Consider the following 114,871-nt stretch of genomic DNA (forward strand, 5'->3'; position numbering starts at 1 on the left):
ATACCCCGTCTCCCGCCCGGCCCAGCCGCCCCCCCCCCCCGGGGGGGGGGGGGGTGTGGGGGGGGGGGGGGGGGGGGGGGGGGGGGCCCCCCGCCCCCCCCCCGGGGCCCCCCCCCCCCCCCGGCCGGGTCAACACCACCAAGGCGATCGAGGACGTCATCGCCGACGTCCGCACCATGAAGGCGGCCGACGGCAGCCCGCTCGGTGCCGACCCGCACGTCCGGCAGAAGGTGGCCGACCTGTGGGCGCGTGCGCTGGTGCACCGCACGATCGGCGGACGCGTCGTGTCCGGCGCGGTATCCGAGGGCCCGCCGGGGGCCGTGACCTCGATCGGCAAGCTCTACTTCTGCCCGCTGGTCGAGGACCTCGCCGACTTCCGGCTCTCCCTGGAGCCGCTGGGCGGCCAGTTCGGCCTGGACGACGAGGAGGCGACGGCCCGGCAGTGGCTGCGGCTCGCCAACCAGTCCCGGGGCACCGCGATCGCCGGCGGCTCGACGTTCATCCAGCGCAACATCGTCGCCGAGCGCATCCTCGGCATGCCCAGGAGCTGACATGCCCTACACCTGGCACCCGTCACGGGACCACCTGGAGCACTCCAACGTCGCCCGCCTGATGCGCACCCTCGGCGCGTCGACCGCCGACGAGCTGCGCGCCAGGTCGGTGGCCGACATCGCCGCCTTCTGGGACACGGTCGTCGACGACCTCGGCATCGAGTTCCGCACGCCGTACACCCGGACGGTCGACCTGGACCGGGGCATCGCCCACACCGAGTGGTTCACCGGCGGCCGGATCAACATCACGGACGCGGCCCTGACCCGCTGGGCACGGCGTACACCCGATGCGACGGCCGTCGTGCACGAGACCGAGGACGGGGCCGTACGCGCACTGACGTTCGCGGAACTCGACGGCCAAGTGGCCAGGGTCCGTGCGGGACTTCGCGCCCACGGCATCGGCAGGGGGAACGCCGTCGCGCTGCACCTGCCGATGACACCCGAGGCGGTCGTCGCGCTGTACGCGGTGGTGGGCATCGGGGCGATGGCGGTGCCGCTGTTCTCCGGCTTCGGGCCCGGCGCGATCGCGTCGCGGATCCGGGACGCGGACGCCAAGGCGGTCATCACGGCGGCCGGAACCGTGCGCCGGGGCAAGGCAGTTGGGATGCTGCCGCAGGTGCGGGAGGCGCTGGAGTCCTGCCCCGGCGTGGACCTGGTCGTCGTGGTCGGAGAGACCCGCGACGCGGAGGTGTCCTGGGCGCGGCTCCTCGAAGCCGACCCCGATCCCTCGGTCGAGGACACCTCCGCCTCCGACGTGCTCCTGCTCGCCTACACCTCCGGAACCACCGGCAGGCCCAAGGGGGCCGTGCACACCCACGCCGGGTTCCTGGTGAAGACCGCGAGCGAGGTGGCGTACGGCTTCGACATCGCGCCCGGCCGCACGTTCTGCTGGATCACCGACATGGGCTGGATCATGGGCCCGCTCTCCGTCTTCGGTACCCACGCCAACGGCGGCACCCTGCTGCTCTACGAGGGCTCACCCGACGTACCCGACACGGACCGGCTCTGGCGGCTCGCCGAGCGGCACCACGTGTCCATGCTCGGGGTGTCGCCCACCCTGATCCGCACCCTGCGCGCGGTGTCCGGGCAACCGCCCTCGGCGGACCTCTCCTCGGTACGGGTACTGGGCTCGACCGGCGAGCCATGGGACCCCGAGTCCTACGACTGGCTCGCCCGCGACGTCTTCGGCGGCCGGGTCCCGGTCATCAACTTCTCCGGCGGTACCGAGGTCGGCGGCTCGTTCCTGTGCCCGTACCCGGTGGAGAACATCAGCAGCTGCTCCCTCGGCGGTCCGGCCCTCGGCATGGACGTCGACGTCGTGGACGACGAGGGCCGCCAACTGCGCGGCAGTGTCGGCGAGTTGGTGTGCCGGCAGCCGTGGCCGTCGATGACCCGGGGCGTGTGGAAGGACCCCGACCGGTATCACGAGGCCTACTGGTCGGCGCTTCCCGGCCTCTGGCGCCACGGCGACCACGCCCTCGTCGACGAGGCGGGCGACTGGTTCGTCCTCGGCCGCTCCGACGACGTGATGAACGTGGCCGGCAAGCGGGTCGCCCCGGCGGAGATCGAGTCCGTCCTCGCCGTGGACCCGGCGGTGGCCGAGTGCGCGGTCGTCGGCGTCCCGGACCCGAAGAAGGGCGAGGCGGTGTGGGCGTTCTACGTGCCGAGCCCCGCGGCGGAGGACACGGAGACGGTGGCGGCCAGGCTCCGGCGGCGGGTGACCGAGGAGGTGGGCAGGCCGTTCGCGCCCGCCCGGATCGTCGGCGTCGAGCAACTCCCGAAGACGCGGTCAGCGAAGATCCTGCGCCGCGCGGTCCGCGCGGCGGTGCTCGGCACCGACCCGGGCGACCTGTCGGGCGCGGAGAACCCGGACGCGGTCGAGGCGATCCGGCTGCGGGTCAAGGCAAGCGCGACGAGTGGTCAGGAGGGCGGCGGCGGTGCAGTGGAAGCTGTCTGAGGAACAGCAGGCGTACCAGAAGACGTTCCGGGGCTGGCTCGCCGACGTAGCACCCCCGGCGACGGTACGCGGCTGGCTCGACGCGGGCGACGCGACCGCCTTCCCGGCGCGCTTCGCCGCCGACGGCTGGGACGGTGTCGGACTCCCGGAGGAACTCGGCGGACAGGGCGGCGGACTCGTCGAACTCGCCCTCACCGCAGAGGAGTTGGGGCGCGCCGCGGTTCCGTCGGCCGACTGGCTGGCGACCGTCCTCGCCGCGCCCGCGCAGGCCGGTCCGGCCGCCCTGCTGATCCCGGCCGAGGCCGTCCCCGCCGAGGCCCCCGGGTCGCTGCGCATGGACGCCGACGGCACGGTCACCGGCAAGGTCGCGAGGGTGCTCGCAGGGGACACGGCCCCGCGCTTCGTCGTACCGGCCGGGGACGGGCTGCGGCTCGTCGCGGCGGACGCACCAGGAGTCGTACGGACTCCGCGGCGGCCCCTGGACCGCTCCCGCTCCCTGGCTGACGTGACGCTCGACCGCGCTCCGTCGGTCCGGTTGGACGCCGAGGCCACGGACCTGCTGCGTCAGGCGTCGGCCCGGGCGGCCGTCCTGGTCGCCGCCGACTCGCTGGGCGCCACCGAGCGGATGCTGCACCTGACGGTGGAGTACAGCAAGCAGCGGCACCAGTTCGGGGTCCCGATCGGGTCCTTCCAGGCGGTCAAGCACGCCGCCGCCACCATGCTGGTCGGCATCGAGGCCGCCCGGTCCGTCGTCTACTTCGCCGCCGCCTCCGTGGACGGCGGCGACCCCCGGGCCCCGCTGCACGCGGCGGCCGCCAAGGCCCAGGTCACCGCCGAGGGCGCACGCGCCGCCGACACCGCGCTCACCCTGCACGGCGCGATCGGCTACACCTGGGAGCACGACCTCCACCTGTTCTTCAAGCGGGCCAAGCTCGACGAACAGCTCTTCGGCGCCCCGGCGGCCTGGAACGAGCGGATCGCGGACGGGCTCGCCCTCATCACTCCGGAAGGGACGTGAGGTCGTGGACTTCGCCCTCACCGAGGACCAGCAGACCATCCGCACGGCGGTCCGTGAACTCGCCGCGCGCTTCGACGAGCAGTACTGGATGGAGAAGGACGCGGCACACGAGTTCCCCACCGAGTTCTACCAGGCGTTCGCCGACGGCGGCTGGCTCGGCATCACCACCCCCGAGGCGTACGGCGGCCACGGCTTCGGCATCACCGAGGCCTCGCTGCTCCTGGAGGAGGTCGCCGCGTCGGGCGCGGGCATGAACGGCGCCAGCTCCATGCACCTGTCGATCTTCGGCATGCACCCGGTGATCGTGCACGGCAGCGAGGAGATGAAGAAGGAGAACCTGCCGCGGATCGTCAACGGCGACCTGCACGTCTGCTTCGGCGTCACCGAGCCGGGCGCCGGCCTCGACACCACGAGGATCACCACCTTCGCCCGCCGCGACGGCTCCGACTACGTCGTCAACGGCCGCAAGGTGTGGATCTCCAAGGCCATGGAGTCCGAGAAGATCCTGCTGCTGACCCGCACCACGAAGTTCGAGGACGCGGGGAGGAAGACCGAAGGACTGACCCTCTTCCTCACCGACCTCGACCGCGACCACGTCGACATCCGCCCGATCCGCAAGATGGGCCGCAACGCCGTCACCTCGAACGAGTTGTTCATCGACGACCTGCGCATCCCCGCCGAACACCGGATCGGGGAGGAGGGCCAGGGCTTCCGGTACATCCTCGACGGGCTCAACCCCGAGCGGATGCTCGTCGCCGCCGAAGCCCTCGGCATCGGCCGCGCCGCACTGCGCCGGGCGGTCCGCTACGGCAACGAACGCGAGGTCTTCGGCCGGCCCATCGGCATGAACCAGGGCCTGCAGTTTCCCCTCGCCGACTCCCTCGCCCGCCTCGATGCCGCCGAACTGGTCCTGCGCAAGGCGACCTGGCTGTACGACAACGGCGAGCCGTGCGCCCGCGAGGCGAACACCGCCAAGTACCTGTGCGCCGACGCCGGGTTCCAGGCCGCCGACCGCGCCCTGCAGACCCACGGCGGCATGGGCTACTCCGAGGAGTACCACGTCGCCCGCTACTTCCGGGAGGCACGGCTGACCCGGATCGCCCCGCTCAGCCAGGAGATGGTCCTCAACTTCCTCGGTGAGCACGTCCTCGGCCTTCCCAGGAGCTACTGATGACTTCTTCGGCAAGGTTCTCCCTGGCGGGGCGCACCGCCCTGGTCACCGGTGCGGGCAACGGCATCGGCGCCGCCGTCGCCCGGGCGTTCGCGGCCGCCGGCGCCGCGGTCGTCGTGGCGGACATCGACAAGGACGCCGCGGCGCGGGCGGCCGAGGAGATCGTGGCGTCCGGCGGCCGGGCCGAGCCCGCGCTGCTCGACGTCCGCGACCCCGAACAGGCGGCCCAGGCAGCCCGGTCGGCCGCCGACCTGGGCGACGGCGTGCTGCACATCCTGGTCAACAACGCCGGGGCGATCGCACCCGCGATGTTCCCGAAGATGACCGCCGACCAGTTCTCGCGGGTGCTCGACATCCACGTCGGCGGCACCTTCACCGTCAGCCAGGCCGTCCTGCCCTTCCTCCCCGCCGACGGCACCGGCCGGATCATCAACGTCACCTCGGCCGCTGGCCTGGTCGGGACGATCGGGCAGGTGAACTACGGCGCGGCGAAGGCAGCGGTCGTCGGGATCACCAAGTCCCTGGCCCGGGAACTGGCGAGGAAACAGATCACGGTCAACGCCCTTGCCCCGCTGGCCGCGACCGCGATGACGGAAACCGTCCGCAGCGACGAGAAGCTCGCCGCGCTCACCCTCGCCCGCATCCCGCTCGGGCGCTGGGCCCAGCCGGACGAGATCGCCGGGAGCTTCGTCTTCTTCGCGTCGGACGCGGCGTCGTACATCACCGGTCAGGTGCTGCCGGTCGACGGCGGGACGGTGATCTGATGAACCGTCGTTCGTCTGCGGCGCCGTCGGGGCTGGGCGCGCAGTTCCCCGCGCCCCTGCGGGGCGCCGCTGTCCGGCCCTTTGCCGGCAATGGCCGCGAGGCGCTCATCGTCGAGGCGTTGCGCACCCCGATGGGCAAGTCGCATCCCGAGCGCGGCTGGTACCGCGACACCCATCCGAACGAGATGCTCGGCGCCGTCTACACGGCCCTGCTGGAGAGCACCGGCCTGGCACCCGAGGCGGTCGAGGACTTGGTGATCGGCTGCACGGCACCCTTCGGTGAGCAGTCCCGCAACATCGCCCGCAACGCCTGGCTGCAGGCCGGCTACCCGCCCGAGGTTCCGGCGACCGTCCTCGACCGCCGCTGCGGCTCCGCCCAGACGGCCGTGGAGATGGCGGCGGCGCTCGTCGCCTCCGGTACGCACGACATCGTGATCGCGGGCGGTGTCGAGCACATGGGGCATGTGCCGATGGACTCCCCGGCGAAAATCTCTGAGTTGTACGGCGACCCGTGGCCCGCCGAACTCCGGGCGCGCTACGACTTCGTACCCCAGGGCGAGAGCGCCGAGCTGATCGCCGACCGGTGGGGCATCTCCCGTGCGGACATGGACGAGTTCGCGGTCCTCTCGCACCGGCTGGCGAGCGAGGCGGTCGCGGAGGGGCGTTTCGAGCGGGAGATGATCCCGCTGGACCTGGCGGGGGAGAAGCGGACCAGCGATCAGACGATCCGGCCCGACACCACCCTGGAAGGGCTGGCGGCGCTGAAGACCGTCTTCCGTCCCGACGGCCGTATCACGGCGGGGAGTTCGTCACCCATCTCCGACGGGGCCGCCGGTGTGCTCCTCGCCTCCCGGGAGGCCGCCGAGAGGTACGGCCTGCGCCCCCGCGCCCGGATCCTCGACCAGACGACCGTCGGCGTCGACCCGGTCATCATGCTCACCGGTCCCATTCCGGCGACCCGCAAGTTGCTGGAGCGCAACGGCATGGCGATCGGCGACATCGACCTGATCGAGATCAACGAGGCGTTCAGTTCTGTCGTGCTCGCCTGGGAGCGGGAGCTCCGCCCGGACATGGACCGCGTCAACGTCAACGGAGGCGCGATCGCCCTGGGCCACCCCGTGGGTGCCACCGGCGCCCGCCTGTTCGGCACGCTGATCGCGGAGATGGAGCGCCGGGACGTCGAGACCGGTCTGGTCACCATGTGCTGCGGAGGCGGACTCGGCACGGCCACCCTCGTCCAGCGGGTCGACCGATGATCGACCTGACGCGTTTCGTGCGGCCCGGCGACGGGGTGTGGTGGGGGCAGGCGGGTGCCGAGCCCGAACCGCTGGTGAACGCCCTGCTCGACCAGGCCGACTCCATCGGCCCGGTCCGCGCCTTCAGCGGCCTCACCTGGAACGAGCGGCTCTCCGGCGACCTCCCCGACGCGCTGACCGTCCTGTCGTACGGCGGTCTCGGCCGGCTGCGCGGACTGAGCCGGGCGGGACAGCTGGAGGTGGTGCCGTGCCACTACTCCGCCCTGCCCCGGATGTTCGCCGAGCGGAGGCTGCCCTGCGACGTCGGGCTCGTGCAGGTCTCCCCGCCGGACGGTGACGGCATGGTGTCCCTCGGGATCGGGGTCGAGTACGTCGCCGACGCGCTGCCGCACACGCGGACGCTCATCGCCGAGATCAACCACCGGATGCCCCGGACCATCGGGTCCGACCGGCTGCCGCTCGGCGCCTTCGCGGCCACCGTGGAGACCGACCGCCCGCTGACCCAGGCGCCCTCCCGCCCGCCGGACGCCGTGGACCGCGCCATCGCCCGGCATGTGGCGGCTCTCATCGAGAACGGCGACACCCTTCAGATGGGCGTGGGTTCGCTGCCCGGCGCCGTGCTCGACGCGCTCCGCGACCACACCGACCTCGGCGTCCACACCGGGATGATCACCGACGGCGTCCTGGACCTCGTGGAGCGGGGCGTCGTGACCGGAGCCAAGAAGGAGATCGACCCCGGCCTCGTGGTCACCGGGGCCGCCCTGGGCAGTACGTCGATGTACGACCAACTGCACGCCTTCCCTGTGGAGTTCCGGGCCGCCAGCTACACCCACGCTCCGGCGGTGCTGTCCCGGCTGCGCTCGCTGGTGTCGGTCAACTCGGCCATCGAGGTCGACCTGCTCGGCCAGGTCGGCGCCGAAGTCAGCCGAGGAGTGCACATCGGCGCGGTCGGCGGCCAGGTGGACTTCAGCCGTGCCGCGTCCCTGACCGGCGCCCGGTCGATCATCGCGCTGCGCTCGGAGTCGGGCGGCGAGTCGGCGATCGTCCCCGGGCTGCGCGGTGGTGTGGTGACCACGGCACGGGTCGACGTCGACATGGTCGTCACCGAGCACGGCGCCGCCGTACTCACCGGCTGCACCGTCGCCGAGCGCGCCCGCCGGCTGATCGAGGTGGCCGCACCCCAGTACAGAGAGAGGCTGGACAGGAGCCTCACGGACCAGGAGGTGTCCCTATGACGGTGCTGCCCGACAACCGCACTCCGGGCGAGACCCGGCGTGTGCACGTCCGGGAGGTCGGCCCGCGCGACGGCTTCCAGAACGAGCCGGAGACCATCGCGACCCCCGACAAGATCCGGCTGATCGACGAGCTCGGCCGGGCCGGTGTCACCCGGATCGAGGTGGCGAGCTTCGTCCGCCCCGACGTCATTCCCCAACTCTCCGACGGCGTGGAGGTGTTGAAGGGGATCGACCTGCCGGCCGGTGTCGAGCGGATGGTGCTGGTGCCCAACAGCAAGGGCCTCGACAACGCGCTGAAGGTCCGCGAACTCTTCGAGGACGTCGCCCTGTTCGTCAGCGCGTCCGGGACCCACAACAAGAAGAACATCAACCGTACGGTCGAGGAGACCATGGCCGACGTGAAGGTCATGGGCAAGCGGATCGTCGCCGAGGGGCTCAAGTTCTGTGCCGTGATCGCCACTTCCTTCGGCTGCCCCTACGAGGGCAAGGTGCCGCTCGACCGGGTGCTCGGCCTCGCCGAGGAGTTCGCCGAGGCCGGTGCCACCGAGATCGGCTTCGGCGACACGACGGGGATGGCGAACCCGGCGTACGTCTCGCAGTTCTTCGCCGCGGCCCTCGGGCGCCTGCCGGGTGTCGAGGTGACCGCCCACTTCCACAACACCCGCGGACAGGGGCTCGCCAACGCCTACGCCGCCCTCGAAGTCGGCTGCACCAGCTTCGAGTCCAGCTTCGGCGAGCTCGGCGGCTGTCCGGTGCCCGCCGGGTCGACCGGCAACATCGCCACCGAGGACCTGGTCGGCATGTTCCACGAGATGGGCGTCGACACCGGACTCGACCTGGACCGGGTCATCGAGGCCGCGCGCAGCGCGCAGGGCGTCCTCGGCCGCAAGCTCACCAGCCACTCGATCGTCGCCGGGCCCGTGCTGTGGGCCCCGGCCACTGACTGAACCCATGAGGAGACCCATGAGCAACCGCGTCGCACTCGTCACCGGCGGAGCGCAGGGCATCGGCAGGGGCATCGCCGCCGAACTGGCCGCGCAGGGCTTCCGGGTGGCGATCGCCGACCTGAACCCGGAAACGGCCACGCAGACCGCCAAGGAGATCAACGGCATCGCGGTGGAGGCCGACGTCACCGACACCGCCTCGGTCGAGGCCGCCGTACGCCAGGTCGAGTCGGAGCTGGGCCCGGTCGAGGTCCTCGTCAACAACGCGGGCTGGGACGACTTCATGCCGTTCGTCGCCACGACCGAGGAGTTCTGGGACCGGGTCCTCGACATCAACTTCAAGGGCGCGCTCCGGGTCACCAAGGCCGTCGTGCCCGGGATGGCCGAGCGCGGTTTCGGACGGATCGTCAACATCGGCTCCGACGCTGGCCGGGTCGGCTCCTCCATGGAGGCCGTCTACTCCGGCGCCAAGGGCGGCATCATCGCCTTCACCAAGACCCTCGCCCGTGAGGTCGCCACCAAGGGCATCACCGTCAACACCGTCTGCCCCGGCCCGACCGACACGCCCGCGCTGCGCCGCTTCATCGACGGCTCGGGTCAGGACGCCGAGAAGGTGATCGGCGGCATGACCAGGGCCGTGCCCATGAAGCGCCTCGGTACGCCCGAGGACGTCGCCCCCGCCGTCGCCTTCCTCGCCTCCGACGCGGCCCGGTTCATCACCGGCCAGACCCTGTCGGTCAGCGGCGGACTGACGATGGCCTGAGAAACGAGGGAACGGAGCACCGATGGACAGTGAAGTCGTCACCTGGAAGCGGGAAGCCCACGGCATCCTGCACGTGACCCTCGCCCGCCCGCCCGCCAACGCGCTGGGCACCCCTCTCCTCGACGGCCTGCACGCCGCCCTCGACGCCGCCGAAGCGGCCGGCGACGTCAAGGTCGTCGTCATCTCCTCGGCCCTCGACGGCTTCTTCGCGGCCGGCGCGGACATCAAACAGCTCTCGACGATCGACGCCGCCTCCTTCGCGGCCTACGGCGACCGGATGCGCGCGGTCAACGACCGGCTGGCCGCCGCGCCGTTCCTCTCCGTCTCGGCGGTCGACGGACTGGCCCTCGGCGGCGGCCTCGAACTGGCCATGGCCTGCACGCTGCGGGTCTCCGGCCCCCGAGCCCGCTTCGGACTGCCGGAGGTGAAGATCGGGCTGATCCCCGGCGCGGGCGGCACCCAGCGGCTGCCCAGGCTCGTGGGCCGGGGCCGCGCCCTGGACATCATGCTCACCGCCCGCCAGGTCCCGGCCGCCGAGGCGCTCGCCATCGGTCTCGTGGACCGGCTCACCGACGGCGACGCCCTGAAGGAGGCGCTGACCCTCGCCGGGGAACTGGCCAAAGCCTCGCTCCCGGCCCAACTCGCCGTCGTCCGCACGGTCGACGCCGCCTTCGACCTGACCGCCGAGGAGGGCTTCGCCTACGAGGCGGACCAGGAACAGGAGCTGTTCGAGACCGGTGAGGCGGCCGAGGGCATCGCCGCCTTCGTCGCCAAGCGCCGCCCGGACTTCGCCTGACAACCCAGCAAGGAGGCCCGATGAAGAGCCTGGACACCCCCTACGACACGCTGCGGCTGACGGAGCCCGCACCCGGCGTCGTCGTGGTCACCCTGGACCGGCCCGACCGGCTCAACGCCATGACCACCACGATGTTCGACGAACTGGAGGCCATGGCCACCGCCCTCGACGACGAGGACGACTGCCGGGTGGTCGTGCTGACGGGCGCGGGCCGGGCGTTCTGCGCGGGCTACGACCTCGACGAGGCCGAGGAGTTGCCGACGCTCGGCCCGCTCGGCATGCTCGACCGGCAGGAGCGCGCCGCCCGCGCCCTGCTCGCCGTGCGCTCGATGCGGGTACCGGTCGTCGCGGCCGTGAACGGGGCCGCCGCGGGCGGTGGTCTCTCGCTCGCGCTCGCCGCCGACATCCGCCTCGCCTCCACCGACGCCAGGTTCAACGCCGCCTTCGTCCGCATCGGCCTCTCCGCCGGAGACCTGGGCGCCTCCTGGCTGCTCACCCGGCTCATCGGCCCCGCCGCGACCAGCGAGATCTGCTTCACCGGCCGCTTGGTCGAAGCCGAGGAGGCACTGAGCCTCGGCCTGGTGAACAGCGTCAGCGAGCCGGACGCCCTCCTCGACGACGCGCTCGCGCTCGCAGAGTCGATCGTGGCCAACTCCCCGGGCGGGGTACAGCTCTCCAAGCGCGCCCTCCAGGCCAACCTGGAGACCGCCTCGTACGCCGCCGCGCTCGAACTGGAGAACCGCGGCCAGGCCCTGCTGACCCGTGGCGAGGACATGCCCGAGGCGCTCGCCGCGTTCAAGGAGAAGCGCCGGCCGATCTTCACGGGGCGGTGACCGCAGTGGACTTCCCGAAGCTCGAAACACTGGAGATCGAGGAACTCGGCGCCGACATCGCCGTGTTGCGCGTCAACCGTCCCGAGCGCATGAACGCGCAGACGGTACGGATGTTCCACGAGTACGGCATCGCGGCCCGCGCACTTCGGGACCTCCCCCTGCGCGCGCTGATCCTGACCGGAGTGGGGGAGCGGGCCTTCTGCGCCGGCTTCGACCTCGACGAGATCGACGTCATCACGCGGATGGGCGTGCGCGAGTTCCTCAAGTTCCAGGAGACCGCCACCGGCGGCATCCAGGCGATACGGCACCTGCCCTTCCCGGTGATCGCCGCCGTGCACGGCGCGGCCACGGGCGGCGGACTGGCGCTCGCCCTGGCCGCCGACATCCGACTGGTCGCGCCCACAGCCAAGTTCAGCGCCGCGTTCGTCAAAGTCGGCCTGTCGATCGGCGAGTTGGGGACCTCCTACCACCTGACCCGGCTCGTCGGACCCGGCCGGGCCGCCGAGATCGGCTACACCGCCCGGCTGGTCGGCGCCGAGGAGGCGGTACGGATCGGGCTCGCCAACCGGCTGGTGCCGAGCGAGCGGCTGCTGGACGAGGCCGTCGAGACGGCGCGCCTCATCGCCGCCAACTCCCCGGGCGGCGTGCGCCTTTCCAAGCGTGCCATCCAGCGCAACCAGGAGATCACCTCGTACGCCGCCGCGCTCGAACTGGAGAACCGCGGCCAGGCCCTGCTCACCCGCACCGACGACATGCCCGAGGCGCTGACCGCCTTCAAGGAGAAGCGCGCACCCCGCTTCACCGGGCGATGAGGAGCCCGATGACCCCCGAAGTCCTGCACGCGCTCGCCCGTTTCCTGGCCGAGCGCGGTCTGTGCGCCGGCGACCTGGACGTGCGGCGCATCGGCGACGGCCACTCGAATCTCACGTATCTGGTCTCGGACGGCACCCACCGCGTCGTCGTACGGCGGCCCCCGCCGCCCCCGACCCCGCCCGGCGCGCACGACATGCTGCGCGAGGCCGGTTTCCTGGAGGCGCTGCGGCACACCCCGGTGCCGGTGCCCACCGTGCTTGCCGCAGCGGAGGCGGGCGAGGTGCTCGACGTGCCGTTCTACGTCATGAGCTTCACCGAGGGCCCGGTGGTCACCACCGAGACACCCGCGCCGCTCGCCACTCCCGCGCTCCGGCGCCGGATCGGCGAAGCCCTCGTCGACACCCTCGCCGATCTGCACGCGGTCGACTGGCGGGCGGCCGGGCTCGGCGAGCGGGGCCGCCCGGACGGCTTCAACGCCCGCCATCTGCGCCGGATGAGCCGTCTGGTCGCCGACCCGGACGGCGGCCCCCCGCCGCACTTCGCGGCGGTCCAGAGCTGGCTGGCGGCACACGTGCCCGCCGAGTCCGGGGCCGCCGTGGTCCACAACGACTACCGGATCGGCAACGTGATCCTCGCCCCGGACGGGACCGTGGCCGCCGTACTCGACTGGGAGCTGGCCACCATCGGCGACCCCCTGTTCGACATCGGGTACTTCCTCGCGTCGGTGCCCGCGCCGGACAGCCCGCTCACCCCGACGCAGGCCATGGGCACCGCGATGCTGGAGGAGGGCTACCCGACCCGCGCCGAACTCGCCGCCCGGTACGCCCGGCGCACCGGCCGCGATCTGACCGACCTGAGCTGGTACACCACGCTCGCGCTCTGGAAGCTCGCCGTGCTCTACGAGTACGGCCGCCGGCGCGCCGTCCACGGCGAGGGAGACCCGTACTACGCCGACGCGCGCCTGGTGCGCTCGTTCCTGGACGCGGCGCACCGGGCCGCCGCACTGCCCGTGCCCGAACTCGCGGAGGAAAGCCGATGACCGACACCTTTCACGACGCCCTGGTCCGCCCGGGCACCCCGAGCCTTCTCCCGGAGAGGTTCTTCGACCGGTTCGTGTTCAACCTCCACCCCGTGGCGGAGTCCGCCCCGTCGGTCCTCGTCGGACTCGGAGTCCATCCGGCGAAGGACGTCGTGGACGGTTTCGCGCTCCTCGTCACCCGGACCGAACAGCGCAACCTGCGGTTCTCCACAGAGCTGAGCGCCACCGACGGGGCGAGCGCCGGGCCCTTCTCGTGGGAGGTCGTGGAGCCCATGCAGGCCTGGCGGATCGCGCTGGGGCCCAATCCGGCCGGGCTGGAGTTCGATCTCGTCTGGCGCGCCCGCACCCCGGCCTGGACCGGTGAGATCCAGGTGACCAACGGCGACGGCACCCCCACGTCGTTCGACCACCTCTTCCAGTCCGGCCGCTACACCGGCACCCTCACCGTGGACGGGCACCGACGGTCCGCCGACGGCTGGTACGGGCAGCGCGACCGCTCCCGCGGCGTACGCACGATGACCGGTGGCCAGGGCCTGCACATCTGGTGCCAGGCCCAGTTCGCCGACCGCTCCGTCGGCTTCCTGCTGGTGGAGACGCGACGACAGGAACGCCTGCTGCTCGAAGGGGCCGTGATGTACGAGGACGGCCGCCTGGACCCGATCACGGACGTACGGCACGCCCTGCGGTTCGACGACGGCCTGGACTTGAAGGGCGGCACCGTCGAGGTGACCGCCGAGAGCGGTACCGTCCAGGTCATCGACTGCGACGCCACCGCCGGTGGCGGCTACATGGCCGGGGCCGGGTACGGCGGTCAGCACGGCCGGCACCTCGGGCGCGACCACCTGGAGCACGACGTGTACCCGCTGGACGGGTCGGTGTCGCCCCGCACCCTGGATTCCCCGCTGACCGACCGGCTGACGGCCTTCACCTGCGCGGGGGCGCGGGGCCAGGGCATCTTCGAGTTCGCCCTGACCCGCAGCCGTTCGTACACCTACCTGCCGACGCTGTCCTAGCGATCTAGCGATCTAGCGATCTAGCGATCTAGCCGAGCAGGCTCTTGGCGATGATCTCCCGCTGGATCTCGTTGGTGCCGCCGTAGATCGGCGGCGCCAGCGCCCGGCGGACCTGGGCCTCCACGCCGTACTCGCGGGCGTAGCCGTAGCCGCCCATCATCTGCACGGCCTCCAGGGCGGTGTTCTTGGCGATCTCCGTGCAGCGCAGCTTGGCCATCGAGCTCTCCCGGGCGAGGTCGTCCTCCTCGCCCGCGTCGATCCGCGCTGCGGCGTCGTAGACGAAGGACCGTGCGCACTCGATGTCCGTGGCGAGGTCGGCGATCCGGTGGCGGATCGCCTGGAAGCCACCGATCCGTCGCCCGAACTGCTCGCGCCGGCCGACGTAGTCGATCACGTCGTCGAGGGAGCGCTGGGCGGCGCCCAGGCTCATCGCCGAGATGATCAGACGTTCCACGCCGAGCCCGCGCATCAGCTGCTTCCAGGCGCCCCGAGGGTTGCCGACGACGGCCGACGCGGGGACGCGGACGTCGGTGAAGAACACGTCGTTGACGGTGTGTGCCTCCATCGTCTCGATGGGGCGGATCTCCACGCCCGGCGTGCTCGTCGGGACCATCAGCAGGGTGAGCCCCTGGTGTTTGGTGCCGGTGGCGTCCTCGCGGGTGAGGACGAGGAGGTGCTCGGCCACGTGGGCGGCGGAGATCCAGGTCTTCTGGCCGTCGAGGACGTAGTCGTCGCCGTCGCGGGTGGCGCGCAGGCGTACGCCGCCCAGGTCGGAGCCCGCTTCCGGTTCGCTGAGCGCGATCGCCTCCAGGCGGCCGGCCGCGAGGTTGGAGACGATGGTCTTCTTCTGCTCCTCCGAGCCCCAGCGCAGATAGGTCTGCGCCGCGGTCAGGCCGGACCCGTAGCCCGTGATGGGCAGCAGCCCGCGTGAACTCGCCTCCAGGAACACGCACTCGTCGACGAAGTCGGCGCCCCCGCCGCCGTACTCGGCGGGCAGGGACACCCCCAGCCAGCCCAGGGCGGCCAACTTCGCGAGGATCGGCGGGCTGTTGGAGAGCCGCCCGCCTTCGGTGACCGCGTCGCGCTGGGCCACGGTGCCGCACTCGCGGAGCGAGAAGGCGTGGACGGTGTCCGCGAACTCCCGCTGCTCTCTGCTCAGCCGCATCTCAGGCGCCCCGGAACTTGGTGAAGTCGGGCTTGCGCTTCTCGTTGAACGCCCTGATGCCTTCCTCGGCCTCGGCCGTCTCGCTGAACAGCTTGAGCGTGGTGTACGCCATCGACCCGATGCTCACGAAGTGCTCGGTGTCGGTGTTCATCGACTGCTTGAGCACCTTGAGGGCGGTCGGCGAGAACTCCAGCATCTGGTCGGCCCACTCCCGCACCGCGGAGCGCAACTCGGCCGCCGGGACCACCTTGTTGACCAGGCCCCAGTCCAGAGCCTCCTCGGCACTGAGCCGGCGCAGCATCAGCCACAGTTCGCGGGCCCGCTTCTCGCCGACCACCCGGGCCAGGTAGCCCGAGCCGAGCCCGGCGTCGAACGAGCCGACACGCGGGCCGTTCTGCCCGAACTGGGCGGTGTCCGCGGCGATGGTCAGGTCGCACAGCACGTGCAGCACATGACCTCCGCCAATCGCCAGGCCGTTGACGGCGGCGATGACCGGCTTCGGCGTGTCCCGGATCACCCGGTGCAGCGCGTCGACCTCGAACAGACCGCTCTGCGAGGGGCCGTAGTCACCGGTCTCCATGCGCTGCTTCTGGTCGCCGCCCGCGCAGAACGCCTTGTCGCCCGCGCCGGTCAGCGCGACCACACCGACCTCGTCACTGGCCCAGGCGCGCTTGAAGGCCATGACGAGTTCGTCGACGGTGCGGGCACGGAACGCGTTGTACCGGTCGGGCCGGTTGATCGTGATCCAGGCGAGACCGTCTTCCACCTCGTAGGTCACATCGGTGAACTCGTCCACGTCCATGGGTACCTGGTCCTTTCGCGGGGAATTATTAGGCCTGACCATTAGCATATTTTAGGAGGTGGTGTTCGTGGCATCAAGGGGAGCGGGTGAAAAAGGTTCGACCATTCGCATTGGTTCCCTGTCAGGCCGATCCCGGTATCCTTGGGCCATGGACCCAGAGACGATCGACGTGGGACTGGCCCGGGTGCTGGGCATCAAGTACGAGGTGCTGGAAGCCGATCACGTGGTGATCTCCTGCCTTGTCTCTCCCCAGCATCTGCAAGGGCACGGCATCGTGCACGGCGGCGTGTACTGCGCCCTCGTGGAGACCGCCGGCAGTGTGGGCGCGAGCCTGTGGTGGGGAGACCGCGGGCGGGTGGTCGGCAGCGCCAACCAGACCGACTTCCTGCGACCCGTGACCGACGGCCGGCTCACCGCCTCCGCCATACCCGTCCACCGGGGGCGCTCCCAGCAGCTGTGGACGGTCGACATCGTCGACGGCGAGGGGCGTCTCGCGGCACGGGGGCAGGTACGGCTGGCGAATCTTCCTGCTTGAGGCCGGGATTCTGCCTGCTTGAGACTGGGGTTCCGCCCGCTTGAGGCAGGGATTCCGCCCGCTTGAGTCCGAGGTGAGGAGGCGGCAGTGGACGACGACGTTCCCGCCGACCGGCATCAGATGCACCGCGCCGTCCGCGAAGCGCTCGCGAGGACGGCCGAGCTGACCGGCGAACCGGGCCTCCTGCCCGCCCGCGGGGCGCTCGACCTGCGGCTCGCCGACGCGGCGCTGCACACCGCCGAGCGCCTCCTCGCCGCCCGGCTGGCCGGACCCGCAACCGACGACGAGGCCCAACGGCGGCTCGCCGCCCTCCTGATCGCGGTCCAGGCCGTCCGCGGCTCGGTCAGGCAGGCCGAGCTCGGCAGGCGTTCGGCCGCCGTCGGGAACGTACGGGAGGCGCTGCACCGGCTGCAGTCGGTGACCACACTCGCCGAACTCGTCCAGCAGGTCCCCGTCGAGGCGGGCCGCCTCGGCTACCGTCGCGCCCTCATCTCCCGTCTGCAGGGCGGGGACTGGACCGCGCAGGCGGCCTTCGCCGACGAGGATCCCTGGCTGACCGCGGAACTGGTCCGCATCGGCAGCACCTCGCCCGGACGGCTCGGGCGCGAACTCCCGGAGACCGAGGTGGTCCGGCGCCGGGTCCCGGTCCTCGTACGAGACGCGCAGAGCAATCCCCGGGTGCACCGGGAACTGGTCACGCTGAGCGGCACCAGGTGCTATGTCGCCGCGCCGCTGGTCGCCCGCGGCGAGGTCGTCGCCCTGGTCCACGCCGACCAGCACCAGGACTCGGGGACCGTCGACTCCTTCGACCGTGAGCTGCTCGGGCTGTTCGCCGAGGGGCTCGGCCTCGCCTTCGAGCGGGTGTACTGCCAGGAACAGCTGCGCGCGCTGCGGAACCGGCTGGAGGACCAGGCGCGGTTCGTGGGGGACGTACTCGACGGTGTGCTCGGGCCCGCCGGCCCGCCGGAAGCCGTTCCGGCACCGCCGCCCGCACCGCCCGTCTCCTTCCAGCAGCTCCGGTGGCCCCTGTCCGAACTCACCCGCCGTGAACTCGACGTACTGCAGCATCTGTGTGCCGGTGAATCCAACGCCGAGGCCGCCGCCAAGCTGTACGTCTCCGTCGAGACGGTGAAGACGCACGTCAAGAGTGTGCTGCGCAAGCTCGGCGCGGCGAACCGCGCCGAGGCCGTCGCACTGGTGAAGGACCTCACCGGTCAGGTGCCCGCCCCGTCGAGGTAGACGGTCTTCAGCACCTGGTAGCCGTGCAGTCCCTCGGGGCCCAGCTCCCGCCCCATTCCGCTGCTCTTGACGCCGCCGAAGGGCGCCGAGGGATCGTTGACATAGGCGTTGATCCCGATCGTGCCCGAGCCCACCCTGCGGGCCAGGGCCTCACCGCGGTCCGGATCGGACGTCCACACCGTGCCGCCGAGCCCGTAGTCACTGGCGTTGGCGAGGGCCACCGCCTCCTCCTCCGACCCGTAGGGGATCACTGACAGCACCGGGCCGAAGATCTCCTCCTGCGCGATGGTGTGGGCGTTGTCGACATCGGCGAAGACCGTCGGCTCGACGAACCAGCCGTGCTCCCGGTCCTTCGGGCGGCCCCCGCCCGAGGTGAGCCGGGCGCCTTCGCTCAGCCCCTTGGCGATGTAGGACTCCACACGGTCACGCTGCCGCGCCGACACCAAGGGCCCCATCTGCGTGGCCGGCTCCAGCGGATCGCCCACGGACAGCGAGCGGGCCAGAGCGGTGACGGTGTCCACCACCTCCGTGTACCGGGAGCGCGGGGCCAGCACCCGCGTGCCCAGCCAGCAGATCTGACCGTTGTTCAGCAGCGTCGCGGCGAAGAAGCTCTCGATGTTCGACGCCAGGTCGGCGTCGTCCAGCACGATCGCGGCGGACTTGCCGCCCAGCTCCAGGGTGACCGGCCGCAGCAGCCGGCCGCACGACTCGGCGATCGCCCGCCCGGCCGCGGTGGACCCGGTGAAGGACACCTTGTCGACCTGGGGGTGGGTGACGAGATGGGCGCCGAGTTCCCGGCCGCCGGGGACGACACTGAGCACCCCCTCCGGGATCCCGGCCTCCGCCGCCGCCTCACACATCAGCAGGGCGTCCAGCACCGTCTCGGGCGCGGGCTTCAGCACCACCGTGCAGCCGCTCGCGAGCGCCGGGGCGAGCTTGAGGAAGGTGATCGCCTGGGGCACGTTCCACGGGACGATCGCGGCGACGACACCGACCGGTTCCCGGATGACCCGGGCGGCACCGCCGAACATCCCCGTACGGGTCTCCTCCTGGGGTGTCTCCTTCATCAGCCCGGCGTAGTAGCGCAGCAGCAGCGCGGGGAACATCCCCTCGAAGTTCTGGGCCACGGCGATGGGCATGCCGTTCTGGAGGGTGACGCGCCGCGCGGTCTCGGCGGCCCGCGCGTCGAGTGCGGCGGCGAACCGTTCCAGCACCTCGCCGCGCCGCTCCGGTGTCCACTTCGCCCAGCCCGTCCCGTCGTCGAACGCCCGGCGGGCGGCGGCGACCGCGGCGTCGATGTCGGCCTCGGACCCCTCCGGGACCGTACCGATGTGCTCCTCGGTGGTCGGCGAGTGCACGGCGATGGTGCCGGCGGTGGCGGGCTCGGTCCAGCGGCCGCCCACATAGAGCCGGTCGTAGGTGATCAGTGACATGTCCGACTCCTGACTGTCATGCGTGCACGAGCACGATCTTCACGGCCTCGCCGCGCTGTTGCGCCGCCACGGCCTCGTTGATCTCCGCGAAGGGCTTCGTCGTGATCAACTTGTCGAAGGGGAACCGTCCGGACCTGTGCAGGTCCAGCAGCTGGGGGATGAAGACGTCCGGGTCGCTGTCGCCCTCGACGATCCCGGTGACCGTCACACCCAGCACCTGCGCCTGGATGAGGTTGACGGGGAGTGCCGCCGCGGGGTCCGCGGGCACGCCGATGATGCCGAGCTTCGAGCGCTGGCCGAGCGAGGCCATGGCCTGCTCCAGCACGGGGACCATCCCGGTGGTGTCGATCGCGTGGTCCACGCCGTCGGGGACGATGGCACGGACCTGTTCGGACAGGGGCCCCGCGGCCGGGTCGACGACATGGGTGGCGCCGAGGGAGAGCGCGAGCTCGCGGCGTGTGGCCTCGGGCTCCACGACGACGACGGTGGCGAGTTCGCGCACGCCGGCCGCCAGCACGGCGGACAGCCCCACCGAACCGCCACCGAGCACCAGCAGTGACGAACCGGGCTGGCAGTCAAGGGAGTTGAGGACGGCTCCGGCGCCGGTCTGTACTCCGCAGCCCAGCGGGCCGAGCAGGCTCAGCGGGGCGTCGTCGGGCACCTTCACCACGTTGCGCTCGTGCGCGATCGCATGCGTGGCGAACGAGGACTGACCGAAGAACCCCGACCCCAGCGCGGTGCCGTCGAGGTGCAGCGCGCTGCTGCCGTCGGGCCGCGCCCCGCCGAAGTTGAGGGCCATGAACTGCCGGCAGTAGGCGGGTTCGCCCGTACGGCACTGCGCGCACAGCCCACAACTGTCGAAGGTCAGCCCGACCTTGTCACCGGGGGCCACTTTGGTGACGGCGCGCCCGACTTCGACGACCACCCCGCTTCCCTCGTGGCCGAAGACGCCCGGCAGCGGGAACGGCAAGTGACCGTCCCGGGCGGCGAGATCGGTGTGGCACAGCCCGACACCGGCGATCTCGACGACGATCTCGTCGTCCGCCGGATCCGACAGCGTGACCTGTTCCAGCGTGAACGGGCCGCCGAGTTCTCGCACCACGGCCGCGGTGATGTCCATGGGTCGCTCCTTTGCCTGAGGGGTGCCTGAGGTGTGACTGAGGTGTGTGAGGGGTGCCTGAGGGGGGTCAGTTGTCGCCGCCGGCCACGGTCACCCGTACCGGCGCGCAGTCGTCGGTGAGAATCAGCTGGCAGGCCAGCCGGGAGTTCGGCCGGACGCATTCGGTGAACTCCAGCAGTTCCCGCTCCTCGTCCGAGGCCTCGGGAAACGGCGACCCGGACGAGTCGTCGAGGTACACATGGCAGGTGGCGCACGAACAGCTGCCGCCGCACTCCGCGACGATCCCGGGCAGGTTGTGGTGGACGGACCCCTCCATGACGCTCTGTCCGCCGGGGACCTCGATCTCGTGGACGGCTCCGTCGGGTACGACGTAGGTGACCTTGGGCATGCGGGTGCTCCGTGCTCAGTTCAGGACGGTGTCGGACAGCCGCGTCCCGGCGTCCGCCAGGCGCAACGGGTCGATGCGCCGTCGGGTGGCGATGAACTTCCGGCCGGCCGCGAACTCGGCGGGTGCGCCGACGGACTCCACGGCGGTGACGACCTGGTCCTCGTGGTGGAAGAGCGCGAAGCGGCCGGCGGCCGGGTCGCCGCGCAGGACGACCTCGCGTCCGTCGTCGACCAGCCCGGCGATCTTCAGCTTGAGATCGAACTGGTCGGACCAGAACCAGGGGACCTCGGGCGGGGGAGGGGCGGTGCCCAGGATGGCGGCGCAGGCCTGTCCGGCCTGTTCCGTCGCGCTGGGGATGGACTCCAGACGGACCGTCCCGTCCGCTCCGGTGACCGGGCGGCGCGTCGCGTCCCCGATGGCCAGGACGGACGGATCGCCGGTACGTGCCGACGTGTCCACCAGGATCCCCTGGTCGCACGCGAGCCCGGCCGCCGCGGCCAGCTCGTCCCGGGGCGCAGCGCCGACCCCGACGAGTACGGCGGCGCACCCGACGCGGGTGCCGTCGCCCAGTTCGACACCGTCGACCCGCCCGTCCCGCCCGGAGAACCGCAGGAGGTGGGCCCCGGTGACGATCCGGGTGCCCCGCGCCCGGTGCCGGTCCGCCAGGAACTCCGCGAACCGGGCGCTCGCCGTGCGGGCCAGCACCCGCGGCTCCCGCTCGACGACCGTGACCTCGACGCCGTGGGCCCGCGCGACCGCGGCCACCTCCAGGCCGACGTAACCACCGCCGATGACGACGAGTCCGCGTCCGTCCAGCAGGTACTTGCGCAGGACACGGGCGTCGGCGAGGGTGCGCAGGGTGATCACGCCGTCCAGGTCGGCGCCGGGCAGGGGCAGTTGGCGCGGGCGGGCTCCGGTGGCCAGCACGAGGACGTCGTAGCCGAGGGCGTCCCCGGAGGCGGTGCGTACCTGACGGGCGGCCCGGTCGAGGGAGACGACGTGCTCGCCGAGGCGGATGTCGATGCCCTGCTCGCGGTAGAACTCGGCGGGCCGGAGCCACTGTTCGAGGTCCCCCGCCATGAACGCCTTCGACAGTGGCGGCCGTTGGTAGGGATGGTCCGTCTCGCTCCCGAGCAGGACGATCTCCCCCCGGTACCCGCGCTGGCGGAGCAGCGCGACGAGCGTGGCCCCGGCGTGTCCGGCCCCGACCACGACCACGACCACCCGGTCCGGGGCCGTGGTCACGACGAAAGTTCCAGGCGCACGGGCAGTTTGCGCAGCCCGCCGACGAAGTTGGTCTGTACGACCCGGCGCTCGCCGGTGATCTCGACGCTCCGGATGCGCGGCAGCAACTCCTCCAGCATCACCCGGAGTTCGAGCTTGGAGAGATGCTGGCCGATGCACATGTGGGGCCCGTAGCCGAAGGCGATGTGCCGGTTCGGACGGCGCTCGATGCGGAAGGTGTCCGGGTCGTCGAAGACGTCGGCGTCCCGGTTGGCCGACTGGTAGAGCAGCATCAGCCGGTCGCCCTCGCTGATCCGCCGCCCGCGCAGGGTGCAGTCCCGGGTGGCCCGGCGCGTGAACTGCTTGACCGGGGAGGACCAGCGCAGTCCCTCGTTGACCAGGTCGGGCAGCAGCTGCGGGTTCTGCTGCACCTTGGTCAACAACTCGGGATGCAGGGCGAGTTGCTCGATCGTGCCGGACAGGGTGCTGGACGTGGTGTCGTGCCCGGCGGTGGCGATGGCCACGAACCAGCCATAGGCGAAGGTCTTCGGGTAGTACTCACCGTTCTCCTGCTTCGCGCACGCGATGATCGTGGCGAGGTCGTCCCGCGGACTCTTCCTGCGGTCCTCGACCAGCACGTCGAAGTAGGCGTAGAAGTCGTCGATGGCGGCCTTCCACTGGCGGGCCGCGGCCTCCGGGGTCAGCTCCTCGACATCGGCGCGGCGCGCGTCGGGGTCGGCGGTGCCGAAGAAGTCCTGGGTGAGGGCCATCATCCGGGGCTCGTCGCTCTCCGGCACCCCGAACAGGCTCATGACGACGTGCAGCGGGAAGCCGAGGGCGAAGTCCCCGACGAGGTCGAGGTCGTTGGCGCCGCTGTGCAGGGACTTGCCGATGGCCTCCCGCGCGAGGCCGCGGATGGTGTCCTCCCACTTCTTGAGGTTCGCCGGCCGGAACCAGTCGGTGGCGATGCCCCGGACCGCCGTGTGCTCGGGCGGGTCGAGGTAGGTGACGGCGTCGAGGACGCGCAGGCTGCCACCGAGCAGGCTCCGGGTGAAGGCGTCACCTGCCTGGTTCTGCAGGATCGGGTTGTGCGAACCGGGGTCGGCGCCGCCGCCGCTGGTGAAGACGTCCGGCTGCCGTTCGATCTCCATGACATCGGCGTGCTTGCTGACCAGCCAGACGGGGTCGTAGCCCTCGACCTCGACCCGGCCGAGGGGGTTGTTCTCGCGCAGCCAGCGGTACGCCGCGAAGAGCGGGACGTCGTCGCGGTGGCCCTCCGGCAGGACGATCTGTCGGGCGATGTCGTCCGGTACGGCAGGGACTTGGATGGCTTCGGCGGTGGTCATGTTCCCTCCAGGCGAAGGTCCGGGTGCTGCCGTGTCGTGATTCCGTACGGCGGCTCGTGGCTCGAAGTGGTCCCCATGCTGGGCGCCGGGACACCGCCGTACATCGCCCCGGTCGAGGGAGGTTTCTCCCTCTTGTCATCCCTCTTGACGGACGCATTTGGAATGACATTAATAATGGTCAGTCCATAACGTCAGTCCATGACGGTCAGTTCGTAACGTGGAGAGAGGGGCGTCATGTGGCTCCACGCCGAGATCCGCACGCTCGTCGACATACCGAGGTACTGGGCCGCGACCACCCCGGACAAGGTCGCCCTGTGTGACGGCGACCGTTCCCTGACCTATGCCGAGCTGGACGAGCGGACCGACCGGCTGGCCGCCGCCATCGCGGCCGCCGGTGTCGCCGCGGGCTCGCGCATCGGTCTGCTGGCCAAGAACTCGGTGGAGTTCTTCGAGCTCTGGTTCGGCGCGGCCAAGGCCGGCTGCGCGCTGGTACCCCTCAACTGGCGCTGCACAGCGGCCGAACTCTCCGAACTGGTGGCGGACGCCCGTCCCGCGCTGCTCGTGGCGGGCGCCGAATTCGCCGAAGTCGCCCACAGCGTCTGCGCCTCGGTCACCCCCGCCGTCGAAGTCGTCGTACTGGACGGCTCCGGCCTGGCGGACTGGCTCGGCCGGCACCCCGGCGCACCACCCGCGCCCCGGATCCACACCGAGGACACCGCGCTGGTGTCGTACACCTCCGGTACGACGGGACGGCCCAAGGGCGTGGAGCTGTCCCACGGGGCCTTCGCCAACTGGTTCCTGATCTCCTCGCTGGAACGCACCGAGAAGTGGACCTCCGACGACGTGGCCCTCATGGTCATGCCGGGCTTCCACCTGGCGGGCAGCTGGGTCTCGCTGACCGCCCTGTACCACGGCGGGACCATCGTGATCATGCCCGCCTTCGACCCCGGCGCGCTGCTCGCCGCGATCCGGCGTCACCGGCCGACGGTCACCTGCCTGGTCCCCACCGCCATCGCGCTGCTGCTCGACCACCCCGGCACCGCGAGCCAGGACTTCTCCTCGCTGCGCCGCCTCCTCTACGCCGGATCACGCATCGGACCCGAGACCCTGCGCCGGGTGATCACCACCTTCGACTGCCAACTGACCCAGTTCTACGGCACGTCGGAGACCTTCATCATCACCCTGCTCCGGCCCGAGCAGCACGACCCGGGCGAGCCCGCCCTGCTGACCTCGTGCGGTGCTCCGCTGCCGCTGGTCGACGTCCGGGTCGTCGACGCGGCGGGCCGCGCCCTGCCGCCGGGTGAGATCGGCGAGGTCCTGGTCCGCTCACCCATGATGTTCACCGGTTACCGGAACCAGCCCGAGGCCACCGCCACCGCGCTGACCGGCGGCTGGTACCACACCGGCGACCTGGGCAGACTCGACGGCGCCGGACACCTGTACCTCGTCGACCGGCTCAAGGACATGATCGTCACCGGGGGCGAGAACGTGTACCCGGCCGAGGTCGAACGCGCGCTCGGCACGCACCCGGGCGTCGCCGCCTGCGCGGTCGTCGGCGCGCCCGACGAACGGTGGGGGGAACGCGTCGTCGCCCATGTCGTGAAGCATCCGGGCGCCGACGTCGACGAGCAGGGCCTCCTGGCCCACTGCCGGGCACTGATCGCCGGATACAAGGTGCCCAAGCAGGTCCGGTTCACCGACGCGCTGCCGATGACCAGCACCGGAAAGATCCACAAGGCCGCGCTGCGAGCACCCCGTGCCGGCAGGCCCGCGACCGCCACCGCCTGACCCCTGGTTCACGAGAGGACCTCTGCCCGTGCCCTACCAATCGGTCTTCACCCCGGGCCTGTTCGCCGGCCGCAGCGTCGTCGTCACCGGCGGCGGCAGCGGCATCGGCCGGTGCACCGCCCATGAACTCGCCTCGCTCGGCGCCTCCGTGGCGATCGTGGGACGCGACCCCGGCAAACTCGCCGCCGTCGCCGAGGAGATCAGGGCGGACGGCGGTATCGTCACGCCACACGCCACGGACATCCGGGACGAGAGCGGTGTCGCCGCTGTCGTCGACGAGGTCCTGGCCGCCCACGGCCGGATCGACGGACTGGTCAACAACGCGGGCGGACAGTACCGGGCCGAGCTGTCCACGATCACCACCAAGGGGTTCGAGGCGGTCGTACGCACCAACCTGACCGGCGGATTCATCGTGATGCGCGAGGTCTACAACCGCTGGATGGCCCGGCACGGCGGCGCCGTCGTCAACATGATCGCGGACATCTGGCACGGCTGGCCCCACTTCTCCCACTCGGCCGCCGCCCGCGGCGGCATGCTGACACTGAGCGAGTCGGCGGCCACCGAATGGGCCTCGTCGGGCGTGCGGGTCAACACCGTCGCTCCCGGGTCGATCGCCTCCAGCGGCCTCGACACCTACGACGACGCCGACCGCGACTTCATCCAGCACGAGGTGGCCCGGGAGATACCCCTGCAGCGCTTCGGCACCGAGGCCGAGGTGTCCGCGGCGATCGTCTTCCTGCTGTCGCCCGCCGCCTCCTTCATCACCGGCACCTGCGTCCGCATCGACGGCGGCGCGCCGAACGCCAAGCCCGGCTGGTGGCAGCTGCGGCCCCCGGAGCGCGGCGAGCGGTTCGACGGGTTCCACCGCTCCCGGCTCCCCGAGATCCTCGACCCCGCCGCCTCCTGAACCCCCTGAACTCTCTGAATTCCCTGAACCTCCCGAAAGGTCCGCCATGCCAGCGAAGGTCCTCTACGACAAGCGTGGTGCCGTCGCCTACGTCACGCTCAACCGGCCCGAGGTGAAAAACGCGGTCGACTTCGAGACGCACGAACTGCTCTGCGAGATCTGGGCGGACTTCCGCGACGACCCCGAGCTGCGGGTCGCCGTGCTGACCGGCAGCGGTGACGCCTTCACCGCGGGCGCCGACCTCAAGACCCACGCCCCCGAGTGGCAGACCGTCGGCCCCATGGTCGGCCGCGAACGCCTCGAAGACGGCCTGTGCGGCATCACCCGCGGCCCCCTCTCCCGGATCAGCAAGCCGATCGTGGCCTCCATCAACGGCTGGTGCCTGGGCCACGGCGTCGAACTCGCCATGGCCTGCGACATCCGGATCGCCTCCGACCGCGCCCAGTTCGGAACCTTCGAGGTCCGCCGTGGCATGCACCCCGCCGACGGCGGCATCGTCCGGCTCGTGAACACCTGCGGTGTCGGCGTCGCCATGGAACTGCTGCTCACCGGCGAACCGATCACTGCCGAACGCGCCTACACCGCCAACATGGTCAACCGGGTCGTCCCCCACGACGAACTCGAAGCGCAGACCGAACTGCTCGTGTCCACCATCCTGCGCTGCGACCAGGCCGCCGTGGAGTCCGCGAAGGAGACGGTGCTGGAGATCGTGGGGCGCCCGCTGCACGACCAGCTCCGGGTCGAGGCCATGTGGGGCTACGCCCTGTGCGCCGCCAACCCCACCGTGACCGGCCGCTCGCAGCAGTTCTTCGACAAGACCGACCGAGGGCGCGCCGGTGCGACGGCGAGCCCTCTGCGAGCGGGCGACAGGACCGGCGACGGGATCGGTGCGCCGGTCAGAGGGCGGTGAAGGTCCACAGCAGGTTGGTGCTGCTGCCGTAGGTCCACTGTTTGGTGACGGAGCCGGAGGACACGTTGCCGCCGCCGTCCAGGACGAGTCCGGTGGTGCGGTTGGCGACGGAGTAGCGGCCGTCGCCGCGGTGGGTGATCAGCCACTGCTGGTTGGTGCCGCCGTTCCAGGCGGCCTGCCGGGCGGCGGAGCCGTCGGCGGTGGCGCCCCAGCCGTCGGCGACCATGCCGTTGGTGCGGTTGACCAGCTTGTAGTAGCCGCCGCCCACCTCGACCGCCTGCCACTGAAGGTTGCTGCTGCCGTCCCAGGTCCACTGCTTCAGGTTGGAGCCGGAGGACACGTTGCCGCCGCTGTCCAGAGCCAGGCCGTCGGTGACGTTGAGGACCTTGACGTACGTGGCCGGGTTGAACTGCACCTTCAGGGACGTCACCTTGTCGTTGTTGCCGGTGGTCCTGAGGTCGGTGTTGTCGGCGGTGAAGGTCCATGACGTGCCGGTGAAGTCGTCCCCTGCGTAGCCGATGACCTGGTAGCCGGGGGCGAGCCGCAGGGAGGAGAGGGTGAGCGGGGCGAGGCCGGCCAGGGTCAGGTCGTCCGCGGTGTAGTCGCCGACTTCGAGGACGGTGCCGGAGCCGGAGTAACCGACGTCCTTGAAGCCCACGGCCCCGGCCAGTGGCCGCAGGCTGGGGATCTCGCCGGTGAAGGTCAGCTTCAGGACGTAGGCGTTCGCGGTGAAGGGCGCGGACGACGGCAGGGTGACCGTCAGGCCCGTGGAGTCCTGCGTCGGAGTCGCCAGGCCGATGTAGGTGCCGGCGGTGGAGCCGAGCAGCTTGGCCGACGCCAGCGAGGAGACGTCGATCCGGGCGGAGTTGAGCGTCTTGACCGTCAGTGAACTGCCGGGCCAGCCGAGCACGGTGGCGTACAGGACCGTGTTCGCCTTGTCGCGGGTGAAGCGGATGTCCTGGGCGGTGCCGGCCGTGGGGGTGGTGAAGGAGCCGCCGCCCATCTTCGTGGGGCCCTCGCCGTAGGCCGTCCAGGCGCGGGTGTCGTAGATCGACTCACCGAAGCGCCCCAGGTAGTCACCGATGGCGAGCAGGATGTCCTTCTGCCCCTGGGGGATCGTGCCGTCGGCCATGGGCGCGATGTTGAGCAGCATGTTGCCGTTCTTGCTGACCCGGTCGATCAGCGCGTGCAGCATCTGCTGCGTCGAGTAGTAGCCGATGCCGGTGGTGTAGCACCAACTGGAGCTGGAGATGCTGTCGTCGGTCAGCCAGTACGGTGCGGTGAGGTCGGCCGGGCCGCCGCGCTCGAAGTCGTAGACCTCGCCGTGGCTGTCGAGGCCGTCCTTGTAGGTGGCGACGACTTCCCTGCCCCACTTGGCTGCCTGGTTGTAGTAGTACGAGAGGAAGTCGAGGCGCCGGGTCTCGTCGACGTGGTCCAGGCGCCAGTCCTGCCACAGGATGTCGGGCTCGGCGAGGTCGATCACCTCCTTGAGCTTGTCGTACCAGAGCTGGTTCTCCTCGGCCGAACTCAGCTGCCCGTACAGCTTCTTGAGGCTCGCGTCCGTCTGGGCGGGCGCGTACTCGTAGTAGCCGGTGAAGTTGTACGCGTGGTGCATCGCCACCAGCAGTTTCAGGTCCTTCGCCCGGATGGCGTCGATGAACAGCTTCAGCAGGTTCAGGCCGGGGCCCTTGGCCACCGAGTTCCACTCGTTGACCTGGCTGTCCCACATGGAGAAGCCGTCGTGGTGCTCGGAGACCGGTCCGGCGAACCGTGCGCCCGCGTCGACGAACAACTGGGCCCACTCCGCGGGGTCGAAGTTCCCGCCGGCCGACTTGAGCTTCGGCGCGAACTCCACGTGGTTGCCTGCGAGGTCGTCCGCGCCGTTGACGAAGTCGTGGAACGGCCAGACCGAGGGGTCGCCGTAGGTGGCGATGTGGTGCTTGTTGGCCTTGCTGCCCGAGTCGTACATGTTGCGCGGGTACCACTCGCTGTCGTACGCGGGGACGCTGAAGACGCCCCAGTGGAAGTAGATGCCGAACTTGGCGTCTTTGAACCACTCGGGCGAGGCGGTGTGTTGGTTCACGGAGTCCCATGTGGGTGTGTAGGAGCTCGACGCCGCCCGGGCACTGCCGACGGCGAACCCGTCGGCGGCGATCGCGGTGGCCACGACGGCGGTGGCACCGGCCAGGAGTTGGCGTCTGCTGACTGAACTCGGCATGAGGACATCCCTGTTGCGGAGGGGGACGGGGGGACCCGGGCGCCGGATGCTACGCATGAAGGTCGTCCACGTATCCCGTCCATGTCAACAGGCATGCACTCGATTAATGGGATGGATTCTATGGGGCGGGAGGCTGTGGGGGCGTAGATCCCGACCGTCGCACAAGAAAACTGCTGATGAAACGGGTTAGTGTGGTGGAGTGGCGGCTGGATACTCCGATCGCCTCTGCATATACATCCCATCTCTCTGTGGTCGGCGGCGCGTGCGCCCGTATCATCGAGGTCACTTTGAGCCTGCGGAGCCGGGCAGGGAGAGAGGTCGCGGTGTCCCTGACGGACAAGGCCATTGAGCAGATCCGTGAACTGATCCGGACCGGCGCGCTCCCGCCGGGCTCCAAGCTGCCGCCGGAACCGGAGCTGGCGGCCCGGTTGGGTCTGTCCCGCAACCTCGCCCGCGAGGCGGTCAAGGCCCTGGCCGTGGCCCGGATCCTGGAGATCCGGCGCGGCGACGGAACCTACGTCACCAGCCTTCAGCCGAGCCTGCTGCTGGAAGGACTGGGCGGCGCCGTGGAACTCCTCCAGGGAGACTCGGCCGCCCTGCGGGACCTCATGGAAGTGCGGCGCCTGCTCGAACCCGTCGCCACGGCCCTGGCCGCGACCCGGATCTCCGACGAGCAACTGGCCGAGGTGGAGCGGCATCTGGAGGCCATGCGCGGAGCACGCGACGACGTCGAGCGGCTCAACGTCCACGACGCCGCGTTCCACCGCGCGGTCATCTCGGCCACCGGCAACGAGTCGCTGCTCACGCTGCTGGAGGGCGTCTCAGGCCGTACGCTGCGTGCCCGCATCTGGCGTGGCCTGGTCGACACCCGGGCGGCCGGACGCACCCTCGCCGAACACGAGGCGATCTTCGCGGCCCTGTCCCGCCGCGACGCGGCCGTCAGCCAGGCCGCAGCGCTGCTGCACGTCAGCAACACCGAGCAGTGGCTACGGGATCACCTGCGCTCGGGCGAGTCCGGCGAGTCCCTCGCGCCCTGAAGGGACAGTGCCGCGAATGCCGGGACGGTAGCGGTCACAGCTGGAGCCCCGCCTCGAAGACCTCCTGGTCGATGTGGTCCAGGGCCGTGCGCACCGCGCCCAGCGCCACCGATTCGTCGCCCAGTGCGGAGACCTCGATACGGGGGGTGGTCAGGCACAACTCGCCCAGCCGGTCGCGCAGCGGCTGGAGCAGCTGCTCGCCCGCGCGGGACAGACCGCCGCCGATGACGACGAGGTCGGGGTCCAGGGTGAGCACGAGGGCGGCGATGCCGTTGGAGAGCGCGGCCGTGTAGGCCCGTACGGCTTCGGCGGCCTCCGGGTCGGCCTGCGCGGCGCCGAAGACGGCCGCGGCGTCGGCGCCATGGGACTCCAGGTCACTGGGGGCGTCCCACCAGCCGAGCATGCGCAGGTTGCCGATCTCGCCCGCGGCGCCGTTGGGGCCGCGGTGCAGACGTCCGCCGACGATCATTCCGGCGCCGGTGCGCCGTCCCGCCAGGATGTAGACGACGTCGTCGACATGGCGGGCGCAGCCGCGCCAGTGCTCGGCCAGAGTCGCGAGGTTCGCGTCGTTCTCGGCGTTGACCCGGCAGCCGAACCGGTCGGCGAAATAGCCGCTCAGGTTCACCCCGGTCAGCCCGGGCAGGACCGTGGAGCGGGTCATGCGTCCGGCGCGGTCCATGAGACCCGGCAGGCCGACCGTCAGGGCCCACAGGGACGACGGTGCCAGCCGGGCCTCCTGGAGGCACTCCTCGACCAGGTTTCCGGCGCGTTCCAGGCGGTCGGGTCCGGGCAGGTCGTCGCCGAGTGCGCAGCGCCGGGTGGCGACGACCCGGCCCCCCAGGTCGGTGACGATCACCAGCGCCTTGCGCATGCCGATGTCGAGACCGACGGCGTGCCCGGCCGCGGCGTGGAAGCGGAAGCGGCGGGCTGGGCGTCCCATGGCCCCGTCGTCCGGGGGGAGTTCCTCGGCCCAGCCGCGGGCGGTCAGGTCGGTCAGCACGGACTCGACCGTGGGGCGGGAGAGCCCGGCGGTCTTCGCCAGCTGGCTGAGGGTCGCCGGCGTACCGGTGTGCCGCAGGGCACGCAGCGCCGCCTGGGCGTTGTGGGCGCGGATGAACGCCTGGTCAGCGCCGCTGTTCTCACGATTGCGCATGCCATCCCCCGGTCATGGGACGCACCGGCGTCGCTGCCGATGGACCCTCGCTTCTGTAGGGCGCTTTCATATTACTCGCGTGTGAACCCTTGACGACCGCTGATTACGGGGCTGTACTGAGCCGCGCCGACATACGAAAAGCATCTTCGTATGTATGAAGTCCCACGTGTGAAGCCCCGGGAACGCCCCTTCCCGCCCGGACAGTCCCTCCCCACCCTCGGTCTCAGCCAGGAGTCGCACCATGTCACACGCCATGACCACCCGCCGGAGACACGGCCGCCCGATCCGCCACGGCGCGGGTGCCACCGCCGCGACGGCGGGACTGCTCCTGGTGGCCGCCTGCGCACCGGGCGGGGCGTCGTCGGACACGACGAAGACCACGGCGGTGTCCACCACGATCCCCTCGGACAAGAAGATCACCCTCACCCTCGCCACCTCGGAGAACGCCGGGCTGACCAAGGGCCTGATCGCCGCCTTCGAGAAGGCGCACCCGAACATCACGATCACCATGAAGTACACGGGTTACGACGACTACAACCACTCCCTGGGGCTGTCGCTCGCCTCCGACTCCTCGCCGGACATCGTGCTGCTGAACATGGTCGGCACCACGGTCAAGAACAAGCTGCTGCTCAACCTCGATCCGTACGCCAAGGCGTACGGCTGGGACAAGGTCTACCCCAGCTCCCAGCTCTCCCAGTGGCAGGTCGGTTCCGACGGCGTCTCGCTCGGTACGGGCCATCTGTGGGCGGCCCCGGCCGGCTTCTCCATGGTCGGCGTCTTCTACAACAAGGAACTCGCCGCCAAGCTCGGCATCACCTCCCCGCCGACCACGCTCGCCGAGTTCCAGGCCGACCTCGACAAGGCCGAGGCCGCCGGGAAGACGGGCCTTCAGATGCCCAACCTGGACGGCCACTCCGCGTTCGTCGTGCAGTCGATCGCCCAGTCCGTCGACGGCGCCGAGGCCACCCGGAAGTGGTTCGAGGGCCGTACCGGATCCACCTTCAGCACCCCGGGCAACCTCCAGGGTGCCCAGAGCCTGCTGAAGTGGTCCAAGGCCGGCGAGCTCTCCAAGGGTGCCAACGGCACCGACCTCTCCGGCGCGGTCGCCGCCTTCGCCAAGGGCGACGGCCTGTTCCTGGTGGACGGCAACTGGGACGCGGCGACCATCGACAAGGCCCTGCCCGGCAAGGTCGGCTTCGTCGCCTACCCGAAGGCGTCGAGCGGCGGGAAGTACGCGGCTGTCGGCGGCTCCATCGCCTACGGCATCTCCGCCCGCTCCAAGAACGCCGACGCCGCCGCCGCGTTCCTCGACTTCTGGCACAGCAAGGCGGCGGCCCAGGTCCAGCTGGACCACTACTTCATGCCGGCCGACTCCAGCAGTTCCGCCGGCTCGGACGCCAAGAGCGTGCTGGGCGACATGTCCAAGGCGTGGGCCCAGGTCAACCAGGACAACGGCCTCGTCGGCTTCTACGCCAACGCCACCTCCTCGATGAACGACACCCTCACCTCGTCCTCGCAGTCCCTGATCGCCGGCCGTGTCACTCCGCAGGAGTACGTCGACGCGGTGCAGAAGGACTGGTCCAAGGCGCACACCAAGTAGGCCGTCGAGGCAACCGGAAGACCGTGTGATGACCAAGACCCTGGACCGGCGCCGTCAGGCGCCGGCACCCCCCGCGCCGGTGCGCCCGGCCCGGCGCCCACCCCGCCGGGAGAGCCGCCGCATCGCCTACCTGCTGCTCGCCCCCGCCCTGCTCGCCTACACCGTGTTCGTGGCCCTGCCCTGGCTGCACACCATGTGGCTGTCCCTCTACGACTGGGACGGCATCGGCGTGGGCACCTGGGCCGGCCTCGCCAACTACCGTCAGGTGCTGACCGATCCGGACCTGTACGGGGCGATCGAGCACTCGCTCGGCTTCGTCCTCTTCTACTCGGTCCTGCCGATCGTGATCGCCCTGGCCCTGGCCGCCGTCCTCGGCGGCCGGACCGGCGCCGGGGGATCCGCGGCCCGGGCGGTCCTGTTCCTGCCCCAGGTGGTCCCGCTGGTGGCCAGCGGTATCGCCTGGCGCTGGATGTACGCCCAGGACGGCGTGGTCAACCAGATCCTGAGCGCCGTGGGGCTCGGCGGCGTGACCCGTGCCTGGCTGGGCGACTTCACCTGGGCCTTCCCCGCGGTCGGCCTGGTCGGCACCTGGGTCATGCTCGGCCTGTGCCTGGTGTTCTTCCTGACCGGCATCGCCAAGATCGACCCGGCGCTGTTCGAGGCGTGCCGCATCGACGGCGCCGGTCCGGTGCGCACCTTCTTCGCGGTCACCCTGCCCGCCCTGCGCAACGAGATCGTCGTCGCCACGGTCGTCACCGTCATCGCCGCCCTGTCCAGCTTCGACGTCGTCTACGCCACCACCGGCGGCGGCCCCGGCGACTCCTCGATCGTGCCGGCCGTCCTCATCTACCGGCTGGCCTTCACCGACGGCCAGGTCGGGCTCGCCTGCGCGCTCGCCGTCGTACTCAGCGTGCTGATCTCGGTCATCGTGCTCGCACTCGGCCGACTCTCCAAGGAGGACTCATGAGCGCGTCCGTCATGAGCACCCGCGCCGAACGGCTGACCGGCACCGTCGTACTGTGGGCCTTCGCCGCGGCCGTCCTGGTGCCCTTCGCCGCCATCACACTGGCCGCCCTGCACCCGGCCGGCGCACCCGTCGCCGGGCTCTCCTGGCCGTCGACCCCGCACTTCGAGAACTTCCGGCGGGCCTGGACCATCGCCGGCTTCGGCTCCCTGCTGCGCTCCAGCGCGACCATCGCCCTGGTCGTCGTACCGATCGGCGCGCTCTTCGCGACCATGGCCGGCTACGCGTTCGGCACCATGCGCTTCACCGGCAGCAGGCTGCTGTTCTCCTTCCTCCTCATCGGACTGACCCTGCCGCCGGAGGCCGCGGTCATCCCGCTCTACTACGACCTCAAGGAAGTCGGCCTCACCGACTCCTACTGGGCGCTGATCCTGCCCCTGATCGGCCTGTACATGCCCTTCGGCGCCTTCTGGATGCGGGCCCACTTCCTCAGCGTCCCCAGGGAACTCGCCGAGGCCGCCCGGGTCGACGGCGCGAGTGAGTGGGCGGTGTTCCGGCGCATCATGATCCCCACCGCACGCCCGGCGATCGCCACCCTCGCCATGCTCTTCTTCGTGTGGAGCTGGAACCAGTTCCTGCTGGCCCTGATCCTCATCCAGGAGCCCTCCCGCCGCACCGCACCGGCCGGTCTCGGCTTCTTCATCGACCAGAACACCCGTGACGTGCCCATGCTCTGCGCCGCCACGCTGATCGTCATCGCCCCCGTGATCGCGCTGTACCTGATCGGCCAGCGGCACCTCATCCGCGGCATGACCCAGGGCGCAGTCAAGGGCTGACCCCACGCCCACACCGAGTCAGGAGTACGACTTCTTGAACGCCCCCTCGAACGCCGCCTGGTGGACCGAGTCCGTCACCTACCAGATCTACGTCCGCAGCTTCGCCGACTCCGACGGGGACGGCGTCGGCGACCTCAACGGCATCCGCTCCCGACTGCCGTATCTCCGCGAACTCGGCGTCGACGCCGTCTGGTTGACGCCCTGTTACCCGTCGCCCCAGCACGACCACGGGTATGACGTGGCCGACTACACGGACATCGAACCGGCCTACGGCACCCTGTCCGACTTCGACCGGCTCGTGGCCGAGGCGCACGAACTGGGCCTGCGGGTGCTGCTGGACATCGTGCCCAACCACTGCTCGGTCGAGCACACCTGGTTCCGCGCCGCGCTCGCCGCCGGACCGGGCAGCCCCGAGCGCGAACGCTTCCACTTCCGTCCCGGCGACGGGGACGACCCGCCGAACAACTGGCGCTCGATGTTCGGCGGCCCCGCCTGGCGGCGCACCGAGGACGGCGAGTGGTTCCTGCACCTGTTCACGCCGGAACAACCGGACTGGAACTGGCAGCACCCGGACGTCGTCGCCATGTTCGAGAACACCCTGCGCTTCTGGCTGGACCGAGGCGTCGACGGGTTCCGTGTCGACGCGGCCCAGGGGCTGCACAAGGACCCCGAACTTCCGGACGTGGCCGACCCGTTCGAGGAGGAGCGGGTCGCGGACGCCACCAACGTCCACGCCTGGAACCGCCCCGAGGTCCACGAGGTGTACCGCTCCTGGCGGCGCATCGCCGACGAGTACGCCGCACGGGACGGCAGCGACCGGCCGCTCATCGGCGAGATCACCGGCATCGGCAAGCGGCACCTGCACGAGTACGTCCAGCCCGACCAACTCCACCAGGGCTTCTTCTGGGACCTGCTCGACTCGCCGTTCGACGCCGAGGCGTTCACCGCCACCATCCGGCGCGGCCAGGAACAGGCGGCCCGCACCGGCGCGCCGGTCACCTGGGTCCTCGGCAACCACGACACCGTCCGCGTCGCCACCCGCTACGGCGGCGGCGCCCCGGGCACGGGTCCCGGTGACATCGAGACCGGCACCGCCCGTGCCCGCGCCGCGGCCCTGCTCGCCCTCGCCCTCCCCGGGGCGGTCTACATCTACCAGGGCGAGGAACTCGCCCTCCCCGAGGTCGTCGACCTCCCCCTCGACCGCATCACGGACCCCATCTACTGGCGCACCGAGGGCCGTCGCCTGGGGCGCGACGGCTGTCGCGTCCCCCTTCCCTGGCAGGGCACCACCGCCCCGTTCGGCTTCTCCGACAGCCCCCACACCTGGCTTCCCCAGCCGCTCTCCTTCGCCCGGTACACCGTCGAGCACGCGCGGACCGACCCGGCCTCCACCTGGCACCTCTACCAGCAGGCCCTGCGCATCCGTCGCGGCCTCCTTACCGACGCCGGTCCCGTCCACCTGCTCCCCACCCCGCCCGGTGTCCTCGCCTTCCGGCGCGGAGACGGTTTCACCTGCGCGATCAACACCGGGGACGCCCCGGTAGACCCGCCGCACTCCGGCACCCCGCTCCTGTCCAGCGCCCCGCTGCCCGACGGCAGGCTGCCCGCCGACACCGCGGCCTGGTGGACCGACTGAACCATCCCCTCCGTCCCACCCGGGAGAACCCATGCCGAACGCTCTGAGCCCGCACCTCGGACGACTGGCGGCCCTGGCCGCCCTGCTCCTGGCCGTCGCCCTGCTCACCGGCCGGGCCCCCGCACCGGCCTACGCCGCCACCAGCATCGCGATCACCGTCGACGGCGGCAGCAGCGGCCGAACCTTCGACGGCATCGGCGCGATCAGCGGAGGCGGCGGCAACTCCCGTCTCCTGTACGACTATCCGGCGACCCAGCGGGGCCAGATCCTCGACTACCTGTTCAAGCCCGGCTACGGCGCCGCCCTGCAGATCCTCAAGGTCGAGATCGGCGGCGACACCAACTCCACCGACGGCGCCGAGTCCAGCATCGAGCACACCAGGGGCACCGTCGACTGCGACGCCGGCTACCAGTGGTGGCTGATGGAGCAGGCCAAGGCCCGCAACCCCGCCATCAAGCTGTTCGCCCTGGCCTGGGGCACGCCCGGCTGGATCGGCAGCGGCACCTTCTACTCCCAGGACATGATCGACTACGACATCGCCTGGCTCGACTGCGCCAAACAACACGGACTGACCATCGACTACATCGGCGGCTGGAACGAGCACGCCTATGACGGCTCCTGGTACAAGAGCCTCAAGTCGGCGCTGACGTCGAACGGTTACACCTCCACCCGGCTGGTCGGCGGCGACGACACCGGCAGCCGCGCCTGGACGATCGCCACCGGCATGAAGAACGACAGCGCCCTGTACGACGCCGTGGACATCGCCGGCGCCCACTACCCCTGCACCTACGCCTCGGCGATGACCACCTGCACCTCCACCTCCGACGCGCAGAGCCTCGGCAAACCCATCTGGGCCAGCGAGAACGGCTCGGAGAACACCGAGACCGGCGCCGGACCGGTCGCCCGTGCCATCAACCGCGGCTACATCGACGCCAAGACGACCGCGTACATCAACTGGCCGGTCGTCGCGTCCCTGTACCAGAACCTCTCGTACCAAGACCAGGGACTGATCACCGCCAACCAGCCGTGGTCCGGCAACTACAGCGTGGGCCGGACCACTTGGGCCATCGCCCAGACGACCCAGTTCACCGAGCCCGGCTGGCAGTACCTGGACACGGCCACCGGCTACCTCGGCGGGGACCGCGCGAACGGCAGCTACGTCAGCTACGCGGCGGCCGACAAGAGCGCCTGGTCAACCGTCTTCGAGACCATGGACGCCACCGCCTCCCAGACGGTCACGCTGAGCACCGCGGGCGGACTCCCCGGCAGCACCCTGCACGTGTGGTCCACCGACCTGTCCACCCCGGGCCGGGCCACCCCGCGCATGGTGCGGGGCTCGGACCTGACGTCGAGTGGCGGCACCTACACACTCACCCTCGACCCCGGTCACGTCTACACCGTGACCACCACCACGGGCCAGGGCGCGGGCACCGTCACCTCCCCGCAGCGCACCCGGCTCACGCTGCCGTACTCCGACACCTTCGGGAGCTACGCCGCCGGGCGGGAGGCGACGTACTTCTCGTCCATGAACGGCGCCTTCGAGTCCGCCTCGTGCGCCGGCGGACGCAGCGGGCAGTGCCTGCGCCAGATGGCCGAGACCCAGCCGATCGACTGGTACCAGGCCACCGGCACGGCCAACCAGCAGCCCTACACCGTGCTGGGCGACCTGGGCTGGAGCAACTACACCGTCGGCTGCGACGTGTTGCTGGAGAAGAGCGGGAGCGCCGCGGAGATCCTGGGCCGGGTCGGCACCCAGGCACAGAACAACGGCGGCCTCGACGCCTACCACCTCCGGCTCTCCGACACCGGCGCCTGGTCGCTGCTGAGGACCAACTCCTCCTGGACCTGGACCACTCTGGCGAGCGGCACGGTGACCGCGCCCGGCACCGGCACCTGGCACCACCTCGCCCTGTCCTTCCAGGACACCACCGTCACCGCCAGGATCGACGGCGCCACGGTCGGCGCGGTCACCGACAGCACCTACGGCGGCGGTCAGGTGGGCCTGGGCACCGCCGGCTACTACCCGGTCCAGTACGCGAACTTCTCCGTCACCGCCGGGACGGTCCCCGACCTCTCCGGCACCTACAAGATCGTCAGCGCCAGGAGCGGCAAGGTCGTGGACGCGATCGGCGCCGGCACCGCCAACGGCACCCTGATCGACCAGTGGACCGCCAACGGCGGCACCAACCAGCAGTGGACGCTGGCCCTGAACAGCGCCGGCTACTACACCGTCACCGGCGTCGGCAGCGGCAAGGCCCTGGACATCCCCAACGCCACCACATCGCCCGGTACCCAGCTGGAGCTCTACACCCCCAACGGCGCCGCCAACCAGCAGTGGTTGATCGCCCCGACGAACAACGGCAACTACACCATCGAGTCCCGTTCCGACGGCTACCTGCTCGACCTCTACGCGGCCTCCGGCACCAACGGCGCCGCCATCGACCAGTGGCCGGCCAACGGTGGCACCAACCAGCAGTGGCAGCTGGTCAAGGTCTCCTGAGCCGCCCCGGAATCCCACCTTCGTCTTCCGAGAGGACACCCGTACCCGTGCAACCAAGAAGACTCCGCGCCCGGAACGCGTTCCGGGCGGTCACCGCCGCCGCGCTGGGCCTCTTCAGCGCCGGACTCCTCACCGTCGCCGGACCCGCTCCGAGCGCACACGCGGCCACCTCGACCGTCGTCTCCCGCCTGGTCGCGGGGCGCGAGATACAGGTCGACGGCGTCCCCTTCAACCCGCTCCCGGTCCAGTACCGCGTCGACCGGGCCCTGCGCTACAACGGGCTGACGCTCGCCGACACGGCCGCCTTCTACGCGGACGCCAAGCGGCTCGGCTTCAACACCATCAGCATCCCGTTGCTCTGGAACAAGTTCGAGACCGGCGAGGGCGTCTACGACTACACCTGGCTCAACTCGTTCATCGACAACGCCAAGGCCAACGGGCTGAAGCTGGAGGTGATCTGGTTCGGCTCGAACGTCGGTGGCGGCGGCGCCTCGAACTTCATGCCGTCGTACATCCAGGACGACACCACCACCTACCCCCGGCAGCTGAACTCCGACGGCACGGCCCGCCAGTGGAGCAACACCTGGGACGGCACGGTCACCCCGTACAGCCTGGAGGACCCGAACCTGCTCGGGCGTGAGGAGGCGGCGCTCCAGGCCGTCGACGACCACCTGGCGAGCTACGACACCTCGCACTCCACCATCGGCATCCAGGTCAACAACGAGCCGACGCCCGGCACCTGCAACGGCGACCGCTCCTACGACACGGACACCACCGCCGCCTACAACGCGTACGTCGCCGCCAACGGGTCCATCAGCGGCAAGGACTTCGCGAACAGGGAGCTCGCGGTACGGCAGAACGAGCTGGCCGAGGTGATCAAGAGCGGGCCCTACGTCACGTACACCCGCATGAACCTGTCCTGCAACAACGACCCCAACAAGTTCGTCACGTACAGCCCGGACATCGACTTCGTCGGGATCGACCCGTACACCACGTCCGTCAGCACCATCCAGAGCAAGATCAAGCCCGACCAGAAGCTGATCTCCATCCCCGAGAACGGGCCGTCCTCCAACACCGGGGGCACCTCCAACGTGCCCGCGCTGATGCTCGCCGCCTACGACTACGGCGCGGTCGACTACGCGACGTACCAGCTGGCGTACGAGATGAACGACAGCGACGTGTGGAACCGGTACACGATGGTCAACCTGGACCACACGAACACCGCCTACGCCGGCCCCGCGAGCAACGCCGTCACCCAGCTGGGCAAGGACCCCCAGCTGATGAGCGAGGCCAACGGCGTCGACCTCGGCTACTTCTACAGTTCCAGCAGCAGCTACAGCACGACGAAGACGCTCGGCGCGGTCTCCGTGAAGTACGCGACGACCGCGAGCGGCAGCGGTGTGGCCGAGAGCGACCAGAGCAACGTCTACCTGATGGGCCTCGGCGCGTCCGGCACCTTCACCGTCACCGCGCCCTCCGCGCCGACGGCCGCCTCGGACGGCTACTTCGACGCCAAGCACACCTGGGTCACCACCGGCTCCGCCTCCTTCACGGACAACGGCGACGGCACCTACACCGTGAGCGCCTCCAGCACCCAGTTCATCCGGCTCTCCTTCGCCTCCGGCCTGACCACGGCCACCATGACGGCCACATCCCAGGCGAGTTCGGGCGGAGCGCCCGCGAACGCGATCGACGGGAACCTGGACAACGCCTACGTCAGCGCCGACAACCCGTCCTTCCCGAAGACGCTGACCGAGACCTACACCAGCCCGCAGAACATCTCCGGCGTCACCGTCGCCTGCGCGTACTGCCAGGGCCAGGGCGTCACGAAGTTCGACGTCCAGGTCTCCGTGGACGGCTCGACGAACTGGACCACGGTCGCCTCCTCCGGCACCGTCACCTACTCCACCAACAGCTCGACCGTGGAGAGCAGGACGGTCGAGTTCCCCGCCCAGTTGCAGGTCAAGGGGCTAAGGCTGGTGGTGAACGCGGCGAACCTGAAGTGGAAGCACTACGTCGTCGACGAGCTGCTCCCGATCCTGGACGGGCCCGCCTACTACTACCAGCTGGTCAACCGGGGCGACGGCACGTACCTCAACCTCGAAAGCGGCGGCACCTACGTGGACGCCACCGCGCTCGGCGGGCCCGACTGGTGGTCCGCGCAATGGACCCTGAGCGCCACCTCCGACCAGTACCTGCGCTTCAGCAACCGCAACACCGGCGCCTACCTCCACAACGAGGACAACCTCGCGTACCTCGAACACGGCTCCCTCGGCAACTCCGGCTGGTGGAGCGCCCAGTGGACGTTCGTACCGACCGACTCCGGCTACGCGCAACTGCGCAGCCACTACCTGACGAGCAACTACATCAGCCTCCAGAGCGACCTCGGCCACGCCGAACAGGGCCCCCTGAGCGACTCGGCGTCGGCGAGTTCCCAGTGGGCGTTCCTGCCCACCCGCTGAGCGGCGAACCGAGTCGGGCCCGGCACCGGGCCCGGCTCGGTGACGGTCAGGAGCCGTCGATGAGTTCGGACATCGTCGCGCGGACGGCGGTGGTGATCGCATGGCCGCGCGCGCCCGGCGCGAGGGTGATGCGGCGGGCGCGAACGGTGACGGTCGGCCGCCCCGGCGCCTTCCACCGGGGCCACCGAGGCCACCGGGGTAGTCCGCGTTCGACCGGCCACACGTCGTCCGTTCCGGTCAGGGTGAGCACCACCACCTCGGGGACGGCGGCGCGGTGCGCCAGCCAGGCCGCCCCGCCCCGGAGTTCACCGACGCCGTCGGAACGCTCGTGACCGGGCACGATGCGCCCTTCCGCGGCGATCACCACGACCTGGCCGTGCGCGAGCAGGCGCTCGGCCCGCCGCAGTCCGCCCAGGGCCGCGCGCCCCCGCAGGGCGGGTATCCCGCGAAGCAGACGGAGCACCGTGCGGTTCAGGGGCCTGTCGAAGAAGTCCTCCCGGGCGAAGGTGTACGGCCAGACGCCGTGCCTGCGGCACAGGGTCACGACGACCAGCGGGTCGAGGAAGCTGCGGTGATTGACGACGATCAAGGGGCCCCTGCCCAGGTCACCGCAGTCGGCGAGCCCGGAGAGCTCCAGCCGGGCGACGCCCCGGACACCGAGCGCGATCAGGGCGCCGGCACCGCGTCGCAGCACCCGGGCGACAGGACCGTCGAACGGGTCGACGTCCCGCGTTGGTCCGGCCTCGGGAGCAGCGGGCTCCGGGCGCGCCGTCTCAGTGCCGGACACCGGCGGCCCGGTTCGGTGAGAGGTCCAGTTCCCGGGCGTACGACCGGAGTTGGCGGCAGGCGGCGTCGTGTCCGAGGGCCATCAGCCGGGGCACGTCCCGTGACGACCACGAGGAGTGTCCGTCGGTGTCGACGACGATCTCGATGTCGGGCTGGACGACCTCCGCCGGCGGGAGCACCGCGCGCTGAAGCGCCGACCGGCCGCCCCGGGAGGACGGTGCACGCAGCCGGATGCCGATCGTCCGCGTGGCACCGAGCCGGTGTGCGGCCCAGACCGGCAGCTGCGAGTTGAACGCGCCGTCGACGAGCAATTGGTCGCCGACGCGCACCGGCGGGAACACACCGGGGACGGCGACCGCCGCCTGAACCGCCGTGGCGGCCGGGCCCCGGTCCAGCAGGACCGCCCGACGGGTGCGCACATCGGTCGCCACGGCCGCGAACCGGCGCGGCAACTCGTCGATGTCCCGGCGCTGGAAGATCCAGTGCAGGTTCGCCCGCAGCGCGGTCGTCTCGATCAGCGAGATCCGCCGGCTGGGCCGGAGGCTGCCGAAGTCCGACCACGTCGCGACCTCGATGCGCTCGGCGATCTTGGCCGCCGACAGTCCTGCCGCCCACGCACCGCCGATGAGCGCCCCCACGCTCGTCCCCACGACGATCTCCGCGTCGAACCCGTACTCGGCCAGCGCCAGCAGGGCGCCGGCATGCGCGGCTCCCCGGGCCGCCCCGCTGGAGAGCACGAGGCCCCAGACCTCGGGAGTTCCCGGTCCTGGGCCGCTCGCGGCCTCTGCAGACGTATCCGTGCGGGGCGCATCCACAGACTGTCCTCTTCCTCACGCGAGTGGCTCGCCACTCACCGACTCGACGGCGCGTTCGATAGTCTCCTATCGGTTCGATAGTAGACTATCGCCTGGCGTGGTCCTCCCCGCCGCTACACCCGCACCATCAGCTTCCCGTCGTTTCCGCCCTCCAGCAGAAGTGAGATGGACTCCGGTGCGTGGACGAGGCCTTCGACGATGTGGGAGCGGGCGGTGAGGGAACCGTCGAGGTACAGGGGGCGCAGGAGGTCGTCGAACTCCTGGTAGCGCTCGGCGTAGGCCGCGGCCACGAATCCCTCCATGCGGGCGCACTTGTACAGGAGGAGGGGGAGGTTGGTGCAGCCGTAGGCGTCCTCGGGGCCCGGCAGGTCGTACTGGGACATCGCGCCGCAGACCACGATCCGGCAGTTCCAGGCCATGTTCGCGAGTACGGCGTCGAGGACGGGGCCGCCGACGTTGTCGAAGAAGAGGTCGACGCCCTCGGGGCACTTCTCCGCGATCGCCTCCCCGATGACCTCGGCGCCGAGTTCCTCGACGAGGAACCGGCACTTGCGCTCCCCGCCGGCGATGCCGATCACCCGGCAGCCCTTCGCCTTGGCGATCTGCACCACGAGTGACCCGGTCGCGCCGGCCGCCGCGGACACGACGACCGTGTCCGTCGGCCGCAGCTTGCCGATCTCCAGGAGATCGATCGCGGCTGCCCGTCCGACGTGGGAGAAGACGGACAGGTACGCCTCCTCCGGGATCCGGTCGTCACGCTCATGGCGCTGGATGAACTGCGGCGAGGCGAGCGCGTATTCGCCCCAGCCCCACAGGCCGCTGACCAGATCACCGGGCGCGAACCCCTCGGCGCGCGACTCGACCACCTCTCCCACGGCCACGCCGATCATGACGTCACCGACCGCCAGGGGGATGTACGTCGTGTCGGGGTCGAGCTTGAGCCAGTTGCGCGAGGTCGGGTCGATGGAGAGAAGGGTGGTCCTCACCAGGACCTGACCGTCCGCCGGCTCGGGTACGTCGCGTTCCTCCCAGCGCAGGCACCCGGGGTCGTAGGCGCCGGTGGACCGCTCGGCCACACCCACACGTGGTTGCTCATCGGGATCCGCCCGCCGAGAGCTCCGTCATGTCGCTGAGGACCCGGAACTCGCCCGCGGGCCAGCCGCTGACCCAGCCGTTCTCCCAGCGGCGGCTCGCGATCCGCCAGCCGTCGGCGGTGTGCACGACCTTGTCGTGGTAGCGCCCGTGGACGTGGTAGAGCCGGTGTCCGCCCTCGGCGTCGACGGTCGCCCAGGGGTTGAAGGTCGTGGAGAGGGTCCTGGCGGAGTTCCCGTCGTCCTCGAAGTCGATCTGGAGGTTCGAGGTGATGTGGAAGAAGTGCTGGAAACCCCAGCCGCCCATGAAGTCGGACTCCTTGACCTGGGTCCAGGACAGCACCGGGCCGCCGGCGTCGGACATGTCGAAGGAGGTGTCGGTGACGAAGACGCGCTGTTCCAGGGTGGCGTAGTCGCTCTTGTCTACGGCGTGCACGTAGCGCGCGTACAGATCGGTGATGTCGAGGCGGGCACACATCTCTTCGCGGCTCATCATGGTGTGGCTCCTGTCAGGGAGGGTGTTGTCGGCTCAGGTGACGAGGAAACCGCCGTCCGCGGCGAGCACGTGCCCGCTGACGAACGCGGCGTCGGGGGAGAGGAGGAACGCGACGGCGGCGGCGATGTCCTGCGGGCGGCCCAGGCGGCCCACCGGGGTACGGGACATGCGGAGCCGGAAGCCCGCCTCGTCGACCACGGCACGGGCCCCGTCGGTCGGCACCGACCCGGGCATCACCGCGTTGACCCGGATGCCGTCCCGGCCCAGCTCACCCGCCGACTGGAGGGTGAGGCTGGTGACGGCACCCTTCACCGCCGCGTACAGCGCGCCACCGGGCACGCTGCGCACGGCGGCGGGGGAGGAGAGATTGACGATCGCGCCACCGCCCTGCGCCCGCATGAGCGGGACGGCCGCCTGCATGGTCCAGATCGACGCCTTCACCCCGATCCCGAACATGCCGTCGACGGTGTCCTCGTCGAAGTCGACCAGGGGCGCGTACGAGATCCACATGGCGTTGTTCACGAGGGCGTCCACCCGCCCCAGCCGCTGCCGGAGCGCGCCGAACGCGGCCAGGACGGCCGCCCGGTCGGTGACGTCCAGGACCAGGGCCTCGGCCGCTCCGCCGGTGCCGCACACCGCCTCGGCGGTCTCCCGGGCGCCCTCGGCGTCACGGTCCGCGGCCACGACGTGGTAGCCGTCCTGGGCCAGTCGCGCCGCCACGGCACGTCCGATGCCACGGCCGGCACCGGTGACGACGGCGACTCTCTGAGTGGGGGGCATGGCTCGCTTCCTTCGGAAGTCGTTCAGGGAAAGGGGAAAGGGAAGGGGAAGGGCCGGGGCAGGGGGATTCGGTTCAGACGAGGGCGACCCGGAGCCCGGTGACCTCGGTGATCGCGTTGGTCTCACGGGTCGTCCAGTCCTCCGTGAGCCGCAGCCCGGGGAACCGCCGGGCGACCGCGAGGACCGCCTCGTTGATCTCCAGCCGGGCGAGGTGCTGGCCCAGGCAGTTGTAGGGGCCCGCGCCGAACATCATCGGGCGTACGGCCGGGCGGTCGAGCCGCCAGGTCCCGGGGGCGTCGAACACCTCGGGGTCGCGCTGCGAGGCGCGCACCGAGACGTACACCCAGGAGCCGGCCTCGATCGGGAACCCGTCGATCTCCACGTCCTCGGCGGCCAGCCGGAAGATCGTGTTGAAGCGGGGCCGCAGCCGGATCGCCTCCTCGGTGGCGGCCGGGATCCTCGCCGGGTCGCCGACGACGTCCTGCCAGCGGGACGGCTCTTCGAGGAGCTTGCCGAAGGCGATGGCCGTCTGGTGGACGGTGTTGTCGATGCTCGCCTGGAGGATGGCGAGGGCCTCGGCGTGCAGTTCCTCCTCGGTCAGGTCACCGGCGAGCTGCTGCCGGATCATGGCCGAGGTGAAGTCGTCGCCGAGGTTCGAGCGGCGGGCGTCGATGTGCTCGCGGACGAAGGCGAGCCCCTCCCAGAAGGTGTCGACGAACTCCTGCCTGCGAGCGTGGTCGTTGGTGAGCAGCGGGCCGAGCACGCTGTCCGAGAGCCGGGCGATGGTGGGCGCCAGCTCCACCGGCGCGGACACCAGGTGGCAGTAGACCCGGGAGGGGATCTTCCAGGCCAGCGCCTGGAGCAGGTCCACCTCGGTGGGATCGTCGATCTCGTCGAGGACGTCGTGGACGATCCCGCGCACCGTGTCCCGCAGCTTCGAGATCTGCATCGGCCGCAGCAGCTTCGCCAGCGGCACCCGCATCCGCTTGCGCTGGTCGCCCTCGGTGGTGGTGACGACCTGGTTCCAGCGCCTGCGGATCTCGCCGTCGACGATGCCCAGGTCGTCCAGTCGCTTGAGGAACGACGGGCCCTTGAGGAGCCCTGGGTGCTCCAGGACGCCCAGGCCGGGGCCGTACCGCAGGACTTCGTAGCCCCGGTCGCTGCGCGCGATCCAGCTCCGGTCCCGGGCCTCTTCGAGCTCGCGCAGGTCGGTGCTGCCCGCGGTGATCCACGGGAGGTCGGTGGTGGTCATCGGCTGCTCCCCGTCACAGTGCGGCGCCGACGACGATGTCGGCGAGTCGTTCGAAACGTTCGATGTTGCGGGCCTGGGGGAGCAGACCGGCGGTCATGCCGACGAACGTGATGTCGAGGGCCGGGTCGATCCAGAACACCATGCTGCCCGCGCCGTAGTTGCCGAAGGTCTCCGGCGTGGTCAGCGTGCCGAGCTGGTGGTTGACGATCCGGGGGCCGCGCACGTTGAAGCCCAGGCCCATGTAGGCGGGCGGCGCCGGGTAGCCGGCGCGCAGGGCGACGGCCTTGTACAGCTCGTTGGGCAGGTCCTCGGTCCACACCTGGCGGGCGAGTCGGACCGTGCGCGGGGAGAGGATCCGTACGTCGTCGACGGTGCCCTCGCCGCGCAGCATCTCGGCGAAGCGGAACAGATCGGCCGAGGTGGACGACGCGCCCGCCCACACGCTTTCGTTGTGCTCGGCGGTGAAGAGGCCGAAGTCGTCCTCGTTCTCGTGGGACAGCACCCGGATCGGGATCACCCCGCGCATGTCCGGGACGACGTGCCGGTGCTTGGCCGCGGCGGGGACGCCGAGATGCGTGTCCGACATGCGCAGGGGCTCGAAGAGGTCCTGGCGGAGGATCTCCGCGACGGCGCGTCCCTGCGGGTCGGTGCGGACCAGGGCCGCGGCGAGCAGGGCGTGGTTGGCCATGGGCGCGTAGTCGCAGCGGGTGCCGGGTTCGCTGGTGCCGTGGACGAGGTCGCACACCGCGGCGACCGTCTCGTCGAGGCGGTCCCAGGGCACCCCGGGCTTCGGCTCCCACACGCCGGGCATGCCGGTGGTGTGGGTGAGGAAGTGCAGGACGGTGGCCCGGTCCCGGGGCGCGCCGGTGAACTCGGGCACCAGGTCGGCCATCTTCGTCGTCAGCCCGAACAGGCCCTGCTCCACGGCCCGCAGGACCAGGACGTTGACGAACGCCTTCGTGACCGAGAAGACGGAGAAGACCGAGTCGGTCCGCAGCGGGACCGTGCGCTCCGCGTCGCCGAAGCCGATCGCGACGTCGAGGACGGTCCGCCCGCCCCGCGCGATCCGGAAGGCACCCCCGTGGTAGAGCCCGGACTCCACGTCGCGTTCCACGACCTCGCAGAAGCGGACGAGACGATCCGGAGCGAAACTTTGCTGGCCCATGAGTATGCGGCTCTCCTGAGTGTGTGCGTGCTACAGATCGAGTTCGATGCCGGGGGTCAGCGACCGGGAGACGCAGATCAGCATCGTCTCGCCGGACTCCCGCTCCTCCGGGGAGAGGACCGAGTCCCGGTGGTCCGGACGGCCGCCGAGGACCGCCGTCTCGCAGGTGCCGCACGTTCCCTCACGGCACGAGTACTCGACCGGGATGCCGTGCTCCTGCGCCACGTCGAGGATCGACGCGTCCGCGGGCACCTCGGCGGTGACGCCGGAGCTCGCAAAGGTCACGGTGAACGGCCGTCCGGGGGCCGACTCCTGGGGTGCGAACCGCTCGACGCGCAGGGCACCGGGCGGCCGGACCGCCATGACCGACTCGACGGCCCGGAGCAGTCCCTCCGGCCCGCAGGCGTAGACGAGGCGGTCGTCGTCGCCGGACGCGAGGAGCTTGCCGAGGTCGGCGGCGCCGGACTCGTCGTCGGCGTGCACGTGCACGCGACCGCCCGGCAGCTGTGCCAGTTCGTCCAGGAAGGCCATCGACTCACGGGACCGGCCCAGGTACGTCAACCGCCAGTCCGTACCGCGCTCTTCGCAATGCCGGACCATCGGCAGGATCGGGGTGATGCCGACCCCGGCCGCCAGGAAGTGGTGCCCGGTGCCCCGGTCGACCAGCTCGAAGTGGTTGCGGGGGCCGGTGACCGTGACGTCGTCACCCTCGTGGAGCCGCGCGTGCATCCACGCCGAGCCACCGCGTCCGTCCGGCTCCCGCAGCACTCCGATCCGGTACGAGGCGCGGTCGCCGGGGTCCCCGCAGAGCGAGTACTGCCGTTCGATCCCCGTCGGCAGGTGCACGGTCACATGCGCACCGGGCTCCCAGGACGGCAGTTCGTGGCCCTCGGGATGTTCGAGGACGAACCCGGCGACCGTGGCCGAGGCGCGGAACCGGGTCCGCACCCGCAGCCGCAGCGACGGCGTGGTGGTCATGCCCTGGCCTGCTCGGTGGCCGGGCCACCCTTGAGCCACGCGATGCGCTGCTCCAGGGCGGCCACGGAGTCCTCCGGCCGTACGACGACGAAGAACCGCTCGTCGTGCAGGGCCCGGACGACCATCTCGGCGACCTCCGCGGGCTCGAGCCCGATCTGCGCGGTGACCTTGCGGATGGTGTCCAGGACCTGGTCGTGCACGGCGTTGCCCGCGCTGGAGGGAACGCCCTCCGGGCGGTTGCGCTCCGCGTCGGGCATCCGGGTCTTGGCGATCGGCGACAGGAACGACACCCGCACCGGTTCGCCGTTGGCCCGCAGTTCCATGTCCAGGCTCTCGGTGAGCCCGAGGACCGCGAACTTCGAGGTGGCATAAGGCGCGAAGGCCGGCAGCGCGGCGGAGAAGGAGGAGCCGGAACCGGTGTTCACGATGTGCGCCTCCTCCTGCTGCCGCAGCAGCGGCAGGAAGACCCGGCACCCGTGGATGACGCCCCACAGATTGACGTCGAGCACCCACTTCCAGCTCTCCGCCGGAACGTCGGAGAACTCCCCGCCCGTCTCGACACCGGCGTTGTTGCAGAGCACGTGCACCCCGCCGAACGCCGCCACGGCCGCGTCCGCGAGCCGCCGGACGTCCTCCTCGAACCTGACGTCGGTGCGCACCGCGACCGCCTCGGCGCCCCGCGCGCGGATCCGCTCGGCCGCCGCCTGGAGAGGCGCCTCCTCGATGTCGGCGAGGACGACCTTCATCCCCTCCTCGGCGAACCTCTCGGCCAGGCCCAGACCCACCCCGCTGGCGGCTCCTGTCACGACGGCGACCTTGCCCCGCAACGACTTCATCGTCTTCCTTCCGTCCGCACCCGACCGGCCGTCCCTGGCCGGGGGTGGATCGATCCTCGGTTCGTGCCGCGCCGCGCCGTAGCGCAGAACTACGCGTTCGCGGTACGCGCCTCGCCCGCCGGTGCCGTCCCGGCTGCCCGCGCCGGGAAGCGGCTGGGGATCCCGGACACGTCGACGTGCTCGTTGCGGGCCGGTTCCACGAGGTAGGGGAAGCGGGCGACGGTCGCGCGGATCTCCTTCTGCCGGGTCCCGGGATCGCCCCACACCACGACGACCTCGGTGCCCTCCGCCGCGACCGCGGTCTCGACCGTGGCCAGCGAGAGCATCTCGCCGGAGTGCGCGCTGAAGCAGCGCCCGGACGACGTCCCGACGTCCCGCCCGCCCACCAGCACCCGGTCCGCCCACAGGCTCTGCAGGTGCTCGCGGTCACCGACCTCGTACATGAAGTGGTTGGGCATGTTCATTTCCGGGTGTTCCTCGCCCTTGCGGAACTGCGACAGGTACACGTCGGCGATGTCCTCGGGGTTCCACACCAGGGTGACCATGGTCCGCGCGTTCGCGGCGGCCTCCCGCTCCAGGGCCGCACGGCCGACGAAGTCGTGGTCGAACCTGACCATGTGCCCCCAGCCCAGCTCGTACGGGCTGCGGTAGCGGCGCGCCATGTCCTCACCGGCGCTGCCGTGCAGCCGCAGGAACTTGCCGATCGGCGGGAAGCCGAGCCCCGCGAAGAACTCGGCCAGTTCCTCGTCCTCGCCCCAGGGCAGCGGGAAGTGGTAGTACGCCTGCCCGAAGCCGCCCTGGGTGTGCTGGCACATGTAGGCCTGCACGCCCATCCGGCGGATCCCGTACTCCTCACCGGCGGCCATCAGCGCCTCGTAGACCGGGATCGCCTGCTCCACCGGCCCGTGCACCTCGTAGGCGAGGGTGCCCGACATGCCGATCCGGATCACCCGGACCTCCGTGCCGGCGACGGTGGCCGTCCGGTGGCGCAGGAACCTGACGTCGTGCAGGTTCTCCTGGGCCGCGCCCTCCAGCACCTCCAGCGACCGCGGGCCGCTGAGCTGGAAGAGGAACACCTGCCCGGTGAGGTCCTCGGCGGTGACGTCGAGGTCGGGGCGGTGGCTGAGCCGGTAGGTGAGGTAGGGCGACAGCCAGTAGGTGATGAAGTCGTCCTCGGCCAGCCGCAGCAGCATCCCGTGCGCGGCGACCCGGCCCAGTTCGTCGGTCATGATCGCGTGCCGGGACGCGCCGACGCGGAAGTTGGCGAAGCTGTTCACGCACACGCCGGACAGGAACTCCAGCGCGTCGGGTCCCGTCAGCCGCAGCGTGGGCGAGGGGTTGAGATGACCGTGCAGGGAGGCGGTCGTCGTCGAGGCCAGCGTCTCGTCGCGCCATCCCGTGTACTCCCAGGCCTCCGCGTCACCGCCGAAGGCCCAGGCCGCGCACTCGTAGAACTGCACGATCGGGTCGTAGGGGACGAAGGGCGAATGGGGGAAGGTCGGAAGCTGCGGCATCTGCGGCGTGTCGGCCATGGTGAACCTCTCTGATCGGTGCGGTACGACGCTGTAGTCGGCACCGGGCGGCGGCTCTTCTCCGGGAGAAGCTCCGTGGATGCTGCGGCCGGGGGCCGCCGCCGCCATAGGGCAGAACTACGTGTTCGAGGTACCTGCACCCGCCGGAGGGCGTATCCGATCGGTTAGCGTGCGCGACAGAAACGGTCGGCTAGCAGCTTTCAGACAAAGTCAGGCAGCGCTGCTCCGGCCCGGGACACCACGGAGGTCGACGCATGACGGCAGGAAAACTCGACGGCACCGCACTGGCCCGCCGGGTCCGCGAGGAGGTCGCCAAGGGCGTCGCCGCCCACCAGGCGGCCGGCGGCAGCGCGCCCGGCCTGGCCACCGTGCTCGTCGGCGACGACCCCGCGTCGGAGGTGTACGTCCGCAACAAGCGCCGCCAGTGCGTCCAGGCCGGCATGCTCGACCTGCACCGCCGGCTCCCCGCGACCGCCGGGCAGACGGAGGTCGCCGAGCTGATCGACGCACTCGCGGCCGACCCCACGGTGTCCGGCATCCTGCTCCAGCTGCCGCTGCCGGCCCACCTGGACGCCCAGGCGCTGATCGAGCGCATCCCGGCGGCCAAGGACGTCGACGGCCTGACCACGGCCAGCGCCGGGCTCCTCGCCCAGGGCCGTCCCGGGCTGCGCCCCTGCACCCCGGCCGGGGTGATGCGGATGCTCGACGCCTACGAGGTCCCCCTGACCGGCGCGAACGCCGTCGTCGTGGGCCGCTCCGTCCTCGTCGGCCAGCCGATGTCCCGGCTGCTGCTCCAGCGCGACGCCACCGTCACCGTCTGCCACTCGCGCACCCGTGACCTGGCCCGGGTGTGCCGCCAGGCCGACATCCTCGTGGTGGCGGCCGGAAAGCCCGGGATCATCGGCGCCGACGCGGTCGCCCCCGGGGCCACCGTGATCGACGTCGGCATCCACCGCGGACCGGACGGCCTGCTCGGGGACGTCGACGCCGGACCGGTCGCCGAGGTCGCCGGACTGCTGAGCCCGGTGCCCGGCGGGGTCGGCCCGATGACCATCGCCATGCTGCTCGCCAACACCCTGGCGGCCGCAACCGCCGCCGACCCGAGGGACTGACCCATGACACCCGCACCCCCGAGCCGCCCCCTGTTCTCCGCCGAGCGCTCGGCGCAGGTCGTGACGGAGGCCTTCCGCGACACCCCGGATCCCCGGCTGCGCACCGTGCTCACCTCGCTGGTGGCCCATCTGCACGCTTTCGCCAAGGAAGTCGACCTCACCCAGGCCGAGTTGGACACCGCGATCGACTTCCTGACCCGGACCGGCCACGCCTGCACGGACGTGCGCCAGGAGTTCCAGCTGCTCTCCGACGTCCTCGGCATGTCGATGCTCGTCGACTCGCTCGACCACGCGGGCCCCGGCCAGGCCTCCGCGACCGAGTCGACGGTGCTCGGGCCGTTCCACATGGTCGACTCGCCACCACGGGCCCTCGGGGAGTCGATCTCCCTCGCCGAGGGCGGCACACCCACACTCATCACCGGCGAGGTGCGCGGCCCCGACGGGGCACTGCTCGGCGGTGCCCTCGTCGACGTCTGGCAGGCCGACGAGAAGGGCTTCTACGACGTCCAGCGCCCCGGCGAGGTACCCGACCGCAATCTGCGGGGCCTGTTCACCTGTGACGAGGCGGGCCGTTTCCGCTTCCGTACGATCCTCCCGGCGGCCTACCCGATCCCCGACGACGGCCCGGTCGGCCAACTGCTGGAGGCCACGGCACGCCACCCCTACCGGCCCGCCCACATCCACTTCATCGTCGGCGCGGAAGGCCACCGCCCGCTGACCACCCACGTGTTCGTCGCGGGCTCGGACTACCTCGACTCCGACGCGGTGTTCGGCGTGAAGGAGAGCCTGGTGCTCGACTTCGACGAGGTGACCGACGCGGTGGTGGCCGCCGCGTACGGCCTGCCCGTCCCGTTCCGGCACGCCCACGTCGACATCACCCTGCGCGCGGCGGAGGCACGCGGATGACGGACCTCCCGAAGGACGGCTTCGTCCACGAGCAGCGCGCGCTCCGGGTGGTCTTCCGCGAGGGCGCGCTGGCCGACCTGCCGGCCGAGACGGACCGGCTCGGCCTGACCCGGGTGATGGCGATCGCCGCACCGCGGCACGCGGCGCGCGTGACGGAACTGCTCGGTCCACGCCAGGTGGCGGTCGTCCGGGACGCGCGCATGCACGTCCCCCTGGAGCAGGCCGAGGCGGCGCGGGCCCGGTGCGCCGAGGCGGGCGCCGACGGCCTCGTAGCGGTCGGCGGCGGCTCGGCGACCGGACTCGCCAAGGCCGTCGCGCTCACCCTGCGGATCCCGGTCGTCGCCGTACCGACGACCTACTCCGGCTCGGAGCTGACCCGGGTGTGGGGCCTGACCGAGAACGGCGTCAAACGCACCGGCCGCGACCCCGCGGTCGCACCGAGCACCGTGCTCTACGACCCCGCCCTGTTCGCCTCCCTGCCCGCCGGGCTCGCCGTCCCCTCCGCCTTCAACGCGCTGGCCCACGCCGTGGAGGCGCTCTACGCCCCGGACCGCACCCCGATGACCGACGTGGTGGCCACGGAGGCCGTAGGCCGGATCGTACGGGGGCTGTCCCGCCCCGCCCTGGACACCCGGGCGCGCACCCAACTCCTGTACGGCGCCTGGCTGTCCGGGACGAGCCTGGACGCCACCACCATGTCGCTGCACCACAAGCTCTGCCACGTCCTCGGCGGCAGCTTCGGGCTCGCCCACGCGCCGACGCACACCGTGGTCCTGCCGTACGCGCTCGCCCACAACGAACAGGCCGCACCCGAGGCCGCCGCCGTGGTGGCGGGAGCACTGGACGACGCGGGGGCGGCCGACGGTCCCGGCGCCGGTGAACGGCTGCGGCGCTTCGCCCACTCGGTCGGCGCCCCGACGAACCTGCGGGACCTGGGGCTGGCCCGCGAGGACGGGGCGACGGCCGCCCGGCTGGCGCTGTCCGCTCCGTACGCCAACCCCGCCCCCCTGGACGAGGAGAGCGTGCGCGCGCTCCTCGACCGCGCCTGGAGCGGTGCGCCCGCCTGACCGGACGGACAACGGCGGCCGGGTGCGGGGAGTCCCGCACCCGGCCGTCACGCGTCTCCGCAGGGCGTCAGTACGCGACCACACCGCCGTCCACCGCGAGGGCCGCGCCGGCCATGTAGGACGCGGCGTCGCTGCACAGCCACACGACGGCCTCCGCGACTTCCTCCGGGTCCGCGAACCTGCGGATCGGAGTCAGGGACAGCAGCTGGTCCTTGACCTCCTGCGGCAGATCGGCGGTGAAGGGCGTCGCGATCGGGCCCGGCAGCACCGCGTTGACCCGGATGCCGTCCGCCGCGTAGTCCACCGCCGCCGCCTTGGTCAGTCCGACGACCCCGTGCTTGCTCGCGATGTAGGTGGACAGCCCTCCGGGGCGCGCGACCAGTCCGGAGGCCGAGGCGGTGTTGACGATCGCGCCGCCCTGCCCGGCCATGACCTTGAGCTCGGCTCGCAGGCACAGCCACACACCGGTGAGGTTGATGCCGATGACCCGGTTCCAGTCGGCCTCGGTGACGTCGGCCAGCCGTGTCACCTCGCCCTCGACCCCGGCGTTGTTGTGCGCGAAGTCCAGCCGTCCGAAGCGCTCGACGACGGCACGGACGGCACCGTCGACGGACGTGGCGTCCGACACGTCGACGTGGAACGCCTGAGCCGTGCCACCGGCTTTCCCGACCTCCTCCACGGTCCGCGCCGCCTGGACGTCGTCGATGTCGAGCGCCGCGACCTGCGCGCCGCGCCGGGCGAAGGCGAGGGCCGTGGCGCGGCCGATGCCGCCGCCTGCGCCGGTGACCAGCGCGACCCGGCCGGTCATGTCCTGCGGGCTGTCCGCCATGGGTCTGCCTTTCATGAGGGGAGGTCGAGGCTGCCCAGCCACGTCAGGACGACGTCGAGCACCTCGTGGTGGTTGAGTTCGAGGACCATGCCGTGGCCGTTGCCCCGGACCTCGTGGTCCACGAGACGGAGGTGGTCGGCGTGCGCACCCACCTCACGCAGATACTCCGCGACGGCCCGCGCCCCGCCGCCGAGCGGTGACGCCTCGGCCTCGACGACGGCCACGGGCAGGTACTTCAGCCCGGGCAGGGTCGATGCCGCCGTCAGCTCCTGAGGGGAGTCGACGGGCGGGTCGTACGGCAGGGGCGCGGAGGTGAGCCCCCAGCCGAGGGACAGGCCGATCTGCGGGGCGTCCAGGAACGGCGGTCCCGGCGGTTCGATCGCCACGACGGCCCGCACCAGGTCCGGTCGGTTGGCCGCGGCGAGCCAGCCCGCGGGGGCGCCCAGGGAGTGGGTGACGACCACGGCGGGGCCGATGTCCTCCAGCAGCCGCACCAGTTGTTCGCCGTCGTGCCGCTGGGCGGCGGCCTGGTCCAGGGCGATGCCCGCCGAACTCGCGGTGAGCTGGACGACCGCGGGATCGTCCGGACCACCCGGCCCCGGCCACTGGGTGTGCCGGGGGTCGGCGCCGGAGGCGAAGATGCCGGCGGTCGTCTCCCGAGGGGGAGCGGGGGTGCGGTCGGCGCCCGCGCCCCCGGCCGCCCGGCCGTATCCCGGGCGGTCGACCACGTACACCGGCCAGCCGAGTTCGACCAGCAGGGGTGCCCAGCCCGGACGGCCGTCCGGGGTGGCGAGCCAGTCGGTGCCCTGACCGCCGCCGCCGTGCACCAGCACGATCGGTGTGGCCGAGCCGAGGCCCTCAGGCTTCTCCCACTCGACGTACATCGCGCCGCCGGGAGCGGAGGCGCCGATCCAGCGGAAGCCACGGGTGCTCATGACGCCGCTCCGGTGGGGACGAGCCGCGGGGAGCGCAGCTGGGCCATGCCGAGCTGGGCGGCCCGCACCTTCGCGGGGTCGCCCGCCACGGACCGCGGCCCGGCCAGGTCCGCCTCCAGCCGCTCGGGGTCGGCCGAGTGGTAGACGAGCCGCTTGAACTCGCCGGCCATGGGCGAGGCGACGTCGAGGAACTTCTGCCGCCGGTCCTCGGCGTAGCGGTCGAGCACCTCCGCCGGAGCCTCGCCGCGTACGACGGCCGCCAGCGCCGGATACAGCACGAACAGGTCGAGCAGCCCGCAGGTCAGCCCGAGGCCGCCGGTCGGGTTGGTGGCGTGCGCTGCGTCACCGGCCAGCAGGACGCGGCCCGCCCGGTAGCGCTCGGCCGACCGCTGGTGCAGCCGGTAGGGCGAGTGGTGCACCAGCTCGAAGTCCTTGTCGCCGGGCAGGAAGGCGTCGAAGAACGCGATCAGCCGGTCCGGCACGCTCTCGGCCGGGAGCGCCGCGTCCTCCGCGTACGTCACCCGCCACAGTCCCCGCTCGTCGATCTTCGCGACGACCGCGCCGTACCGGGGATCGACGACCATGTTGGCGTCGTTGAAGCCGTACGCGTCGAACGGGTAGCGGACGTTGGTCGCCACGAACCGCTCCGGCCAGGTCAGGCCGTCGAAGCCGAGGCCCAGGGCCTTGCGGACGGTGCTGCTCGCGCCGTCGGTGCCGACCAGCCAGCGGGCCGTGAACTCGGCGGGTCCGTCCGGGCCTTCGGCGGTGACGCGGACCCCGTCCTCGTCCTGGACTAGGCCGGTGACGCCGGTGTTCCAGTGGACCGTGACGCCGGACTGCTCCCGCAGCCGGCGCAGGGCGATCTCGCCGAGCCGGTCCTGGCCCAGGTGGATGTTGTTGTAGGAGCGGCCGGTGATCTCCTCCAGGGAGACCTTGCCCCACTCGACGACCTCGCCGGTGCGCGGGACGCGCAGGGTGAGCCCGTCCAGGGAGCGCAGGCCCTCGCGCTCCATGTCGGGGAGGACGCCGAGTTCGTCGAGGCCGTCGAGGACGAACCACAGGTAGGTCATGGCCCGCGGCGAGTCGCCGATGGCGGCCTCGCGTTCGAGCACGGTCACGCTCAGGCCCGACCGGGCGAGCCCGAGTGCGGTGAGCAGGCCCACCGGACCCGCGCCCACCACGAGGACGTCGGTGGATGGCTGTGTCACTGTCGTTTCTCCCAGCGGGCTCAGAAGACGATGGTCTGGTTCTCGTGCCGGACGATCCGGTCCTCGCAGTGCCAGCGCACCGCCCGGGACAGCACCGCCCGTTCGACGTCCGCGCCCAGGCGTACGAGGTCGGCGGTGGTGTGCTCGTGGCCGACCCGGACGACGTCCTGGTCGATGATCGGGCCCTCGTCCAGGTCCTCGGTCACGTAGTGCGCCGTCGCGCCGACGAGCTTCACGCCCCGCTCCTTGGCCCTCTTGTAGGGCGCCGCGCCGATGAAGGCGGGCAGGAAGGAGTGGTGGATGTTGATGAGGGGCGCCCCGACCTCGGCCAGGAAGCGCGGGGTGATGATCTGCATGTAGCGGGCGAGGACGACCAGGTCGACGTTGCCGCGCAGCAGCTCCAGCTGGCGCTCCTCGGCCTCGGCGCGGTTCTCGCGGGTCGCCGGGATGTGCACGAACGGCACCCCGAACGGGCGGATCTCGTCGGCGAGATCGGGGTGGTTGCTGATCACCATCGCCACGGTCATGTCGAGTTCGCCGCGCCGGTTGCGCCACAGCAGGTCGAGGACGCAGTGGTCGGTCTTCGACACCATGATCGCGACACGCTTGGGCCGGGCCGCCTCGCTCAGCCGGAAGTCCATCCCGAAGTCGGCCGCCACGCTCTCGCGGAACTCCCGCTCGAACTCCTCGCGGGCGGCGGCGAGTCCGGGCAGCCGGAAGGTGGTGCGCTGCACGAACGTGCCGCCGGCCGGCTCGGTGGAGTACTGGTCGAGCGAGACGATGTTGGCGCCGGCCTCGGCGAGGAAGGTGCTCACCGCGGACACCACCCCGGGCCGGTCCGGGCAGCTGACGAGCAACCGACCGAGATCCTGCATGGAAGAGACGGGGGAGGGGGACTGCGGCGCGGGGCGGGTGACCTGGTCCCTGCTTTCGGCCACGTCGACGGGCATGACTTGCTCCTTGACTTGCTGACTCTCGGGTCTTGGGTGGGGGCGGGGTCAGACGCGGTCGCGCAGTCGGCGCGGCCAGATCCCGGACTTGCCCGGCGCGAGGATCCCGTTCGGGTCCAGGGCGTCCTTGATGGTCTCGGCCAGCCGCCGCTGGGCGTGGTCGCCGAACCCGAACTGCTCCGCGACCAGGTCCATGTGCTGGAGGTTGGTGCGGTACGGCGCGTAGCCGATCGCCGCGACCTCCCTGACCAGGTCGGCGTAGCCGTCGTACACGGACCGGGTCTGTTCCTCGTCGCGCGGGTCGAAGAACGTGGTGCTGATGTGCAGCGCGCTGCGGGGCATCAGGTACAGGCCGTTGACCTGGACGTGGCCGTGCCGGACGTACAGCGAGCGGATGAGCTGCTCGACGCGGACCACCGCGTCGCCCGTGTTCGGCCCGACCGGGGAGAAGTCGAGGTGGCCGGTCACCTCGCCGTAGGGCAGCATCCTCGGGTCGAGGAGGTCCATGTCGGGGATGCCGCGCTGGACGCGCTCGTCGTGGTTGGCCGGCCCGGTGAGGTCGGTGGAGTCGAACGTCCGGCGCAGCACCTCCACACCCGGTATCGCGCGCAGGGTCTCCTCGACGACCGCGTACTGCGCGTCGACCATCGCCGCCCGCCCGTAGAGGGCGAACCGCGCCGACCAGCCCTCGCCCTCGGGGTCGAGGAACATCGCGCCGCTCTCGTCGATCTCCAGACCCCGGTTGAGCAGCGGCAGGCTCTCGATCGTGCGGTCGAGCATGAGGCCGCGCAGGGCGTCGACGACCTTGCCGAGGGCGTCGTAGCCGCGGAACCGGGCCCAGCAGGACGCGTAGGTCTCGGGGCGGGGCATGACCCACCAGCCCGCGTTGGTCACGATGCCGAGGTTGGACTGCTGGAAGAGCCCGCCGAAGGAGGGGCCGAAGCTGTGCGGGTACACGTGCCGGGCCACGTTGCCCTCCATCGCGCCCATGCCGGTGCGCAGCAGCGAGCCGTCGGGCAGGACGACCTCCAGACCGCAGAGGTTGCGCGCGTGGTCGCCGTAGGGCGTGTAACCGATGCCGTATTCCAGGGAGTTGCCGATGACACTGCCCCAGCCGAGGTCGGGGATGGAGGGCCACAGGTCGCCGCCGGCCGCCTGGAGCGCGTCGAAGAGGTCGAACCAGCGCACGCCGGGCTCGACGACCGCGTAGGCGAGGTCCGTGTTCACCTCCAGAACCTTGTTCATGTTCCGCAGGTTGACCAGGACGCTGCCGCGCAGCCGCGGCGCGGAACCGCCGTAGGTGTTGTTGCGGCCCTGGCTGAAGGTGGACAGCGGGACGCCGTACTCGTTGGCGATCCGGACGACGGCCTGGACCTGCTCGGTGCTGGTGGGCAGCAGCGCGGCGGAGGCGTCGAACTCGTCGGACTCCAGGTAGGTGTACGGGTCGCGGAACTCGCGCAGGGCCGACGGCTCGCCGATCACGGCGTCGGAGCCGAGTTCGGCGGTGAAGGCCGCGAGCGCCTTGTCGAGCGCGGCCGGGGTGGTGCCGTGGGGAACCGTCGTCATGCCGGTGCCTTTCTCAGAGGTGCGGGTGATGAAGGTGCGGGTGATGCGGTGAGGTGGGTGGTCGAGGTGAACCGGGTGAACTGCCGTGCCACGCGGACCGCGTCCGCGGTGGCCGCCACGTCGTGGACCCGGACGCACCAGGCGCCGGCCGCCGCCGCGAGGGCGGACACGGCGGCCGTGGCCCGGTCCCTGGCGTGCGGCGGCGGGGGAGTGCGCGTGCCGGTGTCGGCGAGCAGCGCGCCCAGGAACGCCTTGCGGGACGCGCCGACCAGGAGTGGCCGCCCGAGCGCGCGGAACTCGTGGAGGCGGCCGAGGACCGCCCAGTTGTGCTCGGCGTTCTTGGCGAAGCCGAGGCCGGGATCGAGCACGACACGGTCGGGATCCACCCCCGCGTCGACGAGCGCGCCGAGGCGCAGGCCGAGTTCGGTCACGACCTCCGCGACCACATCGCCGTAGCGGGCCCGTTGCTGCATGCGCGCGCTGTGCCCCCGCCAGTGCATCGCGACGTACGGCACGTCCGCCCCGGCGACGAGGCGCGCCATGTCCGGATCGGCGAGCCCGCCGCTGACGTCGTTGACCAGCACGGCGCCCGCGTCGAGGGCCGCCGCGGCCACCCGCGCGCGCATCGTGTCGACGCTGACCAGGGCGCCGCTCGCGGCCAGCCCCCGGACCACCGGCAGCACGCGCGCCAGCTCCACCGGCTCGGGGACGCGCGGCGCGGCCGGCCGGGTGGACTCACCGCCCACGTCGACGAGGTCCGCGCCCTGTGCGACGAGCGCGAGCCCGTGCTCGACCGCGCGCGCCGGATCGTCGTACTCCCCGCCGTCGGAAAAGGAATCGGGCGTCACGTTGACGATTCCCATCACCAGACAGCGATCCGTGACCGGCAGGCCGGCCGGGCCCCGGAATTTCATTGCTTTCCCCTGTCTTCCCCGGAGGCGTAACCTCTGCGGTACCGGAAGTACCGGAAAATCGAAGTTGTTCGACCCGGAGTCTTCATCTGGCTGAAACAATTCGTTAGGGTGCGGGCGTGGCACGACTGCAACGAGGCAATCTGCCGGCGGAGGTGACGAGTTTCGTCGGCCGTCGAGCGGAGTTGCCCACCCTGAAGAAATCGCTGGAGCGGTACCGGGCGGTCACGGCGACCGGCACCGGAGGCATCGGCAAGACCCGGCTGGCCCGCCGGGTGGCCGCCGAAGTGGCGAGCGCCTTCCCCGACGGGGCCTGGCTCATCGATCTCGACGACCTCACCGACGGCACCCTCCTGCCGTCCACCGTGCTGCTCGGCCTCGGCCTGCGCGACGACGGCGGCATGCCGGTGGAGGAGCGCCTCGCCGACCACTTCCGCGGCCGGCAGGCGCTGCTGCTCCTCGACGGCTGCGACGGGGTGGTCGACGCGTGCGCGGGCCTGGTCACCCGGCTGCTGCGCGCCGCACCCGGTCTCAAGGTGCTGAGCACCAGCCGCCGCCCGCTGCACGTCGAGGGCGAGGCCGTGGTGAGCGTGGGCCCGCTGCCGGTGCCGTCCGACGACGCGCCGGGGGCCGGGGCCGCCGCGCTGACCGGGTACGACTCGGTCGCCCTGTTCATCGAACGGGCCGCCGCCGTCCGGCCCGACGTCCTGGAGTCCGACGCCCGGCTGGCCGCGGTCGCCCGCATCTGCCGACGCCTGGACGGTCTGCCCATGGCCATCGAGTTCGCCGCCGACCGGCTCGACGTGCTCGCGCTCGACGAACTCGACGACCGGCTCGAAGACGCCTACCGGGTGCTGGTCACGGGCCGCCGGGGCGCTCCCGAGCGGCAGCGCACCCTCCAGGCCCTCGTCGACTCCAGCTATGCGCTGTGCTCGCCGGAGGAACAGACCCTGTGGACCCGGCTGGCGGTCTTCACCGGCCCCTTCGGCCTGCCCGCGATCGAGCACGTCTGCACCGACGACGTGATCCCGGAGGACCGGGTGCTCGACCTCGTCGCGGGGCTGATCGACAAGTCCGTGCTCGTCCGCGAGGAGCGGCCCGGCGGGTCCTGGTACCGGCTGCCCCGGCTGCTCCGCGAGTACGCGATCCGCCGGGTGACCGACCCCACCGAGTGGGAGCGGCTGCGCGGCCGGCACGTCCAGTGGTGCCTCTGGCTCGCGGGGCGCGCCTCCGACGGGCTGCTGACCGAGCGCTCCCAGGACTGGATCAGCCAGATTCGCGGCAACTACGCCAACTTCCGCGCGGCACTGGAGTACTGCTTCCAGGACAAGGACACCGCGCAGGACGGGCTCCGGCTCGCCGCGGCCCTCTGGTACCACTGGCTGATGGCCGGACTGGTCGCCGAGGGCCGCGAATGGCTGGACCGCGGGCTGGCCGTCGCACCCCCCGAGCCGACCGTCGGCCGGGCGCTCGCCCTGACGGCCGCCGCCTACCTCGCGGTCGTCGGCGGCGACGGTCCCGACGACCTGCTGGCCGCCTCCCACGAGGTCGTCGGCCACCTCACGGATGCCACCGCCACCGGCCACCTGTGGTTCGTCGAGGGACTCCTCGCCGTCCAGCGCGGCGACCTGGTCGCCGCCTGCGGGAAACTCGACCGCGCGCTCGCGGCGTTCCGCTCGGCGGGGAGCATGATGAGCAGCGGCCGGACGCTGTGCCTGCTGGCCATGGCGTGGACGCTGCGCGGCGACTGGGAACGCGGGCGCGGGTACTGCGAGGAGTTCCTCGCCATGCCCGGAGCCGTCAGCGAGAACTGGGGCTTCGCCTACATCCAGTGGACGACCGCGCTCGCCGAGTGGCGGCACGGGAACCACGCCGACGCCCGGGTCGCGCAGGAGACCAGCGCCCGGCTGGCCGGCCGGTTCGACGACCGGTTCGGCATGGGCTCCTGCGTGCAGAGCGGTGCCCTGGTCCTCGCCGCGACGGGTGAGCACCGCAAGGCGGCCCTGCTCATGGGCGCCGCGGAGACGCATCGCTTCCCGGCCTTCACCGTGCTCGACGGACTGCGCCGGGAGTACGTACCCGAGGTGCGCGAGGCGCTGGGCGACGCCGTGTTCGCCGCCCTGGTCGAGGAGGGCCGCGGGCTGACGCTCGGGCAGGCCACCGAGGTCGTCGCGGGCGGCCGGGCCGCCCCGGGACCGGCCACCGCCCCGGCGGTGCCGGACGCCCTGTCGCGACGGGAGTGGGAGGTCGCCCAGCTGGTCGCCGACGGCCAGGGCAACAAGCACATCGCCGCCGCCCTGGTCATCTCGACCCGCACCGCCGAGGGCCACGTCCAGCGCATCCTCGGCAAGCTCGGATTCACCTCGCGGGCGCAGATCGCCGTGTGGGTGACCGAGCAGCGCGCACTCGCGAGCGCCGGGTCGCCCGCCGGCGGGCGCCGCGGCTGAGTCGGTGGGTCCAGGCATGAGCACTCCTTCGTGATCTCCTCGCAGCCTCCCGTGCGGGGAGCGGCAGGTGAACGCGGGGAACTACCTGTCGCCTACCTGTTCGTGCTCGGCGGGCAGGTGGGCGGGGGATACGGGTAGGCGCCCGGGAACGCCGAAGGCCCACCCGAACCGGGTGGGCCTTGGCCGTGGGGGAAGAGCGGCGGCGGTCAGGCGGAGTGCAGATCGATCCGGCTGCGGTCCTGCTTGTAGGGCGCCGGGGCCACGACGGCCCGGATCGCCTTCTGGGGGCCGTCCGGGGTTCCCCAGTGGACGGTCAGCGGGGTGCCGATCTCCGCGTGCGCCACGTCGACGGTGGCTAGCGAGATCATCTTGCGGAAGTAGTAGCTGTAGCCGCGCGAGGTGGCCACGCCGACCAGTTCGTCGCCCGCCGTCACCTTGTCCGCCCACATGAAACCGCGCTGGTCCCGGGGCATGTCCATGAACGGGTAGTGCGGGCCGGGGCGGAACAGCGACGCCTGCACGTCGAGTACGTCCTCGGCATTCCACTCCAGGGTGCGAATGACCCGCCGCGGTTCCGCCTTCTCGCGTTCGAGAGCGGCCCGGCCGAGGAATTCGTGGTCGAATTTGATATTACGGCCCCAGCCGAGTTCCACCGGGCTCCGGTAATAGTCGGAAATCTGCTTCCCGTCGAAGCTTCCCGAGATATAGGCGGGCTGCGCGAAGGCCGGCATCGAAGCGCGGAAGACGTCCAGATACTCGGCCATGTCCTCGTCGAAGATCGCCGGAATATAGTCGGTGGCGATCGTCGGGAAGCACGCCTCCAGGTGGTTGATCATGGTGACCCGGGCGCCGAGCCGCCGGATGCCGAACTCCTGGCCGGCCTCCATCACGGCGGCGTGCACCGCGTCGCCGAACTCGCGCGGCCCCTGCAACTCGAAGCCGATCTCGCCCGCCATGCCCTGGCGCAGGGCCCAGATGTCGTGCCCGGCGATCCGCAGCGGCGCGACATGCATGTACTTGGTGTCCCGGAGCTGGTTCTCGCCCGCCAGCCGGTCCAGGACCAGGACCGCGTGGGGGCCCGACACCTGGAAGACGAACCAGTCCTCCTGGGTGATCCTCGCGTCGTAGTCGCCCTTGTCCAGCCGGTGCTTCAGCCAGAACCCGCCGCGCCCGTGCACGACGTAGTCGTCGTCGCCGAACTTGGTGACGATGCCCTCGTGGATGACCTTGCCGTCCCGGTTGGTGTGGATGGCGTGCTTCGACTGTCCCTGGCGGAAGACCGCAAAGCTGTTCACCGAGGTGTCCGCGAGCAGCCGGATCGCGTCCGGGCCGCTGATCCGGTGCTGCCACAGGAACGACCAGTCGCCGATGTAGCAGGTCTCCTTCCAGGACATGGACTCGTCCAGCCAGTCGGTGTACTCGGGAGCGCCGAAACGGCTCCACGCGTAGGTGGCCGGCGGAGTCCGCATCCCCGCCACGGTGAAGGACATGGTGTGCACCTTTCTTCGACGTTCCCCGTCCGGCTATGTATAGAACAGCTAGAAGCTGTCAGACAATAGACAAGTGCGAACGGCCCCTGGGGGCCGGACGGTGACGAGGGTGGCGGGGGGCGGTCGGCGGGTCAGGGGGCGGCGGGGCCGTCGGACGCCGCGGCCATCATGACCCGGGCGGCCTCCTCCACGTGGGCCGTCGCGGCGGCCTGGGCCGCGGCCCCGTCCCGGGCGTCGACCGCGGCGACGATCGCGCCGACCTCGACGACGCTGCGCTGCGCCCGGCCCTCCTGTGCGAGGGTCAGCGCGCGCAGCCGGGTGACCCGGTGCTGGAGCGTCTGCACCGTCTGGTGCAGGACCGGATTGCCGCACCCCCGGAACAGCACGTCGTAGGCCCGGGACTTCGCCTTCAGGAGCACGGCCGCGTCGGCGCCCCGCTCGGTCTGCGCCGCCAGTTCGGCGACGGCCTCACGGAAGGCGGTCCGGTCCTCGTCGCTGCCGTTCTCGGCGAACAGGCGGGCGGCCAGCCCCTCCAGGGGTGCGCGCACCTGGTAGACCTGCAGGGCGGTCGCCGGCGAGATCACGGTGACACACGTGCCGCGGCCGTTGCGCGACTCCACCAGCCCCTCCGCCTGGAGCTGGCGCAGCGCCTCGCGCACGGAGGCGCGGCTCGCCGAGGTCATCTCGCACAGCTCGCGCTCCACGAGCAGCTGGCCCGGGGCCAGCCGCTGGTCGACGATCGCGTCGCGCAGGATGTTCGCCACCTGCTCGCGGATGGGGGCGTGCCGCAGTACCTGCATGTCGGTCATACGCCGAGGATACTCAAGCCGACTGCTGTCAGACAGCTGCCCGGACTCTGTCCGGCATTCTTTGTCTGACAGCTGCTAGCTGCTTTCAGTCGTCTCCTCGGTTATGGTGAGCGCACCGAAGACGCTCGACCCAGGAAACTCAGGAACCTCTGGAGGCACAGCCGTGACCGTTCAGCCGGACTCCACCGACCAACTCGCCGCGGGCGATGCCATGCGGCGCCGGGTGCTCGGCGACGCGCATGTGGACCGCTCCCGTGCCAACGCGACCCCGTTCAGCCGCCCGCTCCAGGACCTGGTCACCGAGTACTGCTGGGGAGCCGTCTGGACCCGGCCCGGCCTCGAACCCGCCACCCGCAGCCTGCTGAACATCGCCATGCTGACCGCGCTGGGCAAGCCCGACGAGCTGCGCCTGCACGTGCGCGGGGCGATCAACAACGGCTGCACCACCGAGCAGATCCAGGAGGTGCTGCTGCAGGCCGCCGTCTACTGCGGTGTCCCCGCGGCGCTGGAGGCCTCCCGGGCCGCCCAGCAGGTCATGGCGGAGCTGGGCCATGAGTGAGGCACCCGCGCGGCGGCGGATCGGACTGGCCGGACTCGGCCGCATGGGCCGCCCCATGGCCCGGCGCCTGGTGACGGCCGGCCACGACGTGTACGGCTACGACGTCGACGCGGAGCTCCGCGCGAGCGTCACCGCCGACGGCGTCACCCCGGTGGCATCGTCGGCCGAACTCGCCGGATCCGCCGAGGACGTCATCCTCATGCTGCCCAACAGCGACATCGTGGAGGCCGTCGCCGCGGACATCACCGACGCGGTCCGGTCCGGCGCCCGCTGCCGCCGCATCGTCGACATGAGCTCGTCGGAGCCCGCACGGACCCGCCAACTCGCCCTCCTCCTGGCCGAGTCGGGCATCGAACTCGTCGACGCCCCGGTCTCGGGCGGCGTGAGCGGGGCCGAGGCCGGCACGCTCACCGTCATGGTCGGCGGCACCGAGGAGCAGTACGAGCGCGCCGAGCCGCTGCTCACGGCGCTCGGCTCGTCGGTCGTGCACGTCGGACCCGTGGGCTCCGGACACGCCATCAAGGCACTCAACAACCTGATGTCGGCGTGCAGCATGCTCATCACCGCCGAGACCATGACCGTCGCCGCCCGCTTCGGCATGGACCCGGCCACCGCGCTCTCGGTGGTCAACTCGGCGAGCGGGCGCAGCGGTTCGACCGAGGTGAAGTTCCCGAAGTTCGTGCTCACCGGCGCCTTCGACTCCGGCTTCACGGCCGCGCTGATGGCGAAGGACGTCGGTATCGCCACGCTGCTCGGCAAGGACCTGGCCGTCGAACTGCCGCTGGCCGAGGCGGTCGAGGCCCGCTGGCGCGAGCTGACCGCCGAACTGGCGCCCGGCGCCGACCACACCGAGATCGTGCGCCCCCTCGAAACACGGAACGGCGTCAGCATCCGGGCGGCCTCACCCCGCCATGACTGACACCTCGGCGCCCGCGCACTGGGAGGTCTACGCCGTCCGCTTCGGCCGGCACCGGCTGCCGCGCAGTGCCTTCTACCTCAACTACGCCGGCTACGGCGAACCCGACGGCGACCTCACGATGGACTACTACCTCTGGCTGGTGCGCGGGCCCGCCGGAACCATCGTGGTCGACACCGGGTTCGCCCCGCAGGCCGGTCGGCGCCGTGGCCGCGAGGTCCTGGCCGATCCGGTCGCGGTCCTCGCCGAACTGGGCGTGGACGCGTCGACCGTGCCCACGGTGGTCGTGACCCACGCCCACTACGACCACATCGGCAACCTCCACCGCTTCCCGGCCGCCGAGGTGGTGATGAGCCGGCGTGAGTACGACTTCTGGCAGGGGCCGTTCGCCGGACGCCCGCACTTCGCGATCCCCACGGAGCCCGCCGAACTCGCCCTCCTGCCACGGTTGTTGGAGCAGGACAGGCTGACGCTGGTCGGCGCACAACACCAGCTCGCGCCGGGGGTGGAGCTCGTCGAGGTCGGCGGCCACACCCCCGGCCAGCTGATCGTCGTGGTCCGCGGAGCGACCGGTACGGCCGTGCTGGCCTCGGACGCCATCCACTCCTACGAGGAGTACGAACGCGACCGTCCCTTCGCGATCGTCGCCGACGTCGCGGGGATGTACCGCGCCTACGACCAGGTCCGGGAGCTGGAACGGCAGCCGGGCACCCGGGTCGTGGCGGGCCACGACCCGGAGGTCATGACCCGCTTCACACCCCACCTGCCGGGCACGGTCTGTCGCGTTCTTTAGACAACATCTTGTCGTAGCGAGAATTCTCAGTGGAGTATTGCGCATGGCCGACAGAGCTGACGACGTACAAAAGCCCTTCGCCGGGGCGGGCGAGGGATTCGCGCCGCTGCCGCCCGCGCGCCGCGGCGGACGGGGCAGCCGACTGGTCCAGCGGCTGCTGCGCCTGGAGCCTCCACTCACCCGGAGCGTCGCCGTCCAGCGCGACCTGCCGGTACCCATGCCCGACGGAACGGTCCTGCTGGCAGACCGGTGGGCACCACGCGCGGACGGTGACGGCCTGCCGACGGCCTTGATACGTACGCCGTACGGCCGTCGGGGCCCGATGATCGCGATGGCGGCCGTGCCCCTTGCCGAACGCGGCTTCCAGGTCGTGGTGCAGAGCACCCGCGGCACCTTCGGCTCCGGCGGGGTCCATGTGCCGTTCCGGGACGAGCGCGAGGACGGCCTCGCCACCCTCGACTGGCTGGTGAGCCGCCCGTGGTGCGGCGAGTCGGTCGTGCTCACCGGCGGAAGCTATCTCGGCCATGTCCAGTGGGCCGTCGCCGACCGGCTTCCCCCGCAGGTCAAAGCCATCATCCCGGTCGTCACCGAGTCCGCGCTCACCCTGGACTTCCTCCGGGAGGACGCCTTCTCGCTGGAGACCCCGTTCCGGTGGGGTGTGATGGTGGCCGGCCAGGAGCGCCGGGCCGCGATGCTGCGCCAACTGCTCGACGAGCGCAGGACGCACCGCGCCCAGTTCACCCTCCCGCTCGACCGGGCCGACACCGCCGCGCTCGGCCGCCGCTCGCAGTACATCCAGGACATGCTGGTGCACGGCGCGGACGACCCGCACTGGTCCGGGGGCGACCACCGCGCCCGGGTGGCGGACGTCTCCGTACCGGTCAGCTCGGTCGCCGGCTGGTACGACATCTTCCTGCCCGGGCAGCTCCGCGACTGCCAGGCCCTGCTCGCGGCGGGCCGCGAGCCCCGGCTGACCATCGGCCCCTGGTCGCACGCCGCCGTGGGCGTCTTCGCCGAGGCCGCGACCCAGACCCTCTCCTTCGGTCTCGCGCACGCACGGGGCGAGCAGCCGCCGGAGCGCGCGCCCGTGCGCCTGTACGTGATGGGCGAGGAGGCGTGGCGCGACGCGGAGTCCTGGCCGCCACCCGGCTACGAGCCCCGCCGCTTCCACCTCCACCCCGACGGCGCCCTCTCGGCCGACGAGCCCCCCGAGTCGGATCCCGACGGCTACCGCTACGACCCGGCCGACCCGACGCCCGCCGTCGGCGGCGTACGCCTCACCGGCCGGCACGCCGGCCGCAAGGACAACACCGCCCTGGAGTCCAGGCCCGACGTGCTCACCTACACCACGCCCCCGCTCGGCACGGACGTGGAGGTGATCGGCGAGGTCACCGCCGAGATCTGGTTCCGCTCCAGCCTGCTCTGGGCCGATGTCTTCGTCCGCCTGTGCGACGTGGACGAGAAAGGCCGCTCGACCAACGTCTGCGACGGCCTGCTCAGCCTCACCGAGGCGGAGAGCACCACCCTGGCCACGGTACGGCTGTGGCCCACGGCCCAGCTGTTCAAGAAGGGCCACCGCATCCGCGTCCAGGTCTCCAGCGGCGCCTTCCCGCGCTTCGCCCGCAACCCGGGCACCGGAGAACCCCGCGCCACCGCGACCACCCTCCGCGCCGCGGACCAGCAGGTCTTCCACGACCCCGCCCACCCGTCGGCACTGCTCCTCCCGGTGCGCCGGACCTGAGCGGCGGTCAGGGGCTTCGGGTATCACGCGCTCGCTCACGTCTCGTTCCCCACGGCCTCGCCGTTCGCGAACTTGCCTGTGCCGAGCAGGAGTTGACGCCGGGCGGTGATTGATGTTCTACAGAACCTTGACGTAGTTGAGAATTCATGTGGAGGATTTCCCTCACTGGTACCCGTGCCCGCCCGAGGAGGCGCTCAGCATGGTGGTGGTGTCCTTCGACCGGAGTCCGCAGACGTACCGGCACTGGCGGCTGAGCACGGACGGCCCGCTGGCCCGGCTGGAGTTGGACGTCGACGAACAGGGCGGTCTGGTCCCCGGCTACGAGCTCAAGCTCAACTCCTACGACCTGGGCGTGGACATCGAGCTGTACGACGCCGTGCAGCGGCTCCGCTTCGAGCACCCCGAGGTCCGCGCGGTGGTGGTGACCAGCGCCAAGGAGAAGGTGTTCTGCGCGGGCGCCAACATCCGGATGCTGGCGGCTTCTCCGCACGAGTGGAAGGTGAACTTCTGCAAGTTCACCAACGAGACCCGCAACAGCATGGAGGACGCCTCGGAGCACTCCGGGCTCACCTTCATTGCCGCCGTCAACGGCGCCTGCGCGGGCGGCGGTTACGAACTCGCGCTGGCCTGCGACCGGATCCTGCTGATCGACGACAACGCCTCCACGGTCGCCCTGCCCGAGGTCCCGTTGCTGGGCGTGCTGCCCGGCACCGGCGGGCTGACCCGGGTCACCGACAAGCGCCGCGTCCGCAAGGACCTCGCGGACCTGTTCGCCACCCGCAGCGACGGCGTGCGCGGCAAGACGGCGGTGGACTGGCGCCTGGTCGACGAGGTCGTGCCGCGCCGGGAGTTCCGTACGATCGTCGAGCAGCGGGCCCTGGAGGCGGCCGGGCGCGCCACCCGCCCGGCCGACGTGCGGGGCGTCGCGCTGACCCCGTTGGAGCGCGAAGTCACCGACGACGGGCTCGCCTACCGCCACGTACGCGCCGAGTACGACCGTCCGCTCGGCCTGGTCCGCGTCACCGTGCGCGGTCCCGCCGGACCCCCGCCCGCCGACACCGGCGCCCTGCACGCCCAGGGCGCCGACGGCTGGCTGCTGGCCGTCACCCGCGAACTCGACGACCTGATCCTGCGGTTGCGCACCAACGAGACCGAGCTGGGCACCTGGGTGCTGCGCACCGAGGGCGTCCCCGAACTGGTCCTCGCCCATGAGCGGGCCGTGCTGGACGCGGCCGCCGACGGCGACTGGCTCGCGGGCGAGATCCTGCACTACTACAAGCGCACCCTGAAACGGCTGGACGTCACCAGCCGCAGCCTCGTCGCGCTGATCGAGCCGGGCGGCTGCTTCGCCGGACTGCTCCTGGAACTCGCCCTCGCCTGCGACCTCCAGTACATGCTGGACGGCCCGCCGCCCGACGATCCCGACAGTCCCGAGCGGGCCGTCCTCGCCCTCTCCGCCGCCAACTTCGGCCCCTTCCCCATGGGCAACGGCCTGACCCGCCTGGAGTCCCGCTTCTACCGGGAGGACGACCACCTCGACTGGCTGCGCCAGGAGACCGGCCGCCCGCTGAGCGCCGCCCGGGCCCGCGAACTCGGCCTGGTCACCGACGCGCCCGACGACCTCGACTGGGAGGACGAGATCCGTCTCGTCCTGGAGGCGCGGGCGGCCCTGAGCCCGGACGCGCTGACCGGGATGGAGGCCAACCACCGGTTCGTCGGCCCGGAGACCATCGAGACCAAGATCTTCGGCCGGCTCACCGCCTGGCAGAACTGGATCTTCATCCGCCCCAACGCCTCCGGTCCCGAAGGCGCGTTGCGCCGCTACGGCACCGGACAGAAGGCGGTCTACGACCGGAAGCGAGTGTGACCCGATGCCCTCCGCCATCGACTACGACTCCCGCATCCCCAACAACGTCTCCCTCGCCGACGACCGCCGCCTGCAACGGGCGTTGGAGGGCTGGCAGCCCAAGTTCCTGAACTGGTGGGGCGAGATGGGCCCCACGCTGGAGAACCACGGGGTGTACCTGCGTACCGCGGTCTCCGTCGGGCGGGACGGCTGGGCCCACTTCGGCCATGTCGACGTGCCCGACTACCGGTGGGGCATCTTCCTGGCCGAGCCCACCCCCGACCGCCGTATCGGCTTCGGGGAACACCAGGGCGAGCCGGTCTGGCAGCAGGTGCCCGGCGAGTACCGCGCCGACCTGCGCCGCCTCATCGTCGTCCAGGGCGACACCGAGCCCGCCTCCGTCGAACAGCAGCGCCTGCTCGGGCTGACCGCGCCCAGCCTCTACGACCTGCGCAACCTCTTCCAGGTCAACGTCGAGGAGGGCCGCCACCTCTGGGCGATGGTCTACCTGCTGCACGCCTACTTCGGCCGCGAGGGCCGCGAGGAGGCCGAGGCGCTGCTGCAGCGCAACTCCGGCAGCCCCGACGCCCCGCGCATCCTGGGCGCGTTCAACGAGGAGACCGCCGACTGGCTGGCCTTCTACATGTTCACGTACTTCACCGACCGGGACGGCAAGTACCAGCTCGGCTCGCTCAAGGAGAGCGCCTTCGACCCGCTCTCCCGGACCTGCTCCTTCATGCTGAAGGAGGAGGCGCACCACATGATGGTCGGGACCACGGGCGTGGACCGGGTGGTCACCCGCAGCGCCCAACTCGTCCGCGAGCACGACACCCTGGACATCGCCGCGTGCGGGGGCATCCCGCTCGACGTCATCCAGAAGTACATCAACTTCCACTACACGGTCTCCCTCGACCTGTTCGGCGGCGAGACCTCCACCAACGCGGCCAACTACTACACCGCCGGGCTCAAGGGCCGCTGGATGGAGGAGCGCCGCAAGGACGACCACCGGCTCGCCGACGACAGCGCCATCCTGGACAGGCCGCAGAACGACGGCAGTTGGAGCCAGGAGGAGGTCTCCGCGCTGCTCGCCCTCAACCTCGACCTGCGCGACGAGTACATCTCCGACTGCCGGGGCGGTGTCACCCGCTGGAACCGGATCCTCGCGGAGCACGGCGTCGACCACCGGCTGACCCTGCCCCACCCCGGCTTCAACCGCGACGTCGGCCTCGCCGCCGGACACCACATCACCCCCGACGGCACGATCGTCGACGAAGGGACCTGGGAGGCGAGCCGCCACCACTGGCTCCCCACCGCCGAGGACCTCGCGTTCGTCAGGTCGCTGATGCAGCCGGTGTACGAGCGCGGCAGGATCGCCCACTGGGTGGCACCGCCGGCCAACGGCATCAACGGCAAACCGTTCGACTACGAGTACGTCCGACTGGTGTGAGGTGAGCCGGATGCCCGAGGTGTTCAACACGGCGGACCACCTGGTCGAGAGGCATCTGCGCGAGGGGAACGGCGACCGCACGGCCCTCGTCACCCCCACCCGGAGCCTCACCTACGCCCAGCTGGCGGCGGAGGTCCGCCGGGTGGCGGCGGGACTGCGCGCGCTCGGCGTCCGGCCCGAGGAACGCGTCCTGATGTGCATGACGGACGACGTCGAACTGTTCACCGCGATCCTCGCCGCCTTCCGCATCGGCGCGGTGGCGGTCCCCGCGTCGACCATGCTCACCGGCGGCGAACTGGGCATGCTGATCGCGGACTCGCGCAGCCGGGTGGTGCTGGGTTCCGCCGAGTTCGCCCCGCTCGTGCGGGCCGCGCTCGGCTCGGCGCCGGAGGTGGCACAAGCCGTTCTCACCGGCCCGGCCGCCACGGGACTGCCGGACCACATCCACGGCCGGACGTGGGAACAGCTACTGGAGACAGGCACCGACGACCGGCTGTATCCGACCTGGCCGGACTCGCCGGCGCTGTGGCTGTACACCTCCGGTACGACCGGCACCCCCAAGGCGGCCATGCACCGGCACGCCGACATCCGGTTCGTGTCCGAGAACTACGGACGGCAGGTGCTCGACATCGGCCCGGGAGACCGCTGCCTGTCGGTCGCCAAACTCTTCTTCGCGTACGGCCTCGGCAACTCGCTCTTCTTCCCGCTCGCGGCGGGCGCCACGGTACTGCTCGAACCCGCCAGGCCGTCACCCGCGCTGTTCGCGAAACGCGCGGCCGCGGACCGGGCCACGATCCTGTTCGGCACCCCCAGCTTCTACGGCCCGCTGCTCGCGAGCGCCGACGTCCCCGACGACGCGTTCACCACCGTACGACTGGGTGTCTCGGCCGGTGAGGCGCTGCCCGCGCCGATGTACCACGGCATGCTCCGGCGGTTCGGCGTGGAGGTGCTCGACGGCATCGGCTCCACCGAGATGCTGCACATCTTCGTCTCCAACCGCCCGGGACGCGTCCACCCCGGCTCCTCCGGCGAACCCGTTCCGGGGTACACCGTGGAGCTGCGGGACGCGCAGGGCGGGGTGGTGGCGGGCAGCGGCACACCGGGGGAGCTGTACGTGCGGGGCGAATCGGCCGCCGTCGGCTACTGGTGCCGGGCCGGGACCACCCGGCAGGTGTTCCTCGGCGACCGGGTGCGCACCGGCGACACCTACGTACGCAACGCCGACGGCACCTACACCTGCCTGGGCCGCACCGGCGACCTGCTCAAGGCCGGCGGCATCTGGGTCTCGCCCGCCGAGGTGGAGGAGCGGCTGCTGGCCCATCCCGACGTGGCCGAGGCCGCGGTGGTCGGCGGACCGGACGCGGACGGCCTGGACAAGCCGGTGGCGTGCGTGGTGCCGGTACCCGGCCGGGACATCGATCCGGACGCGCTGGTCGCCTGGTGCCGTGAGGGCCTGGCCGCCTTCAAACGCCCGCGTGTCGTCGTGCAGCTGCCCGAACTGCCCCGCACCCCCACCGGCAAGATCCGCCGGAACGTCCTGCGGGCCATGGCCCGTGACGGCTCCTGGGCCGGGCCCCCTCAGGAACCGCCGCCGCGCTCCTCCTGATCCCGCTGATCCCGCGTCAGCTCCGTCCAGCGCGCCAGCGCCGCCGGGCTCCACTCGGCGTGTCTGCTGTGGAACAGCGCGGCTGCCCTGGCCCCGTTCCAGCCGGGCGGCAACAGCTTCGGAGGCAGCCGGGGGTCGAGGAACGGGAACCGGCGCCACTCGTGCACCAGCTTGGTCTGGGCGTGCAGTACGGCGTCGCCGTCGGCCGGGCGCAGGCCGGTGAACTCGTCGATGAACGCCTCGTAGCGCTCCTCGACCTCGCTGAGGTCCCAGGCGCGCGCCACCATCGCGGCCTCGCTGCCCACGGCGCCGTACGAGGCGGTGAAGGACATCGCGCCGTCGGCGAGCCCGAGTTCCTTCAGGACGCCGAGCGCCTCCGCCTCCCGGTCCGCGTGCGGGGTGATCCACACACCGGGTTCGGGGGAGCCGAAGCCCGCCCAGGTCAGCCGGGTGCGCACCCGGTGGCGCAGATCCCGTTTCGCCTCCGGCACCGACGCCAGGACCACCAGCCAGGTGCCGTCCCAGGCGGCCTCGCCGCTCCCGAAGTCGTAGATGCGCTGCGCGCCCTCGGTCAGCAGCCGGCGTCCCGTCGGGGTCAGCGCCCAGCGCACCCGGCGGCCGACGCGCTCGGAGGCCAGCCAGCCCTCGGCACCGGTGCGCGCCAGCGACTGCCGGGCCGACTTCTCCTCGACCCCGAACCGCGCCAGCGCGTCCACCAGTGCCGACGTCCATACCGGGCGGCCCTGCGGAAGCACGTACTCGCCGAGCATGGTCATCAGCAGCGACCGCGCGCTGACCTCGCCGATCTCCCGCCGCCGGCTCACCACCGGCCGCGTCCGGCCCGTGGCGGTGCCGCCGGACCCGCCTGCCGCCGCACCCGCCATGGCCGCCCGCCTCCCTCACCCGCACCGTCACCGTCTCCGTGTAGTGCACAATAACTTGTCGTCACGGTGCATTTCAGTAGAGGGTCGGTCAGGATCGGCCGTGGGCCACCACACTCTCGATGTCGATACCGATGGACCAGTTCTCGCCGGCCGAGTTGTCGGCGTTGCGCCGGTGGACCCGCCGCCTGGTCGGGAAGCGGATTCCCTCGAACGTCCGGTACTCGCCGACGTAGTGGGCGACGGCGACGCCCACGTTGACGTCGACTTCGTAGTCGAGCCTGCGCAGCAGACCGTCGTCGCCGAAGTAGAAGGTCTGCCCGGCCGTGTGTGTGGCGATGGACTCGGGAAACTCCACGTGCAGCCGCCGCCACACCTCCCCGTTCTCCGTCCAGGGTTCTCCTTCGCGCGAGATGACGTCGGGACGGTCGAACAGGAAGGGAGTGGTGAGGTAGTTCCACATGGCGTAGCCGATGAAGTAGCCGACCTGGAGCGGCTGCCAGGGCGAGGTGAGGTCGTATCCCCGGTACGTCGACCGGATACCGGTCCGCGACTCCAGCACCGTGCCGTCCGACGCGGCTCGCAGCTCGATCACGTCGTCGTCGGCGCGGAACACGAAGTCGTGATCGGGCCGGCCCCAGGGACTGAACCGGACCAGTTGACGTCGGGTGTCGATCGTCACGGTCTCGTTCAGCGGTTCGTCGGAGAAGCCCCGCATGGCCCAGAAGGGACCGTGAAGCTTCGTCCGAACCCGCAGGCTGCCGATCCGCGACCAGCGGTCACGGCCGCCGTGGGCTGAAATGACATGGTCGAGCAGGTCGTTCATGGGTGTCTCCGGTGGAGTAGCCGAGGCGACTGGCGATCTGTGCGGTGTCGAACCGTCCGAGGGCATCCGGAGAACGGTCATGTCCCGGACGCCGAGGCCTGATCCGGCACCGGATCCATGTGTCAGAGCCGGTCGACCTCGATGAACTCGAAGGTCAGCAGACCGTTGGCCGCGTACGGCAGTTGGCCGAGCTGCTCACGGGCGCTGTCGAGACTCTCGGCCTCCACGATCAGGAAGGCTCCGGGCCTGTCGGTGCGGCGGAAGGAGGAGAGCACGACGCCGTCCGCCTTCAGCCTTCGCAGGACGCGGGCCTCGTCTTCCGCGTGCGGTGCCAGTTGCTCGCGCTCGGCCGTGACGATGCCGGTGACGTGCAGGTACATGGTGGGGTCCTCGTTCGTGGGTGTTGTCGAGCGGTGCCCGGGTCCGGGAGACGCGGTCAGCCGGCGCTCGCGCCCTGCCCGGTACGGGCCTTGGCGTCCGCCGCGCTGCGGGCGGAGATCTCCCGGAAGTCCTCCAGCGTGTGACGTTCGACGTCGTAGCACCGGCCGTGGGTCCACCGGGCGGTCAGCTCGGCCAGCCGGCGCCCGTACCGCTCGGCGGTGACCAGATCCCCGTGGGCGGCGACGGCCCCGGGCTCCTCGTCCACGTTGGTCTGGCCCATGACGCCGAGCCAGGAACCCAGCCGGTTCACGTCGTACACCGAGCCGCCCGTCCAGTTGTTGCCGGAGGCGTCACCGACCGAGATCCACTGCATGTTCATCTGTGCGGCGAACACCGCGAGTTGCTGCAGGGAGAACAGCTTGTCGCCGTTCTGCGAGGCGGAGTGGGTGAACCCGCCGGCGAGCTTGTCCTTCCACTCCTGCCCGAGGAACGGATGGAAGCCGGCCTCCAGGAAGGCCTTGAACACGGCCGAGACGCTGCCCATGTACGTGGGTGCGCCGAAGACGATCGCGTCCGACTCCTTGAGCAGTTCCATGGTCGCGGCGTCGGACCAGCGTCCTTCGTGGACCTGGTGTCCCTTGATCTCCGCCAGTCGCACCTCGGTGTCCGGCACGCTCCTCGCTCCGCGAGCGACGCTCTCGGCGAGGGCGCGGGTGTGGCCGTTGGGGGAGTGGAAGACAACGGTGACAGTAGCCATGTGGGGGGAACCTCTCCGATCGTGCGGTGGTCGTCAGGCGGCCGGGGCGGGCACGACGGCGGCCAGGAAGCCGTCGACCGTCGTGACCTCGTGGCCGAAGGTGGGATAGGAGATCTCCAGGGCGGCCCGATGGGCCTCCTCCGTGAAGTCGGCCACGGCGTCCGTGAGGAAGGTGACGTGGTACCCGGCCTCCAGCGCGTGCCGGCCGGTCCCCTCGACGCAGGTCTGGGAGGTCAGTCCGGCCAGGACCACGTGCTCGATGCCCCGGGCGGTGAGCTGCTCGTGCAGGTCCGTGCCGGCGAAGGAGTCGAACATGTGGTGGCGGCCGACCACCACGTCTCCCTCCTGGGGGCGCAGCGGCGGGTAGAAGTCCGCGCCGTCGGTGCCCTCCCAGAAGACCTGGTTGTCCACCGCGAACCGGAAGCGCGGCAGCACGTGCCTGACGTCGTCGAAGACGCCCTCGTGGAGGCCGTGGGGTGCGTAGAAGACGGTGACGCCGGCCTCACGGGCGCCTGCCGCCAGGCGGGCGAGCTGCGCGTGCAGGCCGGTCCTGTCCAGCATGGGACCTATCTGCCCGTTCAGCTTCCCGTTCGGGGCCAGGAAGTCGTTGAGGGGGTCGATCAGGACCACGGCGGTTCGGGTGGCGGGGTAGGGGTGAGGGCTCAGGCTCATGGGGGTGCTTTCTGTCGAGTCACGCGCCGCCGGCGCGGGGAGTCCGCTGCTCGGCGGCCCGGACGGCCATCCCATTTACATGATGGCCATCATGAATAACTTCATCATGATGGCCATCATGTAAATTGTCAAACAGGGATACGGTCCAGGAGGTGGACATGCGCGCTTCTCGCGAGCAGGTGGCTGCAAACCGTGAGGCCATCATCGTCAGCGCAGGTCAGCAGTTCAGGAAGCGCGGCTTCGACGATGTGACCATCGCCGACGTGATGAAGGCCGCCGGGCTGACCCACGGTGGCTTCTACGGCTACTTCGGCTCCAAGGAGGCGTTGGCCGCGGCGGTGTGCGAGCGGGGGATCGCGGAGAGTGTCGCCGCCGTCGATGCCGTGGCGGAGCAGGGCGGGGAGGGCGGCGGGGAGAACGGCGGACCGGACGCCGAGCCCCTGCTGCACCGGTTCGTGGAGGACTACGTGTCGGCCCGGCACCGGGACAGCCCGGACGACGGCTGCAGCGTCGCCGCACTGGCCCAGGACGCCGGCCGGAACTCCTCGGAGATCCAGCGCGTCTTCGCCACCGGCGTCACGGGCATGGCGGAGTCGCTGAGCCGGCTGCGGGCGCTCGACGCGCCGGACCGGGCACCGGGGGCCGGGCCCGACTTCGCCACCCTGTCCACCATGATCGGCGCGTTGGCCCTTTCGCGAGCGGTGGCCAAGGCCGACCCCGGGCTGTCCGAAACGATCCTGGAGGCGGCACGGGCACACATCGAGAACCCGGCCTGAGGGACCCGTCGCGGGCTCCTGCTTGCCCAGCGGCTCACGCCGTCAACGCGACCCAGGTCCGGTCCGCCGGGTCCGGGGCGGCCCCCCTGGCCTCCGGGGCTTGCTCCCGTCGCCCCGCAGCGGCCCACGGCGGGTTGTGGTGAGGCTGATGCCGGTCCGATGCCGCTATGGATGAGGGTTCGTCGGGTGTGGGCGATGGTGTGAGCGCGAGCGGCGTGATTCTGCTGAACGCGGTATCGACCTTGGCGGCGCGCCCGGGTGATGTGTCCCGTGCTAACGTTGACCGTTTGCAGCGTCGCTGTGCCGGTGCCGGGCTCGCGGTTCCTGGCCGGTGGCCGCGTCCCCGCCGCGCCTTCCTCGGTACGGTCCCTTCGGAGGAAGGCTTTCTGTGAGCGAATCAGCACGTGCCGATGCCCGGCCGCAGGGTGCGGCGTCCTTCGCGGAGCTGGGGCTGCCGGCCGCGGTGCTGCGGGTGCTCGACGAGCAGGGGGTGACGGTGCCCTTCCCGATCCAGGCGGCGGCGCTGCCGAACGCGCTCGCGGGACGGGACGTCCTGGGCCGGGGCCGCACCGGGTCGGGAAAGACGCTCGCCTTCGGCCTGGGGATGCTCGCCCGGACGGCCGGGCGGCGCGCACAGCCCAAGGAGCCGCTGGCGCTCGTTCTGGTGCCCACCAGGGAGCTGGCGCAGCAGGTCGGTGAGGCGCTCACCCCGTACGTCGAGGCGCTGCGGCTGCGGCTCACGACCGTGGTGGGCGGAGTGTCCCTCGGGCGGCAGGCCGCCGAGCTGCGGGACGGCGCCGAGATCGTCGTCGCCACGCCCGGTCGGCTGCACGACCTCGTCGAGCGCAAGGCCTGCCGGCTGGGACGGGTGCGCATCACGGTCCTGGACGAGGCCGACCAGATGTGTGACATGGGATTCCTGCCGCAGGTCACCGAGATCCTGGACCAGGTGCGTCCCGACGGGCAGCGGATGCTGTTCTCCGCCACCCTCGACCGTGACGTCGACCGGCTGGTGCGGGACTACCTGCGCGACCCCGCCGTCCACTCCGTGGACCCCTCGTCCGGCTCGGTCGCCGCGATCGAGCACCACGTCTTCGTCGTGCACGGCCCGGACCGGTACGCCGTGACCACGGAGATCGCCGCCCGGGACGGCCGCGTGCTGCTGTTCCTGGACACCAAGCACGGCGTCGACCTGCTCACCCGGCATCTGCGGGCCAGCGGTGTGGCCGCCGCCGCCCTGCACAGCGGCAAGGCCCAGCCGCAACGCACCCGCACCCTGGCCCAGTTCAGGAACGGGCAGGTCACCGCGCTGGTGGCGACGAACGTCGCCGCACGCGGCCTGCACATCGACGACCTCGACCTCGTGGTCAACGTCGACCCGGCCACCGACCCCAAGGACTATCTCCACCGCGCCGGCCGCACGGCCCGGGCCGGCCGTTCCGGCACCGTCGTCACCCTCGTCCTGTCCGCGCAGCGCCGCGAGACGAGCCAGGTCATGGCCGACGCCGACGTCACCCCCAAGGTCACCAAAGTCCGCTCCGGCGAGGCCGAGCTGAGCCGTGTCACCGGCGCCAGGGCCCCCTCCGGAAAGCCCCTCGACGGCGGACCGGCCGTACCGCGCCCCAAGAACCACAACACCCCCTTCCGTGGCCTCGGCAGCACCAAGGACGCCCGGGGAGGCTCCGCCGGCAGGCCCTCCCGCAAGACCAGCGAGGCCCGCAAGCTCGCGGAGGCCCGTGAAGCGGCCCGGGTGCGGCGCGGCGGTTCGTCCGGCGGGCGGTAGCCGACACGGCCGCTGCCGAGCCGGGTGCGGAACGGCCGGAGGAGGCTGCGGCGGCGGTCTGCGGTCATGGGCGTGCTGTCGTCGGGGAGGCGGACGGTGGGGGACGGCTCGGGTTCAGCGAGCCGCACGTCCCGTCAGCCGCCGGCCGAGGTCCGGATGATCGGCGCCCGGCCCGACTTCCTGGCCCGGAAGGACGGGCGGTCTGACCGCCGCTGACGTTCGGCGAGGCAGGGCCTATCACACGGGTTTGTCTTCTCTCATTTACTTGGACGTCCTACTATTTATTAGTAGGACGTCCTAGTATCTATCTCGTCAGCGTTCCTTCGTCCTGCCCGGGAAGGCCCATGACCGAGCTGCATCGCCCCACGCACCCCGTCCGTCTGGTCACCGCATCGGCGCTGTTCGACGGGCATGACGCGTCGATCAACATCATGCGGCGGATCTTCCAGTCCCAGGGCGCCGAGGTGGTCCACCTCGGGCACAACCGGTCGGTCCAGGAAGTCGTGGACGCGGCGCTGGAGGAGGACGTCCATGGGGTGGCGGTCTCGTCGTACCAGGGCGGGCATGTCGAGTACTTCGAGTACCTGGTGGAGTCGTTGCGCGCCGGCGGCGCCGACCATGTGCGGGTGGTGGGCGGGGGCGGCGGGGTCATCGTGCCCGAGGAGATCGCCCGGCTGCGGGCGAGCGGGGTGACCATCTTCTCCCCGGAGGACGGGCAGCGGATGGGGCTCGCCGGGATGGTCAACTCGGTCGTACGGGACTGCGACTTCGACCTGTGGGGCGCGAAGCAGGCCGACGCGGACGCCGTGCTGGCGGGGGACCGGTTCGCGGTGGCGCGTGCCGTCACCGGGGCCGAACTGGGCAGGCTGTCCGACGAGTTCCGCGAGCGGCTGCGGTCGGCGGCGCAGCGGCGACCGGTGCCGGTCCTCGGGATCACCGGCACCGGCGGTTCCGGAAAGTCCTCGCTCACCGACGAGCTGGTGCGCCGGTTCCGGGTCGACCAGCAGGACAAGCTGCGGGTCGCGGTGATCGCGGTCGACCCGACCCGCCGCAGGGGCGGCGGCGCGCTGCTCGGCGACCGGATCCGGATGAACTCCCTCGACGGGAACCGGGTGTTCTTCCGGAGCCTTGCCACGCGGGGCAGTCGTGAAGTGCCCGAGCATCTGTCCGATGTGATCGATGTGGTCAAGGCCGCGGGCTTCGACCTGGTGATCGTGGAGACGCCGGGCATCGGGCAGGGCGACGCGGCGATCGTGCCGTTCGTCGACAGTTCGCTGTACGTGATGACGCCGGAGTTCGGCGCCGCCTCGCAGCTGGAGAAGATCGACATGCTCGACTTCGCCGACGTCGTGGCGATCAACAAGTTCGAGCGGCGCGGCGCCAAGGACGCGCTGCGCGACGTGGGCCGTCAACTGGTCCGCAACCGCGAGGCGTTCGGGATGCGGCCCGAGGACATGCCGGTGTTCGGCACCTCGGCGGCCACCTTCAACGACGACGGTGTCACCGCGCTCTACCAGCACCTGAAGGCCACCCTGGCCGAGCGGGGGCTGCCGCTGCCCGAGGGCCTGCTGGCGCCGGTGACCGTACGCCACTCGTCCGGGATCCGTCAGGTGGTGCCGGCGGACCGGGTGCGCTACCTCGCCGAGGTCGGTGACACCGTCCGCGCCTATCACACGGCCACCGGGCGGCTGGCCGAGGCGGCCCGGCGCGAGCAGCGCCTCGCGGAGGTGGAGCGGGAGCTGCTCGCGGCGGGCTCCGACGCGGCGAACGTACGGTCGCTGCTGGACGACGCCCGCGCCGGCCTCCCGCGCGACCTCACCGAACAGCTCGCCGGCTGGCCGGCCGTCGTGGCCGCCTACTCGGGCGACGAGCAGGTCGTGAAGGTCCGCGACAAGGAGATCCGTACCAAGCTGACCCGGGAGTCGCTGTCGGGCAACAAGATTCCCCGGGTCGCCCTGCCCCGGTTCACCGACCACGGCGAACTGGTGCGGTTCTGGCGCCGGGAGAACCTCCCCGGCCGCTTCCCCTTCACGGCAGGCGTGTTCCCCTTCAAGCGCGACGGCGAGGACCCGGCCCGGATGTTCGCCGGCGAGGGCGACCCGTTCCGCACCAACCGCCGCTTCAAGCTGCTCTCCGAGGGACAGCCCGCCACCCGCCTGTCCACCGCCTTCGACTCGGTCACCCTCTACGGCCGCGACCCCGACGAACGCCCCGACGTCTACGGCAAGGTCGGCACCTCCGGCGTCTCGGTCGCCACGCTGGACGACATGAAGGCGCTCTACGACGGCTTCGACCTCGTCGCGCCCACCACCTCGGTCTCCATGACCATCAACGGCCCCGCGCCGACGATCCTCGCGTTCTTCCTCAACACCACCGTCGACCAGCGGATCGACGGCTTCCGGGCCGCCGAGGGGCGCGAACCCACCGCCGAGGAGGCGGCCGAACTGCGGGCGCACGCCCTGGCGAACGTCCGGGGCACCGTGCAGGCGGACATCCTCAAGGAGGACCAGGGCCAGAACACCTGCCTGTTCTCCACCGAGTTCTCGCTGCGGATGATGGCCGACATCCAGGAGTGGTTCATCGAGCAGAAGGTCCGCAACTTCTACTCCGTGTCCATCTCCGGCTACCACATCGCCGAAGCCGGGGCGAACCCCATCAGCCAGCTCGCCTTCACCCTCGCCAACGGCTTCACCTACGTCGAGACCTACCTCGCCCGCGGCATGCACATCGACGACTTCGCGCCCAACCTCTCCTTCTTCTTCTCCAACGGCATGGACCCCGAGTACGCGGTCCTGGGCCGGGTCGCCCGCCGCATCTGGGCGGTCGCGATGAAGGAGAAGTACGGCGCGAACGAGCGCAGCCAGAAGCTGAAGTACCACGTCCAGACCTCCGGCCGCTCGCTGCACGCCCAGGAGATGGACTTCAACGACATCCGCACCACCCTGCAGGCGCTCATCGCGATCTACGACAACTGCAACAGCCTGCACACCAACGCCTACGACGAGGCGGTCACCACCCCCACCGAGGACTCCGTCCGCCGGGCCCTGGCCATCCAGCTGATCATCAACCGGGAGTGGGGCCTGGCCATGAACGAGAACCCGCTCCAGGGCTCGTTCATCATCGACGAACTGACCGACCTGGTGGAGGAGGCCGTCCTCCAGGAGTTCGAGCGGATCAGCGAGCGCGGTGGCGTGCTCGGCGCCATGGAGACCGGCTACCAGCGCGGCCGTATCCAGGACGAGTCGATGCTGTACGAGCAGCGCAAGCACGACGGCACCCTGCCGATCATCGGCGTCAACACCTTCCGCAACCCGCACGCCGACACCGCCGAACCCGGCGCCGTCGAACTGGCCCGCGCCACCGAGGAGGAGAAGGCGACCCAGCTGCGGCGCGTGCGCGGCTACCGGGACGGACACCAGGACGATGCCCATGCCGCCCTCGCCGCCCTGAAGGCGGCCGCCACGAGCGACGCCAACGTGTTCGGCGTCCTCATGGACGCCGCCCGCGTCTGCACCCTCCAGCAGATCACCGACGCCTTCTTCGAGGTCGGCGGGCAGTACCGCCGCAACGTCTGACTCTTCGAGACAAGCTCATCGGATTCCCTCCCGTTGCGCCGGCCCTTGACGGCGTCCTGGGCCCTGGTTACCGTAGCGACCATTCTAATTGGAATGAACGCTACGGTAATGGGGGAGCCGGTGGGAAGACGATCGAGGAACGACATGACCACACCGACCGGCCTGCCGGTGATGCGGGAGACGACGTACGACGTCGGCGGGAAGAAGATCTTCGTCGCGGAGGCGGGCGAGGGCCCGCCGGTGCTGCTGCTGCACGGCGGGGGTCCCGGGGCCTCCGGTGTCTCCAACTACACGCGCAACATCGCGGGCCTGGCCGCAGAGTACCGGGTCATCGTTCCCGACCTGCCCGGCTACGGCCGTAGCAGCAAGGGCGTGGACGGCGCCGACCCCTTCGGCCACCTCGCCGACCACATCCGCGGTCTGCTCGACCGGCTCGGCCTGGACAAGGCCCACCTGGTCGGCAACTCGTACGGCGGCGCCTGCGCGCTGCGGCTGGCCCTGGACACGCCCGACCGGGTCGACCGCATGGTCCTGATGGGCCCCGGTGGCGTCGGCACGACCCGCACCGTGCCCACCGCCGGTCTGAGGAGCCTGCTCGCCTACTACAACGGCGACGGACCGTCCCGGCCGAAGCTGGAGAAGTTCATCCGGAACCACCTGGTCTTCAACGCCGCTGGCGTCCCGGACTCCGCGATCGACGAGCGCTACCGGGCCAGCATCGATCCGGAGGTCGTCGCCTCGCCGCCGTTGAGGCGGCCCTCCGGCCGGGGCGCGCTGCGCACCCTGTGGAAGAGCGACTTCACCCGTGACCCGCGCCTGAGCCGACTGCCCGTGCCCACACTCGTGCTGTGGGGCGCCAAGGACCAGGTGAACCGCCCGTCCGGGGGGCGCATGCTGGCCGACCGGCTGCCCAACTGCGACCTCTACCTGGTGGCCAACACCGGGCACTGGGTGCAGTTCGAACAGGCGCGCCTGTTCAACCGCGTCTGCTCCGACTTCCTGGCGGGCCGCCGATGACCACGGGGGACGGGTACGGCGCCCCGTCCGTGTTCGGCGCCGTCCACCTCGGCTACATCGTCATCGAGACGAACCGCTTCGCCGACTGGCGCCGCTTCGGCACCGACGCCATCGGCATGCACCACGACGCGGTCTCCCGCGACCTGATGCGGTTCCGCCTCGACGACCAGGAGTGCCGGTTCCTGCTGCGGCGCGGCCCCGCCGAGGACGTCGTCGCCACCGGCTGGCACATCGACGACCACACCGCCTTCGAACGGATCGAGGCCCGCATCCGCGCCCACGGCGTCCCCCTCGTCGCCGGCACCGACGAGGAGGCCGCCCTGCGCGGCGTCGAACGCCTGCTGCGCTTCCCCGGGCCCAAAGGCATCACCCAGGAGATCTACACCACCCCGGTGAAAGCCGCCGAGCCCCTGCGTATGCTCGCCTCCGGCTTCGTCACCGGCGACTCCGGCATGGGCCACATCGCCCTGACCTCCACCAGACCGACGCGGATCCGCGGCTACTTCAACACCGTCTTCGACGCCCGCCTGACCGACCGCATCGACGAGACCATCAGCGGCGTCAAGCTCAAGATCCGCTTCCTGCGGGTCAACGAACGCCACCACTCGATCGCGGTGGCCAACACCGTCGGCCTGCCGATCGACCCGATCCGCACCCGCGTCCAGCACCTCAACATCCAGGCCGCGAGCCTCGACGACGTCGCCCACAGCTACCGGCGCGTCCATGAACTCGGCTTCGACATGGCCCTGTCCGTGGGCCAGCACACCAACGACCGTGAACTGTCCTACTACGCCCGCACCCCCTCCGGCTTCGAATGGGAGGTCGGCTGGAACCCCGTCGTCATCGACGAGTCGACCTGGGAACCCGGCACCCACCAGGGCATCAGCGTCTGGGGACACCTTCCGGTCGGGCAGACCATCCTCGACAAGCTCGCCCAGTTCCGGGCCGGCGCCCGCTCCCTGGCCCGCCCGGAGAACACCGTGCCCGCCCTCAGCGGTACCGGCATCGCCGACGACTGACCGGCCCCGCCCCGGGCGACGCCGCCCCCCGGAACGCCTCCCGCGGTCACACGACGATCGACGTCAGGGCCGCCCACAGCAGGGGCGCGTGTTCGATCCGGCCCCCCGCCCGCCACAGGCCGAGCCGTTCGCGCTGCCAGCGGCCGAGCCGGGCCACGGGGTCGGGGTCCTCATGGGCGGCGTCGACGGCGAGCACCGCCTCCGACAGCGGGCGGACGGACTCGGGGACACCGGCCAGCCGGTGGAAGGCGAAGCTGGTCGGCAGCACCCAGCGGGTGGCGGTGACGAGTTCGGCACCGTTGTGCAGCATCGCCGTGGCCAGACCGAACGACTCGGCGAACCGCAGATCGCCCCCGCTCTCGCAGCCGATCAGCGCGACCCGCGGCGGCGCGGGCCAGATCCGCGCGCCCGGCTCACCGTCGCCGCGCAGGGGCAGCGTGCCCAGCAGGAGGTCCTTGGCCGACAGCGGCCGGTGCGTACGGACCGGTTCGGTCAGGCCGACCGTCTCCTGGCCGCAGCTCAGGTGGAGGGTGCCGTCCTCGCTCTGGCCGCCCTCGACCGGCGCGCCGCTGACATGACCGACGTACAGCAGTCTGCGCGCCCCCTCGCGCAGCACACCGCTCAGCCAGTCCCGGTCCAGGTCGGTGCGGCGGAACGCCTCCGCCGGGGTGGCCGGGGCCGGTTGTGCCGTGCCCGCGTCGAGGTGGCTCCGTACCAGGGAGAGCAGGTCCGGATCCGAGCCGGGCGGCCCCAGCACCGAACCGAGCGCGGAGTCCGCGCGGAAGCCGGGCACCCGGGGGTCGAGCACGAGGACGACCGGACCGCCGCCCGGTGCTGTTGGGGAGGAGGGGGCCGTACGCGCCGGCGGGCTCTGCCGCCGCAACGAGGTCGGTGCCGTCGTCACCACGTCCGCCAGGTCGAGCAGCCGGGCGTCCCCGTCGTCCACGGCCAGCAGCTCCCAGGGGACCTGGGCGACGCGCGGCGACGGCTGGACGCGGACCAGCGGACGGCCCGCCCGCGCCGACACCTGGCGGATCTGCGCCGTCAGCCCCGCCGGCCAGAGCGCCTCGCCCAGCGTCCGCGCGAGTTGCCGCTCGGCGCCGGGGTCGGCCAGCGCGCCCGACTCGAAGGCGCGGCGCATCCCCGTCGCCCCCTCGCCGGCCCCGGGCAGCGCGGCGGCCAACTCCGCCACCGCGCCGTCGACTTCGGCGGCCGGGCCGCGGCCGGTGCCGAAGCCCCGCGCGCCACCGGCCCAGGTCCACGTCATGAACAGATCGCCCGCGTCGGCGAGGCGGACCTGGACCACCGGACGGGCGGTCAGCTCGTCGGTGTTCCAGAACGGCACCTCCTCCGCGTCCACGATCCGCCGGCCGTAACGGAACTCGGCCGCCGCGATGTACTCCTGCAGCGCGATCCGCCCGGACTCCGCCGACATCCGCACCTTCGGCGGCGGCGCGACCCGCAGACCGACGGACGCGGCGGCCTCCGTGGCGACACCCCCGAGCGTCATGGCCCCGACGCCGCCCTCGCCGTACGCCTTCATGGCGGGGTCGGGGAAGACCGGGGCCCGGTCCGGGGCGGAGGACGCGACGGACGCCGGTGCCCCGCCCAGCGCCAGTGCGGCGCCCGCGGCGCGGTGTTCCACCAGTTCGAAGAGGAGCCCCTGGTCCTGGCGGCGCACGGCCAGCCGGAAGGCCAACCGCATGGCGTCGTCGGCCAGTTCGAGCCACTGGCTGCGCGCGTGGGCGGTGACGAAGTCATGGCGGGCCGCGGCCAGCGCCAGCGCGGCGGGCAGGGCGAGGGAGAGCGCGGTGTCGACGGACGCCCGCTCGTGGTCGCCGTGGTCCGTCCGCTCCAGGTTGTCCTCAAGGGTGCGTGCGAGCATGAGGTCGACCTGGGCGCACCGCTCGTGGATCCGGCGGGCCTGATAGACGTCACGGGCCTCCTGCGCGAGGCGCTGCATCTCCTCGATGTCGCCCCGCTCGTAGGCGTGTTGGGCGCCCATCAGCATGGTGTCGGCGGCGGCGACCGAGGCGCCGAGCCGCGCGAAGCGTTCCAGGCTCGCCTCCATCAGGCCCTGCGCGCCCGCCGAGTCGCCGCGCAGCCCGGCGAGATGGCTGCGGGCCTGCTCGCAGGCCGCCAGGTCCCCGAACTGCCGCTGCCGTTCGAACACGGCGGACGCCTCCGCGAACAGCCGCTCCGCCAGGTCGAGTTCACCCCGCTCCATCGCGAGGAACGCGCGGTGCCCGAGCAGCGTCTGCTGCTCACCGGTGTCGCCCAGGACCCGGAAGCGGTCCTCCGCCTGAGCGAAATAGTCTTCGGCCGGGTCGTACCGGCCGGTCGCGGTGCAGATCGCGCCGAGCGCGGTCAGCAGGCGCGGCACGGTCTCCGCCGCGGTCTCCGGAGTGGTGGACAGCAGCAGCGCGGCCTGTTCCTCGGCGCTGCCCCACTCGCCCCGTGTCATCAGCAACAGCACGCGGTTCAGACCGAGTTCGGCGGCGCGCAGCCCGTCGGGGTCGTCGAACCCGGGCAGGGCGGCCGCCGCCTCGTCGAGACAGGCCAGGGCCTCGTCCAGCCGCCCCGTGCCGCTCAGCACGGCGCACCTCGCGATCAGCGTCCGCAGGAGGATCTCCAGCCACAGCTGACGGCCCCGCGGCCCCATCGGCGCTGACGCGACGCTGTCGAGCAGCGCACGGGACCGCTCGTTGGTGTCCTCGGCCCGGGGCAGGTCCGAGGCGGTGAGGAGCACGCTGGTGAGGTCGGCCAGCAGGTGTGCGCGCAGGAACCGTACGTCGGGGGAGTCCTCCAGGGACTCGGCCAGGGCGAGCAGTTCGTCGTAGACGGCGTACGCGGCTTCGAAGTCGGCGGCCAGGTGCCGCTCATGGGCCGCGGCGAAACCGCTGTCGAACGGTTCCCCGTACAGCCGCACCGGTGCGTCGGTCGCGTCCGTCATCGGTCAGTAGTCCTCACTGGTGGCGGCGAGCGCGGTGAGTGTTTCGGCGAGAAGCGGTTCCCGGACGTCGTCGTGGGTGTCGTGCGGTTCGGCGGCTGCCGCCCCGGCCTGCGCCGCGTCGGCCAGTCGCCGCCGGGCCAGGGCGCGGATCGCGTCACGCTCGGCGCGGGCATCGGTACCGGCGCCCGGGTCGAAACCGGGCAGCAGGACACCGACGTCGATACCGAGCGGCGCTGATGCCGATGCCGATGCCGACGCCGATGCCGACGGCGTGGCCGCCGGGGTCAGGTCCACGTCTGCCCGGCCGCTCCACAGGTCGTCCCGCCCGGCGAGGGGCACCCGGTGCGGCGGGCCGCCGTCGACCCGGACCTCCGCGACGAGGGGCACGCCCATCCCGGCAGGGGCCGAGACGTGCGCGACGACCTCGACCTCGATCTGCCGTCGCGCACCGAGCGCACGGGCGGTCCAGGACACCGCGTGCTCGCCGGCGTCGACGAGGCCGGGCGGGTAGCGGCGCCAGTCGTTGGTCCCCGTGCCCCGGGCGATCACCCGGCCGCCGGCACCGCGCGCGTCGCCCGCCGCGAGGGCGTAACCGGCCTGCCGGGTGAACAGCGTGGCGGGGTCGGCCGGGGCGCGGGAACGGCCGTGCTCCGGCCCCTCGTCGAGAGCCGAGCGGAGTCGGCGCAGCGCCGTCCCGTCCAGCCCGGCGCAGTCCGCCGCGCTGTCCAGCAGCCGCAGGACCCGGTCCAAGTGCCGAGCGGTATAAGCCTGTTGAGGTGAAGAGTGCCACCACCGGAGCAGCGGGGCGAGGGCGGCCCGGTGCTCCTCGATCAGGTCGGCCGCGCAGTCGTCGGGCTGGTCGCCGAGGCCGTCGAACAACTGCTGGCAGTGGTGCGTGAGCGCGGCCGTCTCCAGTCCGAGCACGTCCGGTTCGAGTGCCGCGATGCCGTCCGGGTACGACGCCGGCCACCACCGGGCCGCCCAGTGCGCGAAGCCGAGCCGGGCGGCGGCGCCCGCGAGGGCCGGCGTCTCCGCCGCGACGCGCGCATCCGACGGTCGCCCTGCCCCGGCCTCGTGCACGGCGGCGGCGACCCGCTCGCCGTAGACCGCCCACAGCCACTGCTGAGCCCGCCCCGCGTCGTGGATCTCCGCCGCCGGCGGCCCCGGCTCCCCGAGGACCGGCCAGACCAGCACCGCCCCCGCGACGTCGAGCACGGCCCGCGTGAAGTCCGGTCCGGCGGCCGTCACATCGTCGTAGGAGGACACGTTGTACCCGAGGCCAGGACCGGTGGCGATCCGGATGGTGCCGTCCTCGCCCCGCGCCACGCGGACCTCCGTCCCGGTCCCCGCCGCCATCACGCACTCCTCGGCTCGGCCCGTGCCACGTCGGCCGCTGCCGGGGGCGCCGACAGCGCGCGCAGCGCCGAGCGGACCCGGGCGCGGTGGTCCATCATCACGGAGCGGGCGACCCCGTCCAGCATCGCCCAGGCCGACGCGAGGTCGTCCAGTGGCGCGTCGCGCACGTCCCGTCCGTGCAGCCGGACCCACAGCCGCCGCATGTAGGCCACCCAGGGGGTGCGGAGGTCCCGGGCGAGCGCTTCCAGGGCGCCGCCGTCCGGGTCGGGGCGGTCCGAGACGGTCATCCTGCGGGCGCGCAGCACCGAAGCCTCCCTCCGCCAGCGGCCGTTGACGGACCGGTGCGCGGCGGTGCGCCCCGGCACGGTTTCGCCGGTGCCCAGGGGGTCGAGGCCGACCGCGAGCCGTCCGCCGAGGACGACGGCGACGCGCAGGCTCTCGTCGTGCAGGCCGAGCGGAGCACAACTGCGGCCGACCTCACGGGAGACGAGCTCCGGCACGGTCGGCAGTTCCTCGCGCCGGGCCGACGACTGGAGCACGACGAAGAGGCGTTCGAAGAGCGTGCGGTCCAGCGGTGCCGGAAGGGTCGCGGTGGAGGCGCCGTGGCCGGTCTCCGGGCGTGGCGGTACCTGGCGCGCGGTCAGCCCCAGCGCCGCCGGAGGCCCCTCGACACCCCAGAACCCGCCCGCCCGCGCCCACAGCGCCCGGCCGAACAGCGTGCCGTGCCCCGCCCCGACCATGGCGGCGAACACCGGTGAGCCGCCCGGCCCACCGCAGGCGTCCAGTGCCTCGGCCGCCAGCCTGACCGCATCAGCCATATCAGCCGCACCAGCTGCATCCGCCGTATCAGCTGCATCGGCCGCATCCGCCGTCTCAGCGGCATGAGTCGCATGAGCCGCGTGAGCCGTACCGGCGGCCGGGACAGCGGTCCGGCTCTCCCACGCGGCGGCCAGCTCCGCGTCGAGACGGGCGCGCCGGTCCGCGTCCGCGAGGTGCCCCTTCAGCGCCTCCACCGTGCGCCCGTCGCCCGCGTCCGCCACCTCCTCGACCACCGCCCTCGCCACCGCGTCCGCACCCGTCGAGGGCGCCCCGTGCTCGGTGGCCAGCTCGAAGCAGCGCTGGAAGTACAGGTCCTGGGGGTTGCCCGCGACCACGCCCAACGCCCGGCGCGCCTTCTTCAGCAGCGTGAACCACTGTGCCGTGGCCGCCAGACGCGGACCGGACTCCCGGATCAGCGCGTCCAGGCGCGCGGCCTCGGCCGGACCGAGGAAGTCCGCCCCGAGTTCGGGACGCAGCGCGGGCCTGACGACCAGCGGTAGCACGATCAGCTTGACGGTCCGGGTCAGCGGCGCCCCGCCGGGGCCGCTCAGCGACTCCGGTCCCGGCCCGAGGCTCCGCCAGGCACGGTCGATGACCAGGGCACGGGGCCGGGTCTCGGCGGTCGGCGGGCGCGGGGGCGGCATGCGGCGAGCGTACGTCGTCGCCGAACAGGCGGGCGAACCTGGGATCGGTAGACGGTCCGGGCCGCCTACCGTCCTGACCACGCACCGGGCACCACGCACCACCTGCAACACCGGCTCACCACAAGGAGAAGCGGACATGGGAATCTTCGGGAAGCGTGGCGGGAACCGCGAGGAGCGGGCCGCCGAGATCGCCGACAAGGTGGCGAGCGGCAAGGGCTTCTACGGCCGTGCCACGCGCGCCTTCCTCGGCCAGGAGGACTTCGCCAGGGTCCAGGAGTCGATCGGCGCGTACAAGTCGGTCCAGGAGGTACAGCAGTTGCTGGCCGCGGGGGCGCCGACCGTACCCGCCGTCGTCGTGTCGCTCGCCGACACCGGACAGCTCGTCAACCACGACCCGGTGGTCGACCTGGTCCTGCGGACCTCCGCGGCGACGGCCGAACCGGTCACACTCCGCACCGTCGTCTCCAAGCTGCGCATCCCGCGCCCCGGCGACCAGGTCCTCCTGATCGCCGACCCCTCCCGGCCGGGCGGCTACCTCTACGCCGGGGACGGTGTGACCCCGTGACCTCGGCACCGCTCGTCGAGGCACCGGCCAACGACCACGTCCTGCTCGCCTTCGACGGCCGGGTGCTGGAGGTGTTCGGCTACGTCGACGACGCCCGCTACCACGTCTGGGAACGACCGCGGCTGGAGTTCGGCACCGGCCGCAGGCGCCTCGCGCAGATCGTCACCCGGCACGGCAGACGCCATTCCGTCCCGTACGACGCCGCTCTGCTCCCCGGTCTGCGGGCGCTGGCGGAGCAGCTGGCGCGGAGCCAGCCGCCCGAGCCCGCGCGGCACTGACATGGCCGACGACGGGGAGGGGATCCGGTGGACGCGAGTGCAGCGGATCGGCCCGTGGGGCGCCGCCAACCTGTACTGCGACGCCCTGCTGATGTGCCTGTGCGGGCCGGTGATGCTGGGCGCGGTCCTCCTCGCCGGAGCGGACCTGACGGTCATGGGCATCGTCTTCACGGTGGTCTTCCTTCCCCTGGGGCTTGGACTTTGGGCGCACACCAGCGTCGAGCGGGAGCACAACCGGCGGCTCGACGCCGCCGGGCTCCCGGCGACCGCGGAGGTCACCGACCTGACCCCCTGGGAGGACGCCGACGACGCCGGCCTCGCGGTCGGGCTGCGGGTCAGCGGGCCCGGGTTCCGGACCTTCGAGGTGACCTGGCGGCGCTCCTCCCATGACGCCCTGCGCGTGGGCCTGCGGCTCACGGCGGTCGTCGACCCGTCCGGCGGCCTGTTCCGCGTGGACCTCTGACGAAACCACCCCACCCCGCACCCCGACCCGCCACCAGTGAGGAGAGACGATGCGCAGCCGTACCGGTGTGTTCGTCGGCCAGTTCCTGTTCGCCGCGCTCTGCTGTTCGGTGGGACCGATCTTCCTCGCCGTGGGGTGGACCGTCTGGCGCGACGGCGAGCCCTGGGGCCTCGCGGTGGGCGCGGGCGGCGCGGCCGTCACCGCCCTGATCCCGGTCGTGGCCTCCGCCGCCACGCGGCAGATGTTCCCCCGGATCACCCGCCGGGACCGGGTGCGGGACGGCGCGTACGGCTCCTACGGGGACGACACCTTCGTGATGTGGGCGCCGAGTTCCGCGCCGGGCCCTGCGGGTGCCCACCTGGTGCGGGCGGACGTCCTGGAGGCCTCGCTCGCGCGGTACAGCCCCGACGGGGAGGCGACGTTCACGACGCACTACGGCGACTACGCCCCGGACGAGTTCACGCCGGTGGTCAGGATGAGGCTGCGGGTGCACACGGCGCAGGACGTCCGGTCCGAGGTGACGGGCGAGTGGCGGGTGCCGTCCCTGTGCCTGTCGGCGGTCACGGCGGGCCGCCTGGCCGTCCTCGTCGACCCGGCCGATACCGGGGCCCCCGAGCGGGTCGACGTGCTCTGGCCGCGCAGCGCCCTGCTGGCGGGCACGAGAACCTGCCGGGTGATCGACCTCGAAGGCCGGACGGCCGACGTGACCCGGCGGACCGGCCGCCAGCTGGCACAGATGCGGATCTCGCGGGAGGTCGGAGGCGTCAGGATGGTGGGGGACACGATCGACCTCCGACGCCTGGACGCGCCGACGGCGGCCCGCTACGCCGAGCTGGCCGACCGCGACCGTGCCCGCCCCGAGGAGCGCGCACCGGTGTCCGAGCCGGGCGAGGAGGCCCGGCTGCTCGTGGACGAACTCCCGGGCAAGGAGGGCGGGTTCGGTCATGTGGGCCGGGGGTGGTCGCGTCGTGGCGGGCATCTGGTGCGGGCCCGGTTCCTGGAGATGCGCGGCCGGACGACCTTCCAGGACCACGGGCCGGTGCTGGACACGGTGCTGCGCATCCGGCCGGCGGACGGCACCCGCCCGTTCGACGCGGCCCGGCGCCTCACCGTGCCGCTGGACTACCTGGCGGTCCTGCACCACACCAGGGACGTGGTGCTCAGCGTCAGCCCGGACGGCCGCGCCTACGACGTCGACTGGAACCGCACCAGCCTCCTCGCGGGCGTCACCACCGCCACGGTCATCACCCCCGACGGCCGTCGGATCCCCCTGCCGCGACGCTCCGACGCCCTCTGGCCCCTGATGAACCTGCTGGCCTCCCACGCCGTTTCGAACCCCGCCCCCGTCCTGGACCTCCGCAGGCACCGGACCGCCCGCGTGGCGGGGGCCGTGATGGACGTGCTGTCGGACCTGGGTCCGACACCCGCCGATCACCGGGCGGGGCATCGCCCCGAGCAGTACTAGGACGAGAGCGGCACCAGGGCCTGGAGTGCGGACAGCGCGCCGCCGCTGACCGGGGACGGCGGGGCCGACTCGGGCGGGACCCCGCGGAAGGCGCTCGGGGACATGCCGTAGACGGCGCGGAAACGGCGGGAGAAGTGGTAGGCGTCGGCGAAGCCGCACTGCAGGGCTATGGCGCGCAGCGAGAGGTTGCTCAGCCAGAGCAGCGGTTCGGCCCGCGCGAGGCGGAGCAGTTCGAGGCCCGCCACGGGGCTGACGCCGAGGTGCCGGCGGCAGAGGCGGGACAGGGTGCTGGGGGAGACTCCGGCCGCCTCCGCCAGCCGCTCCAGGGCGAGCGGGCGGGCGACGCCGTCCGACCAGCGGGAGCGGACCGCGGCCATCATGGCGAGCAGCGGCTCCGGGAGCGCCTGGGCGCCGGTTCCCGGGCCGGTGCCGTGCACGAAGGTGAAGAGCAGCAGCCGCAGGGTCTCCTCGGCGTGCCGCTCCCAGGCCGGCGGGCGGGTCGCGCCGAGCGTCAGGAGGTGCCGGCAGAGCGCGGCCATCGGGTCGTCCCGGCCGGTGAGGTCCCGGACGAGCGGCCAGGCGGTGTCGGCGGGGGCCGGGCGGAGCCGGAAGTGCGTGTAGGCGTGCCGGGTGGGCCGGTGGGTGTCCCAATGGAAGGTGTCGCGCATCCCGGGGCGCACCAGCAGCAGTTCGCCGGGCTTCAGCGGCACGCTCTGGTCACCGCAGACCCAGCGGGCACTGCCCCGCAGCAGCCAGACGAATTCGTACGATCCGGCGTCCCTGGGGCCGAAGACCGAACCGGGCGGGTAGTCGGCGACGGCGGGGCCGAGCCGGGACAGCAGCGCGGGGGTCGGCGGCGGGACGCGCTCCGTCACGGCCGTCTCACCGGTCGCAGCCCCCGGACCGGTCGCGCCGCACCCGGGGCGTACGGATGTCGATGGTGCCCTTGTAGGCGTACGGGTCCCGGCCCGCGACCAGCACGATGTCCCGGAAGTCGGTCTGGGCCATGGGCACTTCGGCCTCGGGCGGGGCCCAGGGGAGCAGGGACGCGGCGCTCATGTAGTGGTTGACCAGCGCCCGACGGAAGCCGCGCCGACCGGAGTTGGGCAACGACTTGTGCAGCAGGTAGCCGTTGAAGAGCAGCACCGATCCGGCGGCGATCTCGACGGGCACGGCGTCGGTCTCGTCGTAGGGGAAGGCGTAGGACTCGACCGTGCAGTCGTAACGGGCGTCGTCGTGCTGCCGGTTGGGGTAGATGACGCCGGGGCGGTGCGAGCCCGGCAGGACCCAGAGGCAGCCGTTGTCGACGGTGGCGTCGTCCAGGGCGAGCCAGGCGGCGGTCAGCGACCGGTCCCGGGTGGGGATGAACATCTCGTCCTGGTGCCAGGCCTGGCCCGGCCTGCCCTCGGACTTGACGAACAGCATGGACTGCATCGACTTGACGTCCGGGCCGATCACCTCCGTCAGCGGCCCGACGACCGCGGGATGGCGCATGGTGCCGAGCATGAGCGCCGACAGCTTGTGCGGATAGTGCACGCACAGGAACCGCCGTACGACGTCGTCGTCGCTCTCTCCCGCGACCGGCTCCGGCGCGCCCTCGACGCAGCCCCGCTCGCCCCGGCAGATCCGCACGGTCTCCGCACGCAACTCCGCCACCTCGTCCGGGGCCAGGGCGTCGGGCAGCACGGCGTAGCCGTCCCGGCCGAAGCGGGAGGCGAGGTCGTCGTCGGCGGTGTTCTCGGCCATGGTCCCGATGTTCCCGGACACCGCGTCCGCGTGCCATGGCTCGGGCGGGCACCCGGATGGCGAATCCGGTCACTCCCCAAGATCCGATCATCTGTCAGAAACAAGGCGGACAAAGGCCGTTCACGTGTCTTGACGCGTTTCTCCAGGTCCGAGTAGCGTCATTCGGCACTGCTTAATACGTATTAGGGAGCGCTCATGGCCCCTCCCGAACGGCGTAGACGCTCCACCCAACGGGACATCGCCCGGCGCGCCGGCGTCTCCCAGGCGACGGTGTCGCTGGTGATCAGCGGCGGTGCGGCGAGTGACCAGATCGCGGAACCGACCCGGCAGGCCGTGCTGGCGGCGGCCGAGGAGCTGGGCTACGCGGCCAATGTCGCCGCGCGCAGCCTGAAGGGCGGCCGGAACCGGCTGCTCGGGCTCTACACCTTCGAGTCGGTGTTCCCGACCGACCAGCGGGACTTCTACTACCCGTTCCTGCTGGGCGTGGAGGAGGAGACCGCGCGGCAGGGCTACGACCTGCTGCTGTTCTGCTCCGGCGGGGCCGCGTCCGGGGCGCCGGGGGCCGAGCGGTCGATCTACGTCGGCGGGACCAACCGGCTGAAGATCGCGGACGGTTGTGTCCTGCTCGGCCGGAACGTGCGCCGCGAGGAGCTGTCGGCACTGGTCCGGGAGGACTTCCCCATCGTGTTCGTCGGACGCCGCGAGGTGGACGACGGCGAACTCTCCTACGTGGCGGCCGACTACGTCTCGGCGACCGCGGCGCTCGTTGCGGAGCTGGCGCGCCTCGGCCATCAACGCATCCTCTACCTGCGCGCCCTGGAGGACAGCGAGCCGACCAGGGACCGTGAGGAGGGCTACCGGCGGGGGCTGGCCGAGGCCGGCCTGGTCGCGGACGAGGCGCTGATCCGGAGCCTGACCGATCCGGCGGAGCTGACGGCCGATCGGCTGGCCGGGTGGATCGGCGAACTGGGGATCACCGCGCTGCTCGTGGAGCCGACCGAGGACAACCGGCTCACCGAGGCGCTGGCGACGATGGCCGGTACCCGGCGGGTCCGGTTCCCGGAGGACTGCTCGCTGGCCCTGCTCGGCGATCCGCCGTCCTGGACGCCGGAGTCGCGGAACTGGACGCGGTTCTCGCTGCCCCGCGCCCGGATGGCGGGGGAGGCCGTACGGGTGCTGGTCGAACTGCTCGACCAGGAGAGCCCCGAACCGCGCCGGCTGACGGTGCCCTGCGCCTTCGTCCCGGGTGACTCGATCGGTCCGGTGCCCACCGGGGGCGGGAGGACGCGGACATGATCCGGATGATCGTGCACCGGCTGCTCATCGGGGTCTTCGTGATGTGGGGCGCCGCCTCCCTGATCTTCCTCATCGTCCGGGCCGCGCCCGGCGACCCCGCGACGGTGCTGCTCGGCCCGGACGCCACCCGGAGCCAGATCGACCAGCTGCGCTCCTCGCTCGGCCTCGACCGGCCGCTCGGCGCGCAGTACCTCAGCTACCTCGGCGACGTCTGCCGGCTCGACTTCGGCCAGTCGCACTGGCTCGGCAGGTCCGCGATGGGCGCGGTCCTCGACCGGCTGCCCGCCACGATCGACCTCACGGTGACGGCTACCGTGATCGCGGTGGTCGTGGGACTGACCCTCGGCATGCTGGCCGGGGCGCGGCCGGGCAGCCTGGTGGACCGGGTGGTCTCGGCCTGCACGATCGCCCTCCAGTCGTTCCCGACGTTCTGGATCGGCATCATGCTGGTGCTGGTCTTCGCCCTGACCCTGCGGCTGCTGCCCAGTTCCGGGGTCGGCACCCCCCAGCACCTGGTGCTGCCCGCCATCACCCTCTCCTTCCCGTTCGTCGCGATCATCGCCCGGCTGACCCGGACCAGCGTCGCCGAGACGATGGGCGAGAGCTACATCCAGACCGCGCGCTCCAAGGGGCTGACCGAGCGTCAGGTGCTGTTCGGGCACGCCCTGCGCAACTCGCTGATCCCGGTGGTGACCGTGGTGGGCGTCCAGGTCGGGGCGCTGGTCGGCGGCGCCGTGATCGTGGAGAACGTGTTCGCCTGGCCCGGCCTCGGATCGCTGGTGGTGGAGGCGGTGGCCAACCGCGACTACACGGTCGTCCAGGGCGCCACGCTGCTGATCGCCGGGATCGTCGTCGTACTCAACCTGGTGGCCGATCTGCTCATCGCGCAGCTGGATCCGCGGATCCGGACGGGAGCCGTCTGATGGCCGACCTCACCGTCGCCGTCGAGAAACCGATGACGGCTCCGCGGCGGGCACCGCGCTCGCTCCTGTCCCGTCTCCCGGCCGTGGTCGTGGGCTGCTACCTGCTGGTGGCCCTCGTCGGGCCGCTGCTGGTCCACTACGACCCCGTGCACACCTCCCTGGACGACCGGCTGCTCGCCCCCGGCGCCAAGGTGTCCACCGGGGGCACGGCCTGGCTCGGCACCGACGGACTCGGCCGCGACCTGTTCGCCCAGATCGTCTACGGGGCCCGGACGGCGGTCCTCATCGGCGTCTCCACGGTGGCGCTGTCCTGCGCCGTCGGGGTTCTCCTCGGTGCCGTCGCCGGCTACTTCCGGGGCGTCGCCGACGCCGTACTGGCCCGGATCTTCGACGTCCTGCTGGCCTTCCCCGCGATCCTGCTGGCGATCGTGATCGCGGGCGCGTTCTCGCGCAGTGTGCTGCTGGTCGTGATCGCGCTCTCGGCGACCGGCTGGATCGGCTTCGCCCGGGTCACCCGGGGCATCGCGCTGTCGCTCAGGGAGCGGCCGTGGGTCGACGCCGCCCGGGTGCTGGGCGTGCCCGGCCGGACCGTCCTCGTCCGGCACGTGCTCCCGTTCACGGCGGGCCCGATCGTCGCCCTCGCCACGCTCGAATTCGCGCTGGTGGTGCTGGCGGAGGCGGGGCTCAGCTTCCTCGGCATCGGGCTGCCTCCGTCGACCGTGTCGTGGGGGCAGACCATCGCCAACGGCAAGGAGTACCTCGAAACGCAGTGGTGGATCTCCACCCTGCCGGGCATCGCCCTGTCCCTCCTGATCGTCAACGTGGGCATCCTCGGCGACCAGCTCACCGCCCGCTACGGGCGTGGCCGCCCCGGCTGAACCACATCAGGTACGGCGCCTCACCCACTGACTCACTCCGGATCCCCGACCGACTTCGAACGCACCGGCTGACTCCGACCGACCCTCGATCGAGAGGAGCACCATCATGACCAGGACACGTGAGCACGGGCGGAGCCGGCTGATCCGGCTCGCCGCCACCGCCACGGCGGGCGCGGCGCTCCTCGCCGCCTGCTCGACCACCACCGGCGGCGACGACAACGGGGGCGGTTCCGCCTCGGGAGACGTGACGGTCGCCGGCACCTATCCGATCGAGAGCCTGGACCCGCACGGAGCCCAAGGCGCCTCCACGGGAACCCAGTTGGCCGCCCAGGAGATCTTCAGCAGACTGGTGAAACCCGCCGCGGACGGCACCCTCGAAGGTGACCTCGCCGCGTCCTGGAAGCCCAACAAGGACGTCACCGCCTGGACGTTCACGCTGCGCTCCGGCGTCACCTTCTCCGACGGCTCCGCCCTCGACGCCGACGACGTGGTCGCCTCCTTCCAGCGGATGATCGGCCTGAACGGCCCCAACGCGGGCAACTTCCCGGGCGACACGATGACCAAGGTCTCCGCCACCGAGGTGGTCCTGCACAGCCCGGCGCCCGACGCGTCCGTCCCCGGCAAGCTCGGCACCTTCTACGTCCTCCCGTCGGGCATCGGCAAGGACGACACCGCCTTCTTCAACCACCCCGTCGGCTCCGGCCCGTTCACCGTGAACGCGTTCACCCCGAGCGGGTCGCTGGTCCTGGTGCCCAACAAGAAGTACCGGGGCACGAAGCCCACCCTCGGCAAGGTCACCATCCGGAACATCCCCGAACTCGCGGCCCGCATGACCGCGCTGCGCACCGGCGAGGTGGACGTCGTCTGGGGCATCCCCGACGACCAACTCGCCTCGCTGAAGGGCCAGAAGGACCTCACCGTGCGGACCGTGCCGAGCAGCGCCGAGTTCACCATGTGGTTCAACTCCTCGATCCCCGCCCTCAAGGACGCGAAGGTCCGCCGGGCCATCTGGCAGGCCGTCGACTTCAAGACCATCATCGACAAGCTCTATCCGGACACCGGCAAGGCCGCCGACGCGCCCGTGACCGGCGTCGTCCTCGGCCACGTGACCCAGCCCGCCGTCGCCTACGACCCGGCGGCCGCCAAGGCGGCCCTCACCGCCGCCGGATTCGACTTCTCCAAGAAGCTCCGGCTCCAGTTCGCCAACGACGAGTTCAAGCCCTTCATCGAGGCCGTCGTCTCCGACCTGCAGAAGGTCGGCGTACAGGTGGACCCGCTGGAGAAGGAGCAGGCCGTCTTCACGGAGGACCTGCTCGCCCTCAAGTGGGACATCAACTTCCAGCAGCTGGCCACCCCCAGCTACGACGCGGCCAGCAACCTCGGCCGTCTCTACACCTGCGCGGCCAAGCGCATGGGCTACTGCAACAAGACGCTGGACGGCCTGCTGGCGGCGGCCGGCGCGACGGCCGACAAGGCGAAGCGCACCGACCTCTACGGCCAGGCCAGCAAGATCATCTGGCAGGACGCGGTCGGCATGTACCCGATGTCCGTGAGCATCGCCTACGCCTGGAACAGCGACCTGAAGGGCTTCGTCCCGGACGCCAGCGGACTGCCGGACTTCGCCGGTGTACGGACCGGCGGCTCGTGACCCCCGCCGGAACCGCACGCGAACACGGCGCCGGGAAGGCGGTGGCCGCGACGGACGGGCCGGTCCTGCGGATCGAGGACCTGGTGGTGGAACTCCCCGGTCCGCGCGGCACCCGCACCCGGGTCCTTGACGGCGTCTCCTTCGACGTGCCTCGCGCCACTACCGTGGGGCTGATCGGCGAGTCCGGCAGCGGGAAGTCCATGACCGCCCAGGCGATCCTGGGCCTGCCGCCCGAGGGCGCCACGCTGGCCGGCCGGCTGCTGTGGCGCGGCGAGGACCTGCTCGCCGCCGACCCGGCACGGCGCCGCGCGGTACGCGGCCGGGAGATCGCGATGATCTTCCAGGACCCGCTCGCCGCCCTCAACCCGACCCAGCGCATCGGCCGTCAGGTCGGCGAGATACCGCGCCGCGACCGGCTGCCGCGGGCCGAGGTGAACCGCCGGGTCGTCGAACTCCTCGACCGGGTCGGCGTACCGGAGCCGGAACGGCGGACGCGGGCCTACCCGCACGAGCTCTCCGGAGGCCTGCGCCAGCGCGCCGTGATCGCGATGGCGCTGGCCGGAAACCCCGCGCTGCTCCTCGCCGACGAGCCCACCACGGCGCTCGACGTCACCGTGCAGTCCCGGATCCTGCGGCTCCTCGCCGACATCCAGGCGGCCGACGGCCTGGCGATGCTGCTGGTCAGCCATGACCTGCGGGTCGTGTCGCACGTCGGCGAACAGGTCGTGGTGATGTACGCGGGACGGGTCTGCGAGCACGGGCCCGCCCGTGACGTCCTGCGGCGGCCCGCCCATCCGTACACCGCCGCCCTGGTGCGCAGCGTGCCCGCCGTCCGGACCCGGACCGCCCTCGCCGACCCGCTGCCCGGGGCCCCGGCGACCCCGGCGAACCGGCCGGCGGGCTGCGCCTTCCACCCGCGCTGCCCGCTGGCCCGCGCCCGCTGCCGTGCCGAGCGGCCACAGGTGCGGGAGGTGGTGCCGGGCCGCTGGAGCGCCTGCCACTTCGCCGAGGAGGTGTCGCGGTCGTGAGCACGAGCGACAGCGCCCTCCTCGACGTGCGTGACCTGCGGGTCCGTTACGGAGGACGGCGGAGCGGCCAGGTTGCCGTGGACGGGGTGAGCCTGTCGGTGGCACCCGAGGAGACACTCGGTCTTGTCGGCGAGTCCGGCTCCGGCAAGACGACCGTCGCCCGGTGCGTGGCCGGACTCCTGCGGCCGGGTGCCGGGACCGTCACCTTCGAGGGCCGCCCGCTCGGCCGCGCGGGACACCGGCCGCCCGAACTGCAGCGCGCGGTGCAGATGGTGTTCCAGGACCCGCGCTCCTCGCTGAACCCGCGGATGACGGTCGCCTCGGTCATCGGCGAGGTCTGGCGCACCCACCCCGTCACCGCGCCCGAGGGCGACCGCACCGAGGCACTGCACCGGCTCCTCGCCGACATGGGGCTCGACCCCGAGGTGGCCGCGCGGCGCGCCGGGGACCTGTCGGGCGGCCAGTGCCAGCGGGTCAGCATCGCCCGAGCGCTGGCGGTACGGCCCCGGCTGCTGGTCTGCGACGAGGCGGTGTCGGCGCTCGACGTGTCGGTCCAGGCCCAGATCCTGCGGCTCCTCGCCGACCTGCGCGCCCGGCACCGGCTCGCGATGCTGTTCATCTCGCACGACCTGGGCGTGGTGCACCAGATCGCCGACCGGGTGGCGGTGATGCGCCGGGGCGCGATCGTCGAGGAGGGCCGGACCGGCGAGGTGCTCACCGCCCCGCGACACCCGTACACGCAGGCGCTGCTCGACGCGGCCCTGGACCTGGACGACGCGGTGCCGGGCGACGGCGCCGCCGACGGCAAGGCGGTCGTATGAACGAGCACGGGACGGGAGAGCCGCGCACCGCCGTGACTCCGGCGCCGACCGGCTGGAACACCTGGGACGTCCGCACCCACACCGGCATGAGCCGGCTGCCGTCCGGACCCCGGGTACGGTTCGGCGTCCTCGGCCCCGAAGGCCCGGTACTCGACGGGTTCACCTGGCGCGACGGACTCGAACGGCTCGGCCCGCACACCGTGGACGGCGGCTACGCCGAGGTGACGGTCCGCGCGGCCGGCCACCGGCTGCGGCTGGCCTTCGCGGGCGGACCCGGCGACATCCTGCACGTCCGCGCCGAGAGCACGGGCCGGATCGTGCTCTCCGTGGAGGGAGCGGAGGGAGCAGAGGGAGTGGCGGGACCGGAGGACCCGGTCGGGACCGCCCTCGCGGGCGGGATCCGCTGGACGGTCACCGCCTCCTCGCCCGCCCGCCGGGTGGCGAGCCCGACGGTCCTGGTCTACGACGGACCCGGCACCGTGTACCTGCGCGTCGCACCGGCCGGCACACCCGGCACGGTGGACGGGACCCCCGCCGTACTCGCGGCCCGCCGCGCCGCCACCGACCGCACCCGGCTCCGCTCCGGCGGCTGGCTCGGCGCCGCCGCCGACGCCCTGACCAGGGCCGTCACCTGGAACACCATCTACGCCCCGGACCTCGGCCGGGTCCTCACCCCGACCTCCAGGGACTTCGTCTGCGCCGAGCGCAAGGGCTTCTACGGCACCTGGGCCCTGCACGCCTGGGACACCTTCTTCACCGGTCTCGCCGCTTCGGCGGTCGACCGGGACTACGCGCGCGGCATCTTCGGCCAGATCCTGCCGTACGCGGACGCGGCCGGCATGATCCCGAACCGGATCTCGGACGAGCGGGGCCGCACCGACGACCGTTCGCAGCCGCCGGTAGGCGCACTGACGGTGTATCAGGCCTACCTGGCGAGCGGTCTGTCGTCCGAGACCCGCGACCGGGCACTGCTCGACGCCACCTTCCCGGCGCTGCTGGCCTGGCACGACTGGTGGCCCCGGGCCCGCCGCGGCCCGCACGGGCTGCTCGCCTGGGGTTCCGACCCCGTCGACGGCGACCCCGCGTCGGCGACCCTGGACCGCGCCAAACGGGAGTCGGGCCTGGACGACTCCCCGATGTACGACGAGGCCCGGTACGACCCGGTGACCCACACCATGGACCTCGCCGACGTCGGCCTCAACGCGCTGCACATCGCCGACGCCGAGGCCCTGGCCGAGATCGCCACCCTCCTGGGCGAGCGGGCGACGGCCGACCGGCTGCGCGCCGAGGCCGCGACGGCGAAGGCGGTCGCCGACCGGCTGCTCTGGGACGGCGACCGCAACGGCTACCGCAACCTCACCTCCACGGGCACGCACGATCCGCACGTCTCGCCGACGATGCTCTACGCGCTGCTCGGCGGCCTGCCGGACGCCGACCGCGCGGCGGCCATGGCCACCGAACTGCTGCGGCCCGAAGTACTGGGCGGTGTCCGCCCCTTGCCGAGCGTGGCCCGCGACGACCCGGGCTTCGAGGCGACTTACTGGCGCGGCCGGATCTGGGCACCGATGGCCTATCTCGCCGTACACGGGCTGCGGCGGTACGGGCTGACCGAGCTGAGCCGACCGGTGGTGGACGCCCTGCTGCGGCTGTTTCTCGACGAGTGGCGGGTGCACGGCCATGTGCGGGAGAACTATCCGGCCGTCGAGGGAGAGAACTTGACGAGCTTTCAGAAACGTTCGGACGGGCTGATGGCCTGGGGCGGTCTGCTGGCCTATCTCGCCTTCGGTGAACTCGCCGACGCACGCCCCGACGGCTGGCGGTTCGCCCACCCGGGTGAACCGGCCGAACTGTGCAACCTGCCGCTCGGCGAGGGCCGCCTCGACGTCCGGGCGGCCGACCGGCTCACCGTCCACCTCGACGGACGGGTCCTGCTGGACATGGCGCCCGGTGTCGTCGTACGGGGCTACCGGCGCACCGGCGACCGGGTCACCGGGATCGCCGAGGGCGACGGCGACCTGCTCGTCACCCCGCCGGACGGGGGCCCGCCCGTGCCGATGGAGGTACCCGGCGGGACCAGGGAATTCACGATCGGCCCGGAGGGGAGCGGCACATGAGCGCAGCTACGGCGGCGGCCGCTGACATCCTTGTCGTCGGCGGGGGCCTGGGCGGTGTGGCCGCGGCGCTGGCCGCCCTCGACCGGGGCCGGTCGGTCCTGCTCACCGAGGAGACCGACTGGATCGGCGGTCAGCTCACCAGCCAGGGCGTACCGCCCGACGAGCACGCCTGGATCGAGCAGTTCGGCGCCACCCGCACCTACCGCGCCCTGCGCGAGGCGATCCGCGCGCACTACCGGACCTGGTACCCGCTCACCGACGAGGCCCGCCGACGCCCGTACCTCAACCCGGGCGAGGGACGGGTGAGCGCGCTCTGCCACGAGCCGAGGGTGGGCGCCGCCGTCCTGGAGGCCATGGTCGCGCCCTACGTGGCCGCCGGCCGGCTGCGGATCCTGTACCGGCACCGTCCGGTGGCCGCTTCCGTGGACGGCGACCGGGTACGGTCCGTGGTCGTCGAGGGCCCCGACGGCACGCGGGTCGAAGTATCGGCACCGTACGTCATGGACGCCACGGAACTCGGCGACCTGCTGCCGCTGACCGGCACCGAGCACGTGACGGGCTTCGAGTCCCGGCGGGACACCGGCGAGCCGAGCGCGCCCGAGGAGGCCCAGCCCTCCAACATACAGGCGTTCTCCTGGGTGTTCGCCGTCGACCATGTGCCCGGGGAGGACCACACCGTCGACCGGCCGGCCGGTTACGACACCTGGGCCGCCTACCACCCCCCGCAGTGGCCGAACCGGCTGCTGAGCCTGAGCGCGCCCGACCCGAGGACGCTGGAGACCGTACCGCGCGGCTTCACCCCCAACACGGACTCCGGACCGGTCGTCGCCGACCAGAGCAGGGACGCGGGCGACAAGGAGTTGTGGGAGTTCCGCCGGGTGGTCTCCCGGAAGCTGTACCGGCCGGGTTTCGCCGCGAGCGATGTGACCATCGTCAACTGGCCCATGATCGACTATCTGCCCGGACCGCTCATCGGGGTCGACGACAAGGAACGGGACCGGCATCTGGCGGGCGCCCGCGAGCTCAGCATGAGCATGCTCTACTGGCTGCAGACCGAGGCCCCCCGTCCCGACGGCGGCACCGGCTGGCCCGGACTGCGACTGCGCGGCGATGTCCTCGGCACGGCCGACGGGCTGGCCAAGGCCCCGTACATCCGTGAGTCACGCCGGATCGTCGCCCGCCGCCGGATCGTCGAACAGGACCTGTCCCTCGCCGTCCGCGGCGAACACGGCGCGATGCCGTACCCGGACTCCGTCGGCATCGGCATGTACCGCATCGACCTCCACCCCTCCACCGGCGGCGACACCTACATCGACGTCGCCAGCAGCCCCTTCCGGATCCCCCTGGGCGCCCTGCTCCCCGTCCGTGTGCGCAACCTGCTGCCCGTGTGCAAGAACATCGGCACCACCCACATCACCAACGGCTGCTACCGCCTGCACCCCGTCGAGTGGAACATCGGCGAGGCAGCCGGATCACTGGCCGCGCACTGCCTGGACCACCGTCTGGAACCCGGGCAGGTCTACGAGGACGAGGACCGGCTGCACCGCTTCCAGCACGAACTCACCCGCGCCGGAGTCGAACTGGCCTGGCCCGAGATCAGGGGCTACTGATGGACGGCAGAACAGCGCCCCGCAGGGGCGCGGGGAACTGCGCGACCAGCCACGACGGCGCAGCACCCGAACGAAGACAGATCGACGGACGCGCATTGCTTTCCGGAGTAATCGCCCCGTTGGTCACCCCCATGGACCACCCGGGCCGCCCCTCGTCCACAGCCGCCGTCCCTCTGCTCGGCGCGCTCGCCGCGGCCGGCACCCGCGGCCTCATGCTCTTCGGCAGCAACGGCGAAGGCCCCCTGCTCCCCACCGCACAACTCACCGACTTCGCCACCGAGGTGGCCGCCGACTGGCGTGAACTGACGGACAACGGACCGGTGTTGATCAACATCACCGCGCCCGGCACCGCCGAGGCGCTGGAGCGGGCGGAGGCCGTCCGGCCCGCCGCGCCGGACGCGCTGGTGCTCAGCCCGCCGATCTACTTCCACCACCGGCACGACGAGATCGTCGCCCACTACACCGCCCTGGCCGGCCTCGGCATCCCCGTCGTCGCCTACCACGCCCCCCGCTACGGCAACCCGCTCACCCCCGCCCTGCTCGACGTACTGACCGGCCTCGCCCACCTGGTGGGCATCAAGGACAGCTCGGGCGACCTCGCCCTGTTCGGCCACGCCCTTGCGGCGGCCCGCCGGCGCGAGGACTTCGGCGTGAGCCAGGGCGCGGAGCGGCAGGCGCTGGACGCGCTCCGGCTCGGCGCCGACGGTGTGGTGCTCGGGGTGGCCAACCTGGCCCCCGGGGCGGCCGTCGAGCTGTTCCGTGCCCACCGCGAGGGCCGCGACGAGGACGCGCGGCGCGCACAACGGGTGCTCGACGCGGTGCTGGCGCTGCACACCGTACGACCCGGGGTGCCCGCGGTGAAGGCCGTCCTCGCCGCACGAGGGCTGTGCCCGCCCCATGTCGCGCCGCCCTTCACGCCGTGCTCCGACGGGGAGCGCAAGGCACTGCTGGACCTGCTCGCTCCGCTCGACGCGCATCTCGTACGAGCCTGATCCCGCGCGTGACGTCCCGCGCCGGTTCCCTCACCTCCGTACCGCCCGGAAGGGGTGGCCCACCATGTCCGACAGCGGACCGCACCGCACCGCCATGAACCGCAGATCCTTCACCCTCGGAGTCGTCGGCGCCTCGGCGACCGCCGCGTTGGGCTCCGTGGCCCTCGGATCGCCGGCCCAGGCCGCCGGCCGGCACGGCACCTCCTTCGAGGAGCAGACGCTCTGGGACTCCGGAGAGGGCCCGCTGGTCAGCTACCACGTGCACGCGCTCGCCGTACTGCCCGACGACACCGTCCTGGCCGTCACCGAGGGCCGCCACGAGGTGTGCGACGCCGGACCGCGCGACCTGCTGCTGCGCCGCAGCACCGACGGCGGCCGGAGCTGGGAGGAGAGCCGCACCCTGGTCACCTCCGTCGACGGCGAGTCCTGGGGCAACCCGGCGCTGGTCGTGGACCGCCACACGCGGGAGGTCTTCCTCTTCTACATGCTCTCGCTCCGGCTGCCCGAGAACACCTCCTGCTCGGGCGACTCGGGCGACCTCTATGTGATCTCCAGCCGGGACAGCGGCCGGACCTGGAGCGAAGTCCGCAACCTGGCGGGCCTGTTCGACGGCTTTCCCTACAACTGGGCGCTGCACGGCCCGGGTCCGGGCCACGGCATCCAGCTGAGATCCGGCCGGCTGCTGCTCAACTGCGCGCACCGCAGGGTGATCGTCGGCAACACCGTGGCCCAGCGGTTCTACGGCGTCGCGCCGATCTACAGCGACGACCACGGCGCCACCTGGCAGGCCACCGGCGAAGTCCCCGTGCAGGTCGCCTACCCCATCAACGAGGCACGGCTGGTGCAGCGCGCCGACGGCAGCGTGTTCGTCAACGGCCGCGCCGCGGCGGGCGGTGAGGGCCAGCGCATCGTCTCCGTCAGTACGGACGACGGCCTGACCTGGTCGCAGCCGGCGTTCGACGGCGCCACCGGCTCGTTCAACGCGGTCGACGCCGGACTGCTGCGCTACAGCGGCGGCCCCGGCGGCCACGACACCGGGCGGGTGCTGTTCAGCCGCCCCGACTCACCCGTCCGGCGCAACATGACGGTGGCGGTCAGCTACGACGACGGCTACTCCTACCGCTACCAGCGGGTCGTCAACGAGAACCGCTCCTTCTACTCGGATCTCGCCCGGCTCTCCGACGGCACCATCGTGCTGCTCTACGGCTGCGACGGCGACATGGCCGGCGTCCCGCTGCGGGTCAACGTCTGCCGTTTCTCCCTGGACTGGCTGACCGGCGGCCGGGACAGCCTGCGCCGTGGCCCCCACTACCGGGAGACCGTCGTCGCCCTCGCCGACGCGGACCCCGAGGTCACCGGCGGTGCCGTGCAGACCGTCGGCGATCCGCTGGCGCGCCGTGCCGAACGCCTCGACTTCACCCCCGAACAGGTCGGTGACGCGGTGGAGTTCACCTTCCGGGCGCCGCACACCGGGGAGTACGAACTGCTCCTGCGCTACCACCGCACCGCGGACGGCGCCCTGGCCACCGTCACCGTGGACCGCTCCGGACTGCCCGCCTACGCGATCGACGCCACCGCGCAGTCGGCGGACGGCTTCGACCTGGCCCGCCTCGGCACCACCCGGCTGCGCGCCGGCCGGCACACCCTGCGGTGCGCGGTGACCGGGACCGGCCGGGGCGGCGGCACCCGCCTCGGCCTCGACTCGCTCAGCCTGGTCGAGGCGCCCGGCTCCGCCGACGTACGCGCCGAGGTGGTCGTGGACAACGACCGGCTGGGCTTCGAGATCGTCAGCGGCAGCTGGCCGACGGCGACGGCGGACCCCGGCTACTGGTCGGGCAACTACCGCACGGCGCCCGCCGGTTCGGGCCAGCGGAAGGTGCGCTGGCGGCCGGTCGTACCCCAGGACGGCGTGTACGAGATCCAGGCGTCCTACCCCCCGGCCGCGAGCCGCGCGAGCAACGCCCCGTACACCGTCGTCCAGCCGGACACCACCACGACCGTACGCGTCGACCAGCGGGCCGCCGGAGCCGCCGACCCGCGCGGCGGAACCTGGGTCTCGCTCGGCGAGTTCAGCCTGCCGGCCGGTCTCGGCACCTCGGTCGAGCTGACCAACGACGCCGACGCACCAGTGGCCGCCGACGCGATCCGGCTGCTGGGCCCGCGGACCTGAGACCCGGCCGGCCCGGGCCGCCGGAGTCACGGTCGGGGAGCCGCGAGCGCCGTGAGGAGACCGTCGGCCAGGAGCAGCCGGGTCCGGCGGTCCTCGCCCTCGGCCGCCGTGGCGCGTAACACCGCCCTCAGCTGCGCTTCCGGGAACGTGTCGGCGTAGGCCCGCGCGTCGTCGGCCGCGTAGGCCGCCGCGAGCGCCGCGCCGACGGCTTCGGCGTGCGCCTCGGCGAAGGCGCGGGCGTTCGCCTCGCTGCTGAGCCGCGCGTACTCGTGGCCGTAGGCGTCCGCCTCGGCTTCGGCGTACCCGTTGGCCAGCGCGTAGTCACGGGCGCCCGCGTGCCCCTCGGCATAGGCGGAGGCACGGTCGTAGGCGGCCTCGTACAGCCGCAGCAGCGACGGGCCCAGGGCCGACCGCCAGGCGGCCCGGTCGGCCGGCGCGCCCCGGGCCGCCGCGCGGTGCAGCTCCGCGAGCGCGGGAGTGGGCGCGGGCGTGGGTACGGGTTGGTCCGATGTCCGCGCGAGCAGCGGCAGCACGGTGTCCGCCTGCCAGAGGTGCACGGCCCGCAGCCCGGCCGGGACGCCGAGCAGGCCGTGCAGCCGGGTCGCCCAGGCGTCCGCGTAGGGCGGCGGCAGTTCCCCGTGGACGGCGGTGGCGAGCCGCCACAGCCAGCCGGGCAAGCCGGCCGCGGGCGGCTCGGCGGCCGGGGACCGCAGCGCGGCGAGGAAGGCCGCCGGGGCGGCCGTGGACGTGGCCATGTGCGCTCTCCCTCCGGCCGGGTCAGGCGTGCAGAGCCGAACCGTCGATGGCCACGCGGCGGCCCTCCCTGGTGTGCGGGAAGTAGTCCCACACCGCGTGGTGCTGCACGCTGCGGTTGTCCCAGAACACCAGCGTGCGTTCCTGCCAGCGGACCCGGCAGTGCAGCAGCGGGGTACGGGCGATGTGCGCGTAGAGCATCCCCAGCAGGGCGTCGCTCTCGGCGCGCGCCAGCTGGGTGATGTGCGAGGTGTAGGGGGCGTTGACGAACAGCAGCTTGCGGCCGTTCTCCGGATGGCGGACGACGACCGGCTGTTCGGTGCGCGGCACGTCGTACTCGGGCGGCGGGGTCAGCCCGGCGTCCGTCCAGGGCTTGGCGCCGTCGTGGAGGGCGGTCAGACCGTCCAGGAAGCCGCGCAGGGCGGGGGAGAGCAGGTCGTGGGCGAGGTGCATGTTGGCGAACAGGGTGTCGCCGCCGCTGCCGCCCTCGGGGATCGTCGTGATGTACAGCATGGAGCCGAGGGAGGGCTCGGCGTCGGCGGTGCCGTCGGAGTGCCAGCCGTTGCCGGCGACGGCCCTGGAGTCCTTGCCCGCCTTGATCTCCAGGATGTGCGGGTCCGAACCCTCGGCCGCGAGGGCGACGGGGTGCAGGGCGCCGAAGACGCCCGCGAACCGCTTGTGCGCCTCGGGGGTCAGGTCCTGGTCGCGGAAGACCAGCACATGGTGGGTGTGGAACGCGTGCGTGAGCTCCTTCTCCTGCTGGGGTGTCAGCTCCCGGGAGAGGTCGAGGCCGGTGATCTCGGCGCCCAGCACCGGGGTGATCGGGGCGAGCGTGAAGGTGTCGTACGGCTCGACGGGGCGGGTGGTGAGCCGTTCGACGGCGCGCAGCGCGTAGTCCTCCATGGGGGACCTCCTTGGGATCGGGGTTGCGGGGTCACAGGGCGCGGTCGAGGAGTTCGGCGACCACCAGGCGGCCGAAGGCGAGGTTGCCGTGGATCGTGTCGTCGGCCTCGCAGAAGACGGGCCGCTGCCGTCCGGAGCCGTCGGTGACCCGGGCGCGCAGGTCGACGATCTCCACACCGCGCGCGGCGAGTTCGGCGCCGATGACGTCCTGGGCGGCGAAGAAGACGGCCGGGTCGGACATGCCCGGGACGCGCTGCGGCGGCAGCGGGGCCAGCACCCGCAGCCCGAGCGCGGCCGTCCGCTCGTAGAAGGCGAGCGCGCCGCGGACGCTTGCCCGGACCAGGTCCCCGAACAGGCCGCTGCGCAGGAACCCCTCGGGCACGGTGGCGTGCCGGTCGCGGTGGATGTCCCAGTTCTGCCGGGTCGCCACCGTGTGGGCGCTCAGCCCGAACGTGCACACGAGCGGCACCCCCAGCTCCGCGAACCCGGTCACCCCGAGCGCGTCCAGGAACTCCCGGACCAGCCGCCGGGTCTCCGCGTTCCGGAAGACGAGGTCGCCGTCGCCGCCGTCCGCGCCGTCGAGGTCGAGGAACGGCCCCAGGAAGTCCCGCCCCGAGCCGACCGGCCCGCCCACGAAGGGCAGATCCGCCTGGAGCGCGGCCCGTCCCATGCAGCCGGCGTGCGAGTCACCGAGCAGGAGGAACCGGGCGGGGGCGGGGGCCGTAGTAGTCGAGCACGGCGTCGTCACACCAGTGGTCCTCTCTGCCGGTGGTGCCGGTGGTGCCGGTGACATCCGCGGCGGGGGTGGCTGGTGCGGGCGCGGGCCGCAGGGAACGGAAGAAGTGCCGCATCACGAAGGCCACTCCGTCGGGGGTGACCGTGCGCAGGTTCGGTGCGTAGAAGGCCGCCCGGTACGGGAAGCCCGTGACGATCTCGTACGACGGGAAGTAGTCGACCTCGTCCGACGCGTCGGCGAGCTGACCGGCCGCCGCGCGCAGCACCGACTTGGAGTGGGTGGTGGCGACCAGCGCGTGGCGGCCGGTGGCGGTCGCGGTCAGCGGGACCGGGGAGACGGTGAGGACCGTCCGCAGCCGGGAGTTGACCCCGCGGGCCATCGCGAGCACATCCGTGAGGTCGCGCTGCACCCGGTCGACGGTGTGGTTGTGCAGGACGTGCCGGCCGGGGTCGTAGCTGCCGCGCACGGTTCCGGGACACATCGGCAGCACGGTGCCGGTGCGGACGTCGTGCCAGGCCTCGGTCAGGCCGAGGGTGAACACCAGCACGTCGGCCCTGGTGAGGGCGGTACGGATCGCGTCCAGGGTGACCGCGCGGGCGCGCAGCACCTCGTCGGGCGAGCCGAGACCGTCCGGTTCCACGGCCGGCCGGTAGGGGTCGTGGAAGCGCCCGTCCTCCTCCCACACCTCCTCCGGCGGTTTCTCCTCCTCCAGCGCCCAGGCGACCCACTGGCGCAGCGCGGCGGCCGTGTAGACGTTGCCGGTTCGGAAGGAGAAACGGCGGTAGCCGCGCGCCGCCCGCTCGGCGGCCGTCAGGCCCGGTGGCGGGAGTTCGGCGTCGTACCAGTGCATGCCCTCCGCCAGGAGGGCCCGGCCGATGTGCGCGGCGAAGCAGGATCCGGCGGTGACGACGGGATCGTCCTGGCCGATCGCGAACTTCGGCGTCCACAGGCCGTCGATGTCCGCCGGGTCCGGTTCGGCGACCGCGGTGCGCCAGAACGACCGCGCGGGCAGGCGGGTGTACGGATGCTGCACGGGTGGTCTCCTCAGATCCGTCCGGCGGGCTGCGGCCGGGCGCCGGACGGGGACAGGGTCCCGGCGAGGGCGGCGGCGATCTCCCGGACGTGCGGCTCGGCGACGATCTGGTAGTGGTCGGCGTCGACGTGGTGCAGCCGGTACGGCGAGGGCAGATGCGCGTCCCAGGCGCCGGGGGCGGTCGGTTCGGGCGCGAGCGTGGCCTCCTCCACGCGGCGGGCCGCCAGCCATACCGCGGCGGGCGTCCGGCGCAGCAGCGGCAGCCGGTGCCCGGCCATGGCCGCCAGGTTGGCCCGGCAGCGGCGAGCGAGCCGCTCGGCGTAGACGCGACCGGACTCCGTGCTGGTTTCGGCGGCCCCGGGGGCCGGTTCCGTCGGCCGCCGCCCCGCGCCGCTTCCGCGCAACTCCCGGGCGAAGACGGCCTGTAGCCGCTCCTCGTCGTAGGCGGCGAGGCGGTGTCCCGCGCCCGGTGGTGGCGGGTCGAGGAGATGGAGGGCGGTCAGTGGTCGGTCCTCGGCCTCGGCGAGCGCGGCCATCGACAGCGCGGTCCACGCCCCGAACGACCAGCCGGCGACCGTCAGTCGGTGCCGGGGTGCCGGGAACTCCCTTCGCACGGCGGCCAGATAGAGCGCGGCGCGCTCCTCGATGGAGCGGTCCGGCAGTCCGGGGTCGCGCAGTCCGGGGTCGGCGATCAGGCAGACGGTGAGGTCGTCGGGGAGGGCGGACACCAGCGGGCGGTAGGCCTGGACGTCCCCGCCGACCGGATGCACCAGGCACAGCACGTCCGGCCCGGGGGCACGCTGCCACACCTCGACGTCCACCACCGTGCCCTGCGGGCCGGAGCCGCCGCCGAGGTGGCCGAGGATCTCCGCGAGGCTCACCCGGTGGCTCAGCCGGGACAGTTCGATGTCGGTGCCGTGCAGGCGTTTGATCTCGTCGAGGAGTTCCAGCAGGGTCAGCGAGTCGGCGCCCAGGTCGTACAGGGCGGCCTGCGGATCGACGGTGTCCACGCCGAGGAGGCCGAGGAGGACTCCGGTGATCTTCGCGCCGATGTCGCGCCGCACGGCGGTGGCGGACGCTTCGGGAGGCATGGGTGTGGGTGTGGGTGTGGGTGTGGGTGTGGGCGTGGGTGCGGGTTCGGGTGCGGTGTCGGCCGGTTCGTAGAAGGCGCGCGCGGCCGTCAGGTCCGTCGTGCTGACGAGGAGACCGGGCAGCTGGAGATGGAGGGCCCGCTCGAAGACGGCCGTGCCCTCCTCGGGCGTGAGGGCCACGGTCAGGTGGTGCCGGTGCCGGGCATCCGCGCGGGCGGCGTGCTGCTGGGCCATGCCGACGTCCCGCCACGCGTCCCAGCCGACACTCGTCCGTACGGTGGCGTCGCCGCCGGGCGCGGTGTGGTGGGCGTAGGCGTCGAGACAGGCGTTGGCGGCCGCGTAGTCGAACTGGCCGACTCCGCCGAACCGGGCCGCCATCGAGGAGCAGTACAGGACGTAGTCGGGGGCGTGCTCGGCGACGAGGAGTTCGACGAGCAGGGCCCCGCGGAGTTTGGCCGCCGTGACGGCGCGGGCGGCGCCCGGTGCGCGGCGGGCCAGCAGCCCGCCCCCGGCGGTGCCGGCGGCGTGCACGACCCCCGCCAGTCCGTCGAGCAGCGGGATCAGCCGGTCCGCGACCGCCGCGGGTTCCTCGGCCGCCAGGTCGGCGGTGACCA

At 71.9% G+C, this 114,871-nt stretch carries 98 protein-coding genes (1 of these 98 cut by a window edge); 56 read left to right on the forward strand and 42 right to left on the reverse strand.

Annotation, left to right across the window (positions count from 1 at the left end; all coding sequences use genetic code 11):
* Positions 1–53: 53 nt before the first annotated feature.
* The 14 genes from ACGFZS_RS39335 to ACGFZS_RS39400 are packed head-to-tail and all read left to right on the forward strand — an operon-like array spanning position 54 to position 14,153.
* The gene (locus tag ACGFZS_RS39335; RefSeq protein WP_393799136.1) at positions 54–551 is read left to right on the forward strand and encodes an acyl-CoA dehydrogenase family protein; all 498 of its coding nucleotides are present in this window, start codon (positions 54–56) and stop codon (positions 549–551) included.
* A 1-nt stretch (position 552) separates the two neighbouring features.
* Positions 553–2,508, forward strand: a complete 1,956-nt coding sequence (locus ACGFZS_RS39340) for an AMP-binding protein (protein ID WP_393799137.1) — start codon at positions 553–555, stop codon at positions 2,506–2,508.
* Positions 2,489–3,526: an acyl-CoA dehydrogenase family protein gene (locus ACGFZS_RS39345; RefSeq protein WP_393799138.1), complete on the forward strand. Its 1,038-nt coding sequence runs from the start codon at positions 2,489–2,491 to the stop codon at positions 3,524–3,526. The genes ACGFZS_RS39340 and ACGFZS_RS39345 overlap by 20 nt, the downstream gene beginning before the upstream one ends.
* Before the next feature lie 4 nt (positions 3,527–3,530).
* Positions 3,531–4,697, forward strand: coding sequence for an acyl-CoA dehydrogenase family protein (locus ACGFZS_RS39350; RefSeq protein ID WP_362316329.1), 1,167 nt, complete (start codon positions 3,531–3,533; stop codon positions 4,695–4,697).
* Positions 4,697–5,461: an SDR family NAD(P)-dependent oxidoreductase gene (locus ACGFZS_RS39355; RefSeq protein ID WP_393799139.1), complete on the forward strand. Its 765-nt coding sequence runs from the start codon at positions 4,697–4,699 to the stop codon at positions 5,459–5,461. The genes ACGFZS_RS39350 and ACGFZS_RS39355 overlap by 1 nt, the downstream gene beginning before the upstream one ends.
* Complete coding sequence (locus ACGFZS_RS39360) at positions 5,461–6,717, forward strand: thiolase family protein (RefSeq protein ID WP_393799140.1); 1,257 nt, start codon at positions 5,461–5,463, stop codon at positions 6,715–6,717. Before ACGFZS_RS39355 ends, ACGFZS_RS39360 begins: the two co-directional genes overlap by 1 nt.
* Positions 6,714–7,952 carry an acetyl-CoA hydrolase/transferase family protein gene (locus ACGFZS_RS39365; protein WP_393799141.1) on the forward strand — a complete coding sequence of 413 codons (1,239 nt, stop codon included), beginning with the start codon at positions 6,714–6,716 and terminating at the stop codon, positions 7,950–7,952. The genes ACGFZS_RS39360 and ACGFZS_RS39365 overlap by 4 nt, the downstream gene beginning before the upstream one ends.
* Positions 7,949–8,899, forward strand: a complete 951-nt coding sequence (locus ACGFZS_RS39370; protein WP_393799142.1) for a hydroxymethylglutaryl-CoA lyase — start codon at positions 7,949–7,951, stop codon at positions 8,897–8,899. The genes ACGFZS_RS39365 and ACGFZS_RS39370 overlap by 4 nt, the downstream gene beginning before the upstream one ends.
* A 16-nt stretch (positions 8,900–8,915) precedes the next feature.
* Positions 8,916–9,659 carry a 3-oxoacyl-ACP reductase family protein gene (locus tag ACGFZS_RS39375; RefSeq protein ID WP_365693557.1) on the forward strand — a complete coding sequence of 248 codons (744 nt, stop codon included), beginning with the start codon at positions 8,916–8,918 and terminating at the stop codon, positions 9,657–9,659.
* 22 nt (positions 9,660–9,681) lie between these two features.
* Positions 9,682–10,455: an enoyl-CoA hydratase/isomerase family protein gene (locus ACGFZS_RS39380; protein ID WP_393799143.1), complete on the forward strand. Its 774-nt coding sequence runs from the start codon at positions 9,682–9,684 to the stop codon at positions 10,453–10,455.
* 20 nt (positions 10,456–10,475) lie between these two features.
* Positions 10,476–11,288, forward strand: a complete 813-nt coding sequence (locus tag ACGFZS_RS39385) for an enoyl-CoA hydratase/isomerase family protein (RefSeq protein WP_393799144.1) — start codon at positions 10,476–10,478, stop codon at positions 11,286–11,288.
* Positions 11,285–12,100, forward strand: a complete 816-nt coding sequence (locus tag ACGFZS_RS39390; protein ID WP_393799145.1) for an enoyl-CoA hydratase/isomerase family protein — start codon at positions 11,285–11,287, stop codon at positions 12,098–12,100. Before ACGFZS_RS39385 ends, ACGFZS_RS39390 begins: the two co-directional genes overlap by 4 nt.
* An 8-nt stretch (positions 12,101–12,108) precedes the next feature.
* Complete coding sequence (locus ACGFZS_RS39395) at positions 12,109–13,140, forward strand: phosphotransferase family protein (protein WP_393799146.1); 1,032 nt, start codon at positions 12,109–12,111, stop codon at positions 13,138–13,140.
* A complete protein-coding gene (locus ACGFZS_RS39400; protein ID WP_393799147.1) occupies positions 13,137–14,153 on the forward strand; it encodes a hypothetical protein in 1,017 nt (338 codons plus the stop codon). Before ACGFZS_RS39395 ends, ACGFZS_RS39400 begins: the two co-directional genes overlap by 4 nt.
* A 28-nt stretch (positions 14,154–14,181) precedes the next feature.
* Here ACGFZS_RS39400 and ACGFZS_RS39405 read toward each other — a convergent pair whose 3' ends face one another.
* Together ACGFZS_RS39405 and ACGFZS_RS39410 are read right to left on the reverse strand one after the other, a co-directional pair.
* Positions 14,182–15,318 carry an acyl-CoA dehydrogenase family protein gene (locus ACGFZS_RS39405; protein ID WP_393799148.1) on the reverse strand — a complete coding sequence of 379 codons (1,137 nt, stop codon included), beginning with the start codon at positions 15,316–15,318 and terminating at the stop codon, positions 14,182–14,184.
* A 1-nt stretch (position 15,319) separates the two neighbouring features.
* Positions 15,320–16,120 carry an enoyl-CoA hydratase-related protein gene (locus ACGFZS_RS39410; RefSeq protein ID WP_365693568.1) on the reverse strand — a complete coding sequence of 267 codons (801 nt, stop codon included), beginning with the start codon at positions 16,118–16,120 and terminating at the stop codon, positions 15,320–15,322.
* 148 nt (positions 16,121–16,268) lie between these two features.
* On the opposite strand from ACGFZS_RS39410, the gene ACGFZS_RS39415 reads away from it, so the two are divergent.
* A complete protein-coding gene (locus ACGFZS_RS39415) occupies positions 16,269–16,655 on the forward strand; it encodes a PaaI family thioesterase (RefSeq protein ID WP_393658250.1) in 387 nt (128 codons plus the stop codon).
* Between the two features lie 87 nt (positions 16,656–16,742).
* Positions 16,743–17,894, forward strand: coding sequence for a LuxR C-terminal-related transcriptional regulator (locus ACGFZS_RS39420; RefSeq protein WP_393799149.1), 1,152 nt, complete (start codon positions 16,743–16,745; stop codon positions 17,892–17,894).
* On the opposite strand, the gene ACGFZS_RS39425 is transcribed toward ACGFZS_RS39420, so the two are convergent.
* The 5 genes from ACGFZS_RS39425 to ACGFZS_RS39445 form a co-directional block, all read right to left on the reverse strand.
* Positions 17,870–19,327, reverse strand: coding sequence for an aldehyde dehydrogenase (locus ACGFZS_RS39425; protein ID WP_393799150.1), 1,458 nt, complete (start codon positions 19,325–19,327; stop codon positions 17,870–17,872). The two genes, ACGFZS_RS39420 and ACGFZS_RS39425, sit on opposite strands and share 25 nt — an antisense overlap.
* Before the next feature lie 16 nt (positions 19,328–19,343).
* Positions 19,344–20,447: an NAD(P)-dependent alcohol dehydrogenase gene (locus ACGFZS_RS39430; RefSeq protein WP_393799151.1), complete on the reverse strand. Its 1,104-nt coding sequence runs from the start codon at positions 20,445–20,447 to the stop codon at positions 19,344–19,346.
* Between the two features lie 67 nt (positions 20,448–20,514).
* Entirely contained in the window at positions 20,515–20,835 is a 321-nt protein-coding gene (locus tag ACGFZS_RS39435; protein WP_393799152.1) for a 2Fe-2S iron-sulfur cluster-binding protein, read from the reverse strand.
* A gap of 15 nt (positions 20,836–20,850) precedes the next feature.
* A complete protein-coding gene (locus ACGFZS_RS39440; protein ID WP_393799153.1) occupies positions 20,851–22,080 on the reverse strand; it encodes an NAD(P)/FAD-dependent oxidoreductase in 1,230 nt (409 codons plus the stop codon).
* The gene (locus tag ACGFZS_RS39445) at positions 22,077–23,405 is read right to left on the reverse strand and encodes a cytochrome P450 (RefSeq protein WP_393799154.1); all 1,329 of its coding nucleotides are present in this window, start codon (positions 23,403–23,405) and stop codon (positions 22,077–22,079) included. Before ACGFZS_RS39445 ends, ACGFZS_RS39440 begins: the two co-directional genes overlap by 4 nt.
* A gap of 234 nt (positions 23,406–23,639) precedes the next feature.
* On the opposite strand from ACGFZS_RS39445, the gene ACGFZS_RS39450 reads away from it, so the two are divergent.
* The 3 genes from ACGFZS_RS39450 to ACGFZS_RS39460 are packed head-to-tail and all read left to right on the forward strand — an operon-like array spanning position 23,640 to position 27,010.
* On the forward strand, positions 23,640–25,193 hold the full coding sequence (locus tag ACGFZS_RS39450; RefSeq protein WP_393799155.1) for a class I adenylate-forming enzyme family protein: 1,554 nt from the start codon (positions 23,640–23,642) through the stop codon (positions 25,191–25,193).
* 28 nt (positions 25,194–25,221) lie between these two features.
* The gene (locus ACGFZS_RS39455) at positions 25,222–26,100 is read left to right on the forward strand and encodes an SDR family oxidoreductase (RefSeq protein WP_393799156.1); all 879 of its coding nucleotides are present in this window, start codon (positions 25,222–25,224) and stop codon (positions 26,098–26,100) included.
* A 46-nt stretch (positions 26,101–26,146) separates the two neighbouring features.
* Complete coding sequence (locus tag ACGFZS_RS39460) at positions 26,147–27,010, forward strand: enoyl-CoA hydratase/isomerase family protein (protein WP_393799157.1); 864 nt, start codon at positions 26,147–26,149, stop codon at positions 27,008–27,010.
* Here the strand turns inward: ACGFZS_RS39460 and ACGFZS_RS39465 are convergent.
* The gene (locus tag ACGFZS_RS39465) at positions 26,997–29,228 is read right to left on the reverse strand and encodes an alpha-L-fucosidase (RefSeq protein ID WP_393799158.1); all 2,232 of its coding nucleotides are present in this window, start codon (positions 29,226–29,228) and stop codon (positions 26,997–26,999) included. The genes ACGFZS_RS39460 and ACGFZS_RS39465 overlap by 14 nt on opposite strands.
* Before the next feature lie 323 nt (positions 29,229–29,551).
* On the opposite strand from ACGFZS_RS39465, the gene ACGFZS_RS39470 reads away from it, so the two are divergent.
* Positions 29,552–30,265: a FadR/GntR family transcriptional regulator gene (locus tag ACGFZS_RS39470; protein WP_393799159.1), complete on the forward strand. Its 714-nt coding sequence runs from the start codon at positions 29,552–29,554 to the stop codon at positions 30,263–30,265.
* A 34-nt stretch (positions 30,266–30,299) separates the two neighbouring features.
* Here the strand turns inward: ACGFZS_RS39470 and ACGFZS_RS39475 are convergent, their stop codons facing one another.
* The gene (locus tag ACGFZS_RS39475; protein WP_393799160.1) at positions 30,300–31,418 is read right to left on the reverse strand and encodes an ROK family protein; all 1,119 of its coding nucleotides are present in this window, start codon (positions 31,416–31,418) and stop codon (positions 30,300–30,302) included.
* 241 nt (positions 31,419–31,659) lie between these two features.
* Between ACGFZS_RS39475 and ACGFZS_RS39480 the strand changes: the two genes are divergently transcribed.
* From ACGFZS_RS39480 to ACGFZS_RS39505, 6 genes are read left to right on the forward strand one after another with little or no spacing between them, the layout of a single operon-like run.
* A complete protein-coding gene (locus tag ACGFZS_RS39480; RefSeq protein ID WP_393799161.1) occupies positions 31,660–33,018 on the forward strand; it encodes an ABC transporter substrate-binding protein in 1,359 nt (452 codons plus the stop codon).
* A 28-nt stretch (positions 33,019–33,046) separates the two neighbouring features.
* Positions 33,047–33,985, forward strand: a complete 939-nt coding sequence (locus tag ACGFZS_RS39485; protein ID WP_393799162.1) for a carbohydrate ABC transporter permease — start codon at positions 33,047–33,049, stop codon at positions 33,983–33,985.
* The gene (locus tag ACGFZS_RS39490) at positions 33,982–34,818 is read left to right on the forward strand and encodes a carbohydrate ABC transporter permease (RefSeq protein WP_393658278.1); all 837 of its coding nucleotides are present in this window, start codon (positions 33,982–33,984) and stop codon (positions 34,816–34,818) included. Before ACGFZS_RS39485 ends, ACGFZS_RS39490 begins: the two co-directional genes overlap by 4 nt.
* 34 nt (positions 34,819–34,852) lie before the next feature.
* Positions 34,853–36,454 (forward strand): glycoside hydrolase family 13 protein, encoded by a 1,602-nt coding sequence (locus ACGFZS_RS39495; RefSeq protein ID WP_393799163.1) that lies wholly within the window; start codon positions 34,853–34,855, stop codon positions 36,452–36,454.
* A 31-nt stretch (positions 36,455–36,485) separates the two neighbouring features.
* Positions 36,486–38,954, forward strand: coding sequence for an RICIN domain-containing protein (locus ACGFZS_RS39500; protein ID WP_393799164.1), 2,469 nt, complete (start codon positions 36,486–36,488; stop codon positions 38,952–38,954).
* 47 nt (positions 38,955–39,001) lie between these two features.
* The gene (locus ACGFZS_RS39505; RefSeq protein WP_393799165.1) at positions 39,002–41,416 is read left to right on the forward strand and encodes a discoidin domain-containing protein; all 2,415 of its coding nucleotides are present in this window, start codon (positions 39,002–39,004) and stop codon (positions 41,414–41,416) included.
* A gap of 46 nt (positions 41,417–41,462) precedes the next feature.
* Here the strand turns inward: ACGFZS_RS39505 and ACGFZS_RS39510 are convergent, their stop codons facing one another.
* The 10 genes from ACGFZS_RS39510 to ACGFZS_RS39555 all read right to left on the reverse strand — a co-directional run bounded on the left by ACGFZS_RS39510 (position 41,463) and on the right by ACGFZS_RS39555 (position 51,147).
* On the reverse strand, positions 41,463–42,203 hold the full coding sequence (locus tag ACGFZS_RS39510) for a lysophospholipid acyltransferase family protein (protein WP_393799166.1): 741 nt from the start codon (positions 42,201–42,203) through the stop codon (positions 41,463–41,465).
* Positions 42,190–42,939: a patatin-like phospholipase family protein gene (locus tag ACGFZS_RS39515; RefSeq protein ID WP_393799167.1), complete on the reverse strand. Its 750-nt coding sequence runs from the start codon at positions 42,937–42,939 to the stop codon at positions 42,190–42,192. The genes ACGFZS_RS39510 and ACGFZS_RS39515 overlap by 14 nt, the downstream gene beginning before the upstream one ends.
* Positions 42,940–43,130: 191 nt before the next feature.
* Positions 43,131–44,099 (reverse strand): NADP-dependent oxidoreductase, encoded by a 969-nt coding sequence (locus ACGFZS_RS39520; RefSeq protein ID WP_393799168.1) that lies wholly within the window; start codon positions 44,097–44,099, stop codon positions 43,131–43,133.
* Between the two features lie 10 nt (positions 44,100–44,109).
* Complete coding sequence (locus tag ACGFZS_RS39525; RefSeq protein WP_393799169.1) at positions 44,110–44,604, reverse strand: nuclear transport factor 2 family protein; 495 nt, start codon at positions 44,602–44,604, stop codon at positions 44,110–44,112.
* A 33-nt stretch (positions 44,605–44,637) separates the two neighbouring features.
* Entirely contained in the window at positions 44,638–45,384 is a 747-nt protein-coding gene (locus ACGFZS_RS39530) for an SDR family NAD(P)-dependent oxidoreductase (protein ID WP_393799170.1), read from the reverse strand.
* A gap of 73 nt (positions 45,385–45,457) precedes the next feature.
* Positions 45,458–46,636 carry a cytochrome P450 gene (locus tag ACGFZS_RS39535; protein WP_393799171.1) on the reverse strand — a complete coding sequence of 393 codons (1,179 nt, stop codon included), beginning with the start codon at positions 46,634–46,636 and terminating at the stop codon, positions 45,458–45,460.
* A 13-nt stretch (positions 46,637–46,649) separates the two neighbouring features.
* Positions 46,650–47,801, reverse strand: coding sequence for a serine hydrolase domain-containing protein (locus ACGFZS_RS39540; protein ID WP_393799172.1), 1,152 nt, complete (start codon positions 47,799–47,801; stop codon positions 46,650–46,652).
* A 30-nt stretch (positions 47,802–47,831) separates the two neighbouring features.
* On the reverse strand, positions 47,832–48,779 hold the full coding sequence (locus ACGFZS_RS39545; RefSeq protein WP_393799173.1) for a PDR/VanB family oxidoreductase: 948 nt from the start codon (positions 48,777–48,779) through the stop codon (positions 47,832–47,834).
* A complete protein-coding gene (locus ACGFZS_RS39550; protein WP_393799174.1) occupies positions 48,776–49,615 on the reverse strand; it encodes an SDR family NAD(P)-dependent oxidoreductase in 840 nt (279 codons plus the stop codon). The genes ACGFZS_RS39545 and ACGFZS_RS39550 overlap by 4 nt, the downstream gene beginning before the upstream one ends.
* An 89-nt stretch (positions 49,616–49,704) precedes the next feature.
* A complete protein-coding gene (locus tag ACGFZS_RS39555; protein WP_393799175.1) occupies positions 49,705–51,147 on the reverse strand; it encodes a hypothetical protein in 1,443 nt (480 codons plus the stop codon).
* Positions 51,148–51,401: 254 nt separating this feature from the next.
* Here ACGFZS_RS39555 and folD point away from each other — a divergent pair, with 254 nt between their 5' ends.
* From folD to ACGFZS_RS39570, 3 genes are read left to right on the forward strand one after another with little or no spacing between them, the layout of a single operon-like run.
* On the forward strand, positions 51,402–52,259 hold the full coding sequence (gene folD / locus ACGFZS_RS39560) for a bifunctional methylenetetrahydrofolate dehydrogenase/methenyltetrahydrofolate cyclohydrolase FolD (RefSeq protein ID WP_393799176.1): 858 nt from the start codon (positions 51,402–51,404) through the stop codon (positions 52,257–52,259).
* Positions 52,260–52,262: 3 nt separating this feature from the next.
* Positions 52,263–53,165 carry a dioxygenase gene (locus ACGFZS_RS39565; RefSeq protein WP_393799177.1) on the forward strand — a complete coding sequence of 301 codons (903 nt, stop codon included), beginning with the start codon at positions 52,263–52,265 and terminating at the stop codon, positions 53,163–53,165.
* Entirely contained in the window at positions 53,162–54,232 is a 1,071-nt protein-coding gene (locus tag ACGFZS_RS39570; RefSeq protein ID WP_393799178.1) for a maleylacetate reductase, read from the forward strand. Before ACGFZS_RS39565 ends, ACGFZS_RS39570 begins: the two co-directional genes overlap by 4 nt.
* A gap of 67 nt (positions 54,233–54,299) precedes the next feature.
* On the opposite strand, the gene ACGFZS_RS39575 is transcribed toward ACGFZS_RS39570, so the two are convergent.
* Genes ACGFZS_RS39575 through folP form a run of 6 tightly spaced genes read right to left on the reverse strand, consistent with a single transcriptional unit; the run spans position 54,300 to position 60,634 of the window.
* Positions 54,300–55,061, reverse strand: a complete 762-nt coding sequence (locus tag ACGFZS_RS39575; RefSeq protein WP_393799179.1) for an SDR family NAD(P)-dependent oxidoreductase — start codon at positions 55,059–55,061, stop codon at positions 54,300–54,302.
* A gap of 11 nt (positions 55,062–55,072) precedes the next feature.
* Positions 55,073–55,996, reverse strand: coding sequence for an alpha/beta fold hydrolase (locus tag ACGFZS_RS39580; RefSeq protein ID WP_393799180.1), 924 nt, complete (start codon positions 55,994–55,996; stop codon positions 55,073–55,075).
* Complete coding sequence (locus tag ACGFZS_RS39585) at positions 55,993–57,204, reverse strand: FAD-dependent oxidoreductase (protein WP_393799181.1); 1,212 nt, start codon at positions 57,202–57,204, stop codon at positions 55,993–55,995. The genes ACGFZS_RS39580 and ACGFZS_RS39585 overlap by 4 nt, the downstream gene beginning before the upstream one ends.
* A gap of 20 nt (positions 57,205–57,224) precedes the next feature.
* Positions 57,225–58,154 (reverse strand): formyltetrahydrofolate deformylase, encoded by a 930-nt coding sequence (purU, locus tag ACGFZS_RS39590; protein ID WP_393799182.1) that lies wholly within the window; start codon positions 58,152–58,154, stop codon positions 57,225–57,227.
* 48 nt (positions 58,155–58,202) lie between these two features.
* Complete coding sequence (locus tag ACGFZS_RS39595; protein ID WP_393799183.1) at positions 58,203–59,720, reverse strand: FAD-binding oxidoreductase; 1,518 nt, start codon at positions 59,718–59,720, stop codon at positions 58,203–58,205.
* A complete protein-coding gene (gene folP / locus ACGFZS_RS39600; RefSeq protein ID WP_393799184.1) occupies positions 59,717–60,634 on the reverse strand; it encodes a dihydropteroate synthase in 918 nt (305 codons plus the stop codon). Before folP ends, ACGFZS_RS39595 begins: the two co-directional genes overlap by 4 nt.
* A 116-nt stretch (positions 60,635–60,750) precedes the next feature.
* Here folP and ACGFZS_RS39605 point away from each other — a divergent pair, with 116 nt between their 5' ends.
* On the forward strand, positions 60,751–63,078 hold the full coding sequence (locus ACGFZS_RS39605) for an ATP-binding protein (protein ID WP_393799185.1): 2,328 nt from the start codon (positions 60,751–60,753) through the stop codon (positions 63,076–63,078).
* 206 nt (positions 63,079–63,284) lie between these two features.
* On the opposite strand, the gene ACGFZS_RS39610 is transcribed toward ACGFZS_RS39605, so the two are convergent.
* The gene (locus ACGFZS_RS39610) at positions 63,285–64,568 is read right to left on the reverse strand and encodes a glycine cleavage T C-terminal barrel domain-containing protein (RefSeq protein ID WP_393799186.1); all 1,284 of its coding nucleotides are present in this window, start codon (positions 64,566–64,568) and stop codon (positions 63,285–63,287) included.
* Positions 64,569–64,699: 131 nt separating this feature from the next.
* On the reverse strand, positions 64,700–65,377 hold the full coding sequence (locus tag ACGFZS_RS39615; RefSeq protein ID WP_393799187.1) for a GntR family transcriptional regulator: 678 nt from the start codon (positions 65,375–65,377) through the stop codon (positions 64,700–64,702).
* Between the two features lie 163 nt (positions 65,378–65,540).
* Between ACGFZS_RS39615 and ACGFZS_RS39620 the strand changes: the two genes are divergently transcribed.
* From ACGFZS_RS39620 to ACGFZS_RS39650, 7 genes are all read left to right on the forward strand, one after another.
* The gene (locus ACGFZS_RS39620; protein WP_393799188.1) at positions 65,541–65,936 is read left to right on the forward strand and encodes a carboxymuconolactone decarboxylase family protein; all 396 of its coding nucleotides are present in this window, start codon (positions 65,541–65,543) and stop codon (positions 65,934–65,936) included.
* Positions 65,929–66,855, forward strand: coding sequence for an NAD(P)-dependent oxidoreductase (locus ACGFZS_RS39625; RefSeq protein ID WP_393799189.1), 927 nt, complete (start codon positions 65,929–65,931; stop codon positions 66,853–66,855). Before ACGFZS_RS39620 ends, ACGFZS_RS39625 begins: the two co-directional genes overlap by 8 nt.
* Positions 66,848–67,645: an N-acyl homoserine lactonase family protein gene (locus tag ACGFZS_RS39630; RefSeq protein ID WP_393799190.1), complete on the forward strand. Its 798-nt coding sequence runs from the start codon at positions 66,848–66,850 to the stop codon at positions 67,643–67,645. The genes ACGFZS_RS39625 and ACGFZS_RS39630 overlap by 8 nt, the downstream gene beginning before the upstream one ends.
* A gap of 43 nt (positions 67,646–67,688) precedes the next feature.
* Positions 67,689–69,386, forward strand: a complete 1,698-nt coding sequence (locus ACGFZS_RS39635; protein ID WP_393799191.1) for a CocE/NonD family hydrolase — start codon at positions 67,689–67,691, stop codon at positions 69,384–69,386.
* A gap of 199 nt (positions 69,387–69,585) precedes the next feature.
* Entirely contained in the window at positions 69,586–71,253 is a 1,668-nt protein-coding gene (gene boxC, locus ACGFZS_RS39640; protein WP_393799192.1) for a 2,3-epoxybenzoyl-CoA dihydrolase, read from the forward strand.
* A gap of 4 nt (positions 71,254–71,257) precedes the next feature.
* Positions 71,258–72,679, forward strand: a complete 1,422-nt coding sequence (boxB, locus tag ACGFZS_RS39645; protein ID WP_393799193.1) for a benzoyl-CoA 2,3-epoxidase subunit BoxB — start codon at positions 71,258–71,260, stop codon at positions 72,677–72,679.
* Between the two features lie 10 nt (positions 72,680–72,689).
* Positions 72,690–74,285 carry a benzoate-CoA ligase family protein gene (locus ACGFZS_RS39650; RefSeq protein WP_393799194.1) on the forward strand — a complete coding sequence of 532 codons (1,596 nt, stop codon included), beginning with the start codon at positions 72,690–72,692 and terminating at the stop codon, positions 74,283–74,285.
* Here the strand turns inward: ACGFZS_RS39650 and ACGFZS_RS39655 are convergent.
* From ACGFZS_RS39655 to ACGFZS_RS39675, 5 genes are all read right to left on the reverse strand, one after another.
* Positions 74,258–75,169: a PaaX family transcriptional regulator C-terminal domain-containing protein gene (locus ACGFZS_RS39655; protein ID WP_393799195.1), complete on the reverse strand. Its 912-nt coding sequence runs from the start codon at positions 75,167–75,169 to the stop codon at positions 74,258–74,260. The genes ACGFZS_RS39650 and ACGFZS_RS39655 overlap by 28 nt on opposite strands.
* Before the next feature lie 88 nt (positions 75,170–75,257).
* Positions 75,258–75,992, reverse strand: coding sequence for a hypothetical protein (locus ACGFZS_RS39660; RefSeq protein ID WP_393799196.1), 735 nt, complete (start codon positions 75,990–75,992; stop codon positions 75,258–75,260).
* 122 nt (positions 75,993–76,114) lie between these two features.
* The gene (locus ACGFZS_RS39665) at positions 76,115–76,372 is read right to left on the reverse strand and encodes a YciI family protein (protein ID WP_393799197.1); all 258 of its coding nucleotides are present in this window, start codon (positions 76,370–76,372) and stop codon (positions 76,115–76,117) included.
* Positions 76,373–76,428: 56 nt separating this feature from the next.
* Positions 76,429–77,130, reverse strand: coding sequence for a flavodoxin family protein (locus tag ACGFZS_RS39670; protein WP_393799198.1), 702 nt, complete (start codon positions 77,128–77,130; stop codon positions 76,429–76,431).
* Between the two features lie 33 nt (positions 77,131–77,163).
* Positions 77,164–77,802, reverse strand: a complete 639-nt coding sequence (locus ACGFZS_RS39675; RefSeq protein WP_393799199.1) for an isochorismatase family cysteine hydrolase — start codon at positions 77,800–77,802, stop codon at positions 77,164–77,166.
* 158 nt (positions 77,803–77,960) lie between these two features.
* Here ACGFZS_RS39675 and ACGFZS_RS39680 point away from each other — a divergent pair, with 158 nt between their 5' ends.
* The 5 genes from ACGFZS_RS39680 to ACGFZS_RS39700 all read left to right on the forward strand — a co-directional run bounded on the left by ACGFZS_RS39680 (position 77,961) and on the right by ACGFZS_RS39700 (position 85,972).
* A complete protein-coding gene (locus ACGFZS_RS39680; RefSeq protein WP_393799200.1) occupies positions 77,961–78,578 on the forward strand; it encodes a TetR/AcrR family transcriptional regulator in 618 nt (205 codons plus the stop codon).
* Between the two features lie 388 nt (positions 78,579–78,966).
* Positions 78,967–80,361 carry a DEAD/DEAH box helicase gene (locus tag ACGFZS_RS39685; RefSeq protein WP_393799201.1) on the forward strand — a complete coding sequence of 465 codons (1,395 nt, stop codon included), beginning with the start codon at positions 78,967–78,969 and terminating at the stop codon, positions 80,359–80,361.
* A 344-nt stretch (positions 80,362–80,705) separates the two neighbouring features.
* Positions 80,706–83,936 (forward strand): fused isobutyryl-CoA mutase/GTPase IcmF, encoded by a 3,231-nt coding sequence (gene icmF, locus ACGFZS_RS39690; RefSeq protein ID WP_393799202.1) that lies wholly within the window; start codon positions 80,706–80,708, stop codon positions 83,934–83,936.
* A 144-nt stretch (positions 83,937–84,080) separates the two neighbouring features.
* Positions 84,081–84,953 (forward strand): alpha/beta hydrolase, encoded by an 873-nt coding sequence (locus ACGFZS_RS39695; RefSeq protein ID WP_393799203.1) that lies wholly within the window; start codon positions 84,081–84,083, stop codon positions 84,951–84,953.
* Positions 84,950–85,972, forward strand: coding sequence for a VOC family protein (locus ACGFZS_RS39700; protein ID WP_393799204.1), 1,023 nt, complete (start codon positions 84,950–84,952; stop codon positions 85,970–85,972). The genes ACGFZS_RS39695 and ACGFZS_RS39700 overlap by 4 nt, the downstream gene beginning before the upstream one ends.
* 46 nt (positions 85,973–86,018) lie before the next feature.
* On the opposite strand, the gene ACGFZS_RS39705 is transcribed toward ACGFZS_RS39700, so the two are convergent.
* The 3 genes from ACGFZS_RS39705 to ACGFZS_RS39715 are packed head-to-tail and all read right to left on the reverse strand — an operon-like array spanning position 86,019 to position 91,744.
* The gene (locus ACGFZS_RS39705) at positions 86,019–88,925 is read right to left on the reverse strand and encodes a hypothetical protein (protein ID WP_393799205.1); all 2,907 of its coding nucleotides are present in this window, start codon (positions 88,923–88,925) and stop codon (positions 86,019–86,021) included.
* A gap of 3 nt (positions 88,926–88,928) precedes the next feature.
* Entirely contained in the window at positions 88,929–90,281 is a 1,353-nt protein-coding gene (locus ACGFZS_RS39710) for a hypothetical protein (RefSeq protein ID WP_393799206.1), read from the reverse strand.
* Positions 90,281–91,744: a hypothetical protein gene (locus ACGFZS_RS39715; protein ID WP_393799207.1), complete on the reverse strand. Its 1,464-nt coding sequence runs from the start codon at positions 91,742–91,744 to the stop codon at positions 90,281–90,283. The genes ACGFZS_RS39710 and ACGFZS_RS39715 overlap by 1 nt, the downstream gene beginning before the upstream one ends.
* A 136-nt stretch (positions 91,745–91,880) precedes the next feature.
* Here ACGFZS_RS39715 and ACGFZS_RS39720 point away from each other — a divergent pair, with 136 nt between their 5' ends.
* The 4 genes from ACGFZS_RS39720 to ACGFZS_RS39735 are packed head-to-tail and all read left to right on the forward strand — an operon-like array spanning position 91,881 to position 94,515.
* Entirely contained in the window at positions 91,881–92,309 is a 429-nt protein-coding gene (locus ACGFZS_RS39720) for a hypothetical protein (protein ID WP_393799208.1), read from the forward strand.
* The gene (locus tag ACGFZS_RS39725) at positions 92,306–92,587 is read left to right on the forward strand and encodes a hypothetical protein (protein WP_393799209.1); all 282 of its coding nucleotides are present in this window, start codon (positions 92,306–92,308) and stop codon (positions 92,585–92,587) included. The genes ACGFZS_RS39720 and ACGFZS_RS39725 overlap by 4 nt, the downstream gene beginning before the upstream one ends.
* A 1-nt stretch (position 92,588) precedes the next feature.
* Complete coding sequence (locus tag ACGFZS_RS39730) at positions 92,589–93,050, forward strand: hypothetical protein (protein ID WP_365695961.1); 462 nt, start codon at positions 92,589–92,591, stop codon at positions 93,048–93,050.
* Between the two features lie 49 nt (positions 93,051–93,099).
* Entirely contained in the window at positions 93,100–94,515 is a 1,416-nt protein-coding gene (locus ACGFZS_RS39735) for a hypothetical protein (protein ID WP_393799210.1), read from the forward strand.
* Here the strand turns inward: ACGFZS_RS39735 and ACGFZS_RS39740 are convergent.
* Both ACGFZS_RS39740 and ACGFZS_RS39745 read right to left on the reverse strand, forming a co-directional pair.
* Complete coding sequence (locus ACGFZS_RS39740) at positions 94,512–95,390, reverse strand: helix-turn-helix domain-containing protein (RefSeq protein WP_393799211.1); 879 nt, start codon at positions 95,388–95,390, stop codon at positions 94,512–94,514. The genes ACGFZS_RS39735 and ACGFZS_RS39740 overlap by 4 nt on opposite strands.
* Before the next feature lie 7 nt (positions 95,391–95,397).
* Positions 95,398–96,261 (reverse strand): phytanoyl-CoA dioxygenase family protein, encoded by an 864-nt coding sequence (locus tag ACGFZS_RS39745; protein ID WP_393799212.1) that lies wholly within the window; start codon positions 96,259–96,261, stop codon positions 95,398–95,400.
* Positions 96,262–96,456: 195 nt separating this feature from the next.
* On the opposite strand from ACGFZS_RS39745, the gene ACGFZS_RS39750 reads away from it, so the two are divergent.
* The 10 genes from ACGFZS_RS39750 to ACGFZS_RS39795 all read left to right on the forward strand — a co-directional run bounded on the left by ACGFZS_RS39750 (position 96,457) and on the right by ACGFZS_RS39795 (position 109,741).
* On the forward strand, positions 96,457–97,557 hold the full coding sequence (locus ACGFZS_RS39750; protein WP_393799213.1) for a LacI family DNA-binding transcriptional regulator: 1,101 nt from the start codon (positions 96,457–96,459) through the stop codon (positions 97,555–97,557).
* Positions 97,554–98,480 carry an ABC transporter permease gene (locus ACGFZS_RS39755; protein ID WP_393799214.1) on the forward strand — a complete coding sequence of 309 codons (927 nt, stop codon included), beginning with the start codon at positions 97,554–97,556 and terminating at the stop codon, positions 98,478–98,480. Before ACGFZS_RS39750 ends, ACGFZS_RS39755 begins: the two co-directional genes overlap by 4 nt.
* Positions 98,480–99,358, forward strand: coding sequence for an ABC transporter permease (locus tag ACGFZS_RS39760; RefSeq protein ID WP_393799215.1), 879 nt, complete (start codon positions 98,480–98,482; stop codon positions 99,356–99,358). Before ACGFZS_RS39755 ends, ACGFZS_RS39760 begins: the two co-directional genes overlap by 1 nt.
* A gap of 106 nt (positions 99,359–99,464) precedes the next feature.
* Entirely contained in the window at positions 99,465–101,006 is a 1,542-nt protein-coding gene (locus ACGFZS_RS39765; RefSeq protein WP_393799216.1) for an ABC transporter substrate-binding protein, read from the forward strand.
* Entirely contained in the window at positions 101,003–102,034 is a 1,032-nt protein-coding gene (locus tag ACGFZS_RS39770; protein ID WP_393799217.1) for an ABC transporter ATP-binding protein, read from the forward strand. The genes ACGFZS_RS39765 and ACGFZS_RS39770 overlap by 4 nt, the downstream gene beginning before the upstream one ends.
* The gene (locus tag ACGFZS_RS39775) at positions 102,031–102,855 is read left to right on the forward strand and encodes an ATP-binding cassette domain-containing protein (RefSeq protein ID WP_393799218.1); all 825 of its coding nucleotides are present in this window, start codon (positions 102,031–102,033) and stop codon (positions 102,853–102,855) included. Before ACGFZS_RS39770 ends, ACGFZS_RS39775 begins: the two co-directional genes overlap by 4 nt.
* Positions 102,852–104,969 carry an amylo-alpha-1,6-glucosidase gene (locus ACGFZS_RS39780; protein ID WP_393799219.1) on the forward strand — a complete coding sequence of 706 codons (2,118 nt, stop codon included), beginning with the start codon at positions 102,852–102,854 and terminating at the stop codon, positions 104,967–104,969. Before ACGFZS_RS39775 ends, ACGFZS_RS39780 begins: the two co-directional genes overlap by 4 nt.
* Positions 104,966–106,579, forward strand: a complete 1,614-nt coding sequence (locus ACGFZS_RS39785) for an FAD-dependent oxidoreductase (RefSeq protein ID WP_393799220.1) — start codon at positions 104,966–104,968, stop codon at positions 106,577–106,579. Before ACGFZS_RS39780 ends, ACGFZS_RS39785 begins: the two co-directional genes overlap by 4 nt.
* Positions 106,579–107,571, forward strand: coding sequence for a dihydrodipicolinate synthase family protein (locus tag ACGFZS_RS39790; protein ID WP_393799221.1), 993 nt, complete (start codon positions 106,579–106,581; stop codon positions 107,569–107,571). Before ACGFZS_RS39785 ends, ACGFZS_RS39790 begins: the two co-directional genes overlap by 1 nt.
* Before the next feature lie 64 nt (positions 107,572–107,635).
* Positions 107,636–109,741: an exo-alpha-sialidase gene (locus ACGFZS_RS39795; RefSeq protein ID WP_393799222.1), complete on the forward strand. Its 2,106-nt coding sequence runs from the start codon at positions 107,636–107,638 to the stop codon at positions 109,739–109,741.
* Between the two features lie 26 nt (positions 109,742–109,767).
* Here ACGFZS_RS39795 and ACGFZS_RS39800 read toward each other — a convergent pair whose 3' ends face one another.
* The 5 genes in view from ACGFZS_RS39800 to ACGFZS_RS39820 are tightly spaced (at most 31 nt apart) and all read right to left on the reverse strand, a layout consistent with a single transcriptional unit that may run on beyond the window.
* On the reverse strand, positions 109,768–110,496 hold the full coding sequence (locus ACGFZS_RS39800; RefSeq protein ID WP_393799223.1) for a hypothetical protein: 729 nt from the start codon (positions 110,494–110,496) through the stop codon (positions 109,768–109,770).
* A gap of 22 nt (positions 110,497–110,518) precedes the next feature.
* A complete protein-coding gene (locus ACGFZS_RS39805; RefSeq protein ID WP_393799224.1) occupies positions 110,519–111,397 on the reverse strand; it encodes a TauD/TfdA dioxygenase family protein in 879 nt (292 codons plus the stop codon).
* 31 nt (positions 111,398–111,428) lie between these two features.
* Positions 111,429–112,145, reverse strand: coding sequence for a hypothetical protein (locus tag ACGFZS_RS39810; RefSeq protein WP_393799225.1), 717 nt, complete (start codon positions 112,143–112,145; stop codon positions 111,429–111,431).
* Positions 112,084–113,166, reverse strand: a complete 1,083-nt coding sequence (locus ACGFZS_RS39815; protein WP_393799226.1) for a GSCFA domain-containing protein — start codon at positions 113,164–113,166, stop codon at positions 112,084–112,086. Before ACGFZS_RS39815 ends, ACGFZS_RS39810 begins: the two co-directional genes overlap by 62 nt.
* Before the next feature lie 11 nt (positions 113,167–113,177).
* Positions 113,178–114,871, reverse strand: partial view of an amino acid adenylation domain-containing protein gene (locus tag ACGFZS_RS39820; protein WP_393799227.1) — the 3' portion only. Its footprint extends 7,639 nt past the window's final position; 1,694 of the gene's 9,333 nt are visible here — the last part of the coding sequence; the start codon falls outside the window, past its right edge — the gene reads right to left on this strand; the stop codon is at positions 113,178–113,180.

This window comes from Streptomyces sp. NPDC048288, assembly GCF_043201555.1.
Lineage (GTDB): Bacteria > Actinomycetota > Actinomycetes > Streptomycetales > Streptomycetaceae > Streptomyces.

Excerpts from the sequence above, each read along its gene's own strand:
- ACGFZS_RS39340 (WP_393799137.1), top strand. The coding sequence starts at position 553 with ATGCCCTACACCTGGCACCCGTCACGGGACCACCTGGAGCACTCCAAC.
- ACGFZS_RS39355 (WP_393799139.1), top strand. The coding sequence starts at position 4,697 with ATGACTTCTTCGGCAAGGTTCTCCCTGGCGGGGCGCACCGCCCTGGTC.
- ACGFZS_RS39360 (WP_393799140.1), top strand. The coding sequence starts at position 5,461 with ATGAACCGTCGTTCGTCTGCGGCGCCGTCGGGGCTGGGCGCGCAGTTC.
- ACGFZS_RS39365 (WP_393799141.1), top strand. The coding sequence starts at position 6,714 with ATGATCGACCTGACGCGTTTCGTGCGGCCCGGCGACGGGGTGTGGTGG.
- ACGFZS_RS39370 (WP_393799142.1), top strand. The coding sequence starts at position 7,949 with ATGACGGTGCTGCCCGACAACCGCACTCCGGGCGAGACCCGGCGTGTG.
- ACGFZS_RS39375 (WP_365693557.1), top strand. The coding sequence starts at position 8,916 with ATGAGCAACCGCGTCGCACTCGTCACCGGCGGAGCGCAGGGCATCGGC.
- ACGFZS_RS39380 (WP_393799143.1), top strand. The coding sequence starts at position 9,682 with ATGGACAGTGAAGTCGTCACCTGGAAGCGGGAAGCCCACGGCATCCTG.
- ACGFZS_RS39385 (WP_393799144.1), top strand. The coding sequence starts at position 10,476 with ATGAAGAGCCTGGACACCCCCTACGACACGCTGCGGCTGACGGAGCCC.
- ACGFZS_RS39395 (WP_393799146.1), top strand. The coding sequence starts at position 12,109 with ATGACCCCCGAAGTCCTGCACGCGCTCGCCCGTTTCCTGGCCGAGCGC.
- ACGFZS_RS39400 (WP_393799147.1), top strand. The coding sequence starts at position 13,137 with ATGACCGACACCTTTCACGACGCCCTGGTCCGCCCGGGCACCCCGAGC.
- ACGFZS_RS39405 (WP_393799148.1), bottom strand. The coding sequence starts at position 15,318 with ATGCGGCTGAGCAGAGAGCAGCGGGAGTTCGCGGACACCGTCCACGCC.
- ACGFZS_RS39410 (WP_365693568.1), bottom strand. The coding sequence starts at position 16,120 with ATGGACGTGGACGAGTTCACCGATGTGACCTACGAGGTGGAAGACGGT.
- ACGFZS_RS39415 (WP_393658250.1), top strand. The coding sequence starts at position 16,269 with ATGGACCCAGAGACGATCGACGTGGGACTGGCCCGGGTGCTGGGCATC.
- ACGFZS_RS39425 (WP_393799150.1), bottom strand. The coding sequence starts at position 19,327 with ATGTCACTGATCACCTACGACCGGCTCTATGTGGGCGGCCGCTGGACC.
- ACGFZS_RS39430 (WP_393799151.1), bottom strand. The coding sequence starts at position 20,447 with ATGGACATCACCGCGGCCGTGGTGCGAGAACTCGGCGGCCCGTTCACG.
- ACGFZS_RS39435 (WP_393799152.1), bottom strand. The coding sequence starts at position 20,835 with ATGCCCAAGGTCACCTACGTCGTACCCGACGGAGCCGTCCACGAGATC.
- ACGFZS_RS39445 (WP_393799154.1), bottom strand. The coding sequence starts at position 23,405 with ATGACCACCGCCGAAGCCATCCAAGTCCCTGCCGTACCGGACGACATC.
- ACGFZS_RS39450 (WP_393799155.1), top strand. The coding sequence starts at position 23,640 with ATGTGGCTCCACGCCGAGATCCGCACGCTCGTCGACATACCGAGGTAC.
- ACGFZS_RS39460 (WP_393799157.1), top strand. The coding sequence starts at position 26,147 with ATGCCAGCGAAGGTCCTCTACGACAAGCGTGGTGCCGTCGCCTACGTC.
- ACGFZS_RS39465 (WP_393799158.1), bottom strand. The coding sequence starts at position 29,228 with ATGCCGAGTTCAGTCAGCAGACGCCAACTCCTGGCCGGTGCCACCGCC.
- ACGFZS_RS39475 (WP_393799160.1), bottom strand. The coding sequence starts at position 31,418 with ATGCGCAATCGTGAGAACAGCGGCGCTGACCAGGCGTTCATCCGCGCC.
- ACGFZS_RS39480 (WP_393799161.1), top strand. The coding sequence starts at position 31,660 with ATGTCACACGCCATGACCACCCGCCGGAGACACGGCCGCCCGATCCGC.
- ACGFZS_RS39485 (WP_393799162.1), top strand. The coding sequence starts at position 33,047 with ATGACCAAGACCCTGGACCGGCGCCGTCAGGCGCCGGCACCCCCCGCG.
- ACGFZS_RS39490 (WP_393658278.1), top strand. The coding sequence starts at position 33,982 with ATGAGCGCGTCCGTCATGAGCACCCGCGCCGAACGGCTGACCGGCACC.
- ACGFZS_RS39500 (WP_393799164.1), top strand. The coding sequence starts at position 36,486 with ATGCCGAACGCTCTGAGCCCGCACCTCGGACGACTGGCGGCCCTGGCC.
- ACGFZS_RS39525 (WP_393799169.1), bottom strand. The coding sequence starts at position 44,604 with ATGATGAGCCGCGAAGAGATGTGTGCCCGCCTCGACATCACCGATCTG.
- ACGFZS_RS39530 (WP_393799170.1), bottom strand. The coding sequence starts at position 45,384 with ATGCCCCCCACTCAGAGAGTCGCCGTCGTCACCGGTGCCGGCCGTGGC.
- ACGFZS_RS39535 (WP_393799171.1), bottom strand. The coding sequence starts at position 46,636 with ATGACCACCACCGACCTCCCGTGGATCACCGCGGGCAGCACCGACCTG.
- ACGFZS_RS39540 (WP_393799172.1), bottom strand. The coding sequence starts at position 47,801 with ATGGGCCAGCAAAGTTTCGCTCCGGATCGTCTCGTCCGCTTCTGCGAG.
- ACGFZS_RS39545 (WP_393799173.1), bottom strand. The coding sequence starts at position 48,779 with ATGACCACCACGCCGTCGCTGCGGCTGCGGGTGCGGACCCGGTTCCGC.
- ACGFZS_RS39550 (WP_393799174.1), bottom strand. The coding sequence starts at position 49,615 with ATGAAGTCGTTGCGGGGCAAGGTCGCCGTCGTGACAGGAGCCGCCAGC.
- ACGFZS_RS39555 (WP_393799175.1), bottom strand. The coding sequence starts at position 51,147 with ATGGCCGACACGCCGCAGATGCCGCAGCTTCCGACCTTCCCCCATTCG.
- folD (WP_393799176.1), top strand. The coding sequence starts at position 51,402 with ATGACGGCAGGAAAACTCGACGGCACCGCACTGGCCCGCCGGGTCCGC.
- ACGFZS_RS39565 (WP_393799177.1), top strand. The coding sequence starts at position 52,263 with ATGACACCCGCACCCCCGAGCCGCCCCCTGTTCTCCGCCGAGCGCTCG.
- ACGFZS_RS39570 (WP_393799178.1), top strand. The coding sequence starts at position 53,162 with ATGACGGACCTCCCGAAGGACGGCTTCGTCCACGAGCAGCGCGCGCTC.
- ACGFZS_RS39575 (WP_393799179.1), bottom strand. The coding sequence starts at position 55,061 with ATGGCGGACAGCCCGCAGGACATGACCGGCCGGGTCGCGCTGGTCACC.
- ACGFZS_RS39580 (WP_393799180.1), bottom strand. The coding sequence starts at position 55,996 with ATGAGCACCCGTGGCTTCCGCTGGATCGGCGCCTCCGCTCCCGGCGGC.
- purU (WP_393799182.1), bottom strand. The coding sequence starts at position 58,154 with ATGCCCGTCGACGTGGCCGAAAGCAGGGACCAGGTCACCCGCCCCGCG.
- ACGFZS_RS39595 (WP_393799183.1), bottom strand. The coding sequence starts at position 59,720 with ATGACGACGGTTCCCCACGGCACCACCCCGGCCGCGCTCGACAAGGCG.
- folP (WP_393799184.1), bottom strand. The coding sequence starts at position 60,634 with ATGAAATTCCGGGGCCCGGCCGGCCTGCCGGTCACGGATCGCTGTCTG.
- ACGFZS_RS39610 (WP_393799186.1), bottom strand. The coding sequence starts at position 64,568 with ATGTCCTTCACCGTGGCGGGGATGCGGACTCCGCCGGCCACCTACGCG.
- ACGFZS_RS39615 (WP_393799187.1), bottom strand. The coding sequence starts at position 65,377 with ATGACCGACATGCAGGTACTGCGGCACGCCCCCATCCGCGAGCAGGTG.
- ACGFZS_RS39625 (WP_393799189.1), top strand. The coding sequence starts at position 65,929 with ATGAGTGAGGCACCCGCGCGGCGGCGGATCGGACTGGCCGGACTCGGC.
- ACGFZS_RS39630 (WP_393799190.1), top strand. The coding sequence starts at position 66,848 with ATGACTGACACCTCGGCGCCCGCGCACTGGGAGGTCTACGCCGTCCGC.
- ACGFZS_RS39635 (WP_393799191.1), top strand. The coding sequence starts at position 67,689 with ATGGCCGACAGAGCTGACGACGTACAAAAGCCCTTCGCCGGGGCGGGC.
- boxC (WP_393799192.1), top strand. The coding sequence starts at position 69,586 with ATGGTGGTGGTGTCCTTCGACCGGAGTCCGCAGACGTACCGGCACTGG.
- boxB (WP_393799193.1), top strand. The coding sequence starts at position 71,258 with ATGCCCTCCGCCATCGACTACGACTCCCGCATCCCCAACAACGTCTCC.
- ACGFZS_RS39650 (WP_393799194.1), top strand. The coding sequence starts at position 72,690 with ATGCCCGAGGTGTTCAACACGGCGGACCACCTGGTCGAGAGGCATCTG.
- ACGFZS_RS39655 (WP_393799195.1), bottom strand. The coding sequence starts at position 75,169 with ATGGCGGGTGCGGCGGCAGGCGGGTCCGGCGGCACCGCCACGGGCCGG.
- ACGFZS_RS39660 (WP_393799196.1), bottom strand. The coding sequence starts at position 75,992 with ATGAACGACCTGCTCGACCATGTCATTTCAGCCCACGGCGGCCGTGAC.
- ACGFZS_RS39665 (WP_393799197.1), bottom strand. The coding sequence starts at position 76,372 with ATGTACCTGCACGTCACCGGCATCGTCACGGCCGAGCGCGAGCAACTG.
- ACGFZS_RS39670 (WP_393799198.1), bottom strand. The coding sequence starts at position 77,130 with ATGGCTACTGTCACCGTTGTCTTCCACTCCCCCAACGGCCACACCCGC.
- ACGFZS_RS39675 (WP_393799199.1), bottom strand. The coding sequence starts at position 77,802 with ATGAGCCTGAGCCCTCACCCCTACCCCGCCACCCGAACCGCCGTGGTC.
- ACGFZS_RS39680 (WP_393799200.1), top strand. The coding sequence starts at position 77,961 with ATGCGCGCTTCTCGCGAGCAGGTGGCTGCAAACCGTGAGGCCATCATC.
- icmF (WP_393799202.1), top strand. The coding sequence starts at position 80,706 with ATGACCGAGCTGCATCGCCCCACGCACCCCGTCCGTCTGGTCACCGCA.
- ACGFZS_RS39695 (WP_393799203.1), top strand. The coding sequence starts at position 84,081 with ATGACCACACCGACCGGCCTGCCGGTGATGCGGGAGACGACGTACGAC.
- ACGFZS_RS39700 (WP_393799204.1), top strand. The coding sequence starts at position 84,950 with ATGACCACGGGGGACGGGTACGGCGCCCCGTCCGTGTTCGGCGCCGTC.
- ACGFZS_RS39705 (WP_393799205.1), bottom strand. The coding sequence starts at position 88,925 with ATGACGGACGCGACCGACGCACCGGTGCGGCTGTACGGGGAACCGTTC.
- ACGFZS_RS39710 (WP_393799206.1), bottom strand. The coding sequence starts at position 90,281 with ATGGCGGCGGGGACCGGGACGGAGGTCCGCGTGGCGCGGGGCGAGGAC.
- ACGFZS_RS39715 (WP_393799207.1), bottom strand. The coding sequence starts at position 91,744 with ATGCCGCCCCCGCGCCCGCCGACCGCCGAGACCCGGCCCCGTGCCCTG.
- ACGFZS_RS39720 (WP_393799208.1), top strand. The coding sequence starts at position 91,881 with ATGGGAATCTTCGGGAAGCGTGGCGGGAACCGCGAGGAGCGGGCCGCC.
- ACGFZS_RS39730 (WP_365695961.1), top strand. The coding sequence starts at position 92,589 with ATGGCCGACGACGGGGAGGGGATCCGGTGGACGCGAGTGCAGCGGATC.
- ACGFZS_RS39735 (WP_393799210.1), top strand. The coding sequence starts at position 93,100 with ATGCGCAGCCGTACCGGTGTGTTCGTCGGCCAGTTCCTGTTCGCCGCG.
- ACGFZS_RS39745 (WP_393799212.1), bottom strand. The coding sequence starts at position 96,261 with ATGGCCGAGAACACCGCCGACGACGACCTCGCCTCCCGCTTCGGCCGG.
- ACGFZS_RS39750 (WP_393799213.1), top strand. The coding sequence starts at position 96,457 with ATGGCCCCTCCCGAACGGCGTAGACGCTCCACCCAACGGGACATCGCC.
- ACGFZS_RS39755 (WP_393799214.1), top strand. The coding sequence starts at position 97,554 with ATGATCCGGATGATCGTGCACCGGCTGCTCATCGGGGTCTTCGTGATG.
- ACGFZS_RS39760 (WP_393799215.1), top strand. The coding sequence starts at position 98,480 with ATGGCCGACCTCACCGTCGCCGTCGAGAAACCGATGACGGCTCCGCGG.
- ACGFZS_RS39765 (WP_393799216.1), top strand. The coding sequence starts at position 99,465 with ATGACCAGGACACGTGAGCACGGGCGGAGCCGGCTGATCCGGCTCGCC.
- ACGFZS_RS39780 (WP_393799219.1), top strand. The coding sequence starts at position 102,852 with ATGAACGAGCACGGGACGGGAGAGCCGCGCACCGCCGTGACTCCGGCG.
- ACGFZS_RS39785 (WP_393799220.1), top strand. The coding sequence starts at position 104,966 with ATGAGCGCAGCTACGGCGGCGGCCGCTGACATCCTTGTCGTCGGCGGG.
- ACGFZS_RS39790 (WP_393799221.1), top strand. The coding sequence starts at position 106,579 with ATGGACGGCAGAACAGCGCCCCGCAGGGGCGCGGGGAACTGCGCGACC.
- ACGFZS_RS39795 (WP_393799222.1), top strand. The coding sequence starts at position 107,636 with ATGTCCGACAGCGGACCGCACCGCACCGCCATGAACCGCAGATCCTTC.
- ACGFZS_RS39800 (WP_393799223.1), bottom strand. The coding sequence starts at position 110,496 with ATGGCCACGTCCACGGCCGCCCCGGCGGCCTTCCTCGCCGCGCTGCGG.
- ACGFZS_RS39805 (WP_393799224.1), bottom strand. The coding sequence starts at position 111,397 with ATGGAGGACTACGCGCTGCGCGCCGTCGAACGGCTCACCACCCGCCCC.